Annotated in this window: 107 protein-coding genes, 1 tRNA gene and 1 pseudogene (1 of these 109 cut by a window edge); 53 read left to right on the top strand and 56 right to left on the bottom strand. The window is 61.7% G+C overall.

Translation table 11 applies throughout. The features are described from left to right. Nucleotides 1-152: 152 nt before the first annotated feature. Nucleotides 153-602, bottom strand: coding sequence for a DNA polymerase III subunit chi (locus IB238_RS03500; RefSeq protein ID WP_192243608.1), 450 nt, complete (start codon nucleotides 600-602; stop codon nucleotides 153-155). Nucleotides 603-607: 5 nt separating this feature from the next. Then, entirely contained in the window at nucleotides 608-2098 is a 1491-nt protein-coding gene (locus IB238_RS03495; RefSeq protein WP_192243606.1) for a leucyl aminopeptidase, read from the bottom strand. A gap of 291 nt (nucleotides 2099-2389) precedes the next feature. Between IB238_RS03495 and lptF the strand changes: the two genes are divergently transcribed. From lptF to IB238_RS03460, 7 genes are all read left to right on the top strand, one after another. Then, nucleotides 2390-3577, top strand: a complete 1188-nt coding sequence (gene lptF, locus IB238_RS03490) for an LPS export ABC transporter permease LptF (RefSeq protein WP_192243604.1) — start codon at nucleotides 2390-2392, stop codon at nucleotides 3575-3577. Next, nucleotides 3574-4653, top strand: coding sequence for an LPS export ABC transporter permease LptG (lptG, locus tag IB238_RS03485; RefSeq protein ID WP_192243602.1), 1080 nt, complete (start codon nucleotides 3574-3576; stop codon nucleotides 4651-4653). The genes lptF and lptG overlap by 4 nt, the downstream gene beginning before the upstream one ends. Then, a complete protein-coding gene (locus IB238_RS03480; RefSeq protein ID WP_192243600.1) occupies nucleotides 4653-6998 on the top strand; it encodes an LPS-assembly protein LptD in 2346 nt (781 codons plus the stop codon). Before lptG ends, IB238_RS03480 begins: the two co-directional genes overlap by 1 nt. Before the next feature lie 178 nt (nucleotides 6999-7176). Further along, nucleotides 7177-8115 carry a peptidylprolyl isomerase gene (locus IB238_RS03475; RefSeq protein WP_192243598.1) on the top strand — a complete coding sequence of 313 codons (939 nt, stop codon included), beginning with the start codon at nucleotides 7177-7179 and terminating at the stop codon, nucleotides 8113-8115. Between the two features lie 63 nt (nucleotides 8116-8178). Beyond that, nucleotides 8179-9204 carry a 4-hydroxythreonine-4-phosphate dehydrogenase PdxA gene (gene pdxA, locus IB238_RS03470; RefSeq protein WP_192243596.1) on the top strand — a complete coding sequence of 342 codons (1026 nt, stop codon included), beginning with the start codon at nucleotides 8179-8181 and terminating at the stop codon, nucleotides 9202-9204. Next, nucleotides 9204-10037: a 16S rRNA (adenine(1518)-N(6)/adenine(1519)-N(6))-dimethyltransferase RsmA gene (gene rsmA, locus IB238_RS03465; protein WP_192243594.1), complete on the top strand. Its 834-nt coding sequence runs from the start codon at nucleotides 9204-9206 to the stop codon at nucleotides 10035-10037. The genes pdxA and rsmA overlap by 1 nt, the downstream gene beginning before the upstream one ends. Nucleotides 10038-10111: 74 nt before the next feature. After that, complete coding sequence (locus IB238_RS03460; protein ID WP_192243593.1) at nucleotides 10112-10726, top strand: isoprenylcysteine carboxylmethyltransferase family protein; 615 nt, start codon at nucleotides 10112-10114, stop codon at nucleotides 10724-10726. A gap of 51 nt (nucleotides 10727-10777) precedes the next feature. On the opposite strand, the gene gmk is transcribed toward IB238_RS03460, so the two are convergent. The 7 genes from gmk to fabD form a co-directional block, all read right to left on the bottom strand. Then, nucleotides 10778-11443, bottom strand: a complete 666-nt coding sequence (gmk, locus tag IB238_RS03455; RefSeq protein ID WP_192243591.1) for a guanylate kinase — start codon at nucleotides 11441-11443, stop codon at nucleotides 10778-10780. 3 nt (nucleotides 11444-11446) lie between these two features. Beyond that, nucleotides 11447-12334, bottom strand: coding sequence for a YicC/YloC family endoribonuclease (locus IB238_RS03450; protein ID WP_192243589.1), 888 nt, complete (start codon nucleotides 12332-12334; stop codon nucleotides 11447-11449). 154 nt (nucleotides 12335-12488) lie between these two features. Continuing rightward, nucleotides 12489-13673 carry an endolytic transglycosylase MltG gene (mltG, locus tag IB238_RS03445; protein WP_192243587.1) on the bottom strand — a complete coding sequence of 395 codons (1185 nt, stop codon included), beginning with the start codon at nucleotides 13671-13673 and terminating at the stop codon, nucleotides 12489-12491. 303 nt (nucleotides 13674-13976) lie between these two features. Beyond that, complete coding sequence (gene fabF / locus IB238_RS03440) at nucleotides 13977-15236, bottom strand: beta-ketoacyl-ACP synthase II (protein ID WP_192243585.1); 1260 nt, start codon at nucleotides 15234-15236, stop codon at nucleotides 13977-13979. Nucleotides 15237-15342: 106 nt separating this feature from the next. Beyond that, nucleotides 15343-15579, bottom strand: a complete 237-nt coding sequence (locus IB238_RS03435; RefSeq protein WP_097139127.1) for an acyl carrier protein — start codon at nucleotides 15577-15579, stop codon at nucleotides 15343-15345. Nucleotides 15580-15855: 276 nt separating this feature from the next. Next, a complete protein-coding gene (gene fabG, locus IB238_RS03430; RefSeq protein WP_192243583.1) occupies nucleotides 15856-16593 on the bottom strand; it encodes a 3-oxoacyl-[acyl-carrier-protein] reductase in 738 nt (245 codons plus the stop codon). Between the two features lie 24 nt (nucleotides 16594-16617). Next, a complete protein-coding gene (gene fabD, locus IB238_RS03425) occupies nucleotides 16618-17562 on the bottom strand; it encodes an ACP S-malonyltransferase (RefSeq protein WP_192243581.1) in 945 nt (314 codons plus the stop codon). Nucleotides 17563-17779: 217 nt separating this feature from the next. Here fabD and IB238_RS03420 point away from each other — a divergent pair, with 217 nt between their 5' ends. Then, nucleotides 17780-19159: a tetratricopeptide repeat protein gene (locus IB238_RS03420; protein WP_192243579.1), complete on the top strand. Its 1380-nt coding sequence runs from the start codon at nucleotides 17780-17782 to the stop codon at nucleotides 19157-19159. 143 nt (nucleotides 19160-19302) lie between these two features. Then, entirely contained in the window at nucleotides 19303-20346 is a 1044-nt protein-coding gene (locus tag IB238_RS03415; protein WP_192243577.1) for an aldo/keto reductase, read from the top strand. 57 nt (nucleotides 20347-20403) lie between these two features. Here IB238_RS03415 and IB238_RS03410 read toward each other — a convergent pair whose 3' ends face one another. Then, nucleotides 20404-20730, bottom strand: a complete 327-nt coding sequence (locus IB238_RS03410) for a hypothetical protein (RefSeq protein ID WP_192243575.1) — start codon at nucleotides 20728-20730, stop codon at nucleotides 20404-20406. Nucleotides 20731-21117: 387 nt separating this feature from the next. On the opposite strand from IB238_RS03410, the gene rpsF reads away from it, so the two are divergent. The 6 genes from rpsF to IB238_RS03380 all read left to right on the top strand — a co-directional run bounded on the left by rpsF (nucleotide 21118) and on the right by IB238_RS03380 (nucleotide 26864). Beyond that, nucleotides 21118-21573, top strand: coding sequence for a 30S ribosomal protein S6 (gene rpsF, locus IB238_RS03405; RefSeq protein WP_192243574.1), 456 nt, complete (start codon nucleotides 21118-21120; stop codon nucleotides 21571-21573). A gap of 24 nt (nucleotides 21574-21597) precedes the next feature. Continuing rightward, nucleotides 21598-21846 (top strand): 30S ribosomal protein S18, encoded by a 249-nt coding sequence (rpsR, locus tag IB238_RS03400; RefSeq protein ID WP_108001130.1) that lies wholly within the window; start codon nucleotides 21598-21600, stop codon nucleotides 21844-21846. A gap of 224 nt (nucleotides 21847-22070) precedes the next feature. Then, entirely contained in the window at nucleotides 22071-23048 is a 978-nt protein-coding gene (locus tag IB238_RS03395; protein WP_192243572.1) for a DUF2232 domain-containing protein, read from the top strand. 21 nt (nucleotides 23049-23069) lie between these two features. Beyond that, on the top strand, nucleotides 23070-23645 hold the full coding sequence (gene rplI / locus IB238_RS03390; RefSeq protein WP_192243570.1) for a 50S ribosomal protein L9: 576 nt from the start codon (nucleotides 23070-23072) through the stop codon (nucleotides 23643-23645). A gap of 189 nt (nucleotides 23646-23834) precedes the next feature. Further along, complete coding sequence (locus IB238_RS03385) at nucleotides 23835-25121, top strand: cyclopropane-fatty-acyl-phospholipid synthase family protein (RefSeq protein WP_192243568.1); 1287 nt, start codon at nucleotides 23835-23837, stop codon at nucleotides 25119-25121. A gap of 240 nt (nucleotides 25122-25361) precedes the next feature. Next, nucleotides 25362-26864, top strand: a complete 1503-nt coding sequence (locus tag IB238_RS03380; protein ID WP_192243566.1) for a replicative DNA helicase — start codon at nucleotides 25362-25364, stop codon at nucleotides 26862-26864. 16 nt (nucleotides 26865-26880) lie between these two features. On the opposite strand, the gene IB238_RS03375 is transcribed toward IB238_RS03380, so the two are convergent. After that, nucleotides 26881-27483 (bottom strand): hypothetical protein, encoded by a 603-nt coding sequence (locus IB238_RS03375; RefSeq protein ID WP_192243564.1) that lies wholly within the window; start codon nucleotides 27481-27483, stop codon nucleotides 26881-26883. A gap of 149 nt (nucleotides 27484-27632) precedes the next feature. Here IB238_RS03375 and alr point away from each other — a divergent pair, with 149 nt between their 5' ends. The 5 genes from alr to IB238_RS03350 all read left to right on the top strand — a co-directional run bounded on the left by alr (nucleotide 27633) and on the right by IB238_RS03350 (nucleotide 33637). After that, a complete protein-coding gene (alr, locus tag IB238_RS03370; protein WP_192243562.1) occupies nucleotides 27633-28811 on the top strand; it encodes an alanine racemase in 1179 nt (392 codons plus the stop codon). A 71-nt stretch (nucleotides 28812-28882) separates the two neighbouring features. After that, nucleotides 28883-30286: a DNA repair protein RadA gene (gene radA / locus IB238_RS03365; protein WP_192243560.1), complete on the top strand. Its 1404-nt coding sequence runs from the start codon at nucleotides 28883-28885 to the stop codon at nucleotides 30284-30286. Between the two features lie 146 nt (nucleotides 30287-30432). Next, nucleotides 30433-31059: a CvpA family protein gene (locus IB238_RS03360; RefSeq protein ID WP_192243558.1), complete on the top strand. Its 627-nt coding sequence runs from the start codon at nucleotides 30433-30435 to the stop codon at nucleotides 31057-31059. A 244-nt stretch (nucleotides 31060-31303) separates the two neighbouring features. Next, the gene (purF, locus tag IB238_RS03355; protein WP_192243556.1) at nucleotides 31304-32800 is read left to right on the top strand and encodes an amidophosphoribosyltransferase; all 1497 of its coding nucleotides are present in this window, start codon (nucleotides 31304-31306) and stop codon (nucleotides 32798-32800) included. Between the two features lie 96 nt (nucleotides 32801-32896). Continuing rightward, nucleotides 32897-33637 carry an SDR family NAD(P)-dependent oxidoreductase gene (locus IB238_RS03350; RefSeq protein ID WP_192243554.1) on the top strand — a complete coding sequence of 247 codons (741 nt, stop codon included), beginning with the start codon at nucleotides 32897-32899 and terminating at the stop codon, nucleotides 33635-33637. Nucleotides 33638-33904: 267 nt separating this feature from the next. Here the strand turns inward: IB238_RS03350 and pssA are convergent, their stop codons facing one another. Both pssA and IB238_RS03340 read right to left on the bottom strand, forming a co-directional pair. Continuing rightward, entirely contained in the window at nucleotides 33905-34756 is an 852-nt protein-coding gene (gene pssA, locus IB238_RS03345) for a CDP-diacylglycerol--serine O-phosphatidyltransferase (RefSeq protein ID WP_192243552.1), read from the bottom strand. An 87-nt stretch (nucleotides 34757-34843) separates the two neighbouring features. Then, nucleotides 34844-35542: a phosphatidylserine decarboxylase gene (locus IB238_RS03340; RefSeq protein ID WP_192243550.1), complete on the bottom strand. Its 699-nt coding sequence runs from the start codon at nucleotides 35540-35542 to the stop codon at nucleotides 34844-34846. A gap of 215 nt (nucleotides 35543-35757) precedes the next feature. Between IB238_RS03340 and IB238_RS03335 the strand changes: the two genes are divergently transcribed. Beyond that, nucleotides 35758-36444, top strand: a complete 687-nt coding sequence (locus IB238_RS03335; RefSeq protein ID WP_192243548.1) for an extensin family protein — start codon at nucleotides 35758-35760, stop codon at nucleotides 36442-36444. Between the two features lie 71 nt (nucleotides 36445-36515). On the opposite strand, the gene IB238_RS03330 is transcribed toward IB238_RS03335, so the two are convergent. Both IB238_RS03330 and IB238_RS03325 read right to left on the bottom strand, forming a co-directional pair. Continuing rightward, a complete protein-coding gene (locus IB238_RS03330; protein ID WP_192243546.1) occupies nucleotides 36516-38405 on the bottom strand; it encodes an ABC transporter ATP-binding protein/permease in 1890 nt (629 codons plus the stop codon). A gap of 226 nt (nucleotides 38406-38631) precedes the next feature. Then, the gene (locus IB238_RS03325) at nucleotides 38632-40752 is read right to left on the bottom strand and encodes a LysM peptidoglycan-binding domain-containing protein (protein ID WP_192243544.1); all 2121 of its coding nucleotides are present in this window, start codon (nucleotides 40750-40752) and stop codon (nucleotides 38632-38634) included. 158 nt (nucleotides 40753-40910) lie between these two features. Here IB238_RS03325 and IB238_RS03320 point away from each other — a divergent pair, with 158 nt between their 5' ends. Next, nucleotides 40911-41531 (top strand): TIGR00730 family Rossman fold protein, encoded by a 621-nt coding sequence (locus tag IB238_RS03320; protein WP_192243542.1) that lies wholly within the window; start codon nucleotides 40911-40913, stop codon nucleotides 41529-41531. Between the two features lie 38 nt (nucleotides 41532-41569). Here IB238_RS03320 and rarD read toward each other — a convergent pair whose 3' ends face one another. From rarD to cysS, 6 genes are all read right to left on the bottom strand, one after another. Then, nucleotides 41570-42508 carry an EamA family transporter RarD gene (gene rarD, locus IB238_RS03315; RefSeq protein WP_192243540.1) on the bottom strand — a complete coding sequence of 313 codons (939 nt, stop codon included), beginning with the start codon at nucleotides 42506-42508 and terminating at the stop codon, nucleotides 41570-41572. Between the two features lie 204 nt (nucleotides 42509-42712). Beyond that, nucleotides 42713-44329, bottom strand: coding sequence for a citramalate synthase (cimA, locus tag IB238_RS03310; RefSeq protein WP_192243538.1), 1617 nt, complete (start codon nucleotides 44327-44329; stop codon nucleotides 42713-42715). A gap of 74 nt (nucleotides 44330-44403) precedes the next feature. Continuing rightward, complete coding sequence (locus IB238_RS03305) at nucleotides 44404-44880, bottom strand: GFA family protein (protein ID WP_192243536.1); 477 nt, start codon at nucleotides 44878-44880, stop codon at nucleotides 44404-44406. Nucleotide 44881: 1 nt separating this feature from the next. Further along, complete coding sequence (locus IB238_RS03300; RefSeq protein WP_192243534.1) at nucleotides 44882-45376, bottom strand: GFA family protein; 495 nt, start codon at nucleotides 45374-45376, stop codon at nucleotides 44882-44884. Then, the gene (locus IB238_RS03295) at nucleotides 45373-45855 is read right to left on the bottom strand and encodes a GFA family protein (protein WP_192243532.1); all 483 of its coding nucleotides are present in this window, start codon (nucleotides 45853-45855) and stop codon (nucleotides 45373-45375) included. The genes IB238_RS03300 and IB238_RS03295 overlap by 4 nt, the downstream gene beginning before the upstream one ends. Next, nucleotides 45852-47462, bottom strand: a complete 1611-nt coding sequence (cysS, locus tag IB238_RS03290) for a cysteine--tRNA ligase (RefSeq protein ID WP_192243530.1) — start codon at nucleotides 47460-47462, stop codon at nucleotides 45852-45854. The genes IB238_RS03295 and cysS overlap by 4 nt, the downstream gene beginning before the upstream one ends. Before the next feature lie 403 nt (nucleotides 47463-47865). On the opposite strand from cysS, the gene IB238_RS03285 reads away from it, so the two are divergent. Continuing rightward, on the top strand, nucleotides 47866-48003 hold the full coding sequence (locus IB238_RS03285; RefSeq protein ID WP_192243528.1) for a hypothetical protein: 138 nt from the start codon (nucleotides 47866-47868) through the stop codon (nucleotides 48001-48003). Between the two features lie 252 nt (nucleotides 48004-48255). After that, on the top strand, nucleotides 48256-48426 hold the full coding sequence (locus IB238_RS03280) for a hypothetical protein (RefSeq protein ID WP_192243526.1): 171 nt from the start codon (nucleotides 48256-48258) through the stop codon (nucleotides 48424-48426). Nucleotides 48427-48458: 32 nt separating this feature from the next. On the opposite strand, the gene IB238_RS03275 is transcribed toward IB238_RS03280, so the two are convergent. Next, entirely contained in the window at nucleotides 48459-49238 is a 780-nt protein-coding gene (locus IB238_RS03275) for an SOS response-associated peptidase (protein WP_192243524.1), read from the bottom strand. 152 nt (nucleotides 49239-49390) lie between these two features. Here IB238_RS03275 and IB238_RS03270 point away from each other — a divergent pair, with 152 nt between their 5' ends. The 8 genes from IB238_RS03270 to IB238_RS03235 all read left to right on the top strand — a co-directional run bounded on the left by IB238_RS03270 (nucleotide 49391) and on the right by IB238_RS03235 (nucleotide 54546). Beyond that, the gene (locus IB238_RS03270; RefSeq protein ID WP_192243522.1) at nucleotides 49391-49831 is read left to right on the top strand and encodes an NUDIX domain-containing protein; all 441 of its coding nucleotides are present in this window, start codon (nucleotides 49391-49393) and stop codon (nucleotides 49829-49831) included. A gap of 5 nt (nucleotides 49832-49836) precedes the next feature. Further along, on the top strand, nucleotides 49837-50271 hold the full coding sequence (locus tag IB238_RS03265; RefSeq protein ID WP_192243520.1) for a TIGR02301 family protein: 435 nt from the start codon (nucleotides 49837-49839) through the stop codon (nucleotides 50269-50271). Between the two features lie 93 nt (nucleotides 50272-50364). Then, a complete protein-coding gene (locus tag IB238_RS03260; RefSeq protein ID WP_192243518.1) occupies nucleotides 50365-50634 on the top strand; it encodes a hypothetical protein in 270 nt (89 codons plus the stop codon). Between the two features lie 81 nt (nucleotides 50635-50715). Continuing rightward, entirely contained in the window at nucleotides 50716-51435 is a 720-nt protein-coding gene (locus tag IB238_RS03255) for a hypothetical protein (RefSeq protein WP_246723574.1), read from the top strand. A gap of 120 nt (nucleotides 51436-51555) precedes the next feature. Next, on the top strand, nucleotides 51556-52398 hold the full coding sequence (locus IB238_RS03250) for a folate-binding protein YgfZ (protein ID WP_192243514.1): 843 nt from the start codon (nucleotides 51556-51558) through the stop codon (nucleotides 52396-52398). Continuing rightward, on the top strand, nucleotides 52395-53030 hold the full coding sequence (locus IB238_RS03245) for an HD family hydrolase (RefSeq protein ID WP_192243512.1): 636 nt from the start codon (nucleotides 52395-52397) through the stop codon (nucleotides 53028-53030). Before IB238_RS03250 ends, IB238_RS03245 begins: the two co-directional genes overlap by 4 nt. Then, entirely contained in the window at nucleotides 53027-53578 is a 552-nt protein-coding gene (locus tag IB238_RS03240) for a tyrosine phosphatase family protein (RefSeq protein WP_246723470.1), read from the top strand. The genes IB238_RS03245 and IB238_RS03240 overlap by 4 nt, the downstream gene beginning before the upstream one ends. Then, nucleotides 53575-54546, top strand: a complete 972-nt coding sequence (locus IB238_RS03235; protein WP_192243510.1) for an NAD regulator — start codon at nucleotides 53575-53577, stop codon at nucleotides 54544-54546. The genes IB238_RS03240 and IB238_RS03235 overlap by 4 nt, the downstream gene beginning before the upstream one ends. Nucleotides 54547-54594: 48 nt before the next feature. Here IB238_RS03235 and IB238_RS03230 read toward each other — a convergent pair whose 3' ends face one another. Both IB238_RS03230 and IB238_RS03225 read right to left on the bottom strand, forming a co-directional pair. Further along, on the bottom strand, nucleotides 54595-55107 hold the full coding sequence (locus tag IB238_RS03230) for a superoxide dismutase family protein (RefSeq protein ID WP_192243508.1): 513 nt from the start codon (nucleotides 55105-55107) through the stop codon (nucleotides 54595-54597). 106 nt (nucleotides 55108-55213) lie between these two features. Further along, on the bottom strand, nucleotides 55214-55648 hold the full coding sequence (locus tag IB238_RS03225; protein WP_192247319.1) for an acetyltransferase: 435 nt from the start codon (nucleotides 55646-55648) through the stop codon (nucleotides 55214-55216). 119 nt (nucleotides 55649-55767) lie between these two features. Here IB238_RS03225 and IB238_RS03220 point away from each other — a divergent pair. Continuing rightward, nucleotides 55768-56051 (top strand): annotated as a pseudogene (locus tag IB238_RS03220) (IS5/IS1182 family transposase); the annotation flags it as partial. 36 nt (nucleotides 56052-56087) lie between these two features. On the opposite strand, the gene nadC reads toward IB238_RS03220, so the two are convergent. From nadC to recO, 9 genes are all read right to left on the bottom strand, one after another. Beyond that, nucleotides 56088-56993: a carboxylating nicotinate-nucleotide diphosphorylase gene (nadC, locus tag IB238_RS03215; protein WP_192243506.1), complete on the bottom strand. Its 906-nt coding sequence runs from the start codon at nucleotides 56991-56993 to the stop codon at nucleotides 56088-56090. Between the two features lie 46 nt (nucleotides 56994-57039). Then, complete coding sequence (locus IB238_RS03210; protein ID WP_192243504.1) at nucleotides 57040-58638, bottom strand: L-aspartate oxidase; 1599 nt, start codon at nucleotides 58636-58638, stop codon at nucleotides 57040-57042. Between the two features lie 56 nt (nucleotides 58639-58694). Next, the gene (gene nadA, locus IB238_RS03205) at nucleotides 58695-59774 is read right to left on the bottom strand and encodes a quinolinate synthase NadA (protein WP_192243503.1); all 1080 of its coding nucleotides are present in this window, start codon (nucleotides 59772-59774) and stop codon (nucleotides 58695-58697) included. Nucleotides 59775-59931: 157 nt separating this feature from the next. Further along, entirely contained in the window at nucleotides 59932-61167 is a 1236-nt protein-coding gene (locus IB238_RS03200) for an MFS transporter (RefSeq protein WP_192243501.1), read from the bottom strand. 115 nt (nucleotides 61168-61282) lie between these two features. Next, nucleotides 61283-62128, bottom strand: a complete 846-nt coding sequence (locus tag IB238_RS03195) for an MOSC domain-containing protein (protein ID WP_192243499.1) — start codon at nucleotides 62126-62128, stop codon at nucleotides 61283-61285. Between the two features lie 115 nt (nucleotides 62129-62243). Then, complete coding sequence (locus tag IB238_RS03190) at nucleotides 62244-63335, bottom strand: acyltransferase (RefSeq protein ID WP_192243497.1); 1092 nt, start codon at nucleotides 63333-63335, stop codon at nucleotides 62244-62246. Nucleotides 63336-63425: 90 nt separating this feature from the next. Continuing rightward, nucleotides 63426-66353: a DUF2339 domain-containing protein gene (locus IB238_RS03185; protein ID WP_192243495.1), complete on the bottom strand. Its 2928-nt coding sequence runs from the start codon at nucleotides 66351-66353 to the stop codon at nucleotides 63426-63428. 177 nt (nucleotides 66354-66530) lie between these two features. Further along, on the bottom strand, nucleotides 66531-67040 hold the full coding sequence (locus tag IB238_RS03180) for a PaaI family thioesterase (RefSeq protein WP_192243493.1): 510 nt from the start codon (nucleotides 67038-67040) through the stop codon (nucleotides 66531-66533). Continuing rightward, nucleotides 67037-67792, bottom strand: a complete 756-nt coding sequence (recO, locus tag IB238_RS03175) for a DNA repair protein RecO (protein WP_192243492.1) — start codon at nucleotides 67790-67792, stop codon at nucleotides 67037-67039. The genes IB238_RS03180 and recO overlap by 4 nt, the downstream gene beginning before the upstream one ends. A 215-nt stretch (nucleotides 67793-68007) precedes the next feature. Here recO and IB238_RS03170 point away from each other — a divergent pair, with 215 nt between their 5' ends. Further along, nucleotides 68008-68745 carry a L,D-transpeptidase gene (locus IB238_RS03170; RefSeq protein ID WP_192243490.1) on the top strand — a complete coding sequence of 246 codons (738 nt, stop codon included), beginning with the start codon at nucleotides 68008-68010 and terminating at the stop codon, nucleotides 68743-68745. Between the two features lie 105 nt (nucleotides 68746-68850). Here IB238_RS03170 and IB238_RS03165 read toward each other — a convergent pair whose 3' ends face one another. Beyond that, nucleotides 68851-69360 (bottom strand): SRPBCC domain-containing protein, encoded by a 510-nt coding sequence (locus IB238_RS03165; protein WP_192243488.1) that lies wholly within the window; start codon nucleotides 69358-69360, stop codon nucleotides 68851-68853. Nucleotides 69361-69410: 50 nt separating this feature from the next. Between IB238_RS03165 and IB238_RS03160 the strand changes: the two genes are divergently transcribed. Then, the gene (locus IB238_RS03160) at nucleotides 69411-69734 is read left to right on the top strand and encodes a metalloregulator ArsR/SmtB family transcription factor (protein ID WP_192243486.1); all 324 of its coding nucleotides are present in this window, start codon (nucleotides 69411-69413) and stop codon (nucleotides 69732-69734) included. A 30-nt stretch (nucleotides 69735-69764) separates the two neighbouring features. On the opposite strand, the gene IB238_RS03155 is transcribed toward IB238_RS03160, so the two are convergent. Then, nucleotides 69765-71177 carry a PLP-dependent aminotransferase family protein gene (locus IB238_RS03155; RefSeq protein WP_192243484.1) on the bottom strand — a complete coding sequence of 471 codons (1413 nt, stop codon included), beginning with the start codon at nucleotides 71175-71177 and terminating at the stop codon, nucleotides 69765-69767. Nucleotides 71178-71283: 106 nt separating this feature from the next. On the opposite strand from IB238_RS03155, the gene IB238_RS03150 reads away from it, so the two are divergent. Continuing rightward, entirely contained in the window at nucleotides 71284-72147 is an 864-nt protein-coding gene (locus tag IB238_RS03150) for a DMT family transporter (protein ID WP_192243482.1), read from the top strand. A 114-nt stretch (nucleotides 72148-72261) separates the two neighbouring features. On the opposite strand, the gene IB238_RS03145 is transcribed toward IB238_RS03150, so the two are convergent. Then, nucleotides 72262-72501, bottom strand: a complete 240-nt coding sequence (locus tag IB238_RS03145; RefSeq protein WP_192243480.1) for a hypothetical protein — start codon at nucleotides 72499-72501, stop codon at nucleotides 72262-72264. A gap of 209 nt (nucleotides 72502-72710) precedes the next feature. Between IB238_RS03145 and IB238_RS03140 the strand changes: the two genes are divergently transcribed. After that, nucleotides 72711-73349, top strand: coding sequence for a glutathione S-transferase family protein (locus tag IB238_RS03140; protein ID WP_192243478.1), 639 nt, complete (start codon nucleotides 72711-72713; stop codon nucleotides 73347-73349). A gap of 108 nt (nucleotides 73350-73457) precedes the next feature. Here the strand turns inward: IB238_RS03140 and IB238_RS03135 are convergent, their stop codons facing one another. Together IB238_RS03135 and IB238_RS03130 are read right to left on the bottom strand one after the other, a co-directional pair. Beyond that, nucleotides 73458-75758: a Tex family protein gene (locus tag IB238_RS03135; protein ID WP_192243476.1), complete on the bottom strand. Its 2301-nt coding sequence runs from the start codon at nucleotides 75756-75758 to the stop codon at nucleotides 73458-73460. Nucleotides 75759-75907: 149 nt separating this feature from the next. Beyond that, nucleotides 75908-77155 carry a cyclopropane-fatty-acyl-phospholipid synthase family protein gene (locus tag IB238_RS03130; RefSeq protein WP_192243474.1) on the bottom strand — a complete coding sequence of 416 codons (1248 nt, stop codon included), beginning with the start codon at nucleotides 77153-77155 and terminating at the stop codon, nucleotides 75908-75910. 159 nt (nucleotides 77156-77314) lie between these two features. Here IB238_RS03130 and IB238_RS03125 point away from each other — a divergent pair, with 159 nt between their 5' ends. Both IB238_RS03125 and IB238_RS03120 read left to right on the top strand, forming a co-directional pair. Continuing rightward, the gene (locus IB238_RS03125; RefSeq protein WP_192243472.1) at nucleotides 77315-78367 is read left to right on the top strand and encodes a spermidine/putrescine ABC transporter substrate-binding protein; all 1053 of its coding nucleotides are present in this window, start codon (nucleotides 77315-77317) and stop codon (nucleotides 78365-78367) included. Further along, complete coding sequence (locus IB238_RS03120; RefSeq protein WP_192243470.1) at nucleotides 78354-80726, top strand: bifunctional diguanylate cyclase/phosphodiesterase; 2373 nt, start codon at nucleotides 78354-78356, stop codon at nucleotides 80724-80726. The genes IB238_RS03125 and IB238_RS03120 overlap by 14 nt, the downstream gene beginning before the upstream one ends. Nucleotides 80727-80736: 10 nt before the next feature. Here the strand turns inward: IB238_RS03120 and era are convergent, their stop codons facing one another. The 8 genes from era to rpoZ all read right to left on the bottom strand — a co-directional run bounded on the left by era (nucleotide 80737) and on the right by rpoZ (nucleotide 87715). Next, on the bottom strand, nucleotides 80737-81672 hold the full coding sequence (era, locus tag IB238_RS03115) for a GTPase Era (RefSeq protein ID WP_192243468.1): 936 nt from the start codon (nucleotides 81670-81672) through the stop codon (nucleotides 80737-80739). 131 nt (nucleotides 81673-81803) lie between these two features. Continuing rightward, nucleotides 81804-82517: a ribonuclease III gene (rnc, locus tag IB238_RS03110; protein WP_192243466.1), complete on the bottom strand. Its 714-nt coding sequence runs from the start codon at nucleotides 82515-82517 to the stop codon at nucleotides 81804-81806. Next, nucleotides 82514-83257, bottom strand: a complete 744-nt coding sequence (lepB, locus tag IB238_RS03105; protein WP_192243464.1) for a signal peptidase I — start codon at nucleotides 83255-83257, stop codon at nucleotides 82514-82516. The genes rnc and lepB overlap by 4 nt, the downstream gene beginning before the upstream one ends. A gap of 102 nt (nucleotides 83258-83359) precedes the next feature. After that, nucleotides 83360-83770, bottom strand: coding sequence for a holo-ACP synthase (gene acpS / locus IB238_RS03100; RefSeq protein WP_192243462.1), 411 nt, complete (start codon nucleotides 83768-83770; stop codon nucleotides 83360-83362). 48 nt (nucleotides 83771-83818) lie between these two features. Further along, a complete protein-coding gene (locus IB238_RS03095) occupies nucleotides 83819-84391 on the bottom strand; it encodes a DUF2062 domain-containing protein (RefSeq protein WP_192243460.1) in 573 nt (190 codons plus the stop codon). Nucleotides 84392-84551: 160 nt separating this feature from the next. After that, nucleotides 84552-84704 (bottom strand): DUF3563 family protein, encoded by a 153-nt coding sequence (locus IB238_RS03090; RefSeq protein ID WP_192243458.1) that lies wholly within the window; start codon nucleotides 84702-84704, stop codon nucleotides 84552-84554. A 184-nt stretch (nucleotides 84705-84888) separates the two neighbouring features. Further along, nucleotides 84889-87120 (bottom strand): bifunctional (p)ppGpp synthetase/guanosine-3',5'-bis(diphosphate) 3'-pyrophosphohydrolase, encoded by a 2232-nt coding sequence (locus tag IB238_RS03085; protein ID WP_192243456.1) that lies wholly within the window; start codon nucleotides 87118-87120, stop codon nucleotides 84889-84891. 190 nt (nucleotides 87121-87310) lie between these two features. Further along, a complete protein-coding gene (gene rpoZ / locus IB238_RS03080) occupies nucleotides 87311-87715 on the bottom strand; it encodes a DNA-directed RNA polymerase subunit omega (RefSeq protein ID WP_192243454.1) in 405 nt (134 codons plus the stop codon). A gap of 330 nt (nucleotides 87716-88045) precedes the next feature. Between rpoZ and IB238_RS03075 the strand changes: the two genes are divergently transcribed. Further along, the gene (locus IB238_RS03075; RefSeq protein ID WP_192243452.1) at nucleotides 88046-88624 is read left to right on the top strand and encodes an NYN domain-containing protein; all 579 of its coding nucleotides are present in this window, start codon (nucleotides 88046-88048) and stop codon (nucleotides 88622-88624) included. A 142-nt stretch (nucleotides 88625-88766) separates the two neighbouring features. Next, on the top strand, nucleotides 88767-89180 hold the full coding sequence (locus IB238_RS03070; RefSeq protein WP_192243450.1) for a hypothetical protein: 414 nt from the start codon (nucleotides 88767-88769) through the stop codon (nucleotides 89178-89180). 238 nt (nucleotides 89181-89418) lie between these two features. On the opposite strand, the gene smpB is transcribed toward IB238_RS03070, so the two are convergent. Both smpB and dapA read right to left on the bottom strand, forming a co-directional pair. Beyond that, nucleotides 89419-89898, bottom strand: coding sequence for an SsrA-binding protein SmpB (smpB, locus tag IB238_RS03065; protein ID WP_192243448.1), 480 nt, complete (start codon nucleotides 89896-89898; stop codon nucleotides 89419-89421). Nucleotides 89899-89906: 8 nt separating this feature from the next. Next, nucleotides 89907-90791 (bottom strand): 4-hydroxy-tetrahydrodipicolinate synthase, encoded by an 885-nt coding sequence (dapA, locus tag IB238_RS03060; RefSeq protein WP_192243446.1) that lies wholly within the window; start codon nucleotides 90789-90791, stop codon nucleotides 89907-89909. A 299-nt stretch (nucleotides 90792-91090) separates the two neighbouring features. Between dapA and IB238_RS03055 the strand changes: the two genes are divergently transcribed. Then, nucleotides 91091-93148, top strand: coding sequence for a lytic transglycosylase domain-containing protein (locus IB238_RS03055; protein ID WP_192243444.1), 2058 nt, complete (start codon nucleotides 91091-91093; stop codon nucleotides 93146-93148). A gap of 158 nt (nucleotides 93149-93306) precedes the next feature. Beyond that, nucleotides 93307-94140 carry an alpha/beta hydrolase gene (locus IB238_RS03050; protein ID WP_192247317.1) on the top strand — a complete coding sequence of 278 codons (834 nt, stop codon included), beginning with the start codon at nucleotides 93307-93309 and terminating at the stop codon, nucleotides 94138-94140. Between the two features lie 147 nt (nucleotides 94141-94287). On the opposite strand, the gene IB238_RS03045 is transcribed toward IB238_RS03050, so the two are convergent. Then, on the bottom strand, nucleotides 94288-95361 hold the full coding sequence (locus tag IB238_RS03045; RefSeq protein WP_192243442.1) for a porin: 1074 nt from the start codon (nucleotides 95359-95361) through the stop codon (nucleotides 94288-94290). A gap of 505 nt (nucleotides 95362-95866) precedes the next feature. Beyond that, on the bottom strand, nucleotides 95867-96925 hold the full coding sequence (locus IB238_RS03040) for a porin (RefSeq protein ID WP_192243440.1): 1059 nt from the start codon (nucleotides 96923-96925) through the stop codon (nucleotides 95867-95869). A 481-nt stretch (nucleotides 96926-97406) separates the two neighbouring features. Here IB238_RS03040 and IB238_RS03035 point away from each other — a divergent pair, with 481 nt between their 5' ends. Continuing rightward, entirely contained in the window at nucleotides 97407-97688 is a 282-nt protein-coding gene (locus IB238_RS03035) for a porin (RefSeq protein ID WP_192243438.1), read from the top strand. Nucleotides 97689-97824: 136 nt separating this feature from the next. Then, nucleotides 97825-98886, top strand: coding sequence for a porin (locus IB238_RS03030; protein WP_192243436.1), 1062 nt, complete (start codon nucleotides 97825-97827; stop codon nucleotides 98884-98886). Between the two features lie 86 nt (nucleotides 98887-98972). Here the strand turns inward: IB238_RS03030 and ftsZ are convergent, their stop codons facing one another. From ftsZ to IB238_RS03010, 4 genes are all read right to left on the bottom strand, one after another. Beyond that, the gene (gene ftsZ / locus IB238_RS03025; protein ID WP_192243435.1) at nucleotides 98973-99983 is read right to left on the bottom strand and encodes a cell division protein FtsZ; all 1011 of its coding nucleotides are present in this window, start codon (nucleotides 99981-99983) and stop codon (nucleotides 98973-98975) included. 300 nt (nucleotides 99984-100283) lie between these two features. Beyond that, nucleotides 100284-100451 carry a hypothetical protein gene (locus IB238_RS03020; protein ID WP_192243433.1) on the bottom strand — a complete coding sequence of 56 codons (168 nt, stop codon included), beginning with the start codon at nucleotides 100449-100451 and terminating at the stop codon, nucleotides 100284-100286. A gap of 165 nt (nucleotides 100452-100616) precedes the next feature. After that, nucleotides 100617-101759, bottom strand: coding sequence for a hypothetical protein (locus IB238_RS03015; protein WP_192243431.1), 1143 nt, complete (start codon nucleotides 101757-101759; stop codon nucleotides 100617-100619). A 651-nt stretch (nucleotides 101760-102410) separates the two neighbouring features. After that, the gene (locus tag IB238_RS03010; protein WP_192243429.1) at nucleotides 102411-102836 is read right to left on the bottom strand and encodes a hypothetical protein; all 426 of its coding nucleotides are present in this window, start codon (nucleotides 102834-102836) and stop codon (nucleotides 102411-102413) included. Nucleotides 102837-103667: 831 nt separating this feature from the next. Here IB238_RS03010 and IB238_RS03005 point away from each other — a divergent pair. Next, a complete protein-coding gene (locus IB238_RS03005; RefSeq protein ID WP_192243428.1) occupies nucleotides 103668-103847 on the top strand; it encodes a hypothetical protein in 180 nt (59 codons plus the stop codon). A 92-nt stretch (nucleotides 103848-103939) separates the two neighbouring features. Here the strand turns inward: IB238_RS03005 and IB238_RS03000 are convergent. Continuing rightward, nucleotides 103940-104029, bottom strand: a tRNA-Ser gene (locus IB238_RS03000). Nucleotides 104030-104583: 554 nt separating this feature from the next. Here IB238_RS03000 and IB238_RS02995 point away from each other — a divergent pair. After that, nucleotides 104584-105621, top strand: coding sequence for a M10 family metallopeptidase C-terminal domain-containing protein (locus tag IB238_RS02995; protein WP_192243426.1), 1038 nt, complete (start codon nucleotides 104584-104586; stop codon nucleotides 105619-105621). A gap of 315 nt (nucleotides 105622-105936) precedes the next feature. Here IB238_RS02995 and IB238_RS02990 read toward each other — a convergent pair whose 3' ends face one another. Further along, entirely contained in the window at nucleotides 105937-107058 is a 1122-nt protein-coding gene (locus IB238_RS02990) for a Gfo/Idh/MocA family oxidoreductase (RefSeq protein WP_192243425.1), read from the bottom strand. A 138-nt stretch (nucleotides 107059-107196) separates the two neighbouring features. Between IB238_RS02990 and IB238_RS02985 the strand changes: the two genes are divergently transcribed. The 6 genes from IB238_RS02985 to IB238_RS02960 form a co-directional block, all read left to right on the top strand. Beyond that, on the top strand, nucleotides 107197-108075 hold the full coding sequence (locus IB238_RS02985; protein ID WP_192243423.1) for a MurR/RpiR family transcriptional regulator: 879 nt from the start codon (nucleotides 107197-107199) through the stop codon (nucleotides 108073-108075). Nucleotides 108076-108183: 108 nt separating this feature from the next. Continuing rightward, nucleotides 108184-110106 (top strand): 5-dehydro-2-deoxygluconokinase, encoded by a 1923-nt coding sequence (gene iolC, locus IB238_RS02980; protein ID WP_192243421.1) that lies wholly within the window; start codon nucleotides 108184-108186, stop codon nucleotides 110104-110106. A 21-nt stretch (nucleotides 110107-110127) separates the two neighbouring features. Then, entirely contained in the window at nucleotides 110128-111978 is a 1851-nt protein-coding gene (gene iolD, locus IB238_RS02975) for a 3D-(3,5/4)-trihydroxycyclohexane-1,2-dione acylhydrolase (decyclizing) (RefSeq protein ID WP_192243419.1), read from the top strand. A 72-nt stretch (nucleotides 111979-112050) separates the two neighbouring features. After that, on the top strand, nucleotides 112051-112968 hold the full coding sequence (gene iolE / locus IB238_RS02970) for a myo-inosose-2 dehydratase (protein ID WP_192243417.1): 918 nt from the start codon (nucleotides 112051-112053) through the stop codon (nucleotides 112966-112968). Nucleotides 112969-113016: 48 nt separating this feature from the next. Further along, on the top strand, nucleotides 113017-113814 hold the full coding sequence (iolB, locus tag IB238_RS02965; RefSeq protein ID WP_192243415.1) for a 5-deoxy-glucuronate isomerase: 798 nt from the start codon (nucleotides 113017-113019) through the stop codon (nucleotides 113812-113814). A 238-nt stretch (nucleotides 113815-114052) separates the two neighbouring features. Further along, a protein-coding gene (locus IB238_RS02960; protein ID WP_192243413.1) for an acyl-CoA dehydrogenase crosses the window boundary here: on the top strand, nucleotides 114053-114711 show its 5' portion. The gene runs 565 nt beyond the window's last position; only the first 659 of its 1224 coding nucleotides appear in the window; the start codon lies at nucleotides 114053-114055; the stop codon falls past the right edge of the window.

Here is a 114711-nt window from a genome sequence, read left to right as displayed (position 1 = left end):
TATATTGGAGCAGCGAGCCGCGTATGTCCAGTTGAGGCATGCGGGGCCATATGCCGCCGCTGGCGACATCTCTGCGCTGCGTAGTAAGCAAGGAAGAGATGGCAGCCCCGCCCTGTGCTCGAAGGCAAGGTGCGAACGCAGATGAAGCCGGCTTATGCCTTCTTCACCCAGCGTCCGTCGTTGTTCTGCTGCCAATAGGTCAGCTGATGCCCCTCGGCTTTCAGCCGCTTCCAGTGACCGCGGGCGGCTTCGAGTTCGGTCTGTTCATAGCCGTCGAACATGAAGATCACTCGCTCGTAGGCGTCGAGCGGTGGCGGCTCGGCACCGTCGACGAGGAAGCGGACGGTCGCGGAGTTCTGATTGTCAGGACCGTTCGTCAGCAGCACCGGCTGGTCGGAAGCATTCGGCTGCTCATCGGTGCCGTGCGGCAGGAAACTCTCTTCGCGATAGGTCCACAGATGTGCGTCGAGTGCGTCACGCCGCTCCACCGTGCCCGTCTGGACGACGACCCGCCAGCCGCGTTCGAGGCTCTTGTCGAGCAGCGGCGGGAGGGCGTCCTCCAGTTTCGATTCGGTCAGGTGGTAGAACAGGATCTCGCTCAACGCGATCAGCTCTCGTAGTTCATCCGCACCAGTTCATCCAGGAGACGCACGCCGAAGCCGGACCCCCAGGACTGATTGATCTCGTCCGTCGGCGAGCCCATGGCGGTGCCGGCGATATCGATATGCGCCCAGGATGCGTCCTTGACGAAGCGCTGCAGGAACTGAGCGGCGGTGATGGAACCAGCATAGCGCCCGCCGGTGTTCTTCATGTCGGCGAACTTGCTGTCGATCATCTTGTCATACTCCTTGCCGAGCGGCAGACGCCAGACGCGCTCGTTCGACGCCAGCCCTGCCGCCGTCAGCCGTGAGGCCAGCATATCGTCGTTGGAGAAGAGACCGGCGTGATGGCTGCCGAGCGCCACCATGACGGCCCCGGTCAGCGTGGCAAGGTCGATGATGAACTGCGGCTTGAAGCGGTCGTTGCAGTACCAGAGCGCGTCGCACAACACGAGCCGGCCCTCGGCATCGGTATTGATGACCTCGATCGTCTGCCCGGACATCGAAGTGACGATGTCACCCGGACGCTGGGCGTTGCCATCAGGCATGTTTTCTACAAGGCCGAGGATGCCAACGGCGTTCACCTTGGCCTTGCGGGCGGCGAGCACGTGCATCAGGCCGATGACGGCGGCAGCGCCGCCCATGTCGCCCTTCATCTCCTCCATGCCGGCCGCAGGCTTGATCGAGATACCGCCGGTATCGAACACAACCCCCTTGCCGACGAAGGCGATCGGACGGTCCTTCGGCTTGCCGCCGTTCCACTGCATGATGGCGAGCCGCGGCGGACGCTCCGATCCCTGCGCCACGCCGAGCAGCGCCCCCATGCCGAGACGCTTCATTTCGCGCTCGGTCAAGATCTCGACCTCGACACCGAGCTTTTCCAACGCCTTGGCCTTTTCGGCGAATTCGACCGGTCCCAGGACGTTTGCCGGTTCATTCACGAGATCGCGGGCAAGCTGGACGCCGCCGGCGACCGCTTCGCTCTCCGCATAGGCCTTCTTGGCGGCGGCAGCAGCGGCCGTCACGATCGTGACCTTCGTCGGCTTCTTGCTGTTCGGCCGCGGCTCATCCTCGTCCTTCTTCGTCTTGTACGTGTCGAAGCGATAGGCTCCCAGCAGCATGCCCAGCGCGAAATCGGCGGCCGCCTGTCCTTCAATCTCGACGCCGGCCGCATCAAGATAGACACTCACCGATTCTGCATCGCGGAATTTCGCGGCGGCAGCACCGCCAGCCTTCAGCCAATCATGTGCGGCGATTTTGGCCGGGTCACCGAGGCCGAGGAGAAGAATGCGATCGAAGGGCGAACCATGCGGCGCAACGATGTCGAGGCTCTTGAGCGCCTTCGCCTTGAAGCGACCGACTTCGGCCGCCTTGGCGACGATGCCCGCAGGATCCACCTCGCCGGGCACGCCAATAGCCTCGGGCGCCTGCAGGGCAACAGCGACCCCGCCGGCAGGCTTGAGGGCCTTTACGAAATTGACGTCGAATTTCTGGGACATGATCTACTCCGGAATGTATGCAGGCCGGGCGCCCTCGCCGGTCGGCACGGAATCTGCGATTGCAGAGGGTGACTTTCGGCAATTCCTTGTCGCTTTTGCGACGCTTGGCAAGATGCCAAGGCACGTTTAGAAGACGCAAGCCGGTTTGTTCGCCGCAATTTTTCCGGGCAGCGGGTATCGATTGCGCTGGCGCCTGCCACTCGACGGCCTATATGCGCACAAAATGACCCTTGTCGACGATTGCGGTGGAACATTAGGTAACGAAGATGGGACCTCGGTTCGGGAACAGACATGAAGCTGATTGAACGCTACGTCCTGCGCCGGACAACGGTGATGTTTCTGGCAACGCTGCTGCCGCTTCTCGGCATCGTCTGGACCACCCAGGCCTTGTCGAGCATCAACCTCGTCACGGATAGCGGCCAGTCGATGATGGCGTTCATGAAGCTCGCCACGCTGATCCTGCCCTCGGTCATCCCCATCATCCTGCCTTTCGCCTATGTGATCGGCGTCGCGCAGACATTGACTGTCATGAACGCCGATTCGGAACTGACGGTGCTGAACGCCGCGGGCAGTTCGCGCATGATGATCATCCGGCCGGTCATGTATCTCGGAATTGCCCTGAGCGCCCTGTCCTTCACCGTCGACAATTTCATAGAACCCTATTCACGCATGGCCGTGCGCCAGATGATCGCAACAGCCCATGCCGACATGCTCTCTTCCGTGATCCAGGAAAACGCTTTCCGCAAGGTGACGGACGGGCTTTACGTGCAGGTCTCCCGCCGCAGGAGCGGCGGCGTTCTCGAAGGGCTGTTCGTCGCAGACACCCGCGACCCCAAGGTCGAATACGTCTATTACGCGCGCGAAGGCGCCGTTGACGAGAAGACCTCCGCACTCGTCATGAAGGATGGCGAAGTCCACCGAAAGCTGCCGAATGGCGATGTGTCGGTGATCAAGTTCGATTCCTACGCCTTTGACTTGGCGGACCTTACCGAGCGTGCCGGCGAAGCGACGCTGCGGGCAAAGGACCGCGACCTGCCGTTCCTGCTCAATCCCGATCCCAACGACTCGCAAGTGAAGAGAAATCCCGGCGCCTTTACCGCCGAACTGCATCGGCGCTTCACCGAATGGCTGCTGCCGATCCTCTTCGGCCTCGTCGCCCTCGTGGTCAGCGTTGATGCTCGCTCCCACCGCGAGGCACGGGTCCATCCCATGGTAACGGCTCTTCTTGCAGCACTTGCCATTCGATGGCTCGTTTTCTACGTCGGAAATGCAGCCGAGCATTCGGCCTACTTCATTCCGGCCATGTACTTCGTACCGATCGTGGTCGCGGCTCTCGCCTTGCGCCTGTTGATGCGCCACAAGAGCCTTGACCTCCCGGCTTCCTGGCGATCGCGATTGCTGGACCTGCGCGACACGCTTCTGTCGCGTCTGCCTGGCCGTTCCAACGCCGCCTCCTCGGGCAACGGACCACAGCCATGATCCCTACCCTCGGCCTCTATTTCTTCCGGCGCTACGTCATCACGACGATCTGGTTCCTGATCGGCATTTTCGCGCTCGTGTTCATCATCGACTTCAGCGAGACCTCCAATCGCATGGGCGGGCTGCCGAAATACACTGTCGCCAGCGGCCTCGTGATGACGGGATTGCGCATCCCTATGATCCTCATGCAGACGATCCCGTTTGTCGCCCTTTTTGCCGGCATGGCGGCGCTGATCTCCCTCAACCGGCGTTACGAGCTCGTCGTGACGCGCGCTGCCGGCGTGTCGGTCTGGCAGTTCCTGCGGCCCTTTGCCATCGGCGCCTTTCTCTTCGGCATACTCGCGGTCTCCGTGCTGAACCCGATCGCAGCCTGGGGAACACGCCAGGCGCAGGTTCTGGAGGCGGAATGGGGCTCCAACCGCAAGTCATCGGGATCGGGCATTCCGTGGATCAGGCAGCGCTATGGCGACGACGATGCGATTATTGGCGCCAAGGCGGTCGAGGGCAACGGCACGCGACTCTTGAACGTGAGCATTATCCACTTCGACAAGGACGGGCGCATCAGTTTTCGGCAGGATGCCGATTCGGCAATCCTCGAAGATGGTTACTGGCTGCTTAACAACGTATTGGAGACTCGCAACGGCGAGTTGCCCAAGCGTTCCGCTTCGGCACAGCTTCGCACCAATTTGAGAAAGGAATTCGTTCAGGAGAGCCTGGAAAAACCTGATTCCATTTCATTTTTCAGCCTTCCCAGGAAGATCGAGGCGGCCAAATCGTTCGGATTTGCCACCGAACCGCTCGAAACGCAGTTTCATTCGATGTTGTCGCTGCCGCTGCTTCTGGTTGCCATGACCCTGATCGCGGCAAGCGTCTCGTTAAAATTTAGCAGGTTTAATCAATCACGTGCAGTGATTCTGGGTGGCATCCTTGCAGGGTTCATGCTTTATGTCGTCACCGTGCTTGTGAAAGCATTCGGAAGTAGTGGAATTGTTCCTCCATTCGTTGCGGCATGGCTACCAGTTGTTGTAGCAATGTCGCTCGGTGCGACAATCCTGCTGCACCAGGAGGATGGCTAGTGGCGGCAGGCAACCGCGGACAATTGAATGTGATCGCGACCGTGCTGCTTGCCGGCGTCGCAGCGTGCGCGCTTGCGCCCATGGCGATTGCTCCTGCACAGGCACAGACGCGTGATGTCGATTCTCTGGCGCCGAACATTCCTCCAGAGGCCAAGCTCATTCTGGCGGCCAACGAACTGGTCTATAACAGGGACACCGAAAAGGTGACCGCGCGTGGCGCGGTGCAGATCAACTATGGCGGCTACCAGCTCGTCGCGAAGCAAGTTGTATACGACCAGAAAACCGGACAACTGCATGCAACCGGCGACATCGAGTTCATCGAACCGACCGGCAACCGCGTCTATGCGCAGGAACTGACGCTTTCTGACGATTTCGCCAACGGCTTCGCCAATGCGCTGCGAATCGAGACGACCGACCTGACGAAGATCGCCGCAACGAGCGGCGAGCGCGTCAATGGCGAGGAGATGATCCTCAACCATGGCGTCTACACGGCCTGCACACCCTGCGCGACCGATCCGACGCATAAGTCCCTATGGCAGATCAAGGCCGAGCGCGTCGTCCAGAACGGAAGAACGCACACCGTCCGGCTGGAACATGCCCGCTTCGAGATGTTCGGCAAGCCGATCGCCTATTTCCCGATGCTCGAAGTTCCCGATCACACCGTCAAGCGCAAGAGCGGTTTCCTTTTCCCGCGATTCGAGTACGCGCAGAAGCTGGGCCTTGGCGTCGGCATTCCCTACTACTTTGCAATCGCCCCGGACATGGATGCGACTGTCACGGGAACCGGATACACGCGCCAAGGCTTCCTCCTCGAAGGCGAGTTCCGCAAGGCGTTCCACAACGGCATGGTCACCTTGCGTGCCGCCGGTATCGATCAATTTCAACCGGAAGTCTTCACAAACGGAACCAGCGACCGCGAGGTCGATGGACGCGGCATGATCGCGTCCACGGGCGCATTCGAAATCAACCCGCGCTGGGCGTTCGGCTGGGAGGTGATGGCCCAGACCGACAACAACTTCGCCCGGACCTACGACCTGTCTGATTTCGACGATCGCGTCATCAAGAACCAGGTCTACCTCAATGGGCTCGGCCGGCGGAACTACTTCGATCTGCGCGCCTTCTATTTCGACGTGCAGGACGCCGATCCGGACGACGTGGCCGAGCGCCAGCAGGCCATCCCGCAGAGCCTCGACTACGAATACATCGCGCCGGAGGCGATTGTCGGTGGCCAGCTCAGCGCCACCGTCAACCTGACGAACGTCGAACGCGGTCTGCTGGACGAGGTTGACGTCGACAACTCGTTCCGCTTTCCCGGTCTCGAGGGCGGTACCACGCGGCTGACAGGCGAGCTTGAGTGGAAGCGACAGTTCGTCGTTCCCGGCGGTCTCGTCTTTACGCCGCTGCTCGCCGCGCGCGGTGACGCGCTACGCCTAAACATGACCGCCCCCGATCCCACCCAATATGCCGGTAATTTCGACACGGATGACAGCGCGACGCGCTACATGCTCACGGCCGGGCTGGAAGCGCGCTACCCGATACTGATGACCACCGACAACAGCTCGCATGTGCTGGAACCGGTTGCGCAGGTCTATGCCCGCCCGGACGAGCAGCTTGCCGGCGGCCTTCCGAACGAGGACGCGCAGAGCTTCGTCTTCGATGCGACGTCGCTGTTCGAGCGTGACAAGTTTTCCGGTTTCGATCGGATCGAAGGCGGCACGCGCGCCAATGTCGGGCTGCGCTATACCGGCACGTTCGATAGCGGCTATACGTTGCGCGGCATCGTTGGCCAGTCCTACCAACTGGCGGGGAAGAACTCGTTTGCCTCGCCGGATCTCGTCAACGCAGGGGCGAATTCCGGCCTTGAGCATGATAGTTCCGACTACGTCAGCATGGCAGGCATCGATATGCCGACCGGCTGGGCGCTGAGCTACAGCGCCCGCCTCGATCGCAGTGACCTGTCGCTGCGCCGCACGGATACAAGGGTCGGCTTCGAGAACTATCGTCTGCAGGCCGCCATGACCTATACGCGCATCGCTGCCCAGCCGCTCTACGGCGCGGACAGCGACCAGGACGAACTGCAAACCATCGCGGCGCTGAAGTTCCGCGACTACTGGTCCGTCTTCGGTTCGCTGACCTACGATATCAACAACAGCAACATGGCTCGCAGCGGCATCGGCCTCACCTACGACGATCGCGATACGATCTTCTCGATCGTCTATGAGAACACGCGCGATACGGCTGCAACGATTGCCAACGACTGGACGATCGGTGCGCGGTTGAGCTTCCGTACCCTCGGCGACATCAACATCGGCGACACAACCCTCGACGGTTTCGACGACTACTAAAGCGTGCGGAACCTACTTGTCATCGTTTGGCCGCATGGATTATGCAATGGGCCATGCGAGAGCGAGTTGCGGCGGGAATAGCCCCTGCAAATGTTCGCGCCGGAAGAGAATGTGGGCTCCTGACCGGAGGATAGGGCATCGCCACAGGATGCGCCCGGTCGACCGAGCGACGAAAGGGATGGGCATGAAATATACGATGTCGTTGATGCGGGCCATGGTTTTGGGCACGGCGCTCTTTGCAGCAGCAGGAACTGCCATTTTGCCATCGGTAACGGCCGCGGCGACAGGCGTGGCGGTCGTCGTGAACGGTGCACCCATCACCTCCGGAGACATTGCGCGGCGCGCAGCATTTCTGAAACTGCAGCGCTCGAAGAGCTCCACCGAGATCGCGCGCGAGCAGCTGATCGACGAGGCGCTGAAGCGCTCGGAGATCGCCCGGCTGCGGATGTCCGTCAGCAATCAGGACGTGGATGCTTCCTATGCCCGCTTTGCGGCCAGCAACAAGCTTTCGACCGATCAACTCAACCAGATCCTTGATAAGGCCGGCGTGAGTGCTGAGCATTTCAAGCAGTACATCGCTATCCAGATGAGCTGGCCGCGCGTGGTCAACGCCCGCTACGCTGGCGCGAAGAATGGCAAGAGCCTCGTCGACCGCATGCAGGAAAACGGCGGCCAGAAGCCGTCTACGACGGAGTATTTCCTGCAGCAGGTCATCTTCGTCGTGCCGGCGGCCCGCCGCAACGCCATCCTCGGCAAGCGAAAGGCTGAAGCCGAAGCCTCGCGCTCGAAATATCCGGGCTGCGATGACGCCAAGATCTTTGCCGCGACGATGCATGACGTATCGATCCGCAACCTCGGCCGCCTGCTTGCACCACAGCTTCCGGACGACTGGAAGCCGCTGATCGAGAAAGCCGAAGGCAACACCACCGGTGTTCGCGTGACCGATCGCGGCGTCGAGTATCTCGGCATCTGCAAGAAGCGCGAGGTCAACGACGACATAGCCGCCGAAATGGTTTTCCGCGCCGAGGATCTCGGCAAAGGCGGCCAGAAGGACGACAGCAACAGCCAGAAGTATGTCGACGAGCTGCGCAAAAAGGCGCGGATCGAGATGCGCTGATCACCAATCAATCACCGGCGCGGATTTCGCGCCGGCCGGGCCCGCATTCAGAAGCTACTTACGATGACCGTTAAGACCGTTCCCCCGCTGGCCCTTACGATGGGCGACCCATCCGGGATCGGCCTGGACATCACCCTCGACCTCTGGGCAGCGCGGGCAAAGCACGGCCTGCCGCCCTTTCTCTTCATCGGCGACCCCGACGCGCTCAAAAGCCGGGCGCAGTTGCGCGGGCTGGAAGTGTCTGTGGCCGCAGCGACGCCGGAAACCGCCGCGGCGCTCTTCGACGACGCAATACCGGTGCAGCCGATCGCGCTGGCCGAGCCGGTCGTTGCCGGTGAACCGTCTTCACAGAACGCGCAGGCAGTCATCGGTGCGATCGAAAGTGCGGTGGAGCTAACGCTGGCAGGACGAACCTCGGCGGTCGTTACCAACCCGATCGCCAAGTCGGTGCTCTACGGTGCCGGCTTCGCCTTCCCCGGCCATACGGAGTTTCTCGCAGACCTCGCCGCACGTGCTACCGGGAAGCCTGCCCTGCCGGTCATGCTGCTCGCAGGACCGAAGCTGCGCAGCGTGCCGGTGACGATCCACATTCCGCTGAAGGACGTACCGGACGCCCTGACCGAGGATCTGATCTACGAGACCGCCCTGATCACCGCGACCGACCTGAAACAGCGCTTCGGCATCGCAGCGCCGCGCCTGGCCGTCGCCGGCCTCAACCCGCATGCGGGCGAAAGCGGTGCGCTGGGATTGGAGGACAAGGCGATCGTCGCGCCGGCAATCGCGCGGTTGAAGGCAGCCGGCGTCGACGCGTTCGGGCCTCTGCCGGCAGACACCATGTTCCACGATGCCGCGCGCGCAACCTACGACGTGGCGATCTGCATGTACCACGATCAGGCGCTCATTCCTGCCAAGGCGCTTGGTTTCGACGATTCGGTCAACGTGACGCTGGGCCTGCCCTTCATCCGCACGTCGCCGGATCATGGCACGGCGTTCTCGCTCGCCGGGACGGGCCGCGCCAAGCCGGACAGCCTGTTGGCCGCGCTGCGGCTGGCACGGGGGCTTGCCATTCACGAGCGGAGCGCTGGCTGATGGCGGCGATCGACGGTCTTCCGCCACTGCGTGACGTGATCCAACGGCATGGGCTCGACGCGAAGAAGTCGCTCGGCCAGAACTTCCTGCTCGACCTCAACCTGACGCAGAAGATCGCAAGGGCCGCAGGCCCGCTCGAAGACTGCACCGTCATCGAAGTCGGACCGGGACCGGGCGGGCTGACCCGGGCGATCCTGGCACTCGGCGCAAAGCACGTTATCGCTATCGAGCGCGACGCGCGCGCCATCCCTGCCCTGCAGGACGTCTCCGACCACTATCCGGGCCGTCTGACCGTCATCGAGGGCGATGCGCTGAAGGTCGATTTCGAAACGCTGGCGCCCGCAGGCGAACCCGTCCGCATCATCGCCAACCTGCCCTACAACGTCGGCACGCAACTGCTCGTCAACTGGCTTCTGCCGAAGCGTTGGCCGCCCTTCTACCGCTCCTTGACGCTGATGTTCCAGCGCGAGGTGGGCTTGCGCATCGTGGCGTCCGAAGACGACGATCACTATGGCAGGCTGGGCGTGCTCTGTGGCTGGCGCACCAATGCACGCATGGCATTCGACGTGCCGCCGCAGGCCTTTACGCCGCCGCCCAAGGTCACGTCATCGGTCGTTCACCTGGAGCCGATCGAGGACCCCCTACCCTGCAAGGCCGAATCCCTCGAGCGCGTCACGCAGGCAGCCTTTGGCCAGCGCCGCAAGATGCTACGGCAAAGCCTGAAGTCGCTCGGCGGCGAGACGCTGCTGGCCAGAGCCGGGATCGATCCGCAGAGGCGCGCCGAAACGCTCTCGGTCGACGAGTTCGTGACGCTGGCAAACGCGCTCGGATGATCGCCGAACAGAAACATCAATAAGCCACAGTCCCGTCGCTCTAGTTGCATTGTCGACTGTGGGAGGGGCTGCCGATGCAGCCGAGCGTCACTGCGTTCAACCAGAAGAATCGGATAGCCCTGTTCTGGCTGCTGGCGTTTGTCTTCCTTCCGGCAATCGTCTTCATTCAGCCGTACTGGAGTGGCAGCAGCTTGCATGAAGCGCTCGAAGTGGGTGGCCTGATACTCGTGTTCTTCGCGATCCTCGGCCGGCTCTGGAGTATCCTCTACATCGGCACGCACAAAAACCGGGAACTCGTCGTCGTCGGGCCCTACTCGATGACACGCAATCCGCTCTATCTGTTTTCGCTTGTCGGTGTTTTCGGCGTCGGCCTCATGGTCGGATCGCTGCTCCTGGCTCTGGCGATGACCGCGGCATCCTACGCCATTTTCCGCTACACCGCCCGCCGTGAGGCCACCTATCTGAGCAACCGCTTCGGACCGGCCTATGACGACTATGCTCGTCGGACGCCGTTATTCCTGCCGGACCCATTTCTCTATAAGGGAGTTGCAGGGGCAACTTTCTCACAACAGGCGCTAACAGCGACATTCCGCGACAGCCTGTTCCTGCTGGCCCTGTTCCCGCTGATCGAAAGTCTCGAATATCTGCGTGCAATCGGCCAAGTTCCTGCGCTCGTCACGCTTTACTGAACGTGTCGCGCGAGAGCGTTGGCGATATCCAACGAGAAGCTGTGGTCGGTTTCAGAGGACGGGCTGTTCGGTGAGGAGTTTCGTGACGAACTCGTACATGCCGTGGCGCCGGTCTCGACGCAGGCGCTCGGCCTTGACGATGCTCTGCACCGCATCAAAAGCGGCATCGAGGTCATCGTTGAGGATCACATAGTCGTATTCGTGCCAGTGCTCGATCTCCGCCCGGGAATTCGCAAGCCGCGTGGCGATCACCTCCTCGGTGTCCTCGGCCCGGCGATGCAGGCGCGATTGCAGCTCCGTCATCGACGGCGGCAGGATGAAGATCGACACGACATCGGCCGTCATCTTCTCCTGCAATTGCTGGGCGCCCTGCCAATCGATGTCGAACAGCATGTCGCGACCAGCCGCCATCGCTTCTTCGACCGGCTTGCGCGGCGTGCCGTAGAAATTGCCGTGCACTTCGGCCCATTCGAGCAGCGCGTCGGAGTCGCGCAGCATTTCGAACTCCGCACGGTCGATAAAATGGTAGTGACGGCCGGCGATCTCGCTCGGACGGCGCTGGCGCGTGGTGACGCTGACGGACAGGCTGACGCCGGAATCGGCCTCCAGCAGGTTGCGCGCGATCGTCGACTTTCCGGCACCCGATGGCGAGGAGATGACCAGCATCAGCCCGCGCCGGGCAATCTCGATCGGTTTTGCTTTTTGCGGCGCGGACATGGTCTACTCCAAATTCTGAATCTGTTCGCGGAACTGATCAATGACGACCTTCAGCTCTATGCCGGCGGCCGTGACAGCGGCCGCGTTGGATTTCGAACAGATCGTATTCGCTTCGCGGTTAAATTCCTGTGCAAGGAAATCGAGCTTTCGGCCAACTGGCTGGTCTGCCGCGAGCAGTTCCTCGGCGGCACGCACATGCGCCCCGAGACGGTCAATCTCCTCGCGCAGATCCGCCTTGGTGGCGAGCAGCACAGCCTCCTGATAGAGCCGGTCGCGATCGAGACCGTTGTTGCCCTGAAGCAGCATCTGGATCTGACCGGCGACCCGCTCGGCTATCGCATCGACGCTTCGGCTCGGATCAGCCTCTATCATTGCCGCCAGATCGGCGATCCGGTCGACCTGCCTGCCCAGCACCTGCCGAAGGTGCTCGCCTTCGCCGAGCCGCATTGACAAAAGTCGTTCGATCGCCGCATCGAGCCCTCCCGCGATATCCTGGTCGCGGCGCTCGCGTTCCGTCTCGCTCTCCTCCGCCTCACGGAAATCGACCACGCCGCGGACACCGAGCAGCGTATCCAGCCTGAGCGGCGCGGGATCGACGATGCCAGAAAGCTGCTCGCGAAGGGCAAGGATTGCCGAAAGGGCTGCCTGATTGACCACCGGCTGCACCTGCGGTTCGGCGATGGAAACGGAGAGGCCGATCTGCATATTGCCGCGCGAAAACGCGGTTGCAGCCCTTTGCCGTACCTCCGGCTCGAAATGCTCGAACCCCTGGGGGAGACGGATGCGCAGATCCAGCCCCTTCCCATTGACCGAGCGAAGCTCCCAGGACCAGCGACAGCGGCCGCTCGTTCCCTCACTCCGGGCAAAACCGGTCATGGATTGCAGTGGCATATCAAACTCCGATTGGAAGCTGTTCCGGCCGCCGCGGAATCATCGCGGCGTCCCGTGGTCCCTATATAAACTGTTCGAGGAGGAAAAGCGCTGGCGGGATACAATTTCCACCAGCACAAACGAAAAGGGGCGATGCGTATCGCCCCTGTACCGATCACTGGCTTCCGCCCTGGCCCGCGTCCTGCGTTTCCTGCGTCACCTGCTTGGCCTTCTCGGCCTCCAGCTTGCGCCAACGCCGGACGTTGGCATTGTGATCGTCGAGCGTCTCGGCGAAGACGTGACCACCGGTGCCGTCGGCGACAAAATAGAGATCGGCGGTGCGCGATGGATTGACCACGGCTTCCAGCGCCGCGCGGCCCGGATTGGCGATTGGCGTTGGCGGCAGGCCCTTGATCGCATAGGTATTGTAAGGCGTCTGCTTGTCGATGTCGGACTGCAGGATCGCCCTGTCGGCTGGCTTTCCGTCGCCGCCGAAGATGCCGTAGATGATCGTCGGATCGGATTGCAGGCGCATGCCCTTTTCGAGACGGTTGATGAAGACCGAGGCAACGCGCGGCCGTTCATCCGCCTTGCCCGTTTCCTTCTCGACGATCGAGGCCAGCGTCACCATTTCCTCCGGGGTCGCAATCGGCAGATCGTCGTCCCGCTTCTCCCAGATCTGGCTGATGAGCGCTTTCTGCGCCGTCAGCATCTGCTGGAGGATTTCGGCGCGCTTCGTACCGCGGGAAAACTTGTAGGTGTCCGGCATCAGCGTGCCTTCGGTGGGGAGCTCGGCCGGCAGGTCGCCTTCCAACACCGGATCGTCGGCAAGGCGGCGGAAGACCTGCTTGACCGTCAGCCCCTCGGGCACCGAGACGCTGTAGAGGATGGACTTGCCGGACTTCAGCAGCTCCAATACGTCATGCATCGAGGCATTGGCGCGGATTTCATACTCACCGGCCTTTAGGACGCCATCCTCCAGATGGATGCGGCTCAGGGCGCGAAACACGCGACTATCGGTGATGATGTTGTTGCGCTCAAGGCTGGCCGCGATCTCATTCAAGCCGGCGCCGTTGCGCACGATGAAGTTGGTGTTGGCCGCCAACGGGCCGGGCTTTTCAAAGCTGTCGAGCGCATAGTAGAAGATACCCGCGGCCGCGAGCGTGACCAAGACGATCGAGGTCATGATGAAATTCAAGAAGACCACGACCTGGCTGCGCGCCTTGCGCGAGCGACGCGGCGGGCTTGGCACCGGCTCCGGACGCAACGCCTCATTGGCGGACTTCGGGATGATGGGGCCCTTGCTGGCGTTGTCGCCGCGGCCGAAAGACATTTCAGTGGAATCGTTGCTTTCGTTCACTGACAATCCTCAAAAGATCGAGCCATCACTGGTCATTCCCCTGCCGATGAAAAACGCCTCCGTCCCGATAAGCCGGGAAGATCATGCGCAAATTCAGAGTGTTACTGCGCCCAAAGAACCCCAGGCGAACGCGTGACGCAGTAGGGCAGACCAATGCGGCAAAAAACAGGATCGGAACCCGCCTTCAGGCGAGTTTCCCTTGTCGTTTTCAGCTACGCCGCGAACGGCGCAAAGGAACATGCAGCTCTCGTTTCGGCTACCCTATCCGCAACGGATCAGCACCGCCGCCTATTCGGTACCCGCTCAGGCGTAGCGACGCAGAACCAGCGAAGCGTTCGTACCACCGAAACCGAACGAGTTGGACAGAGCCACGTTGATCTCTCGCTTGCGCGCCTTGTGCGGCACGAGATCGATGGCCGTTTCCACATCCGGATTATCGAGGTTGAGCGTCGGCGGCGCGATATTGTCACGGATCGCCAGCGCCGAGAAGATCGCTTCGACCGCGCCGGCAGCACCGAGCAAATGCCCGATCGCCGACTTGGTCGACGACATCGAGATCTTGCCCGCATGGTTGCCGACCAGCCGCTCGACGGCGCCGAGCTCGATGGTGTCGGCCATGGTGGAGGTGCCATGCGCGTTCACGTAGTCGAGATCGGCCGGCGTCAGGCCGGCGCGCTTCAGCGCCATCTGCATGCAGCGATAGGCTCCATCACCGTCCTCGGACGGTGCGGTGATGTGATAGGCGTCGCCCGAAAGGCCGTAGCCGACGACCTCGGCATAAATCTTTGCTCCACGCGCCTTGGCATGCTCGAGCTCTTCCAGCACGACGATGCCGGCACCCTCGCCCATCACGAAACCGTCGCGGTCGCGATCATAGGGACGCGAAGCCTTGGTCGGCTCGTCATTGTACTGGGTGGAAAGCGCCTTGCAGGCGGCGAATCCGGCCAGCGCCATGCGCGAAATCGGCGATTCGGTACCACCGGCGACCATGACATCGGCATCGCCGAATGCGATCAGGCGGGCTGCATCGCCGATCGCATGTGCGCCGGTCGAGCAGGCGGTGACAACGGAGTGGTTCGGACCGCGCAGCTTGTGGCGGATCGAAACCTGGCCGGAGGCGAGATTGATCAGGCGACCGGGAATGAAGAAGGGAGAGACGCGACGAGGCCCTTTGTCGCGCAGGACATAGCCCGCCTCGACGATACCCTCGAGGCCACCGATGCCGGAACCGATGAGCACGCCGGTCGAGGTTTGCTCCTCGTCGGTCTTCGGGTGCCAGCCCGCATCGTCGAGTGCCATGTCGGCTGCAGCGATTGCGTAGATGATGAAAGGATCGACCTTACGCTGCTCCTTCGGCTCCATCCACTGGTCGTGGTTGTAGGTGCCGTCGGTGCCGTCTCCCGTCGGAATGTAGCATGCGATCCTTGCGGGAAGGTCGTCGACCTCAAATCCGGTCGCCTGACGGGCGCCGCTCTGGCCAGCAAGCAAGCGCGACCATGTCACCTCGGTACCACAACCCAAAGGAGATACCATGCCGGTACCCGTGATAACGACACGTCTCATCGTCGGTGATCCACCCTATGCATTCTTCTTGGACCGAGGCGGCGCGCACGAACGCAATCCGCAAGCGGGGTCGCGACGGGCCACGAGGGCCCGCCGGAAGGCTTAATCAGGCCTGGGCCTTCTCGATGAACTTGACGGCGTCGCCGACCGTCAGGATCGAGTCAGCGGCATCGTCCGGGATCTCGACGCCGAATTCTTCTTCGAAGGCCATGACCAGTTCGACCGTGTCGAGCGAGTCCGCGCCGAGATCATCGATGAAGCTTGCGCCTTCGCTGACCTTGTCGGCGTCAACGCCCAGATGATCGATCACAATTTTCTTTACGCGTTCTGCGATATCGCTCATGTCGGATTCCTCGACCTTTGTTTGTTCGATGCCTTTCACGGCACCGGGTACTCAACCTAGCCCGTCACGCCGAGGCATTCCGGGCAATTCGTTTCAACCGCAGATGCCCCCGGGCGCCGCCTACGAGCGCCTTACAAAGCATGCATCCCCCGGTCGACTGCGGACAGTCATGGCCCGATTAACACGGTTTAACTCTGTCGCAAAGTCCGAAAATCACCGGGCTTGCCGCGGTCAACATGCTATTTAGACGCGACAAGCCGGGCGTTTCCCTCATCCTCAGATCATCGCCATGCCACCGTTGACGTGCAACGTCTGCCCGGTCATGTAGCCGGCCTCCGACGAGGCCAGATAGGCGACGGCCGAGGCGACTTCCGAACCCGTGCCCATGCGCTTCATCGGGATTGCCCCCATGATCGCTTCCTTCTGCTTCTCGTTAAGCTTGCCAGTCATGGTGGTTTCGATGAATCCGGGCGCCACGCAATTGACGGTAACGTTGCGGGTCGCGATCTCCTGGGCGAGCGACTTTGTGAAGCCGATCATGCCGGCCTTCGAGGCGCAGTAGTTCGCCTGGCCCGGATTGCCGGTGACGCCGACGATGGAGGTGATATTGATGATGCGGCCGTAGCGACGGCGCATCATCGGATGCGTCAGCTCGCGGGTCAGCCGGAAGACAGAAGTGAGGTTCACCTCCAGAACAGCGTCCCAATCCTCATCGCTCATGCGAACGAAGAGACCGTCCTTGGTGATCCCGGCGTTGTTGACGAGGATATCGACGCCGCCGAGTTCGGCTTCCGCCTTTTCACCGAGCGCCTTCACTTCAGCTCGGTCGGAAAGGTTCGCCGGGAAGATATGCACCCGCTCGCCAAGCGAATTCGCCAGCGCTTCGAGTTTCTCAACGCGCGTACCGTGCAGACCGACGATTGCGCCCTGCGCATGCAGAATCTTGGCGATTTCCTCGCCGATACCACCGGAAGCGCCGGTTACGAGTGCCTTGCGGCCGGAAAGATCAAACATGGTCGTTTCCCCGTTTCCTGGGTTTCAGCCGCAGAGGGTCTGCAGCAGATTTTCAATGTCGGTTGCCGTGTTGACGGCGTAGCCGGTCACGGATTTGTCGATGCGGCGGGCCAAGCCGGTCAACACCTTGCCGGAGCCAATCTCGTAGAGCGAAGTCACGTCATTGCCGGCGAACCATTCGACGGTCTCACGCCAGCGTACCTGGCCGGTCACCTGCTCCACCAGCAAGCGGGCGATCTCCTTTGGGTCTGTGACGGGCTGGACCGCGACGTTGGCAATCACCGGAACGACAGGTTCGCGGATGTCGACTTCGGCCAGCGCTACGCGCATGGCTTCTGCTGCGGGCGCCATCAGCGTCGAATGGAAGGGTGCGGACACAGGCAGCATCAACGCGCGCTTTGCACCCTTTTCCGTCGCCATGCGGGCCGCGCGTTCGACGGCCGGTTTGGCGCCGGAAATGACGAGTTGACCGCCGCCGTTGTCGTTGGCGATCTGGCAGGAACCATGCACCAGCGCCTCGTCGCAGATCGCCTGTACGTCTTCGTGCTCAAGACCGATGATGGCCGCCATCGCCCCCTCGCCGACCGGCACTGCCGCCTGCATGGCATTGCCGCGGATGCGCAGCAGGCGCGCCGTGTCGGCAATCGTGAAGGCGCCGGCTGCACAAAGGGCGGAATATTCGCCCAGCGAATGGCCGGCGACATAGGAAATCTTGTCGCGCAGGATGAGGCCGCGCGCTTCCAGAACCCGCACGATGGCCATGGAAACGGCCATGAGCGCCGGCTGGGCGTTTGCGGTCAGCGTCAGCTCAGCCTCGGGCCCTTCGTACATGATCGCGGACAGATTCTCGCCAAGTGCATCATCGACTTCGGCAAAGACGGCAGCGGCTTCAGGAAAGGCATCCGCCAGTTCCTTGCCCATGCCGACGGCCTGACTGCCCTGGCCGGGAAAGGTAAAAGCAATGGTCATCGGGCTTCTCCCATCGTGTTTGCCCCTCAATTCACGGAATGCGACGGCGAGTCAAGATTGCAGGCTCATCACGATTCACACCCATTGCGAGTATTTATTAAATATGTAATCATAAATTGCGAAACGCGAGGGACGCTCGATGCTTACTCCCAGACGATACGAAGAGAATGCAAAGACCGATCCATCGGTGCCACGCGCCACCTCCATCGAAAACATAATGAACAATAACCTGCGTGGGGTAGAATCGCTCACGATCAAGTTCCTGTTCTTCTGCGCGGCCGTCATCATATGCTATTCGGCCGCAATCGCGATTTTGGCCTCACAAACTCTATCCGCCTCGCTGCATAACCTGCTGAGCGGGACAGGGAGTTATCTCGCGGTGCTGGCAGCATCGGTGGCAGTCGGTGGTTTCCTCGGCTTCCTGTTCGGAATTCCCCGTCTGCTTCAGGGATTGCAGCATACGGCACCGGTTGCCATTGCGCTCGCCGACGGCGGCATGACCAATCGCACAGCGGACAATGCGATGTCAGCTCCACTTTCCAGATTTGCCGGCAATACCAATCTCGAAGACATCTCCGACTGGCTGACGAAGATCATCGTGGGCCTGAGCCTCGTGCAAGCTGGCAATATCTATTCAGGGTTCCTGGGTGCGCAGTCCCGATTCGTCAACTTTGCCATGGACAATGCGATGGGATCGGGCGCGATGTTTGCCGCAATGGTCTTGAGCGGGCTCGTCGCAGGATTTCTGTTCTTTTATCTCGAGACGCGGACCCGGCTCACGATCCTGCTGGCATCGGCAGATCACTTCGAACGCAATCTGGTGACGGATCGTAGAACACTGGAGGTCGTCATCGAGGCGACCAACAAGGACGCGATCCTCGATGAGGTGCGAATCACACCGGCCTCCCCGGACGTGGGCAAGCCCACTGAAGCAGACCGCCAAATTGCGGCTATCCCCTTCGGCGAACTGCGTACGGTGGACGAACTTGCCATCTGGGGCGCAGCCCAGGAGCGCCTCGGAAACACTGCAAACGCGGAGAAGGCCTTCAGGGCTGCGGTGAAGCTGGACAGCAACAACCCCAAGCTGTCTCTGGCCCTCGCATCGATCAACAAGCGGCGTGGCGAGAATGACGAGGCTGCGAAAGTCCTCAACGATGTCGCACAGCGGTTCTCTGACGATCCAGCCGTGCTAAAAGAGACACTTCTGACTGCTCTCTATGTCCCGCCACCCACCGGATACACCACGGCCATCGCTGCCGCCGAGCGCCTCGTAAAGAACTTTCCCGAAGCAGCGGCCGACCCGCACGTCCAGCTTTGGATCGCTGCGGCGAATGGACAAAAGTTCCGCGCTTCGTCGGACGAAGCGGAGAAGGCGGCCGCGCGGAGGGAAGCCCTGGCGGCAGTGATCAAGGTCAACGAGCTTGCCCCCGATCCGGCCAGTCCGGTCCGTAAGCAGCTGCGGAAGATTTTCGACCCACAGGCAGAGCACTCTGCGATCTCCGAAAACGACTTAGAGATTTTCAAACAAGACCCGGAGTTTAGCGGACTAATCGAGACGGCGGTGCCCGCGCAGGACGCAAAGCCGGCCGATCAATAGGTCGCCTGGACATCGCGACACATCTTGAAATTGCCCGCGCAACATTTAAGCTGCGCGGGCGCAAGCGTGCTTGCCTGATGCATGCAAACGGTGGGCATTTGCGCCCCATCATCGATGCAAATACCTCAGCAGAAATTCCGCTCATGAAATGCAACACACTCGGCCGCACCGGTATTGCGGTCTCCGAAATCTGCCTCGGCACCATGACCTGGGGCTCGCAGAACACAGAAGCCGAGGCGCATGCGCAGCTCGACTATGCGTTCGAAAACGGCGTCAACTTCGTCGACACGGCCGAACTCTATCCGACCACGCCCGCCACTGCCGAGACCTACGGAGAAACTGAGCGGATGATCGGTACATGGCTGGCCGCCCGCGGCAATCGCGATAAGGTCGTGCTGGCGTCAAAGGTTGCCGGTCCGGGCCGCCCTTATATCCGGGGCGGCACGCCGATGTCGCGTGCAACGATCCGCCAGGCGCTCGACGACAGCCTGAGGCGGCTGCAGACCGACCATCTCGATCTCTACCAGGTTCATTGGCCGAACCGCGGGACCTATCACTTCCGCCACTCCTGGAGCTTCGCCCCCTGGCGGCAGGACCGTGAAACCGCGACGGCCGAACTTTTCGAGATCCTCGACACGCTCGGGGAGTTGAAAAAAGCCGGCAAGATCCGAGCCGTCGGCCTTTCGAACGAATCGGCCTGGGGTACCATGCAGTACCTAAAGCTCGCCGAGGAAAAGGGTCTGCCGCGACTCGCCTCGATCCAGAACGAGTACAATCTGCTCTACCGCGCGTTCGACCTCGACCTGGCAGAGTTGTCACATCACGAAGACGTGGGGCTGCTCGCCTATTCGCCGCTTGCCGCCGGGCTTCTCACCGGCAAATACCTCAACGGCGCGCGCCCCGACGGCTCGCGCCTAACGAAGAACAGCGACCTCGGCGGCCGCTACCAGCCGCATCAGGAACCCGCTGTCGCCGCCTATGTGGCGCTTGCCCGCGAGCATGGACTGGATCCGGCCCAGATGGCGCTGGCCTTCTGCCTGACGCGACCCTTCATGACCTCGGTCATCATCGGCGCGACCAGCGTCACGCAATTAAAGACGGATATCGCCGCCGCGGAACTCGAGCTCTCGCCGGACGTACTCGACGGCATCCGCAAGCTGCATCGGCTCTATCCGGCGCCGATCTGACACGGCGATAAAACGGGAAACCCGCCGGCTGGCGGGTTTCCCGTTTTAGACTCGCCGTTACTGGCCCGTCCCGCCTGTCGTCGGCTGCGAAGGCGCAGGCTGGACCGGCTGCGGAGCCGGCTCGGTGCCAGTGGCCTGGCCATCGGTAGATGGCGTCGCCGGGGTCGGTACCTGCGTCTGGATCGACGAAGTGTTGGCGTTCGGATCAACGCCGTCGCCCATTCCGCCCGACAGGTAGAACACGCCAGCGGCTACGAGTACTGCGGCGATGGCCGCGACTGCCCAGCCGCCGGCCCTGCTTCCACCGCTCGTGTTGACCACGGTGGCACGGCCCTCCAGCGGGCGGTTTTCAGAAATCGGATCCTGAACAGGACGCTCTTGCATCGTTACTCACTCCTTCTGGTTGGATCGAATGAGTAACGCAGCTTCCGGCTTCAAGTTCCCTTCGGATTTCTACTGCAGGAACCACGGTACCGAATGGCCATCAGGCGCAGAACCGCACAATTCCCGGCAGCAGGGTTGCTTTCGGGGCAAAAATCCGTATAAGCGCGCTGTTCAAAACACCCGGTCGCATCGGCTGGTGGCTGAACGGAGGGCCGTTTCCGGCAGCGGAAGCGACAGGAACGTAAGCGTTTCGGCCTCCCGTGTCTCCGCTCTCGACCGTATAGATGAAACGCTTTTCTTGCCCAGGCCATTCGGCCTCTAAGATCAGTCGTTGAGGCTTGGCGCCGGTTTCCGGGTGTGGATCAAACGCAAGAAAGGCAAAGCCACATGGCTCTCTACGAACATGTATTCCTGGCCCGCCAGGACGTGTCCGCCCAGCAGGTCGACGCACTCGTCGAACAGTACAAGGGCGTGATCGAAGCAAACGGCGGCAAGGTCGGCCGGATCGAGAACTGGGGCCTCAAGTCCCTCACCTACCGCATCAAGAAGAACCGCAAGGCTCACTACGCCCTGATGGACATCGATGCACCGGCTGCTGCGATCCACGAGATGGAACGCCAGATGCGCATCAACGAAGACATCCTGCGCTACATGACCATCGCCGTCGAATCCCACGAAGAAGGCCCGTCCGCGATGATGCAGAAGCGCGACCGTGACGACCGTCCGCGCCGCGACGGCGACGACCGTGGCCCGCGCCGTGATTTCGGCGACCGTGGCCCGCGCCGCGATTTCGGCGACCGTCCGCCGCGTGGCGACCGTCCCCCGCGTGAAGACCGCGCGTAATCGAAGCTGAAGGAGAAAAAGACAATGGCTGAAGTATCTTCCGCTCCGGTTCGCCGCCCGTTCCACCGCCGTCGCAAGACCTGCCCCTTCTCCGGCGCAAACGCTCCGAAGATCGACTACAAGGACGTCCGTCTGCTGTCGCGCTACATTTCCGAGCGCGGCAAGATCGTTCCGTCCCGCATCACAGCTGTTTCGCAGAAGAAGCAGCGCGAACTCGCCAAGGCGATCAAGCGCGCCCGCTTCCTCGGCCTGCTGCCCTACGTCGTAGCCTGATCTAACGGTTCTGCGTTCCGGCTAAAGCCGGCACGTGAGGAAAATATTGAAGGAAGGCGGCCACCGCCTTCCTTCTTCTCCCTTCCGCGTTGGGCGCGGATCGGAACAGTCACCGGCCGTCCGATTGTGTATCGGATGACAGCCAAAACCCCATGTTGGGGAGCGGTTCCTGAAACGACTTTTCAGGAAACTCCTCTAACTGTCTGGCAAGACAGGACAGCGCAGTGCAGAACTTGAATTGGACCTCGATTGCGACCGGGCTCGTTGCCGGTGTGACCGCCGCTCTGCTTTCGCTGAGCGCGAACGTCCAGTCGACCCTTGCGATCTTCTTCTTCGCCGGCTCCGCCCTGCCCATCCTGATTGCCGGCCTCGGCTGGGGCAATGCGAGCGCGATGGTTGCCGTGATTGCCGGCGGCGCCGTCGCCGCTGCGATGGCCTCCTCGCATTTCGCGCTGCTGATCACGATCATCACGCTAATTCCGGCCGGCTGGCTCAGCAATCTCGCGAACCTGGCGCGCCCGGCCTCCGAACTCGGCGGCCCGAAGGATGCGCTTGCCTGGTATCCGCTTTCCAACATTCTGACGCACCTTGCCGTCATGGTCACGCTCGGCATGATCGCCGTCGGCGCGATCATCGGCTATAGCGGCGCACTCGCCGACCAGATGGTCGACCTGATGCTGCAGGCGCTGAAGGAGCAGGAACCGCTCTACAATCCCGATCCCGCCGCCGTCGCGCAGATGAAGGCGATCTTCGGGCTTGCGCTACCGGTCGTGCAGGGCGCGCTTTGGGTTCTCCTGCTCTTTGCGGCCTACTACATCGCAACGGCAGTAGTGCGCCTGTCCGGCAAGGGACTGCGCCCACGCGAGGCCATGCCGACGGCGCTGCGCATGCACCGTAACGCGATCTACATTTTCCTCGGCGGGCTCCTGCTCTGCTTCTCCGGTGGTATTCCGGCGATCATCGGCGCGCTCGTCTGCGGCACGTTCGGTGCGGGCTTCGTGCTTTCCGGTTTCGCAATCCTGCACCAGCGCAGCCGCGGCAAGGCGTGGCGGCTGGCGGCGCTGTGGCTGGCCTACGGCTCGGTACTGCTGTTTGCCCTGCCCGTCCTCCTCATTCTCGTTCTCGGCCTGACGGATACCCGGCGCACCATCGCGCTGACCCCGGCAAGCCCGAAGCCTGAAACGAAATCGAACAACAACTGAACTGAAAGAAAGGAACTGAACATGGACGTCATTCTTCTCGAACGCATCGCCAAGCTCGGCCAGATGGGCGAAACCGTAAAGGTTCGCGACGGCTTTGCCCGTAACTACCTTCTGCCGCTCGGCAAGGCGCTGCGCGCCAACGAAGCCAACAAGAAGCGCTTCGAAACCGAGCGCGCGACGCTGGAAGCCCGCAACCTCGAGCGCAAGTCGGAAGCCCAGAAGGTCGCCGAGAAGCTCGACGGCAAGTCCTTCGTCATGGTTCGCTCCGCCGGCGAAACCGGCCAGCTCTACGGCTCGGTCGCTGCCCGTGACATCGTCGAGGCGCTTGCTGCCGAAGGCTTCAACATCGGCCGCAACCAGGTCGAACTGAACACCCCGATCAAGGCGATCGGCCTTCACCAGATCGTTCTGCACCTGCATTCGGAAGTCGAGATTTCGGTCGGCCTCAACGTCGCGCGTTCCGCCGACGAAGCCGAGCGTCAGGCCAAGGGCGAAAGCCTCACCTCGGCCGACGCAATCTACGGCGTCGACGAAGATGCTCTGAAGCCGGAAGACTTCTTCGATCCGGATGCCGACCACGAAGGCGAAGAAGCCTGAGATCTGATGCACGGAGCGGGCTCTCCGGCTGACACTCCGTCTCTCCCGCTATAGGCGCGAAAAAACCCGGGTTGAAATCCGGGTTTTTTTGTTATTTGCTAGGTAAATCAGACTGGAATGCGGTCGGGCCGCGCCAGGCCGGTTTCCGACCCAGACCCGCTCCGCCGCAGCCTGCGATGGAGCATTCAGATGAAAATCATTCTTACCTCGGTGATTTCCCGTCTGGTTCGACGTGGCAATCTGAAATTCACCTACCCGGACGGCGAGACGCGCAGTTTTGGCGACGCCACTGGGAAGCCAGTCCATGTCCGCCTGAACAGCAAGCGCGCCCAATGGGGCCTTGTTCTGGATCCCGCCTTCTATCTCGGCCACTACTATGGCACCGGCGACATCGATCTGGTCGAGGGCGACATGTTCGCCCTTCTTGCGACGATCTTCACCGGCAATCCCGACTTCAAATATTACGACAGCGACTGGAATCACTTCCTCGAACGAAGCCGTTATTTCCTGCGCTGGCTGCGGGAGAAGAATGGGATCCGGCGCTCGCGCGACAATGTCCAGCATCACTATGACCTGACCGGCGCCCTCTATGATCTCTTCCTCGATGAAGACAAGCAGTATTCCTGCGCCTATTTCGAGACGCCGGATCAGAGCCTCGACGAGGCGCAACTCGCCAAGAAGCGCCACATCGCAGCGAAACTCACCATGGACCGGCCGGGGCTGTCAGTGCTGGATATCGGCAGCGGATGGGGCGGCATGGCGCTCTATCTCGCCCGAAATCTCGGTGCACAGGTGACTGGGGTGACGCTTTCCGACGAGCAGTTCGCGATCTCGCGTCAGCGCGCCAAGGATGCAGGCTTGGATGACGAAGTGCGTTTCCTGCTGGAGGACTATCGCAATGCGTCGGACACCTATGACCGGATCGTCTCGGTCGGGATGTTCGAGCATGTCGGGCGGCCGAACTACCTCACCTTCTTCCGCAAGGCCGCGTCACTGCTGAAACGAGACGGCGTGATGCTGCTGCACACGATCGGGAGAACCGATGCACCGACGAGCAACAACCCGTTCATCGAAAAATACATCTTCCCCGGCGGCTACATCCCTGCCCTATCCGAAGTGATGCGGGCGGTGGAAAAGTCGGGGTTCGGCGTCACCGACATCGAAATCCTGCGGCTGCACTACGCCGAAACGCTTCGGCACTGGCGCCAGCGCTTCATGGCGCGGCGGGACGAAGCCAAGGCGCTCTACGACGAGCGCTTCTGCCGGATCTGGGAATTTTATCTGGCCAGTTCCGAGAGCGCGTTTCGCTGGCAAAATCTCGTCGTTTTCCAATTGCAGCTCGCACACGAGCAGCAGGCAGTACCACTGACCCGCGACTATGTGGATCACGGTGAGGGTTGCCTGAAGGCTCGCGAAGGTGACGGCAAGGGCCGCGCCGCCGGTGCGCGAAAATTTCCACAGGAAGCGTCGTTTTAGGACGTTGCCCCTATTCTTTCGAATCGCCTGAGGTGCCACGATTGCGTCAAGGCTGACGATCGTGCACCCGCCCATGTAGTGCCGGTTTTTGATCCACTGTGGGATTTGTGCACGGGTGCCGCTGTGGATAGGTCGAAGACCGTGCCTTGGCGCAGACGAGCGCAGACGGCGCTTGACCCGTGCGCCTTCCCGGTCGAAGCAGGGGCATTCACTGCAATGGGATTCGGGGATTCGGGCCACATGAACGACGCCGTGCGAAAACTTGCCAATCCGGGCCGCAACGACATTGGCGTGCATCACCGTGAGGCGCCGAACAACATCGAGGCCGAGCAGGCGCTGCTGGGCGCGATCCTGGTCAACAACGACGCCTACTATCGCGTCTCGGATTTCCTCAAGCCGATCCACTTCCAGGAGCCGCTGCACCGCAAGATCTTCGAACTCGCCGGCGACACGATCCGGATGGGCAAGATCGCAACGACGATCACCTTGAAGACGCATCTGCCGGCGGACGGCCGCGTCGGCGACCTGACCATCCCGCAATACCTCGCCCGCCTTGCCGCCGAGGCCGTGACGATCATCAACGCCGAGGACTACGGCCGGGCGATCTACGATCTGGCGCTGCGCCGCTCGCTGATCACGATCGGCGAGGACATGGTCAACATCGCCTATGACGCGCCGCTCGACATGCCGCCGCAAAACCAGATCGAAGACGCCGAACGGCGCCTCTTCGAGCTGGCTGAGACCGGCCGCTACGACGGTGGCTTCCAGTCGTTCAACGACGCGGTGGCACTGGCGATCGACATGGCGGGGCAGGCCTTCGAGCGCGACGGCTCGCTCTCTGGCATTTCAACCGGCATCCACTCGCTCGACGCCCGCATGGGCGGCCTGCAGCGCTCGGACTTGATCGTGCTTGCCGGACGTCCCGGTATGGGCAAGACCTCGCTTGCCACCAACATCGCCTACAACATTGCCGCCGCGTACGAACAGGAAGTTCAAGCCGACGGTTCGTACAAGGCGAAGAACGGCGGCGTCGTCGGCTTCTACTCGCTCGAAATGTCCTCCGAACAGCTCGCCACACGTATCATCTCCGAGCAGACGGAAGTCTCCTCGTCAAAAATCCGCCGCGGCGATATCTCGGAGCACGATTTCGAAAAACTCGTCGCCTGCTCGCAAATGATGCAGAAGGTGCCGCTCTTCATCGACCAGACCGGTGGTATCTCGATCGCCCAGCTCTCTGCCCGCGCGCGCCGCTTGAAGCGCCAGCGCGGTCTTGATTGCCTGGTGGTCGACTATATCCAGCTCATGACCGGTTCGGGCAAGTCGAGCGACAACCGCGTGCAGGAAATCACCCAGATCACCACCGGCCTGAAGGCGCTCGGCAAGGAACTGAACGTGCCGATCATCGCGCTCTCCCAGCTCTCCCGTCAGGTGGAAAGCCGAGAGGACAAGCGCCCGCAGCTCTCCGACCTTCGTGAATCGGGCTCGATCGAGCAGGACGCCGACGTGGTGCTGTTCGTGTTCCGCGAGGAATACTACGTCAAGAACCTCGAGCCGCGTGACGAGTTCGACCCGAAGTATGACGAGTGGAAGATGCTGTTCGAAAAGGTGAAGGGCACCGCCGACGTGATCATCGCCAAGCAGCGTCACGGCCCGACCGGCACGGTGAAGCTCGCGTTCCAGTCGGAGTTCACCCGCTTCACCGACCTCGCCGACCCGTCCTTCTCGCAGTACGAGGAACACTGAGAACCGGTGCAGTCGGTCAATTCGCAAGAACCGTGATGCCGCACTTCTCGGCCATGAGGGCGAGCGCCTTTCGGGCGTGCGTCGTCTGTGCCTCGCTCGTCATCGCGATATCAAGCCGGTCACTGCAGGTGCTGACCGGCTTGCCTGTATCAGAGCCCAGCGACAGGCGCCGCGTGCATCGCAGCCCGATTCCCTCGAGGACCAGTTGCCTTGCATCCGGATCGTTTGGCTGGAGCGGCTTCCGCTCGGCAATCATGTCGTCCAGTGATCCATAGGCGACGGCGCGCGTGACTTGACGCAAATCCGTCAAGGTCAGGGACAGCACGGCCCACTTCCCGGGAAACTGGAGAGCCGAAGCGGTGCGTGCGCGGCAGACATTGCCCCCCACTTCCAGATAGGTCAGAAGCCGTGGAGCATCGGGGTTGTCCAGTATCGAGCGATAAATGTCGCTGCTGCCATCGCCTGTAACGCCTTCTTCCAGTTCGAGGCCGAGTAGCGTTGCAAATGCGTCGCGCACCATGCTTGACGCCCCCTCAAGCTCCTGCGCGTGGGACGGCGACAAGCCTGGCACGGCCAGCGATCCCAACACCAACACCGCAACTGCCCAGTGTTTTCCCATCTCGGCCCGCCTGCCCCTCATTTTTTGTCGGACGTTAGAGGGAACCGGCCCATCCTGAAAGCCCCTTGTTGCTGCCCCGACCAACTCCCGCGTGAACTCTCGTTTTCAATCCTGTTGCCGCCCGCAGCGGGAACGAGTATTCCAGAAGCATGACGAAGAGCAGTTTTTTCTCAGAGAGCCCCTTCTCATCCACTGCCCCCATCGGCGAAGAGCATGCGCGGTTGACGGTCGATCTTCGAGCGCTCGCCGACAACTGGCGCTTCATGGCGAAGAAATCGGGAGCCGCGCGCACAGCGGCCGTTCTCAAGGCCGACGCCTATGGCACCGGGCTGGAGCCGGCGGCGCGAACATTCTACGACGCCGGCGCGCGCGACTTCTTCGTCGCAAGCCCAGCAGAGGGTGTAGCGCTGCGGCCACTCGTGCCGGACGGGCGCATCTTCGTCCTTTCGGGAATGTGGCCGGGCTCGGAGAGGCTGTTCTTCGAATACGATCTGGTACCGGTGCTCGCCTCGCAAAACCAACTCGCCGTCTTCATGGCGGCAATTTCGGAGCGCGGCGATCATCCGTGCGCGCTGCAGGTCGATACCGGCATGAACCGGCTCGGCCTGTCGGTGAACGATGCGATCGCGCTCGCCCATGACCCGGCCCGGCCGGCAAGCTTTTCGCCCGTGCTGATCCTGAGCCACCTCGCCTGCGGCGACGAGCCGATGCACCCGATGAACCGCATGCAGCTCGACCGTTTCCGGGCTGCGACCAAGGCGTTCGATGGCGTCGAGGCGAGCCTAGCCAATTCCGCGGGCATCTTCCTCGGCGAAGAATTCCACTTCGACCTGACGCGCCCCGGCATTTCGCTTTACGGCGGCGCTGCTGTCAACGACGAGCCGAACCCGATGAAGCCGGTCGTCAAGGCCGAGGCGCGCATCCTTCAGGTTCGTGATGCGAAGATCGGTGAAAGCGTCAGCTACGGTGCCGCGGCCACGCTGACCCGCGACAGCCGGATTGCTGTCGTCGCGATCGGTTATGCCGACGGTTACCTGCGCAGCCTTTCCGGTGCCGGCGTGCCGCTGCGTCAGACCGGCATTTCCGGCGCCAGCGGCTACCTGCATGGGCGCGCCGTGCCGCTGATCGGCCGCGTTACCATGGACCTGACCCATTTCGACGTGACCGACCTGCCGCCAGGTTCGGTCCGTGCCGGCGACTTCATCGAACTGTTCGGTCCCAACATGCCGATCGAGAAGGTGGCGAAGGCGGGCGGCACGATCGACTATGTGCTCCTGACGAGCCTCGGCCCAAGGTATCGCCGCGATTATATCGACGCGAACAGGTAGGCGGCGTTCCCGCTTTGTGCTAACTCGCTTTCCAGCGAATCCCTACACGTTTCTGTTGAAAGCGAGACCTGATGGCCAAGGCCCGCACCCAATTCGTCTGCCAGAGTTGCGGCACCGTCTTTTCACGCTGGCAAGGCAAATGCGATGCCTGCGGTGAATGGAACACGGTCGTCGAGGAAGATCCGATGGGCGGGATCGGCGGCGGACCGGGTAAGACGCCGAAGAAGGGCCGCGTCATCGCCTTGACCGCGCTGTCGGGCGAAATCGAAGAAGCGCCCCGCATCGAGACAGGGATCAGCGAGCTCGACCGTGTCACCGGCGGCGGCTTCGTACGGGGCTCGGCCGTTCTTGTCGGCGGCGATCCGGGCATCGGCAAATCCACCGTGCTGATGCAGGCGGCGGCCGCCCTCTCCCGTCGCGGCCAACGTGTCATCTACGTCTCCGGGGAAGAGGCCGTCGCGCAAATCCGGCTGCGTGCCCAGCGGCTGGATGCCGCCGAGACCGATGTGCTGCTTGCGGCGGAAACCAATGTCGAGGACATTCTCGCCACACTCGCCGACGGCAAGCGCCCCGACCTCGCGATCATCGACTCGATCCAGACGCTGTGGAGCGACATCGTCGAATCAGCGCCGGGAACCGTCACCCAGGTGCGTACCGGCGCACAGGCGATGATCCGTTTTGCCAAGCAGACGGGCGCTACCGTCGTCCTCGTCGGCCATGTGACGAAGGAAGGCCAGATTGCCGGCCCGCGCGTCGTCGAACACATGGTCGACGCCGTGCTCTATTTCGAGGGTGATCGCGGCCACCACTATCGCATCCTGCGCACGGTCAAGAACCGCTTCGGGCCGACCGACGAGATCGGCGTGTTCGAGATGTCGGACAAGGGGCTTCGCGAGGTCGCGAACCCATCCGAACTGTTCCTCGGCGAGCGCAACGAGAAATCGCCGGGTGCTGCCGTCTTTGCCGGCATGGAGGGTACGCGGCCGGTGCTGGTCGAAGTGCAGGCGTTGGTCGCGCCGACCTCACTCGGCACACCGCGGCGCGCCGTTGTCGGCTGGGACTCGGCCAGGCTTTCGATGATTCTTGCCGTGCTCGAGGCCCATTGTGGCGTTCGGCTCGGGCAGCATGACGTCTATCTCAACGTTGCCGGCGGCTTTCGCATTTCCGAGCCCGCAGCAGATCTCGCCGTCGCCGCCGCCCTCGTTTCGTCGCTGGCCGGTCTTGCCCTGCCGAAGGATTGCGTCTATTTCGGCGAAGTGAGCCTTTCGGGCGCCGTCCGGCCGGTATCGCACACGGCACAGCGCCTGAAGGAGGCTGAAAAGCTGGGTTTCTCGCAGGCCGTTCTGCCCACCGGATCAGCCGAACTGCCGCGGGGCAATGGCGGACGATGGGCGGAGATCGACAGCCTGCCGGATCTGGTGGCGCGTATTGCAGGCTCGAAGAGCGCGCTCATGCGCGGCGACGAAGACAACTGATACGGCTGCCGCGAAATTGGCAAACCTTTGTGGAAACAGTTCGTTGCAGATGAACCGAAATGAGACGCCGTTGATGCGATCGGCTAAGGTGCCGGGGCAAATCGCATCCGGGTCGAACGACATTCCAGGTCTGGAGTAGGACAAAAATGCCCATCACACTTCTCGACGGTATCGTCATCGGCGTCGCGCTCTTTTCGGCCGTGCTTGCGATGGTCCGCGGTTTCTCGCGCGAAGTTCTGTCGGTCGCAAGCTGGGTGGGCGCCGCTGCGGCGGCCTACTTCCTCTACCCGGTTTTGCTGCCCTACGCGAAGGACTACACGGCCAGTGATACGGTTGCGATCATCGGCTCGGCCGCCGCCGTCTTCCTCGTGGCGCTGATCGTGATCTCGTTCATCACCATGCGGATCGCCGACTTCATCATCGACAGCCGCATCGGCGCGCTCGACCGCACGCTCGGCTTCCTGTTCGGCGCCGCCCGCGGCATCCTGCTCGTCGTCGTCGCGATGCTGTTCTTCAACTGGCTGGTGGCGCCGCAGCAGCAACCTTCATGGGTCGGCAGCGCGAAGTCGAAGCCGCTGCTCGACAATCTCGGCACGAAGCTGATCGCACTCTTGCCGGAAGACGCCGACACGCAGATCCGCGACCGCCTTCTTGGCAAGCGCGCACCGGCCGAGGGCACCGAAACGCCTGCCGAAGGCACCGACGGCGCGGCGGGCCAGGCCCCCGCCTCGGGCGAGGAGCCGGCAGAGGAGGCCCCGGCAACGAGCGGATGATCTCGCAAGGCTGCTCCGCATTCTTCGCGAGAGCGGCGGCGGCGAAAATCTGATAGGATCAACCAAGCTACCACTGAAGCCTTCGGACTTCGGTGGTAAAGTCGTTAAGGCGTACACATATTGGCATCGCGGCCCAAAATTGGATATGAACCGCGTCGATCGATACGGTGAAACGGAACCAGCCCGTCGCCGCGATGCGAAACCCGTGCAACCCAAAAATGTCCCGAGCAAAGGCTTGCAGCAAATGACCGATCTTTCCGTTTCCGCCCACCGTTCCGACATCGATCTGGAGGGCGATACGCTTCACGAGGAATGCGGTGTTTTCGGCATCCTCGGCCATCCGGATGCGGCGACACTAACGGCGCTCGGGCTGCACGCACTCCAGCATCGCGGCCAGGAAGCGGCCGGTATCGTCACCGTTGACGGCAAGCAGTTCCATACTGAAAAACATATGGGCCTGGTCGGCGACCACTATACGAACCCGGCGACGCTGGCGAAGCTCCCCGGCAACATGGCGATCGGCCACACCCGCTACTCCACCACCGGTGAAGTCGCGCTGCGCAATGTACAGCCGCTGTTTGCCGAACTGGAAGTCGGCGGCATCGCAGTTGCGCATAATGGTAACTTCACCAACGGCCTGACGCTTCGCCGTCAGTTGATCGCAGGCGGCGCCATCTGTCAGTCGACCTCGGACACGGAAGTCGTGCTGCACCTGATCGCCCGCTCGCGCTACACCAACACGACCGACCGTTTCATCGACGCCATCCGCCAGATGGAAGGCGGCTATTCGATGCTCGGCATTACCCGCACGAAGCTGATCGCCGCGCGCGATCCCACCGGCATCCGCCCGCTCGTCATGGGCGAACTCGACGGCAAGCCGATCTTCTGCTCGGAAACCTGTGCGCTTGACATCATCGGCGCGAAATATGTCCGCGACGTCGAAAACGGTGAGATCATCATCTGCGAGATCCAGCCGGACGGTTCGATCAGCATCGAGGCCAGAAAATCGGGCAACCCGACGCCGGAGCGCCTCTGTCTGTTCGAATACGTCTATTTCGCACGGCCTGACTCGGTCGTCGGCGGCCGCAGCGTCTATGTTGCACGCAAGAACATGGGCATGAACCTTGCCAAGGAGCATCCGGTCGAGGGCGACGTCGTCGTGCCGGTGCCCGACGGCGGGACGCCGGCAGCACTCGGCTATGCACAGGAAAGCGGCATCCCGTTTGAGTACGGCATCATCCGCAACCACTATGTCGGCCGTACCTTCATCGAACCGACACAGCAGATCCGCGCCTTCGGCGTGAAGCTGAAGCACTCTGCCAACCGCGCGATGATCGCCGGCAAGCGGGTGATCCTGGTCGACGACTCTATCGTCCGCGGCACGACCTCGCTGAAGATAGTGCAGATGATCCGCGATGCGGGCGCCAAGGAGGTACATATCCGCGTCGCCAGCCCGATGATCTTCTTCCCGGACTTCTACGGCATCGACACGCCGGACAAGGACAAGTTGCTGGCAAACCAGTATGCCGACGTCAAGGCGATGGCGAAGTATATCGGCGCGGACTCGCTGGAGTTCCTGTCGATCGACGGGCTTTACCGCGCCGTCGGTGGCGAGGATCGCAACCCCGCTCGTCCGCAGTTCACCGACCACTATTTCACCGGCGACTACCCGACGCGCCTGCTGGACAAGGACGGTGAGACGATGGGTCGCAAAGTCTCGGTGCTCGCCAGCAACGGCTGACCCGAAGCAGCGGTTTTCAATTTGCAACGCTTACGCTAGAAGGCTGCGGAAACGTGGCCTTCTTCTTTTTGGCCAGCATCACACGGGAAGAGAATGATGGACATCGATCTGAAGGGCAGGATCGCATTGGTCACCGGCGCATCGCGCGGGATCGGCTATTTCACGGCACTCGAACTCGCCAAGCGCGGCGCGCATGTGATTGCCTGCGCGCGGACCGTCGGCGGTCTCGAAGAGCTTGATGACGCGATCGGGGCCGTGGGCGGCACGGCCACACTCGTGCCCTTTGACCTTGCCGACATGGCCGCGATCGACAAGCTCGGCGGCTCGATCTTCGAGCGCTGGGGCAAGCTGGACATCCTCGTCGCCAATGCCGGCGTGCTCGGGACGATCTCGCCGATTGGCCATGTCGAGGCGAAGGTGTTCGAAAAAGTGATGAACATCAACGTCAACGCCACCTGGCGGATGATCCGCTCCGTCGAGCCGCTACTTTTGAAATCCGACGCTGGCCGCGCGCTGATCCTCTCGTCAGCGGCTGCGCACAAGTGCAAGCCCTTCTGGGGCCCCTACTCCGCCTCCAAGGCCGCTGTCGAGGCGCTGGCCCGCACCTGGGCGGGCGAGACGCAGCGCACGGCGCTTCGCATTCTCTCAATCGATCCCGGCCCGACCCGCACTGCGATGCGCGCTCTGGCCGTCCCCGGCGAGGATCCTGCGACGGTGCCGCATCCTTCGGACGTCGCCGAAGCCCTGATGCCGCTCCTCGGACCCGACATGACGGAGACCGGCAAGCTCTTCATCGTTCGCGAAAAGAAGATCGTCGACTACAACATGCCGAGTTGAGGGCCGCACAGCCACATCGGCAGAGCAGACACGAAAAGGCCCGCGCTTCCACCAGGTTGCGACGGGCCTTTTCGTGCGCGTCGCCGGAGGTCCGCGCGTCAGCCCTTGGGCTGTTCCGGGGCGCCGTTGCCGGCGGCAGGGTTGCCGCGTCGACAGGTCAGATGCAGGCGCATTGTCGTCGGCCATCGGGGGCCGACCTGTTCGCCATAGGGTGTCAGAGCGCCGATCGTCCTCTACGGCGCGCCGTCGGAAAGGCCCCGCCAATTTTCAGAGTTCGTCGCTTTCGCCCGGAAACTGGTTCTCGACCGATGAATCGGTTGCCGGCCAGCCGCCATATTTGCGGTACCAGGCGCGCGCGCCGAACGGCAGGGACGCGAGATAGATGGCAACCGTCACCACCATGGTCTCCCAGGTGAAGCTCATCAGCGTCGCCACGTAGATGACGATGGCTAGCATGACCGGCAGGACCAGATCCTTGCGGATGCGACCACCCTCGGACTTGCCGGACCAGACGGGCACGCGGCTGACGAGGAGGAACGCAATTACCACGGTGTAAGCCGAAGAGATCAGCGCGAATGGCTGGCTCGGCGCGACGCCGAGAAAGCCAACATAAACGGGCAGCAGAACCAACATGGCTCCGGCCGGCGCCGGAACGCCCACGAAGTACTCGCTCTGCCAACTCGCCTTGGTCTCCCGCTCCGCCATTACATTGAAGCGGGCGAGGCGCAGGCCTGCGGCGATGGCGAAGATCAGGGCTGCGATCCAGCCGACCGAGCGCGCCTGGTCGAGCACGAAGACATAGAGCACAAGTGCGGGAGCCACACCGAAGTTGACGATGTCGGCGAGCGAATCCATCTGCACGCCGAATTTCGAGGATGCCTTCAGAAGGCGTGCGACGCGCCCATCGATGCCGTCGAGAAAGGCCGCCAGCAGGACCATGCCGACGGCGAGTTCGTAGCGATTTTCGAAGGCGAGGCGAATGCCGGTCAGCCCCGCGCAGATGGCAAGAATCGTGATCAGGTTCGGGATGATCACCCGCAACGGGATCTGGCGCAGGCGCGGGCCGCGGGCCTCATCGTTCGGCCCGTTCGGCTCATAGGGGTGAAACGGCGTTTTCATCTCGGCTCGCTTTGCTTGCGGGTTGGAACGCACTGACCTCGATCCGGCAGAACGCCAACTCCGAAATCACGCGATCCCGTCTCTCTGTCAACCCCGGCGTCCCAATGTCGGTCCCTTCGGGGAGCCGAATTCCGCAAGCACTGTTTCGCCGGCGATGGCCGTCTGGCCAACGGAAACCCGCGCTTCGGCACCGGCTGGCAGGAAGACGTCGAGGCGCGAGCCGAAACGAATCAGACCGAAACGCTCGCCAGCCTCGAGATGATCGAATGTCGACCTCCAGCAGACGATGCGGCGGGCGACAAGCCCTGCGATCTGCACGACGCCGATCTCGCCGTGGGCGGTATCGATGACGAGGCCGTTGCGCTCGTTCTCCTGGCTCGCCTTGTCCAGCTCGGCATTGAGAAACTGGCCGGCGCGATAGGCGACGCGACGCACGCTGCCACGCATCGGCGCGCGGTTCACATGGCAATTGAAGACATTCATGAAGACGGAAATCCGCAGCATCGGCTCCGACCCCAGCTCGAGTTCGAGCGGCGGAGTGACCATCGCGATCGACGAGACGCGGCCGTCGGCCGGGCTGATCACAAGGTCCGGATCCTGCGGCGTCACACGCTCCGGGTCGCGGAAGAAGTAGGCGCACCAGGCTGTGAGAATGAAGCCGATCCACATCAACGGATCCCACAGGAGCCCGAGCACCAGCGACACCACGAAGAAGATGGCAACGAACTTCCATCCGTCGCGATGGACGGGAACCAGGGTGTTGCGCACCGTATCGACCAAACTCATGCCATACCTCTCCGTTTTTCTTCCGCACTGCAACTAGCGCGAAACTGCCGCGGGGGCAATGTGGGGAGGCGGCAGGAGGCCGGTATTCGAAAATCTTGTGCTCCGCATTTCCAGCTCTTCCCCGAAGGCCTCCACCTCCACTTCACATATTTCTAAACAGTAAAAATCGACGTATAGTTGCATCGCTACATACGCAACAACCCAAGGAGGATGAGATGGCACTGACACGAGTTGAAAGCATTGCAGGGCTGCCTCTCTTTTACGACCGTTTCAACGGCACATCCTACGGACAGCATGCCGTGGCCATGCGGCCGTTCATCGACAACAACTTCCTGGACCAGTGCACCGCATGCTTCGCCGAGATGCAACAGGTGCTCGCCAAGCATGGGTTTGAGATCACGCAGATATGGAGCGGTGGCGTCGGCAGGGAAGGCGCCGGCGTCTCCTATCACCACAGAAACAGAGCCTTCGATCTGGATGCGTTGATCTTCAAGGACGGCAGCCGGTGGCTCGCCGACACGTTTCCCGCCCGCCCCTTCATCTATCTGGCAATCGAGGCGGTGCTGCGATTGCATTTCGGAACTGTTCTCAACCACGACTATAACCAGGCTCACAGGGACCATCTTCATTTTGACAATGGTACCGCCCCAAGGTTCAAGCGGGATGCGCGGAGCCACACACTGTTCGTTCAGCATGCGCTTGTTAAACTATTCAACCAGAGTGTGGGGGCCGACGGCGTCTTTGGACCGGAGACCGAGCAGGCCTTGAATCGAGTCCGGCGGACCTTAGGCATCGGCAGCTTCAGCGACAAATCGAACTGGTTTGCCTTCCTACAGGAGGTGGCAGGAACGGCGCTCGACTACGAGCGGAGCATTGTGGTTGCCCCAGACCTTGTCGCCTGATCGATCAGCAGACGGGTGCTGCCAATGAAACTGGCGGGCACGGTGGCTTCCAGCCGCCGCGCCCCGCACAATCAGTTCGCTGGAGCGCTTCGTACGACGACGCCCATTTCGTCCGCATCGCGGACCTGCTTGAGATGCTCTTCGGCTTCCGTCGCCTCGCGCTGGCGGTTCCACATCGAGGCATAAAGACCACCCTTGCGCAACAGTTCAGCATGATTGCCGCGCTCGGCGATCAGGCCGTCCTTGAGCACAATGATCTCATCGGCGGAAACCACGGTCGAAAGCCGGTGGGCGATGACCAGCGTCGTGCGGTTTTCCGAGACGAGTTCGAGGGCGGCCTGGATCTCCTGTTCCGTGCGGGTGTCGAGCGCCGACGTGGCCTCGTCGAGGATCAGGATCGGTGGGCTCTTCAGGATCGTGCGGGCAATCGCCACGCGCTGTTTCTCGCCGCCCGACAGCTTCAGCCCGCGCTCGCCGACCATCGACTTGAAGCCGCCCGGTAGGTGCGCGATGAAACCGCTGATCTGGGCGATCTCGGCCGCCGCCCTCACCTCTTCGTCGGTTGCCGAGGGACGGCCGTAGCGGATGTTGTAGGCGATCGTGTCGTTGAACAGCACCGTGTCCTGCGGAACCATACCGATTGCCGCGCGCAGCGACGCCTGCGTGACATCGCGCACGTCCTGTCCGTCGACGGTGATCGCCCCGTCCTGGACATCGTAGAAGCGGTAAAGCAGCCGTGACAGCGTCGACTTGCCGGCACCCGAAGGGCCGACAACGGCAACGGTCTTGCCGGCCGGAACCTCGAAGGAGATCCCCTTCAGGATGGGTCGCGCGGGATCGTAGGCGAAATGAACGTCGCGGAAGGCGATCGCCCCGGATCCGATTTCAAGCGGTCGGGCGTCAGGGCGATCCTCGACCTCCGCATGCACATCCAGCAGTTCGAACATCTGCTCGATGTCGGTAAGACCCTGACGGATTTCGCGGTAGACAAAGCCGATGAAATTCAGCGGGATCGCCAGCTGGATCAGCATGGCGTTAACGAAGACGAAGTCGCCGATCGTCTGCTCGCCGCGCTGGACGGCCAGCGCCGACATCACCATCATGATCGCCGTACCAACGCCGAAAATCAGCGCCTGGCCGAAATTTAGCCAGCCGAGCGAGGTCCAGACCTGGGTCGCCGCGCGCTCGTAGCGCGCCATCGACTGATCGAAGCGCCTTGCTTCCATCTCCTCGTTGCCGAAGTATTTGACCGTCTCGAAGTTGAGCAGCGAGTCGATTGCCTTGGTGTTTGCCTCCGTATCGCTCTCGTTCATCGAGCGACGGATCGAAATACGCCAGTCGCTCGCGCGGACGGTGAACCAGATATAGAGCGCGACAGTGACCGCTGTGACGAGGAGATAGCTGAAACCGTAGCCGACCCAGAACACGACCGCAGTCAACAGGAACTCGATAATGGTCGGCACGGAATTGAGGATGGTGAAGCGGACAATCGTCTCGATGCCCTTCGTGCCGCGCTCGATGACGCGCGAAAGCCCGCCTGTCCGCCGCTCCAGATGGAAACGCAGCGAAAGCTTGTGGAGATGAACGAAGGTCTTGTAGGCGAGTTGGCGCACCGCATACTGGCCAACGCTGGCAAATAGGGAATCGCGAAGCTGGTTGAGGCCTGCCTGGAGAATCCGGGCGAAATTGTAAGCGATCACCAACATCACCGCGCCGAGCAGGAAGGGCGGCAGGAAGCCTGCCGCATCCATCCTGCCATCCAGCGCATCGGTGGCCCACTTGAAGAAATAGGGGACCAGCAGCAGCACAAGCTTGGCGACAAGCAGGAAGACGGTCGCCCAGACGACCCGCATTTTCAGGTCTGGCCGATCCGAGGGCCACATGTAGGGCCAGAGATTGACGATCGTTGCAAACGGGTTGCTGGTATCGGCCGAGACCGTTTTCTTCGTTGTGGCCGTCACACCTGCCTCCGAGTGCCGGATCAGTTCCGGCTCATTCGTTCATGAAAAATGCGGCGCCCCCAACAGAACGCCGCATGGACTGAGATAGGGCGCGATCTCGCGCGTTACAATGCAAGCGCCGTTTCGGCGTTCACGCCCGAGCGCGTCGCGATCTTTTCGGATTCGCTGCCGCGCCTTGGGCCTTTTCGCATGTCGTTCCCCCGAAAACCGGTTCGGGGGACAGGTCTCAGTCGTGTTTCAGGCGCTTGCGGTGCATTTGCTCCGCTTCCGTCTCGGGCATCGCCTCATCGGGCACACCGAAGATCTGCCCCGGCAGGATGCGATCCGGATTGGTGATCTGGTCCTCGTTGGCGAGATAGATGGAGGTGTAACGCACGCCCTGGCCATAGACACGGCGCGCGATCTGCCACAACGTATCGCCGCGACGGATGATGACGGAGGTCTTGCTCTCCTTCAGCGGTGCCTGCTCGACGGTTTCGGGTTTTTCGGCCGAAGCCTGGGTTTCGGTACCCACGGCACCCGACTGGGTGCCGGCATTGGTCGCACCCGCATCCGCCGCCGGTTGCGTAGCACCTGCAGCCGGTATCTCGCTGACTGCTACGGTTGCCCCTGCTGAAGGCGTCGAAGGCATGGCTTTGGGTGCTGCCTTCAGGGTTGCGAGCACGTCCGAGTAGCTTTCCTTCGGCGCATCGGCGGGAAGCTTGGTGAGGCCTTCCTGCGCCGATTTTGCCCAAACCTTGAGCTTGTCGATAAGTGCAAGGCGAGCGGCGTCGGTTCCCGTCGGTGCCGAATAGCCCGAAACTTTACCGAGCGCACTTTCGAGCGCATCGCGCGCCATCTGGATATCAGTCGATTGGGTGGTGCGCCCCTCGGCGAACAGATCCCTGAACTTCGAGTTCAGCTCGGCCACCTCAGCCTCGAGTCGACCGATATCGACCGACGGAGCCTGAGCCACGTCCTTTGCCGCAGCGCTGCCTTTGGTCGCCGGCGTCAAGGCATCCTTGACGGAGGTTTCGATCGCCGCGATGGATTCGCCAAGCGTGGCGGCATCGGCCGGTAGCGCCTTCAGCTTTGCCAGGGCGTCGGCAGCCACGGCCGAGGTACGTGCGGCGATCGCCTCTCCGGGACCGCCAGGCGGCGCCTTGTAGGCGGCCAGCGACTGCAAGGCGATCTCGGTTGCAGAGCGCGCCGCCGCCAGTTCTTCTGTCGAAGGCAGGCGACCATTTGCATAGAGCCCGCTCAATAGCGCCACAGCCTTGTTCGCCTCCGCCCGGAGTTTGTCGAAGGCACCATCGTCGATCAAACCAAGCGTATTGCCGGCCTGGTCGGCTGCCCCATTGTCCTGGGCCACGACCGCAACCTGCTCGCCTTCGGGGCGATCAAACGGGACGGAGGCACGCAGTTCCACCTTGGCGCCGTCCACGCTCATCACGTCGGCGCGGATGGTATGGCGGCCGACTGGAAGCGACATCTGGCCATCGACCACATAGCGCCCTTGCGGATCGGACTTGATTTCGCCGAGGAGCTTGTCGTTGGCATAGATCCGCACGAGTGCGTCCGGCTTGGTCGTGCCGGCGACGAACATCTTGTCGCCCTCAAGCTCGACAGCCGAGATACGTACGTTCGGCAAGTCTGTCTGCGTCGCGCCGGAGACGGTTCCACCAGCAGCCTGGTCGGCAGCGCCTGCGTCCGGCTGGGTGAGCGTTGCTGTGTCGGTCGTGCCTTGCGATAGCGCAACACCGGAATTCGCTGTTCCTTCCGGTCCCTGAAGCACGGTGATCAGGCGGCTGGCCGAACCGGGCTTCGTCACCATGGCGAGCAGTTCGCCGCTGCCGTCCTTCGGGATCGAAATGGTTGCGACCTCTTCGGAGGTCTTGGCGACGCTGCCGTCGTCCTGGATACGCAGCGTCAGCTCGTGATTGCCGGCGGCAAGCGGCTTGTCGAAGACCGCCGCGAAATCGCCGGAAGGACCGACGTCGGTCGTGGCAACAACCGTCTCGCCACTCAGGATCTGCAGTTTCTTGTTCGGCTCGGCGTGGCCGGCGATGACAGTGGAGCCGTCCGGCTCGACACGCAGGAGATCGAAGGAGGGTGCCTGCCAGGCGGCAGCCGCGTCAGCGTTTGCCGTCTCCGACGCGGCCTTCCCGTCCGCCGCAGTCTCCGTTCGCGGCTGCTTTGCGTCGGCAGCGGGTGTCTGCGCAGGAGTCGTCCCGTTCGCAGGTTGCCCTGCCTGTTGCGTTGCTTCGGGCGCCTCGCCCTCATCGATGTTCGGAAGGACGAAAAACACCATCAGCGCCGTGGCTGCTGCCAAAACGCCCACCGCAACGAGACCGGTCTTGTACTTCATCTTTTAGAATCTCCAGGCGGCACGCCGCAATTCCCCTTGGAATTGCTAGCGATTTCCAAGGCCTTCCACAAGCTTGAGGCTCGTTTGCGCAGGAATTCGCTGTGCCTTTTTCGTCATTTTTCTTGACCTGCCCCGGTATGGGATGGCTCAATCTGGTCATGAACGACGAAACCATGCCAATTCGAGCCATTTGCGTCTATTGCGGGTCCCAGCCGGGCCGCGATTCCGCCTATATCAACGCCGGTCGGGTGCTCGGCCAAACCATCGCGGCGAATCACCTGCGCCTCGTCTATGGCGGCGGCACCAAGGGCATTATGGGCGCCGTTGCCAGCGGCGTTCTATCCGGCGGCGGCCGGGTCACCGGAATTATACCGCAGTTCCTGATCGACATGGAGGCCACGCGCCATTCGCTCGGTCAGTTGTCCGAATTGATCGTCACTGCCGACATGCACGAGCGCAAGCACAAGATGTTCGAACGCGCCGACGCCTTTGTGGCGCTGCCCGGCGGTATCGGCACACTGGAAGAGATTGTCGAGATCATGACCTGGGCGCAGCTCGGCCGCCACCGCAAGCCGATCGTCTTTGCCAATATCGGCGGCTTCTGGGATCCGATGTTGAAGCTGATGCGGCACATGGCAGACGCCGGCTTCGTTCACGCCGCGCACCTGGTGCAACCCATCGTCATCGATGAGCCGGACCAGATCGTCCCCGCCCTGATCGATCATTGGGCCGGTGCTGTCGATCGCGGCGGTGAGGCGGGCATTATCGCCCGCCTGTAAGCCTCAATCCTGTCTCTTGAAACCTTGAAGGGCCGGCGTCATTCCGCCGGCTTCAGCGTTGCCGCACGCCGCGCGCGCGCACCATTCAGCATCGCCGCCGAATAGACGATCAGGGCCGCCCAGATCAACGCAAAGGCCGCCATCTGCGCGCGGCCGAACGGCTCGTGGAAGAAGAACACGGCCGTCAGAAAGACCATCGTGGGGGTGATGTACTGCATGATGCCGATGGTGGAGAGCTTCAGGAGCTTCGCGCCATTGGCAAAAACCATCAGCGGCACGGCTGTGACAATGCCGCAGGAGAGGAGCAAGACGAGATCGGTCGTGCTGGTATCGCCGAAATGGCCGCGACCGGTCGCCTCCGCCCAGACGATGTAGCCGATCGCTGGGACGCTCAGTAGCAGAACCTCCAGGAAGAAGCCCTGGTTCGGACCGATCGGCAGGGTCTTGCGGAAGAAAGCGTAGAACCCCCAGGAGAAGCAAAGCCCGATGGAAACCCACGGCAGACCGCCCGAATCGAAGGCGAGAATGGCAACAGCCGCGGCGGCAAGCACGATGGCCACGACCTGCGCCCCCGACAGCTTTTCCTTCAGGATCACGGCGCCGAGGAAGATCGAAAACAGCGGGTTGATGTAATAGCCGAGTGCCGCCTCGATGGCGCGCCCTGCCCCGATCGCCCAGACATAGATGCCCCAGTTGATGGTGATCAGCACGGCCGTCAGCATCGCCATGGCGAGCATGCGCGGCGTTCGCAATGCCTTCCAGATATCGGCCGTGCGGCCGAGCCAAAGAAGGACCAGGCCGGCAATCGGAACGGACCAGACGATACGGTGCGCCACGACCTCAGGCGCAGGGATATGTGCCACAGCCTTCATGAAAAAGGGCAAGATACCCCAGAGAAGATAGGCAGTGAGCGCAAAGAGAAATCCGCGCAGGGAATCGCCATTCGTCGCCTCGGGCGCGTTGGTCTGTTCGGCCATGGAGTTGAATCCTGATTTCATGTGGCGCGGCGCGAGGGTGCATCCGCGCGACAATTCGGCATAAGTTTTAATGTAACCGGGGTGAATACACCAATTCATTTCGGTGAAGGGTAGATGAAGCGCGCTTCATTCATGCCGCCGGGTTCCGTCAGGGACCATGGAGGACACGACAGACTGCCCCGTTTCACCATCATGCATGGTCGCCTACTCCGCCGCCACCCTGCCCGCTTCGCCGCGGTTCTTCAGGAGCTTGTAGACAATACTGTCCATCAAGGCCTGGAACGAGGCGTCAATGATGTTGTCGGAGACGCCGACCGTCCACCAGCGCGCACCCGTGCCGTCCGTCGATTCGATAAGGACTCGGGTGATGGCTTCCGTGCCACCATTGAGGATCCGGACCTTGTAATCCGCCAGTTCCAGGTCCTCGATCTCGCTCTGGAACTTGCCGAGGTCCTTCCGGAGCGCCAGGTCCAGCGCATTGACGGGGCCATGGCCTTCGGCCACCGACATCATCGTCTCGCCGTCCACGACAACCTTTACCACGGCCTCCGACACCGTCTTCAGGTTGCCGTTGGCGTCGTAGCGGCGCTCGACCATGACGCGGAAACTCTCGACATGGAAGAATTGCGGGATCGTGCCGAGCGTGCGGTAGGCGAGCAGCGCGAAGCTCGCATCCGCCCCCTCATAGGCATAGCCGGTCGCCTCGCGCTCCTTGACGATCTCGATCAGCCGGTCGAGCTTCGGGTCGTCCTTGGAAACGACAATGCCACGCAGCTTCAGCGCGTTGATGAAGTTCGCCTTGCCGCCCTGGTCAGAGACCATCACCTTGCGCAGATTGCCGACGCTCTCCGGCGGCACGTGCTCATAGGTGCGCGGGTCCTTCAGCAGGGCAGACGCATGGATGCCGGCCTTGGTGGCGAAAGCCGAGGCGCCGACATAGGGCATCTGATGATCGGGCGAACGGTTCAACAGCTCGTCGAACTGGTGTGAGAGCCGCGTCAGCCCCTGCAGGCGCTCCCGGTCGATCGAGACCTCGAAGCGATCCGCGTAGCTCTCCTTCAGCACCAGCGTCGGGATGATGGTCACAAGATTGGCGTTGCCGCAGCGTTCGCCGATACCGTTCAAGGTGCCCTGGATCTGGCGTACGCCGGCTTCCACGGCGGCCAGCGAATTGGCGACCGCCTGCCCGGTATCGTTGTGAGCATGGATGCCGAGATTGGCGCCGGGGACACCGGCTGCGATGACGGCAGCTACGATGTCCCGGATTTCCGGCGGCTGCGTGCCGCCGTTCGTGTCGCACAGCACGACCCAGCGGGCCCCGGCGTCATAGGCTGCCTTCGCGCAGGCGAGCGCATAGGCGGGGTTTTCGTTGTAACCGTCGAAGAAATGCTCGCAGTCGACCATGGCCTCCTTGCCGGCCGCAGTGACCGCCTCCACCGAGGCGCTGATGGATTCCAGGTTTTCCGCGTTGGTACAGCCGAGTGCAACCCGCACATGATAGTCCCAGCTCTTGGCCACGAGACAGACGGCGTCGCTCTTGGCTTCCAGCAGCGCGGCAAGACCCGGATCGTTCGACGCGGAGACTCCGGCGCGCTTGGTCATGCCAAAGGCGACAAAACGGGCATTCTGCGTGCGTCTCTTGCCGAAGAAGGCTGTATCGGTCGGGTTCGCACCGGGGTAGCCGCCCTCCACATAGTCGAGACCGAACTCATCGAGCATTGCGGCAATCGCAATCTTGTCCTCGACCGAAAAGTCTACGCCCGGCGTCTGCTGGCCGTCGCGAAGCGTCGTGTCGAAGAGGTAGATGCGTTCTTTCGTCATGCTCATGTTCCTTGCCGGTGATATTCACCCGGCTTTTCTGCTTTACATATTGTCGGGACCCGCCAGCGGCCGCCCTAGATCTTCAGCCCTTGCGACGGCCAGTGATCAGTCTCGTGGTCTGGGTGCTGGAAGGAGATGATGGCCTCCTGCCGCGAATAGTAGTCCGGGTCCTCGTGGATCGGCTGGTCGAAGATCGTCTCGACCCAGGGCAGACGCGCGGCGTGGTTGACCTGGATCTGCGGCGCGAGATCGGAGCGGTCGTCGAAGGTGCCGATAGCGAGCTCCAGCCCGCCCGGATGGCGATAGGTCATGGGCGTACCGCAGTTCTTGCAGAAGCCGCGATCGATGTTCACCGACGACTGGAAGTAGCTCGGCTGTTCCCGCGTCCATTCCACGCCGTCCTTCGGCGCGGTGACGAGCGCGGAGAAAAAGCCGCCGAACTGCTTCTGGCACATGCGGCAGTGGCAGATCGACGGACGTCCGAGCGTGCCGCGGATGCGGAAACGGACGGCGCCGCATTGGCAGCCTCCGGTGCGATATGTGTCGGTCATCTCAGTCCTCCGGTGGCCAATGCTCGGTATCGTAGTCCGGGTGCTGGCGGTTTGATTCCAAGATGGCGATGTGGTGCTCGCGGCCAGCCCGCCCTTCCGGCTCGGTCTCCCGTCCCGGAAGGTGCGAAAGCTGCGAGAACCAGGGCACGCGCGACTCGACACCGGACTGGGAGTGCGGGCGCACATCGTCGGGATCATCGAGCGAGCCGAGCACGATGTTGATGAAGCGCTCTCCCGAAATTTCGTAGAAAAGCGGCGTGCCGCACTCCCGGCAAAAACCGCGGCGCACGTGCTCGGATGACTGGAACCAGGCGGGGTCACCGCGAGTCACCCGGAATGTCGCGCGTGCGGCGTTCGCCAGCGGCAGGAAATAGTTGCCTGCCGCCTTCTGGCACATCCGGCAGTGGCACAGGTGCGGATCATCGAGCGTGCCCTCGGCGCGATAGCGCACCGCCCCGCATTGGCATCCGCCCGTATAGATCCGCGCGATACTCATCCGCGTCCCTCCGGCGGCCAGGTCTCGGTGTCGTGGTCGGGATGCTGGTAGGAGACGATCTCGAGGACGAAGGGCGCCGCCTCCGCATCCTCCTCCGTCGTGTGTCCCGGCAGCGTGTGGAGACCGTCGACGAAATCGATCTTGGCTTCCGTGCCGAACTGGACCGTCGGCGGCAGGCGCGAGGGATCATCGAAGGCACCCGCTGCGATCGCCACACCGTCCGACGCCACATAGGTCAGCGGCGTGCCGCACTCGGCGCAGAAACCGCGCGAGACGAAATTCGAGGAACGAAACCGCTTCGGCTCACCGCGCGTCCAGACGAGTTCAGCACCGCGCGTCGAGACCAACGGCGCGTAGTAGGCACCGAATGCTTTCTGGCACATGCGGCAATGGCAGATCGAACTGTGCTGCAACACGCCCCGAACGCGAAAGCGCACGGCACCGCACTGGCAGCCACCGGTGTAGAGGGTATCGGTCACCTTTTCACCTCCCACGTCGTTACCCGCTCGCCCGTTGCCGGGTCCTTGCCGTCCTTGAGCTGGATGCCCTTGGAAAGCAGGTCGTCGCGGATCTTGTCGGCCTCGGCGAAGTTTTTTGCGTTTATGGATGCAACGCGCTGTTCGATGAGTGAGTTGTTTGCCGCGAAATTCATTCCGCTTGCTACCATTACAAAGACCTCGCGTGCAGGAATTTCATAAGACGCGTACAGCCGGGCTTCATCAACCAGCTCTTGAGCAATTGCCTCGCCACTCTCGCCAGATTGAACTCGGACAGCTATTTCAGGGCGGGATATTGCAGTTGTCCTGGCGGAAGCTGCAATCTGACGATACTCCACCAGAGGTGGAACGAACCCCAAAAGCTCCATTGAAAAGAAGAATGCAGAAGCCTCTTCTTCGCCATTCACTGTGCTAGCGAGTTTTGAAATTCGCTGGATTGCCGAATGGGTATCCAATTCATCAGCCAGCATTCCGATAATCGGCTCATCAGCGCAACCGACAAGCTTCTCCTCGTCAATTCTCGCCAATCGATTGTGCCAATTCTCAAGCAGGCGCTCGGCCTCCTCAAGCCGCTTGACCGAGAAATCGATCGGCTCGCGGTAATGCGTCATCAGCATCGCCAGCCGCAGCACCTCGCCCGGCCACTTGCGGCCACCGAAGTTCTCGGTGTGCAGCAGGTCGTGGATCGTGACGAAGTTGCCTTCCGACTTCGACATCTTGCGGCCTTCGACCTGCACGAAGCCGTTGTGCATCCAGACGTTCGCCATGACCTTCGTGCCATGCGCGCACCGCGACTGGGCGATCTCGTTCTCGTGGTGCGGGAAGATCAGGTCGAGCCCGCCGCCATGGATGTCGAAGGTTTCGCCGAGATAGGCAGCCGACATGGCCGAGCACTCGATGTGCCAGCCGGGCCGCCCCCGGCCCCACGGGCTGTCCCAGCCGGGTTCCTCCGGCGAGGACAGTTTCCAGAGCACAAAATCGCCCGGGTTCTTCTTGTGACCCTCGACAGCAATGCGGGCGCCGGCCAGCTGCTCGTCGAGATTGCGCTTCGAAAGCGCGCCATATTCGGACCAGGAGGTGTCAAACAGGACTTCACCGCCGGCCTGATAGGCGTGGCCGCGCTCGATCAGCCGCTCGATCAGAGTGATCATGTCGGCGCGGCCATCCGCGCGCTTCTCAACAAATTCGGTGGCGCGCGGCTCCTGTGTCGGCGGCAGGGTTCCGAGCAATGCGACGTCGCTATGGAACTGGTTGGCGGTCTTCTCGGTCACCCGGCGGATCGCCTCGTTCAACGTAATCGTTCCGGCCTTGATGTCGGCGCCGAAATCGCGCAGCGCACGCGCATTGATCTTGTCGTCCAGGTCGGTGATGTTGCGCACATAGGTCACGTGCTGTTCGCCGTAGACGTGTCGCAGCAGCCGATAAAGCACGTCGAAGACGATGACCGGACGGGCGTTGCCGATATGGGCGAAGTCGTAGACCGTCGGCCCGCAGACATACATTCGCACATTCGTCGGATCGATCGGCGCAAACGTCCCCTTCGAGCGGGTGAGCGTGTTGTACAGTGTCAGGACCGGCTGTTCAGCCATCAAAAATCTCCCAAGGGCAAGCGTCCGGCTGGCCCGGCCCGTTTGTCATCTGGGGATTTCAGGAGACGAAAACGGCCAAGCCAGCGGTGAGGCTAGCGAATAATGCTCCGGCAAATAATGCAGAGTTCCGTCTTCATGGAACGCTTTATCGCGCCGGTTTTTCCGGCGGTCAAGGCCACCCTGCGCCTCACGAGACACACAGTGTAAATTTATTCTGTGCGCTCCCCCTTTCGCAGCCCTCGCCGCCGCCAAATCGTCACGATTGAGGCCCGTTTCCTCGGGCGCGGATTCGCGCCCTCGAACGGGGGAACGGCGACCTTGTTTCCCCGGTGACACAAGCGCGATGCGCAATGTGCGACAAGGACGGCACATGATCCGCAGACACGATCAAGGAAGATCAATGATGACGAAGACGAGCAAGAAACTGAAATCCGGATGTGACCTCATCCATCGCTATCGGCCGCTGGGCCTGAAGGCGGTTCTCGCCGCAGCCCTCCAGTTGAAGGCGCGCGTACGGGATTCAAACATACCGAACGCCTGAGGAAAATAACTTTTGCGGCATGATGGCCGGCGCTGCCGGCCCTCCTTGAAATTGAACGGCCCCACAACTGAAGAAATACACCCTGCACACGTTAATAAACATTAACAAGAGCCGCCTGCAAATCGCATGTAAATCAAACATAATTCGATCTTCTGACCGATTTTAACCAGATTCATGCATTAGTACTAACTTAATCACCGGGATCTGGAGTGAAGAGCTTGGTGTCGCCGTAATTGTTAATGGGAGTAAACAATGGTTACTGAACGAGCGAAAAATTCAACCATCGAGAACACCAAGGCGCTCGTAGAGCAATACAAGCCACTGGGCTTGAAGGCAGTGGTTGCCGCCGCGAGCCAGCGCAAGCCGGTAGCCCAAAGTGTCAAGCGGGAACTCCCCGCCGGCATCAAGCTGATCGAAGCGTAAGCGATTGCCGGCACCACTAGCGTGCCGTCGCCCTAGAGCAGGGAAAGTTGACCGGAACTGTCGCCACTAGTACGTTTCGACTTCGGGGCAGAAGGAGGCGCAACCAGCGCCTCAGCCACCGGCTCTTGAATGTCGGGATCGACATTGGCGACCTTGTTGACCCGATCGGAAACCGGAATAGCCTCGAAGAACTCGTCCTCTACCGGACTCAGCAGATCGGCGACCTCACGCGGCTCCTGTGTTTTGCAGTCCAGCCATCGGGCAAAGTCCTCTGGACGAATGACGACCGGCATCCGGTCGTGGATTCGGCCAATGGCGGTATTGGCGGCCGCGGTCAGGATCGCACCGGTATCGACCTCCGACCCGTCAGCCGAAGACCAGGTTTCCATAAGGCCGGCAAAAGCGACGATCCCGCCGTTGCGCGGGCGGATCCAGTAGGCCTGCGATTTTTCTCCGGTCCCCTTCGCCGGGCGATGCCATTCGTAGAAGCCGGTGGCGGGCACGAGAATGCGGCGGTGGCGCATGGCGGCCCGAAACGATGCTTTGCCGATTGCCGTCTCGGCGCGCGCGTTGATCAGAAGCGGAAATTCGCGTGGGTCTTTCACCCAGGATGGCGTCAGTCCCCAGCGGACCAACATAGCCTTGCGCTCCGGCAGATTGCTTCCCGGCTCCTGCCGATCGCCCGAGATAACGACAAGGATCGGCTGGGTGGGCGCAATATTGTAGCGCGGCGGAAACTCCTCGATATCGATGACATCGAGAAATTCTTTCAGCCGGGCGGCCGGTTCCGTCAAGGCAAATCGTCCGCACATGATGACCGTCCCTGCTTGCCGCCTGCACTCAGGGCTCGACGGCGTTTTGATTTCATTTTCCGCGTTCTGCTCGACCATTCGGCCGGCACGCCAGTCTGGAACAATCTACGGGGAGTACCTATAAAGGGTCAATGAAAAGTCCGGAGTCGTCGATGCCGCCCCAAGCAGCTTCCTCTGCCATCCTTGAGCGCGATAGCCGCTATCTGCTGGTGCTGCGGCGCAATCCGCCGGCGGCGGAGATGTACGCGTTTCCCGGCGGCCGCGCCGAATCGGGCGAAACCCCGGCCGAGACGGCATTGCGTGAATTCGCCGAAGAAACCGGAATCGTCGCGCGCGAACCTCGCCTCTACGCCACATATGATCTTGCGAGCAGTTCGACCGGAAACCACTATTTTCTGTCAGTGTTCCGCGTCGAAGCGGATCGCGACGCAGTCGCGGTGGCCGCCGACGATGCGGCTGACCTCGGGTGGTTCACGGCCGAAGAGATCGCCGGCCTGCCCGCCCCCGAAAGCGTGCGCGACTGTATCCGTCGACTGGAAGCCGACCGCGGCCAGCAACAGGCCCAACCGTTTCATCAAGCCGGGATGAGCTGAGCGCTATGCGGAAACTCGCTCGCCTCACTTTGCTGCTTCTGACGTGGGCCAGCCCGGCCGTGGCCCAGCAAAGCGCGAACACGCCTGCCGCCGCGGCGGCCGCCAACACGAATCAGCCCGCCCCCGAAAGCAAACCCGCACCCTATGACGGCCGGCTGGAGCGCCTTTCGGAGATTCTCGGCGCCGTGCATTACCTGCGCAATCTTTGCCTGAAGGATGGCGAGGACACCTGGCGAAAGGCGATGGAAGACCTCATCTCGATGGAAGCCGGTAACGAGCAGGTGCGCAAGGAACGCCTCACTGCCGCCTTTAACCGCGGCTATCGCTCTTTCGCTTCGGTTTATGCCACCTGCACCGCGCAGGCCGTCGTCGCAGAAGAGAAATACCGTAACGAAGGTGCAACACTGGCCACCGAAATTACCGCCCGGTTCGGAAATTAGAGGATAATTAACCTCTTTTCGCCCTGCCCCGTGTCGTTTTGGGAAAAGGCTGATAAGGTTGTTAACAGTCTGGTAAAGAAGTAGATGCCGCGCATGGATCATATGATGGAACCAAGCCTCAACGATATCGACGAGATGATCGTACATGAGAAGATGCAGGCCGCGCTGGAATACCAGAACGAGGCCTGGGCGGACGGCATGGCAGATGGCATCGAGCCGGAGATCATTGCTGACGCCGCCATCGCGCTGGCAATGCGCGAAACGATTCGCCTTCTCGGCGAACAAGGCGCCGAGGCCATGCTGCAGTCCCTGCGCGAGCGCATGCTCGCCGGTGAGTTCTCTCCTGAGCGCACGCTTCAATAGGGCGGGAAGATCGGGACGATGCACAGGTTCTCCGACCGCATCAGGCTGCTTCGCGGCAGCGTGTTTGCCGTCTCGTTGCTAATGACGGCCGCGGGAACATTCGGCCCCGCCACTTCTGCCTTTGCACTCAGCGAGTTGCAGCAGATTCCCGGACAGAAGACCGAGGAAAAGGCGAACGAACCGCCGCCGGCAGACGTCGAGTCCGAGACCGTTCCGGACGAAGGCGCGCGGCGCCTGCAACTGCCGTTGCCCGACCCGCTGATTCGCAAGGACTCGGCCGAGCAGGAAGTTACAGAACCCCAGCCCGACAAGGCAGTAACCGAGCCCGAGATTCCGGTCGAGGTGATTTACGACATCGACAAGGCGCCCCAGCCCGTCCGGCGGATGCGCGAACTGATCGTCGAGGCCGCGGCATCCGGCGACATCGAGCGTCTGCGCCCGCTGCTCGGCAAGGGACCGACGCAAACGCAGGTTTCCGTCGTTGATGGCACTGACGACCCGGTGACGACGCTGAAGGGCCTTTCGGGCGATTCGGAGGGCATCGAGATCCTCGCGATCCTGCTCGACGTGCTTGCGACTGGTTTCGTCAAGGTCGACGCCGGCACGCCGAACGAGATGTATGTCTGGCCGTACTTCACGGAAAAATCACTCGACAATCTGTCCCCACCGGAAAAGGTCGAGCTTCTCCGGATCGTTACGGCGGGCGACTTTGCCGACATGCAGGAATTTGGCGGCTACAATTTCTATCGCGTCGGCATTGCGCCGGACGGACAGTGGAAGTTCTTTGTAGCGGGCGATTGAGCCTGATCTCTTTGTCCTGGATGCACGGGACTTGCGAAGCCCGCGCCGGCATTCTACCTCTCATTCGAAACGCCGATGTTGTGCGTGCCCGCCGCGCACCACCTGAGACTGGACCGTACGATGCCTGCAGTCACCCTTACCGGACATGCTTACATTTCTGTCGCTGGCGGCGACGCCGAGGATTTCCTGCAGGGCCTGATCACTTCCGACGTGGTCTCGTTGCCAGAAGGCGAAGCCCGCGCCGCAGCACTTCTGACGCCGCAAGGCAAGATCCTGTTCGATTTTCTCGTTAGCCGCGCGCCTTCGGACAGCTTTCTCATAGAGACGTCGGAAGAGCAGCGCGACGCCCTGGTCAAGCGTCTGGCCCTGTACAAGCTGCGCGCGGCCGTAGAGATTTTACCTCTGGCAGAAACGCAAACGACGGTCACCTGGGATTGCGACGGAGAAGGTGTCGTCGATGGGCGGTTCCTCAAGGCGGGACGGAAAATCCTGCGCCGGCCAGGTGCCGTGGGTAACGATACGCCGGCCGCCTATGATGCGCTTCGCATCGCCTGCGGCATCGTCGAAGCGGGCAAAGACTACACTCTTTCGGACGTATTCCCGCACGACATCCTGCTCGATCTTTCAGATGGGGTTTCCTTCCGCAAGGGCTGCTTTGTCGGCCAGGAAGTGGTGTCGCGCATGCAGCATCGCGGCACGGCGCGAAAACGGCCGGTGATCCTGCACGCCGCATCCCCCCTTCCGGCATCGGGAACGGAACTGACGGCCGAGGGCAAACCGGTCGGGACGCTCGGCACGGTCGCGGGGACGGACGGGCTCGCAATCGTGCGGATCGACCGCGTGGCGGATGCAATGCGTGCGGAAGCGCCGATCCTTGCCGGTAACGTCAAAGTCGAAGCGCGGCTGCCGGAGTGGACAGGGCTCGACTTTCCCGGCGACAGCACCGTGGCGCCGGTACAATGAGCGGAGCAACCCGGCCGAAGACCGAGCCCCGGGCCTGGCAGCGCATGCTATCGGGCCGCAGGTTGGATCTCCTCAACCCCTCCCCACTCGACGTTGAGCTTTCCGACATCGCCCACGGTCTTGCCCGCGTCGCCCGCTGGAACGGCCAGACTGCCGGCGACCATGCCTTTTCCGTCGCCCAGCATTCGCTCATCGTGGAAACGATCTTCCGCCACCAGAACCGCAGCACACCGGAAGATTGCCTGATGGCGCTTCTGCACGACGCACCGGAATATGTGATCGGTGATATGATCTCGCCCTTCAAGGCTGTGGTCGGCGGCGGCTACAAGACGGTCGAGAAGCGTCTGGAGACAGCGGTGCACCTGCGCTTTGGCCTACCCGCAGAAACGCCCCGTACTCTGAGGGAAAAAATCAAGAAGGCCGACCGCATAGCGGCCTTCTTCGAAGCGACCGAGCTTGCCGGCTTCTCGCGCGTCGAGGCAGCGAAATTCTTCGGTGAACCGCGTGGCATCACGCTGGACATGCTGACGATTATTCCAATGCCCGCCGTAGAGGCACAGCGGCGCTTCGCCGAACGTTTCGAAGCAATCGAGGCAGAACGTGCGGCTTCCCCCAGGGAACGGCAGGCATGAGCACGATCGTCGTCGCACCGCTTTCGCGTATCGCCGAAATTGCCGTGCGGAACCGGTGCCGGGAGATGATCAGCCTCGTCGCGCCGAAGCAGGATTTCCATCGCCCGGCCGTGATCGATCCGTCCCGTCATCTCGTGCTCGGCGTCAACGACATCGCCTTTGCGGGCACCGGCGATCTGGTTGCCCCGCAGGAAGCGCACGTCGAGGCGATCATCACTTTTGCCCGCGATTGGGACCGGAAAACGCCGCTCCTGATCCATTGCATGATGGGCGTTTCGCGCTCGCCGGCCGCCGCCCTGATCGCGGCACTTGCGGTCTTTCCCGAGCAGGACGATGATACGCTCGCGCTTCGCCTGCGCACCGCCTCGCGCCAGGCAACGCCCAACAGCCGGATCGTCGGCATTGGCGACACCCTGCTGTCACGCGGCGGCCGGCTCGTTCAGGCGGTGAAGGAGATCGGGCGGGGCGTCGACTATGTCGGCGAGCAACCGTTTTCCTTCGACATCGCACCCGCATCGACCTACGCGGACGCTGGAGCCGCTCCATGATCGTGCCGCCACCATCGCCGCCCGTCGAGATCGGCCTAAACGCGGCAGTGGTGGCAATCTTCAACCGGGGGCCGGCTATTCTGGCCGTCGGTGGTGATGCGGGCGAACGCGAGGCCCTCCCCTTTGGGCCATTCGATCCGACCCGCCATCGCACATTCGAAACCAGCCTGCGTGCGAGCGTCGAGGAGCAGACGGCACTCAAGCTCGGCTATATCGAGCAGCTTTACACCTTTGGCGACCGCGGCCGGCAGAGATCGCCCGGCGAGGCCGACACGCACATGGTTTCGGTCGGCTATCTGGCGCTGACGCGTATCGATGCCGAGGCGACCGAGCGACTTGAGGCTGCTGGCGCCCACTGGCGGGACTGGTATGCTTTCCTGCCTTGGGAGGACTGGCGAAGCGGCCGGCCGGCAGCGCTTGACCAGACGATCCTTCCCGCCCTCTCGGAATGGGCGGCAGAGACTGGAGCGACCGACAGCAAGTCACTCCCCGGCCGCAAGGCGCGGCTACGGCTTGCCTTCGGCCTGGATGATTTCCCCTGGGACGAGGAGCGGGTGCTCGATCGCTACGAACTGCTATATGAGGCCGGGCTTGCGGCGGAATCCGTGACAGATGGCCAGGCCTTGCCGGGAAAGCCGGCCGTGGGCCTTGCAATGCGACACGATCACAGGCGCATCCTGGCAACGGCGATTGCGCGGCTGCGCGGCAAGATCAAATACCGCCCGGTCATCTTTGAGCTGATGCCTTCGGAATTCACACTGACGGAACTGCAAGCGGCCGTCGAGGCGATTTCGGGCCGCCACCTGCACAAGCAAAACTTCCGCCGCCTCGTGGAGGGCGCAGAACTGGTGGAGCCAACCGGACGAACCACAGCAGCGACCGGTGGTCGGCCGGCGGCGCTGTTCCGCTTCAGACGTCAGATTCTGGAGGAACGACCGGCGCCGGGGCTGAAGGTCGGCGGACGGTAAGCGCACTTATGCAAAGTGCGGTTGCCGCAAAATCTGCGCAAGTCGTCTTTAGGGGATGACAGAGCAAGCTACGCGATCGCCAGCCCCACCCGCCGGATCGGTGCGGTAGTCGTCTGACCCGTCGTGTACGACGAGCGCGCGGGCGCGGATGCCCCGCTCCTTGTCGTCAATCAGTACTGACGCGCCGAACACCTGGGCTCGCAATACGCCGTCGTCGCCGACATACTGGTTCGGCATGTCGCCGGCATGCGGACCTTCTGCGGCGAGGAGCCCGTGTCTCTTGCCAAAGGGATTGAAATGGGGACCCGCCGATTTGAAACCATCTTTCGGATCGCAGGTGCCAATCTCATGAATGTGCAGCGCCACCCACTTGCGCGGTGGCAGACCGGTCAGTTCGATCTCGAACAACACCCCGCCATCGCCCTCGGTCAACAAGACACGACCGATTTCTGATCCCGAGAGACCAATGAAATTGGCCTTCAAGGCGTTGCCGTTCTGGGCGAAAGCGGATGCGGCGAAGAATACAGTCGCAGCCAGTGGCACGCAGACATTTCGGGTCATCTGACATCCTTCCAAGCTGGAAGTGGTTTCAGATCGTTTTAGGCTGTGAAAGCATAAATTCAGCGCTATGAAGTTGTCGAGCGATTGTTGTTCGGCGACCGGCAAATCAGTTCAAATATTCCAGGTGGATGAGTGGATACGGCCTGCCCTGTCCGTCGATTGGCGAGCGGCCTGTCTGTCTGAAACCCATTCGCTCATAGAAGCGAACTGCTTCATCATTCTGTTCGTTGACATCGGTTGTCATTTTTGGATGAAGCGTGAGGCCGTGGCGCACAAGCGCAGCACCGATACCGGTTCCGCGATGAGCGGGATCGACGAACAGCGCCTCCATATGTCCACCGCCGATCAGCATGAAGGCCAGCGGGTAATCATTTGCAACCGCTAACCAGAGTGGAGCTTGGGGAAGGAAGCCGCACACCATCTCGTCAATGGCGAGGCGATCCTCAGGCGTTAGAAAATCATGCGTGGCGTCAACAGCGCCTCGCCAAATTTCGATGATGCGGTCGCCCTCACCGGGGCGGGAACGTCGGATCGTAATCATGATTTCCGCATACAATGATTTGACCACGTGAGTAAGAGGAGTATGGCAGAGACTTACAAACTGCCGCCGTTTCTGATTCAGGCTTGTCATGAGCCGGTATGCCGCTGACAATCTGCTCGAATGTTGACGCCGGAATTGTGCTGGCAGACGAAGCCGACGATACCAATCGTTTCGCGCGTTTCTTCACGAGACGGGAACGTTCGCCAATATCCCGCCAAGACTAACCGGAGATCGAAACCGTACTTCAGCACATGGCTATATCGAGAGCGAAACCTTATCGAACGGTTCTTCCCTGAGTTGAAGAATTTTTGCAGCAACACACTACGGCAAGCTGGCGGCAAACTTCCTGGCTATGGTCCAACTGGCCTCAATGCGCCTCTGGCTCCGCGTTTATGAGTGTACGCCAAGTCGCCCGAGCGCCCGGCAAGCAACCTCAAGACTATCGTACGACGACGTCCAATCCGATATCCAGCGTCGGGGCGGCCATGGTGATTTTCGAGGTCGAGATGTAATCGACGCCAGTCTCGGCGATGGCGCGAATGGTATTGAGGTTGACGTTGCCGGAAGCCTCCAATTTCACCCGCCGCGGGTCGCCGACATAGTCGTCATCCGTCAACCCGGCGCAGTCGCAATTGATTTCCACGGCACGGCGCAGCAGTTCCGGCCCCATGTTGTCGAGCATGATGACATCGGGAGCGGCTTCAAGCGCCTCCTCCAGTTCCTCCAGCGTGGTGACTTCGACCTCGATCTTGACCAGGTGGCCGGCAAAGTCGCGGGCGGCAGCGATGGCACCGGCAATGCCGCCGGAAACGGCAATGTGGTTGTCCTTGATCAGGATCGCGTCATCGAGGCCGTAGCGGTGCGAGGAGCCGCCGCCCATGCGCACGGCGTATTTCTCCAGCGCCCGAAGGCCGGGAATGGTCTTGCGGGTGCAGCAGACCTTCGCCGTCGTGTGGGCAATCTCGTCGGCGAAGGCCGCGGTGTAGGTCGCGACACCCGACAAATGCATGAGAAAGTTCAGCGCCACGCGTTCGGCCGAGAGTATGGCGCGGGCGGGTCCGGAGACACGTGCGAGTACGGTGTCGGGCTCGACGCGATCACCGTCGCGGACGAAGGCTTCAAAAACGATCGCCGGGTCCATCAGCCGGAATGCGGCGGCGGCGAGACCCAGGCCCGCGACGACGCCGCGCTCACGCGCGTTCAATTCCGCGCTCGCCATCATGTCGGCTGCGACCGTCGCCTGGCTGGTAATGTCGCCGGCGCGGCCGAGGTCCTCGACAAGCGCCGCGCGCACCTGATCCTCGATCAGGAGCGGCGAGAGGACGGGAAGGTTGGGTGTTGCCATGTGCGTTTTCCGTTCCGTGTGCGTTGAGCGCTTCGCCGACCCGCAACTATGCCGTTTCCGTTTCCATCAATTCGGCCACCACCTTGTCGGCGTCCGCGAGCGTCAGGTAGCTGCGGTGCTTCCATTCCTTCCGCTGCTCGGAGAAGTCGGAGCGGAAATGGCCACCGCGGCTTTCCTCGCGCAGGTACGCGCCTACTGCGATCAACTTGGCCGTCGTCACGATGTTGTGGAAGCGCATGCGGCTGTTGTCGCGCTCCAGAGCGGCGATGGCACGGATCGCCTGCTTCAGTCCGTCGCGATCGCGGATCACCCCAACATGCGCGCTCATCAGCTTGCGAAGGGTCGTTAGCGCCGGGCTGTCCTCGACGGTCACCAGATCGTCGCTCTCCCCGGCATTCTTGCCCCAGTCCTCGGTCTTCGGCTCGGGCAGCATGCCCTTGATGTTTTCGGCGATGCGGGCGGCGAAAACGACGGCTTCCAAGAGCGAGTTCGATGCCAGGCGGTTGGCACCGTGGACGCCGGTAGAAGTCACCTCACCTGCGGCCCAGAGCCCGTCGATAGAGGTGCGGCCCTCCGCATCCGTCAGCACGCCGCCCATGTGATAATGGACCGCCGGCACGACCGGTATCGGCTGGGTCACGGGATCGATCCCGGCGGCCATGCAGGAGGCGTAAACAGTCGGGAACATCTCGGGAAAATGTTTGCCGACCGCCTTGGTGCAGTCGAGGAAAGCACCGCGGCCGGCCTGGACTTCCGCGAAGACGCCGCGCGAGACGATGTCCCGGGGCGCCAGTTCACCGTCCGGGTGGATGTCGAGCATGAAGCGGCGTCCGGCCGAGTTGACAAGCTGGGCGCCATCGCCGCGAAGCGCTTCGGTCGCAAGCGGCGCTGGGTCGCGCCCGATGTTGATCGCAGTCGGATGGAACTGGACGAATTCAGGGTCGGCGATGATAGCGCCGGCGCGCGCGGCCATCCCCACGCCCTGCCCGCAGGCCTCCCAGGGATTGGTCGTCACGGCGTAGAGATGGCCGACGCCACCCGAGCAGAGCACGACGGCGCGCGCGGGAAAGTGTACCCGGTTCTTCGACTGGCCGGAGTCAGGCCGGGCGATCACGCCGGAGACGAAGCGCCCTTCCCGCACCAGCTCCTCGACCACGTAGCCTTCCAGCACACGGATCGAGGGTGTTTTGCGGACGGCGGCGATCAAGGCTTCCATGATCGCCTTGCCGGCCATGTCGCCGCGCACACGCACGATGCGGCGTTCCGAATGAGCAGCCTCGCGCGACAGGACCAACTTGCCTTCGAGATCGCGGTCGAACGGAACGCCGTATTCGAGCAGGTCATGAATGCGCGCTGGTCCTTCAGAGACCATGAAGCGCGCCATCTTTTCGTCGACGATTCCCGCGCCGGCCTCAATCGTGTCGGCGACGTGTTTTTCAAACGTGTCGCCGGAACTCATGGCCGCGGCGATGCCGCCCTGCGCCCAAGCCGACGAGGCGCCCTGTCCGATCGGTGCCGCCGCGAGAATGGTGACCGGCCTGGGGCTGAGCTTCAGCGCGCAAAAGAGCCCGGCCAACCCGCCGCCGACGATCACGATGTCGTCGATGGCGTTCCACGAAAGGGGACGAAAACTGTCGATCGGCATTCCATTCTCCTCCGCCCCGACTCCTCTCCTCCCTGCCGGAGAGAAGGATCAGCGCCCTACTGCTTCAAATTCACCATCCGCTCCACGGCAAGACGGGCGCGATCGGCAATCGCCGGGTCGATCACGACCTCCTCCGTCATGTTCACCAGGCTGTCGAGAATCTTCGGCAGCGTGATGCGCTTCATATGCGGACAGAGATTGCACGGCTTGATGAAATCAACGTCATTCACCTCGGCCTGAATGTTGGAAGCCATCGAGCATTCGGTAACGAGCAGCACGCGCGGCGGCCGCTTGTCCTTGACGTAGTTTATCATGCCTGACGTGGAGCCGGAGAAATCGCAGACAGCGATCACGTCGGGATGGCATTCCGGATGGCCAATGATCTCGATCGAGGGGTCGGCTTCCTTGTAGGCGAGCAGTTCGGCCGGCGTGAAGCGCTCGTGCACCTCGCAATGGCCCTTCCAGGTCAAGATCTTCTTGTTCGTCTGCTTGGCGACGTTCATCGCCAGATACTCGTCCGGTATGCAAAGAACCGTATCGCTCTCCAGGCTTTCCACCACGGCAAGGACGTTGGAAGAGGTGCAGCAGATATCCGTCTCCGCCTTCACCTCTGCCGAAGTGTTGACGTAGGTGACGACCGGCACGCCGGGATAGCGCTCCTTCAGCAGACGCACGTCGGCACCGGTGATCGATTCCGAAAGCGAGCAGCCGGCTCGGACATCGGGAATGAGGACGATCTTTCCTGGATTGAGCAGCTTCGACGTCTCGGCCATGAAGTGCACGCCGCACTGCACGATGATCTCTGCGTCCACCTTCGTCGCGTCACGGGCGATCTGCAGCGAGTCACCGACGATATCGGCCACGCAATGGAAGATGTCGGGCGTCTGGTAGTTGTGCGCGACGATGACCGCTCCACGCTCCTTCTTCAGCCGGTTGATGGCGTGGACATAGGGGGCGTAGACCGGCCACTCGATCGCCGGGATGAACTGCTTCACCCGCTCGTAAAGATGCTCGGTCTCGCGGGCGATCTCGGGCGTGTAGGAGAGGTCCGGCATTGCAGATACGCCGAAGCGCTCGGCAGCTGTTGCACGCTTGTTGGCGCTGCCTGCAGCGCTCGTGGCGGTGGCCTTAGTCATTCCCCCTCCCTTTCTGCCGCCTTTCGGCGGCGGCTATTTTGCTCATACTGAGCATAATTAGCCCCAAATAAAACCGGCAACGCCGGTCGGGCTGATTTAGAAACTTTTGTAACGCTCCGCAAGGGGATTGCCCGCCATTTCTGGCGGGCAAGTTGGATCAGGCCATCGCCGGGCGCTCCACCGCTTGCTCGCGGATTGGCCAGTGGACGATCGCCGCAAAGATGCCGAGCGCCACGCCAAACCACCACACCGGGTCATATGTACCGAAGTGGTCATAGAGATAGCCACCCATCCACACCCCGAGGAAGGAACCGATCTGATGCGACAGGAAGACGACACCGCCGAGGAGGCCGAGGTGACGCGTACCGAACATGATCGCCACCAGCGCGTTCGTCGGCGGCACGGTCGAGAGCCAAAGGAGGCCCATGACGATCGCAAACAGGATGACCGACAATGGCGTCTGCGGCAGCAGGATGAAGGCGGCGACAGCGACGGATCGGGCGAGGTAAATCAGCGCCAGGAAGTAGGGCTTGGAATAGTGCTGGCTGATCACGCCGGAAGCGAGCGAGCCGATGATGTTGAAAAAGCCGATCAAAGCCAGAGCGATCACCGCATAGCGCGCATCGATGCCGATATCGCCGATATAGGCCGGGAAATGGGCGGTGATGAAGGCGACCTGGTAACCGCAGACGAAGAAGCCTGAGACCAGCAGCAGATAGCTCTTGTGGCCGAGCGCTTCCTTCAGCGCTTCCCCGATCGATTGCTTGTACTGCGCCTCCTTCTGGGTGCCGGAAGACGCATTGCCGCGAAGCGGGAATGCGAACAGCGGGACGAGAAGCATGAGAACGCCGAGGATGACGAGGCTATCCGACCAGCCGTAGGCAGAGATGAGCCCCTGGCTCAGCGGTGCGAACAGGAACATGCCAGCGGAGCCGGCAGCGGTTGCGATACCGAAGGCCATCGGGCGCTGCGCCGGCGTGACGTTGCGCGCGAACGCGGAGAGGACCACGCCGAAGGAACCGGCCGCTACGCCGAGCCCGACGAGGACGCCGCCCCCGATGTGCAGCGTCAGAGGCGAGCCGCCAAGCGACATCAGAAACAGACCGGACGAATAGAGCAGGCCGGAGAGTGCGAGCACGCGCCAGGTGCCGAAACGATCGGCGATCGCGCCGAAGAAGGGCTGCCCCAGGCCCCAGAAGAGATTCTGGAAGGCCATCGCGAGGCCGAAGGTCGTCCGGTCCCAACCGGTTTCCTGCAGCATAGGAAGCTGGAAGAAACCCATGGCGGACCGCGGGCCGAAGGTGAGCATGGCAATGATGCAGCCCGCACCGATGATCAGCCATGGCATTTGCGAACGACTGGTTGCGGCAACTGTCGAGGAAGGAGCAGACATACGAATCTCCGGATGTTCGGGCGGCAAAAATAGCCGCGACGACCCATCCAAAAAAGTGAATTAATTTGAGCGGAAAATCAGCGAAATTGATGTTGGGCAAATGGCCACGTGGCCGTCAGTCACGAACCTTCATCGGCCAGCGTTCGGTGCGTTGCCCGACTACCTTCACCGAATCGCCAATCTTCAGCGTGCCCTCACCGCGCGGAACGGCGTTCCAGCCGAACAGCACGCCGACAACACGGCGGTCGGCGGACATGCGCTTTTCGGCAAGGCCCTGGATCGGATTGCCGCCGATGCGCTCGCCCGTCATCTGATCCTGCGTGGTCATGATGCAGCGCGAGCAGGGTTTCACGAGATCGAAGACGATCCCGCCGATCTCGACCGCCTCCCAAAGATCCTCATCCCAGGCCCCGTCGTGATCGATCAGGATGTTCGTGCGGAAGCGATCCATGCCGACCGGCTGCTGGCCCTTTTCGACGAGGGTGCGGTTCAGGTCGGCGAGCGAACCGGTTGTGGTGATGAGGACCGGAAAGCCATCGGCGAATCCGACCTGGGCCGGCTGGCCGGCCCAATTCTCTCCCTCATAACGGCTCGCCTGCGCATCCATATGCACAAGTCGCACCTCACGGCCGAGCCAATCCGACAGGGTGGAATTGGCGGCATCATCGGCAAGAGCCGCGTCGACCGGGCTGTCCCAGACCGTGACCGGCAGCCGGCGCTCGGGGTCGAAGCGGGGCATGATCTCCCGCCCGTGCATGACGAGACGCAACGTACCGTCCAGCGGATAGGCCTCGACCTGCGCAAGCACCTGCAGCTCTCGCTGGGTAATGAACCGCCCGTCGGGATCTGTCACCATGAAGCGCCGGTCGTCTGCGAAGCCGTCGAGGCGCACCGAAACTGCCGTCTTGGGTATCGCGCGGCCGCTCTTCAGCGGGTGGATGTTGAGGCCAGAGACGGTCATTTCCTGGGGCTCCATAGGCGTCCGATTCCGTTGAACGAAAGGCTTCGCATCCTTAACTGACCAGGAGCAAAACGGAAACGGCGGCAGGGTGTTGAATTCGTGACCGTCGTTAGCCTCAGACGGAAACACCGCCGACCCCGACAGTGCGTTTCGTGCCGCGCTTGCCGACAAGTGTGATCGGTCGGCGCAGCAGGTCGTGCCTCAACCGGCTGGCGCGCCAGAACTCGCCGAGCCGACACCGACTTGGGGCCTCAATCACATTGTAGCTGACCCACGCGGCAAGAAGCGCTGTCACGAGTGTCAAAACGGCCAGCACCGGCATCGGTAGGAATGCCGAGAATGTCTGGCGCGTCAGGAACATCACGGGGACATGGAAGAGGTAGAGCGAGAAGCTGGTCACGCCGAGGAAACGCAGCGGGCCCGAGGACAAAATACGCGCCGTCACGGGATGTTCGCGCGCGATGAGTGCGACGATCAGCGCCGAGGCAAAGGCAGTGGGAAGGCCCCAAAACGGCTCGCCTGTGGTTGGCGTGACGTGCTTGTAGCTGAAGAAAACGACGAGAAGAACGACCGCCATGACGCCGATCGCTGCCGACGGCGGGCGATCGGACAGGTTTTGGTGAAGTCGTCCCGCGACGACGCCGAACAGGAAGTAAGGCAGCTTGGCATGCAGCAATATTCCCGGTCCCGGAAAATCGAGCAGGCTGACAACGGCGACCACACCTAAGAGCCCGAAGCCGATGGCCTGGTAGCGGCGCGGATCGCTCAGGAAAAGCCAGATCACCGGAAAGGCCCCGTAGAACTGGATTTCCGGTGGTACCGACCAGAAGACGCCGCTCTTTCCGAGCAGCACCACGTGAAGGATGAAATCCATGACGCTTGCGATCGGTTGGGGATAGCCGAGTTGCACTGCAGCCGACAGGAGCCCGACGAGGCAGACCGCTGCGAGATAGACGGGGTAGATCCGTGCGAAGCGGCTGACCAGAAAATCGAGCACGCTTTCGCGCGTCACCGGGCGGCCGCCATAGAGATAAGCCATCAGGAAGCCGCTCAATGCGAAGAAGATGCCGACTGCCTCGGTGCCGATATCAAGATAGGGAAGCGGTCCGAACTCGGGAAAGATCAGGGGAATGTGCGACACGAGCACGATGGCCGCCGCGAGTCCGCGCAGCCCGTCCAGGCTTTTGATATGATTAGGCCCGTTCATCCTGTCCGCCGCCTGCCCGTTCCCACATTTCAGGGCCGGCGCATGATGGCGCATCACCGGTTTACGGCGCGTTAAGGATGCCCCCACCGATCACCCTCCTGGTGGGCCTGCGGTCACACGCTCCCCATCCTTTCCGGATAGAATCTTCTGGTAGAACAAGCCGATGCCGATCAGGACTGCACCGAGGCCGATGAAGGAAAGTGCGCGAAGAATGCCTTCGAGATTGGCCATGTCGAAGAGGAAGACCTTGATCACCGCGATCAGCACCAAAGCTGCCGAAGCAAGGCGAATGCTCTTCGCATCGAAACGCGAACCAAGCACAAGCAGGACCACGCCGAGCAACAGCCAGACGACGGAGTAGGTGTAGGTCTCGCCCTGCAGGAACCCCTTCCAGTCGGCGATGCCCTCGCCATGCCAGTAGCGGCGGACGGATAGCGAGAGCCAGGCGAAGGCGAGCGCGACACCTGTCAGCGCAAGTAGCATCACATAGGCTGCTGGCCGCCTTCCACGCGCATACCAGGTAAGCCCGGCAAAGGCGAGGCCCGGCAGCAGATAGCCGACGAGCAGCAGGTTGAAGAACGGCCAGCGGCCAGTGAGTTCGCCGGTGAAATACGGGTTGAGCGCGAAGAAATGGGCCGACAGGATCGACAGCATGGAAAGAGCGCCGACCACCATCGAGCCGTAGCGGAAGACCGGGCTCGGCGATTTCAGGTCGAGGGTCATGAAGATGGCCGAGGCGCCGGCGGCAAGCAGCGTGTAGATAGATTGCTCACCGAGCGTCGGTACGGCGCTATCGAGCACACCGCCATTCATCGCGTGGCGGACGAGGATGGCGACCGCCAGCAAGACGAACAGGCTTGCCAGCGCCTGCAGAAGATTGCGCACCCGTTCGTATGGCCAGTGGCGGAGCTCGTAGGCGGCGACTGCAAGTAGAAGCGCGGGCACGCCGTAGCCGGCGAGAAGCTGGTTGAACACCGGCGTCCGCGACAGGTTTGCGGCACCGATGATCGTCGGCTCCCAGGCGATGCGGATGGCCACCACGAGGGCGGATCCGACCATCATCCATGGCAGCACCGGCCAGGCGCGAAATCGTGTCGCAAACACCATGGCAAGGCCGAACACGGCGACGAGCAATGTCGTCGCAAGGCCGTCGGTCAGGGCGAACAGTGCGAGCACAAGGAAGCCGAATCCGCCTGATACGAGCAACCATTGCGGAACCGGCGCCGCGTCGGCAGCGGGAAGCCGACGGGAAAAGAACTCCGCCCCGGCGAAGTAAGCCAGGCCGAACACCAGCGCGACAAGCCCGTGCTTGAGGTCGAAAGACAGGTTGCCGAAGGCGAGGAAGCTGACGGCCATGATGGCAAGCGGGAAAATCGCCATCAGCATGCTCCAGAGTGCCGCGTATCCCGGCGCCCTTTCCTTCCACAGCCGCAGCGCTGCGGCGCCGATCGCCGCGAAACCGGCGGAAAGCAGCAGAATGAGGTTGACGGGCGCCGTATCCGCCAATGCCGGCAGTGACGTTGCGCTCTCGTACGCCGCCGAGCGATCCAGCATGCCGACGGCGAAACCAGGAAGACCAGCAATGACCATCGTGCCTGACAAGGCGCATAGGGCGCCCAGGATTGCCGGATAGAGCGCCCAGGCTCTGACAGCGCCTACCGCTGCCAGAGCCAGGACGAGCGCAACGAACCCCGCCATGGCCGAAGCGGGGAATGGATGAATAAACGCGAGGATGATCGCCGGAACGACGGTCGCAAGCGCCGCGCTAAGGGAGACCGGCACCCAAGCTGGGGAAAGCCACCGCTGCCATCGCGCGGCAACCGGTTCTGCAGCAAGGCCGGCAGTTGCAGCATTGGCCGGGAGAGCCTCGCTCTCGCGATCCTCCGCCAACGCGTCCTCTTGCCGGGTGGCGTTGTCTGTGGCCTCCCCTGCTCCGATATCGGAGCCCGGCCAGATCAGCGCGATCCCGATGAGCATGACCACGAGCGCCAGCGTCAGGGGCAGGATTGCCAACGGCTCGGCTGCAGCGAGATAGAGGAACGCCCACAGGCCGAGACCGGCATTGGCGAGCGTCGGGACGACCTGCCAGCGGCGCAAGCGCGAGGCGGCGATCGTCGCAAGCCAGGTTAGCGACAGATAGCCGAACAGCCTCCAGGGATCGGGTTCGGGTACCGCGATCAAAAGCGGCGTCACCATCGAGGCGAGCAGGCCCAGACCGGCAAGCGCCTGGCCATGCAGGAGCGAAAGCGCGATCGTGACAAAGGCGACGGCGGCGAGCAGCAGGAAGGCTGCGGGCGCGCCGAAATAGCCGTAGAAGCCATGGGCAGCGTAGGTGACACCGAAAAGGGTGAGTGCGCCGGCGGCGGTGAGGATGCCGGGGATCATGGCATTCTGGAAGGCGTTGGCGATGAGCGGCTGCGCGCGCCGGCGAATGAACTCGCCTGCGGCGATGAGCATCAGGCCAAACAAAGCAGCGAGGGACAAGCGCACGGCGGGACTAAGCATGCCGCTCTCGATTGCGTATTTCACCATGAAGACGCCGCCGAGCGCGAGCGCCAGTCCGCCGACCCAGACGGCCCAGCGCGCGCCTATGCGGCTCTCGAGGCTTTCACGAACCGGTGCCGTCTCGGAGCTCGAAGCCCCTTCAGCGGAGCCACCAACTGCTGCTGCATGGCCAGCACCAGAAGTGGCACCGTCACCGGTCGTCAGCGCCGCAGAAGCTTCGCCGGCTTGCGGCAAGGGCGCCGCGCTCACCGCACTCGCCTGCAACCATGGGCTCGGGAACTGCAGCGCTGCCTCCTGCGGCAAGCCTTCGTCAGAAACGCCGGCGCGCGCCGCCTCGACTGCCTCGACGGCCACGGCCTGGGATGCGGCCGGCGCGACACCGCCAGCTTTCAAGGCATCGACCTCCTGCCGAAGTTTCTGAATCTCTTCAGTCAGTTTCGCCGCGTTCTTGCGGGTCTTGTTCATCACGCTGATCGCAAGCACGATGGCGACCAGTGCCAGTAATTCCGCCATGTCTTCTCCGCGTGTCCGGGGCGCCTCTCACGACCGCTGATCGCCAGCGACGCTGCTCATGTGGATCATGCGGGAGCAGCGGCGCAACCTCAAGGGGCGCTTTTGCACCGCGTGCGTAAACGGCACAAGAAGCGGGAACGTTCCATGGCGCCGTTCAATTCATTCTGCTGCCGCCGGTCAGCGGGTCAGGTTGTCGATGGGAAATATTGCGCAGGTCTCCGTGCCATGCGCGAGCAGTTTGCCGTTCCTGTCGTGCAGCCAGGCTTCGGAGGTGGCGATCGTGCGGCCGCGGTGGACGATCCGTCCCTCGCAGAACACCTCGCCCATATCAGGCAGAACGGGACGGACCAGGTTCACCTTGAATTCGACGGTGGTGTAGGCTTCGCCCGGCAAGGTCGTGGCGAAGACGGCGCAGCCAAGCGCCGAATCCATCACCGTGGCTGTCCATCCGCCATGCACGGTTCCGAGCGGGTTGAGGTGTTCCTGCGTCGGAAACCCCTTGAAGACGACCCGCCCCTCCCCGACTTCCGCCAACGTGAAATTCAGCGTCTTTGACATCGGCGGCGCGGGCAGTTCGCCGGCCAGCATCGCCTGAAGGACTTTCAGTCCGCCGTCACGCGCCACCACGTCCAGGGGCAGAGTGCCGACACAGGCGACGCTCAGTCCCGGATGGAGTTCTATGTTCATGCGGTCATCTCCGATGGGGGGATGGCGGCAAGCGCCTTCAAGGTGGCCTGGACGAAGCCGTCGCGCGCGCTGGAAAGCTGAAGGCCGCGCGGCTCGCAGACATGCCGGTTGAGAAAATAGGCGGTCAGGCGGAAGCCGTCGAACAAGGCCTGCTGGTCGGCCGCCTTGCTCGCCTGCGTGCCGAGAAAGGCCGGCAGCGCCAGCATCTTGTCGGCCCAGGGCGCGCCTGCATCGCGGCTGACGGCACGGCCCGATTTCGGCGAAACGAAAACGAGATCCTCGGTAATGTCGGTCGCGGCGCAGCGGGACAGGTCGAGCCCGAAACCGAGATCCTCGAGCACGGCAAGCTCGAAGCGGATGAAGAGTTCGCCCGCATCCCTCGGATCTTCCAGATGCTCCAGGATCACGCCGAGCATCTCGTAAAGATGGACATGCGGGTCGCGCTCGGGCAGGAAGCGCAAAAGCGCGGCCATGGCCTGTACGCCGTAGACCGCCGTCGCCGTCTCCATCAGGCGGCCTGCGCGCAACTGCAGCGGCTCGATCCGGAACTCGCCGAGATGCTCATCAAGCCGGGCCCGCCAGATCACTTCCACCGAATTCCCGGGCTGGAGCACCGGCTGCATCGTCCTAGAGCGACCGGAGCGGACGACACCGAGATGCCGGCCGTGAGCACGCGTCATCATCTCGGCGATCACCGAGGTCTCGCCGTGGCGGCGCACGCCCAGCACGATTGCTTCGTCGCTCCATTGCATGCCACATGCCATACGCCCGGCAGCCCGCAGGGGCAAGCGCGGACGCCGCTTGTCAAGGCACCCGAGCAGGCAATCGAGATCGTGACCTTTAAGCCACAGTTGACCCTTGCCTCATTTTTGCTCCGCCTTCGCCCCGCCAGCGTCACGATTGCCCTTAGAACGGCTGGCAGGACGTTTCGTCCGGCAACGGAATACGAATAGCAGGTCAGTTGAATATGTATGTGTCCGTGATCCGCGCAGCCGTTTGCGCGCGTCCCCTCGCCCTCTTGATCCTACCGCTTGCCCTTGCCGGCTGCGTGTCCACCGCCAAGCCGGTGAAGAAGGGCCCGGACCCCATGCATCTGGCGATGTACGGACCGCATCCGGAAGAAAAATTCCCGTTGCCCGCGATGGATATTGCAAGGGTCGATCCAAAATATTTCCGCCAGCAGGTCGCCTACCCAACGAGCGAGGTGCCCGGTACGATCGTGGTCGATACGGCCGATCGCTTTCTCTACCTCGTGCAGGAAAATGGAATGGCGATGCGCTACGGCATCGGCGTCGGAAAGGCCGGCCTCGAATTCGAGGGCTCGGCACGCATCGGTCGCAAGGCGGAGTGGCCGCGCTGGACGCCGACGCCAAGCATGATCAAGCGCGAGCCGGAACGCAACGCAAAGTGGGCGAGCGGCATGGAGCCTGGCCTGACCAACCCCCTCGGTCCGCGCGCGCTCTACCTCTACCAGGGCAAGAATGACACCCTGTTCCGCATCCACGGCACCTCCGAGCCGTGGTCGATCGGAAAAGCGGTTTCAAGTGGTTGCATCCGTCTGTTCAACCAGGACATCATCGACCTCTATGGCCGCGTTCCGGTCAATTCCCGCGTGGTCGTGATACAGCAGGAAGCGCCGATGAACGTTCCGGCGGGCGGAATGCCGATCGCTTCGACGGCAATGACGCCTCCCGCCGCTATCTGATCTCCAACGTTTGCCCGTCGCTTTCCAGGCGTCGGGCCGCAGACCAAGTGTGGCTGTCGGTAGGGTTCATGCCAAGCGGTGCTTCGTGTCGATGCGAAAACCGTCTCAGTTTCCCGTTGACCCGGCAGCAACGAAATCCTGCTGCTCGGAGGCGACGACGCCCTTGAGTTCGCTCGGATAGTAGCCGTGGCGCAGGTTGATGCCGTATTCGAGATAGGCCTTCATGCAGGCGAGCATCTGCGACCAGCCCTCGCAATTCATGTAGGAGCTCTTCTGGCCGCGGGCGTTTTCGCGCCACCCCGTTTCGGCGATCGTCACCATCGTGCCGCCGTCGTCAAGCGGAACGAACCGGATCTCGACCCGCGTCTTGTACGGCTCCTCGCCCTCCTCGACCATCGCGTCCCAGAGGAACACGATGCGAGCGTTCTCCTCCACCTCGTCGACGATCACCGGGGCCATGCCCCACCACGTCACAGTCGTGCCGGCGACGAGCGGCGCGCTGGCGCCACCGATCGTGGTGAAATAGCCGCTCAGCTTCTTTGGATTGACGACGGCATCGAACACCTCGGCCACCGGCTTGTCGATCCGTCCGTTCACGCGAAATTCCAGCGTCATGCCTTCCTCCATCGCTTGTGACAGTCTAAATTATGTTATAAATTTATAACATGTCAAGCGAATCAAGCGAAGATGCGGTCTTCAAGGCCTTGGCGAATACCAGGCGTCGGCAGATGCTGGATGCGATCAGGGACACGCCTCAGACGACCGGCGCGCTGTGCGAGGCTTTTGCAGACATGGATCGTTGCACGGTGATGCAGCACCTGAAAGTGCTGGAAGACGCCGGCCTCGTGATCGCACGGCGCGAGGGTCGCGAGCGCTGGAACCATCTCAACGCCATGCCGATCAAGGCGATCCACGACCGTTGGATCAGCCAGTATGCCGGCCACGCGATGAGCGTTCTGGATGCGCTGAATGAAGAGATGGAGGACTAAGCCTGTCCCGTCATTTCCAAGCGCCGAGCCTCAGTGTCGGGGCAGTTGGTTGCCTTGTTGGAGTGCGTCGCGGAGCACGTCAAAGACGCGGGCGTCCAGTGCCTGGGAGACATTGAAGCGCATGAAGTTCCTTGCGGACTGCGACACACTGAACGCATTTCCGGGCGCGAGCACGATGTTTCTTTCCAGCGCTGCGCGCGCGACATCCGCCGCGTCCGCATCGTCCGGCAACCGGCACCATAGGAACATCCCCGCCTGCGGCTCCAGCCAAGGCATTACTCCCAGGTCCTTCAGCCGGGTCGAGACCTCGAACATTGCGCGTGCCAGTCGACTACGGAGAATCTCGACGTGCTTGCGATAGCCGCCGTCACTCAGCACGTTCAGGACCAGTTCCGCCGCAAGCCGACCGCCACCGAAGGAGGTCGCGATCTTGAGATCGGTCAGGCCGTCGATCCATTCCGGCTTCGCAGCGACAAACCCACATCGTACCGAGGCAGACAGGGTTTTTGAAAAGCTGCCGATATGAATGACCCGATCCAGCCCGTCGAAGGCTGCCAGACGAGGCGCCGCGCTGTGTTCGAAATCTGCGAAGATATCGTCTTCGATGATGGTGAGGTCGAACTGATCGGCGACCTTCAGGATCCGGTGAGCCACAACCGGGGAAAGCGTCGCTCCGGTCGGATTGTGGATGGCGGAATTCGTTATGTAGAGCCGCGGCCGATGTTCCGCGACAGTTCTTGCGAAGGCGTCGGTGTCCGGCCCCGCCGGCGTGTAGGGAACGCCGACGATCCTCGCGCGGTGGGCTCGCAGCAGGGCATTGAAGTTGAAATAGCAGGGATCATCGACCAGCACCGTGTCGCCGGGTTCAAGGAGGAAGCGGCATAGCAAGTCGATCGCCTGAGTTCCGGATTCGGTCAGCACGATCTGGTCCGGCGACGCTTCGATCCCCTTTTCCGCCATGCGCCGAGCGATGAGTTGGCGAAGCGACGGCAACCCCAGCGGTGAACCGTAATCGGCCAGGGCGTGACCGTCGGCGCGGGACAGCGTCCGCAGCGCGCGGCGAACGCTTCCTTCGGGAAACCAAGAGGGCGGCAGCCAACCGCAGCCCGGCTTGAGACTGTCGTCGCCGGTTTCCAGGGACTGCCGGGATATCCAGAAGGGATCGACCACGCGGTCCAGCCTGGGACCGGCCTCGGCGAGAGAAAACGGCGCCGCCTGGCTTGCCACATAGAAACCGGAACCGGGCCTGGAAACGATCGCACCTTCGGCGACCAGGCGCGCATAGGCATCGACCACCGTCGAAGTCGAAACCTTCAAGGTTGCGGCCAGTCCCCGGACAGATGGCAGCTTCGCGCCGGGCGTCAGACTGCGGCCCGCGATACGCTGCCTGATCGTGGCCATGACCATCGCTACCAGGCTGCGCTCCGCAGTCGCAACGCTCATCCGTACTGCCTCCTACTCCATAACAGTTTGAACAAACTGTACCAGACTGTGACTGGCTGGGCCACTGGTTCTGGTGGATAAGCCTGCTGCGAAGATGGAGTGCCTCATGGACCGTACAGCAGCCGGATGGATCAATGGTTTTATCGGTGTAGTGATCTTCAGCGGATCGCTGCCCGCCACCCGCGTGGCAGTGATGCAGTTCGATCCGGTGTTCCTGACGGTCGCACGGGCAGCGATCGCCGGGCTCCTGGCGGTTGCACTTCTGCTTGTCTTCAAGGAAAAGCGCCCGAGCCGGCGCGAACTCGTTTCACTGGTGGTCGTCGCACTGGGCGTGGTGGTCGGCTTTCCGTTGCTTACCGCCCTGGCGCTGCAACACGTGACGGCGGCGCACTCGATCGTCTTCATCGGCCTTCTGCCCCTGGCAACGGCGATCTTCGGCGTCATCAGGGGCGGCGAGCGCCCCAGGCCGGCTTTCTGGCTGTTCTCGATGCTGGGCAGCGCTCTCGTCGCGGGCTTTGCATTGTCGCAGGGACTTGCCGCCTCGCCGGTCGGCGACGCGCTGATGATCGCTGCGGTCATCGCTTGCGGCCTCGGCTATGCCGAAGGTGGGCGGCTGTCGCGGACACTTGGAGGATGGCAGGTCATTTCCTGGGCACTGGTCTTGTCGCTGCCCATCATGATTCTGGCCTCGATCGTCTACATGCCGCCGAGCCTTTCCGACATCAGGCCCCCCGCCCTGCTCGGTCTCGCCTATGTCTCGCTGTTCAGCATGCTGATCGGCTTCGTCTTCTGGTATCGCGGCCTTGCACAGGGCGGCATCGCCTCGGTCGGCCAATTGCAGTTGCTGCAGCCCTTCCTTGGGCTGGCGCTTGCGGCGACCCTGCTCGACGAAGCCGTTACCCCAGTGATGTACGCGGTGACGGTCGCGGTGATCCTCTGCGTGGCCGGTGCGCGCAAGTTTGCAAAGTAAGCAAGTCAGGCTTTCCACCCGTTTGAATCACCTGATCAAGGCGATCCACCGCTAGATCACGAGATTTTTGCCTCCGATGACAGTTCGGCGATCAAGTCTTCCGGGCCTAAAACGCTACAAAGCTGAAGGGCAGCGCGCGCCGTAAATTTCGCTGATTGACGGCAAGAGCGTCATCACCTCTCGCTGATGGCTCTCATCCAACGGCTCGATGTATTCTTTCCAGAACGCTTCCGCCTCAGGGGGTTCGCTCTCCCAGATGCGGGTGGTGACGTGGTTGTCATCGACCTTTGAGAGTCTTCGCCCGCCAAGACGAAGGTACCGTGTTGCCAACTCGGCTGCATGTGTCTGTTCCATGACGCGCAACCTTCCGTGATCGCTGGAACAGAAGCATCGCATCACCGCCCGCAGCTTGCCACTAACGGTAGATGGAAAAAGTGGGCAGTATGGGTGGTGCGCGCAGTTTTCCTTGCCGAATTACCGCCATGAAGCATTCTGCACGATTACTTGCGCAGTATGTTTAGGAGTGAGCCCCGAGGCCTGAGCCAGATGCAGGAAGGTAGAAAATGACAGAGCAACCGCATCTTTTTGGGGCAGATTACAGCGTCTACGTGCGGATTGCCCGGCTTTGCCTGATAGAGAAAGGTGTGGGGTATCACCTTACGCCGATTGACGTCTTTGCAGAGGGAGGCCCACCGGCGGACTATTTGGCGAGGCATCCATTCGGGCGCATCCCTGCCTTCGAACACGGTGGCTTTTCCCTTTACGAAACAGGCGCGATCACTCGATATATCGATGAAACGTTCGAAGGGCCGAAGCTTCAGCCCTTGGATGCCGAACATCGCGCACGATGCAACCAGTTCATCAGCATCGCTGACAACTATGCCTATCCTCAATTGGTCTGGGGCGTTTACGCGGAGAGGGTATCGAAACCAGACAGAGGCGTTACAACAGACAAGGAAAAGCTGGCCACGTCTCTAGCAAACGCCCGAACATGCCTGGCAGCAATGTCTGATCTGATGGGAGACGGCCCATGGCTCGTCGGCGAGAAACTGACGCTGGCTGACATCTATGCCGCGCCCATGTTTGACTATTTTCTCATGGCCCCCGAGGGCTCGGAATTAATCCAACACTATGCAAAACTCAATGCATGGTGGTTACGCATGGCCGCGCGACCTTCAATGGCTGCGACCAGACCGTTCTAGCTTAAGGCCGTCGGCCAGACTATTGAAAGGCGTTTCTGCCGCAGAAAGCAGCCGCATGCTTTGAGGTTGCGACCGGTTTTTGTGACAACAAGCAGAACAGGGAGCGCCCTATTTCCGCTTCAACGCCTCTGCGAGTGCCGCGCCGAAGGCGCCCTGGCTCGGGGCCTGGGGCTTTTGCTGCGGCATGCGGTTGTTGCCGGCGCGCGGCGCGTCACGGCGCTCTCCGCGCGAAGGCTGCTCGCCGCCGCCGTCCTTGCGCATGGTCAGCGCGATGCGCTTGCGGGGAACATCAACCTCGGTGACCCGCACCTTCACGACGTCACCCGCCTTGACCACCTCGTGCGGATCCTTGACGAAGCGGTCGGCAAGCTGGGAGACATGCACGAGCCCGTCCTGGTGCACGCCGATATCGACGAAAGCGCCGAAAGCGGCGACGTTCGTCACCGTGCCTTCCAGCAGCATGCCGACCTTGAGGTCCTTGATGTCGTCAACCCCATCGGCAAAGGTCGCCGTCTTGAACTCCGGGCGCGGGTCGCGGCCGGGCTTCTCCAGTTCGCTCAGAATGTCCTTCACCGTCGGCAGGCCGAAGCGCTCGTCGACGAACACCTTCGGGTCGAGCTGCTTCAAGGCGGCGCTGTCGCCCATCAGTGCCCGCACGTCGCGGCCGCAGGCGGCGACGATCTTCTTCGCCACCCCATAGGCTTCCGGATGCACTGAGGAAGCATCGAGCGGTTCCTTGCCATTCGGGATGCGCAAGAAACCGGCGCACTGCTCGAAGGTGCGCGCGCCGAGCCGCGAGACCTTCATGAGTTCCTTGCGGCTTTCGAATGGGCCATTGGCATCGCGATGGGCGACGATCGCTTCGGCCGATGACTTTCCGAGACCGGAAACGCGCGCCAGCAGCGGTGCGGAGGCGGTATTGAGATCGACGCCGACGGCGTTCACCGCGTCTTCGACCACCGCGTCCAGCGAGCGGGAGAGCTTGCCCTGGTCGACATCGTGCTGGTACTGGCCGACGCCGATCGACTTCGGCTCGATCTTGACGAGTTCGGCGAGCGGATCCTGCAATCGGCGGGCGATGGAGACGGCGCCGCGCAGAGACACGTCCAGGCCGGGGAACTCCAATGCTGCCGTCTCCGATGCCGAGTAGACGGAAGCGCCAGCCTCGGAGACGATCACCTTCGTCGGCTTTGGCGCCGGAAGCTGGGCCAGCATGTCCGCCACCAGCTTCTCCGTCTCGCGGCTGCCGGTACCGTTGCCGATCGCGATCAGTTCGACCTTGTGCTTGCGAATGAGAGAGGCCAGTTCGGCCTGCGTGCCGCGGATGTCGTTCTTCGGCGGGAAGGGATAGACCGTCGTCGTTTCCAGCAGCTTGCCGGTGTTGTCGACCACCGCCACCTTCACACCGGTGCGGATGCCCGGATCGAGGCCCATGGTGGCGCGGGTACCGGCGGGCGCTGCCAGCAGCAGGTCCTTGAGGTTGCGCGCGAAGACGCGGATCGCCTCCTCCTCGGAGCGCTCGCGCATCTCGCGCATCAGGTCGAGCGACAGCGACATGGAGAGTTTAACCCGCCAGGTCCAGCCGATAACGTCCGCAAGCCACTTGTCGCCGGGCTTCTGACCGAGCGCGTAGAACGAGGCGATGATGCGCTCGACTGGCTTGACCGTTTCGGTGTTGTCCTGGTCAACGATGATGTCAACAGAAAGGAACTCCTCGTTCCAGCCCCGCAGCATGGCGAGTGCCCGGTGGCTCGGCACGCCCGACCAGCGCTCGCTGTGGTCGAAATAGTCGGAAAACTTGGCGCCAGCCTCCTGCTTGCCCTCGACCACGCGCGAGCGCAGGAAGGCGTTGTCCTTCATGTAGTCGCGCAACCGCTTCAAGAGGTCGGCGTTCTCGGTGATCTGCTCGGCGACGATGTCTCGCGCACCTTCGAGGGCAGCCTTGGCATCCGGCACGTCAGCGGAGAGGAAGTTCGCCGCAAGCTCGGCCGGCACCTTGTCGCGCTCTGCGAGGATCTGCCCGGCGAGCGGACCCAAGCCACGCTCGCGGGCGATCTCGGCCTTGGTACGGCGCTTGGGCTTATAGGGCAGGTAAATGTCTTCCAGTTCGGCCTTGGTGGAGACGCCGGCGATCTTGGCAGAGAGCTCGTCGGTGAGCTTGCCCTGCCCGGCGATCGATTCGAGGATGGACGCGCGACGCGCCTCCAGTTCGCGAAGATAGGCGAGCCGCTCGGAGAGCACACGCAACTGGGTGTCGTCCAACCCGCCGGTGACTTCCTTGCGATAGCGAGCGATGAAGGGCACGGTGGCACCCTCGTCCAGCAATCCCACTGCCGCCTGCACCTGAGCTGTGCTTGCCTTGATCTCGCTGGCGATCATGTTGGCGATTTTCAGCGGTGTTGCGGCCATCTTGGTCTCCTATGCACGCGTGCCGATGGGCTTCGGTCCCTGAGGGTTCCAGGCAACGTATCGGCGGACGGCGACCATAGTGCGGCCCCTGCCCCCCGCCAACCGCCACACGGCGCGGAGTCCACAACATATCGAGCGGCATGCGGGGCTCAGTAGCGAACCGGCGCGAGCGGCGGACGTGCCGCCTCGAATTCTCTCAGCTTAGCCTCGGTCTCGCCGATGTAGTCGCGCGCAAACGGCACGGCATCCTGATGCCGGGCGAGCTGGAGCTGAATGATCGGCAGGCGGTCGTGCCGGAACGCCGCTTCCATGGCCGCGAGGTAGAACTCCCACATACGGCAGAAGCGCTCGTCATAGAGTGTGGCCGCGTCGTCCCAGCGTGCGACGAATCGTTCGCGCCAGGCTCTCAGCGTCCACGCGTAGTGCATCGGCAGCATCTCGATGTCCTTGACGAGGAAGCCGGCGCGCTCGATGGCCGGCAGCACCTCGGAGAGCGCCGGCAGGTAGCCGCCCGGAAAGATGTATTTCTCGATCCAGGGATTGATCGTGTAGGCGGGCTTCACGCGACCGATATAGTGGAGGACCATCACGCCCTCCTTCTTCAAAACCCGAGCCATCGTGTTGAAGAACTTGCCGTAATTGGCAACACCAACATGTTCGAACATCCCGACCGAAACGATGCGGTCGAACTCACCCTTGACGTCGACGTAGTCCGTCAACTCGAAACGGACGCGATCGGAGAGGCCGCGCGCGGCAACGCGGGCGCGGGAGACGGCAAGCTGTTCCTCGCTCAAGGTGATGCCGGTGACGTCGACACCGGAGCTTTCCGCCATGTACATGCCGAGCCCGCCCCAACCGGACCCGACTTCGAGCACCTTCTGCCCCGGCTTCAGGAGCAGCTTTGCGGTGATGTGCCTTTCCTTGGCCGTCTGGGCCTCATCCAGGGTAATGTCGCGCGGCTCGAAGTAGGCGCAGGAGTATTGCCAGTCGCGGTCGAGAAAGAGGTCGAACAAGCGCGCATCGAGATCGTAGTGGTGCGCCACGTTTCTGAGATTGCGATTGACCGGCACCCTGGCGTTGACCTGGTAGGCGAGAAGCCTCAGCAGCCCTTTGGCCTTGAGGCCGAGTGTCGCAGCGCGACGAACGCCGTTGCGCCTGAGAAGGGAGAGTAGATCGAAGATGTCCCCCTCCTCCACAATCAGCCGCCCATCCATGTAGGCCTCGCCGAGCTTCAGCGCCGGATCGGCTGCGATTTCGCGGCCAACGGCGGCATCGGCCAGGCGAAGACGCAATACCGGACCGGTTCCGTCTCCGTAGTGCGCGAGGCCGCCCGATGGATCGACGACCTGTAACTGACCGTTCCTGATTACCCGACCAAGCATCGTGGGAAATTCCATATCGATCCCCTTGCGGCCAACACAAGCAAACTAACGAACCACACTGCCAGCGCAACACCTGCGTTTTTGCAAACCTTGCCTCAACGCTGGGTTTTCCTGTAACAATTCATCAATTCCTACCGCCTATTCTTCTGCACCTATGACAAGGGGAACGGGGGCATGCGATCGAGATTGATATCAGCGACGATGTCGCTGACTGTGCTTCTGTTCCCGATGGCGGTTCGCGCCGAGACCCTCAACCTGCTGATCTGGGAATCCTACATCGACGAGGCAATCCTGAAGGATTGGACGGCGAAAACGGGAGTGGAGGTCCATCAAACCTACTACGATAGCGGCGACGCCCGTGACGAGGTGTTGTCCGATCCCAACAGCGACGTCGACCTTGTCGTCACCGGCGAAAACGGCGCCAAACTTTTCGGTGGACGCGGCATCCTGTCTACACTTTCAAGTGAAAACGTACCTTCGCTTAAGGAATATGACGACAGCTGGATCAGCCGCTGCGGCGGCTATGGCGTTCCCTATTTGTGGGGAACAATGGGCATTCTCTATCGCTCGGACGCATTCACCACGCCGCCGGCGTCGTGGGCAGACCTGATGCTACCGGCGGAAGCGCTCCGAAACCACATTGCGATGTACCAGGATCATAACGAAGCGTTCGTGCCGGCGCTGGTACTGCTTGGCAAATCGATCAACGCCAACGACAACGAAACGCTTAAGGACGCCTATCAGATGATGAAGGCGCAAGCACCATTCGTCCTGACCTACGACTATATCATCACCTCGATCCAGAATCCTGAGGTGCGACCCAAGGTCAAGATGGCGCTCGGCTATAGTGGCGATCAGCACGTATTGAATGACAAGGTCGACAAAAAGGGACTGTGGCGCTTCTCCGTACCCAAGGAAGGCACGCTCTCCTGGCTCGATTGCTTATCCGTCAGTGATCGGTCGCCGCACAAGGCGCTTGCTCTCGATCTGCTCAACTACATCGCAAGCGCGACAAGCGCCGCGCGTAACGCACAATTTTTAAATATGCCGACCGCAAACCGGGAGGCGCTCGCACGCCTGCCGGCCAGCATTCGCGACAATCCTGAAATTTATCCCGCGCCGGAGATACTCGCAAAAAGCCAGTATCAGGAGGAATTGACCGTTCCGTCGGTGCAAGCCCGCCGACGCATCATCAGCAGCCTGGTTCAGTTCCGTGACTCTCGGTAAGCGCGCTTTCATTCTGATTTTTCCCGTTGTCCTTGCCGGTTACGTGCTAGCCGCCACGCTCCTCTACGTGAGCCAGAGCGCCTCGATTTTGGGATTGGAGCGCGCACGCCTATGGCAGCAACTCGGCCTGCTCGGCGCCGTCTTCCAGAACGACGTGACCCAGAACAAGAGCCTGATCTATTCTCTGGTCGAGGGTAGCGCAGTACGCCACTTCATCAACGAGCCAGACGAGAACTATCGCAGCAACGCAATCGGTGTGCGGATACAGGAGAGCATTACGTCGCTGTCCGACGATCCTACCCGCTTCGTGTCGATGGCGATCATCCGCCCGCCGGGATCAGTCGATTTTTACTATGAAAACAGCGAAGATCCTTTCGCTGAGATTCCAACAGCGCAGATCGAGCATGCACAAAAGCTGATCAGCAGCCCCAAGCTCTCCAACTGGTCTTACGTCAAACTCAAAGATGGCGATCCGCTTATCATTCATTCCGAATTTCTCGACCCGCTGACACTCAACCGTCCCGTCTCGAGCGCCAAGGCTGGATCGATCCTTCTCCAGACGGCCGTGCGCCCCAACCCGTTCCTTGAGATGAAGAAAACGCTCGAGAAGGAATACGCAGCCGAGATCGAAGTATCGGCGCACCCGCTCAGCGCAAATGGAGCCCTTTCCGCAACGGTAAAGCTGGGGCCGTCGCTATATGCGCGGCTGACGCCGCAGCCCAACCATCTCAACCAGAAGCTTCTCAATCTCAAGCTTCTGCTCGCGCTCGGTGCGATTGGCCTCAGCCTGTTTACGATCGGTATCGTGCTCTTCCTCGTCCGTCGCTTCATCACCAACCCAATCGCCCGCCTCGACCGGCAACTGACCGAAGTCATGTCGGGCGAGCGCACCGAAATCGCCTTTAGCAACGAGGCCGGCGAAATCGGTCGGCTTTCGGCGAACATGAAGCAGTTGCACGACGATGCCGTCGAATCGCTCGGCTTGGTAAAGTCGGCCTCCTGGACTGACACGCTGACGACCATTTCCAATCGCGAACATTTCAATGTGCGCTCGACACAGATCCTCGATAAAGCGCGTGCCTCGAAAGCCAGTTGCACACTGCTTTTCATCGATGTCGACAATTTCAAGTTCGTCAACGACAAGCATGGCCACAAAGTGGGAGACGAACTCCTGAAGACGTTGGCTTCGCGGATACAGACGATCGTCCAAGCGGTGGTCGAGCGGCGCGGTTTGCCAGAGGCCCTCGTCGCCCGCCTGTCGGGCGATGAATTCGCGATCATGGTGCAGTCCCAGCCGGGCGACGGCACGGTCACCGAAATCTCAACGCTGATCCTCGGGCTGTTTTCCGATGGATTCGATATGCTGGATAAGTCCTTCCCAGTCACGGCCAGCATCGGCATTGCTGCTTTTCCCGAGGATGCAGCCAGCCTGCCCGAGCTGCTGGCGAGTGCGGATGCGGCGATGTACCAGGCCAAGGCCCAAGGCAAGAACGCCTCGGCGCGCTATTCTCGCTCCCTTCACGAGACGCGCACGCGAAGGCGCGGGATCGAGGATGAACTCCGGACAATTGATCCGGACGAGGAAATGCACCTCGTCTACATGCCGATCGTCGACGGCCACGGAAAGGTTACGGCCTGTGAGGCGCTTCTGCGTTGGACCTCGCCGCTGCTCGGGCGCGTCACACCGGACGAATTCATTCCGATCGCGGAAGCCACCGGCCTCTTCAGCAAGATCGACTCCTGGGTGATCGACCGGGCGATGTCGAACTGCCGGCAGATCAAGCAATTGTTCGGGCCGGAAACGATCATGTGCATCAACATATCGTCGGCAGAGCTTTACACCAAATCGATCGCCGACCGCTTCTGCGATGGCCTGGCGCATTACGGTGTGGATGCTCGCTCGATCGAGATCGAACTGACGGAGACGTTCGCTGTCAAGCTCGGCGACCAGTCGCAACGCAACATCGATGCCCTGCGGGCCAAGGGTTTCCGCATTTCCATCGACGATTTCGGCGCCGGTTATACATCTGTCCAGCAGATCATCGATTACCCGGCAGAGACGATCAAGCTCGACCGAGTGCTGGTCGAAAGCCTGACGGATGGCGCCGCTCTCCCGACACTGCGCGCGCTGATCGCGCTCTGCCACGCGCAGGACATGCAGGTCGTGGCAGAAGGTGTCGATACGACGGAGAAGATGGCGCTACTTGCAGCTGCCGGGTGCGATCTCTACCAGGGTTATCTCATCAGCCAGCCACTGACGGCCGAGGATCTCGGCATCTGGGCGATGCAGCGGCTGATGAAACAGGCGAAAGCGGCCGCTGGCCAATCACCGGCCGCCAGGACCGCGAGCGGCGCTTGAGGCGTCACGGCTATCGCGGGAATTCGAGGCCCATTTCCCGGAAACGCTCCGGGTCGTCGCCCCAGTTCTCGCGAACCTTGACGAACAGAAACAGGTGCACCGGCTGTTCGAGGATCTCGGACAGCTCCTTGCGCGAGGCCATGGAGATGGCCTTGATTGCCTCGCCGTTCTTGCCGAGTGCAATCTTCTTCTGGCTGTCGCGCTCGACATAGATCACCTGCTCGATGCGGACGGACCCGTCCTTGCGCTCCTCCCACTTCTCCGTCTCGACGTGCGAGGAATAGGGAAGCTCCTGGTGCAAACGCAGGAACAGCTTTTCGCGGGTAATCTCGGCAGCAAGCTGGCGCATCGGCAGGTCGGAAATCTGGTCCTCGGGATAGTACCAGGGACCTTCCGGCAACGCCTTCGCCAGATAATCCATCGCGTCTTTGCAGCCGGACCCGTTCAACGCCGAAATCATGAAAGTCCGCTCGAATGGCACGACATCGTTTGCAGCCTTCGCCAGCTTCAACAGATCCTCCGGGGAGACCCGGTCGATCTTGTTGAGCACGAGGATTTTCGGCTGGTGCACTTCCTTCAGCGCTTCGAGAATCTTCTCCGCGTCACCCTTCAGGCCCCGCTCGCTGTCGATCAGGAACATGATCTGGTCCGCGTCCTTCGCGCCACCCCAGGCGGTCGTGACCATGGCGCGGTCGAGCCTCCGGCGCGGCTTGAAAATACCGGGCGTATCCATGAAGACGATCTGGGCGTTATCGTGGATGGCAATACCGCGCACGATCGCCCGTGTCGTCTGCACCTTGTGGCTGACGATCGAGACTTTGGCGCCGACCAGCCGGTTGACCAGCGTCGACTTCCCCGCATTGGTCGCGCCGATCAGCGCCACGAAGCCGGAACGGGTCGAGCTGCCGGTGTCGGCGACGTCGTGTTCTTGTTCTTGTTCTGTCATGATCGTTCCATTGCTCTTGCAGCTCACTGTCTGTCGCATGATGCGCACAGGTCGCAGCCGCACTCAAATCATTTCGGGAGTTGTTTCGCGAACCCGCGCCGTCTACTTTCAGGGCGCGCGGCGCGGTTGGCTCAAATATCGGTCTTCCGCCAAATACCTTCTCGCTCCAGGACATTCTGCGCCGCCACCTGCTCGGCCGCCCGCTTGGAGCGCTCGGTACCGGTTGCCGGCATCACGCCTGCGATCTCCACCGTGACCGTGAAACGGGGATCGTGATCCGGGCCGGAGCGTCCGTCTATGCGGTAGACTGGCGTCGTGGCGAAGTTGGCATGCGCCCACTCCTGCAGTTCGGTCTTGGCGTCGCGCCGGCCACCATGCTCTGCTTTCGCCCGGTTCTGCCAGTTGCGCAGGATGAAGCCCCTCGCCGCTTCCAGGCCGCCGTCAAGATAGATTGCCCCGATCAGCGCCTCCACCACATCGGCCCTTACGTTCAACATCGGCTTGCCGGTCAATTTCTTGACATCCTGACCGGTTCGAATGAACTGGTGCAGGCCGAGTTCGTCGGCAACCTTGGCGCAGGTCTCGGCGCTGACCAGTTGGTTGAGACGCACCGAGAGTTCACCCTCGCTCGCTTCGCGAAAAGTCTGAAAGAGCAGCTCGGCGACGCAAAGGCCGAGCACCCGGTCACCCAGGAACTCAAGCCGCTCGTAGTTGCTGCCTTTGGCCGGCCGGGCACTGGCGTGGGTAATCGCCCGGTCAAGCCGCTCCTTGCTTGTGAAGGCATAGCCGATCGCCGCCTCCAAGCGGAGGCGGTTTTCCTCGTTCAGCGGCTTCGCCGATTTCATTCGACGACCTTGAAGAGCCGATCCCAGCGCAGGTTTGCCGGCCACTTCCAGACTTCACGGAAGGCGGTGTCGTTGCCGAGCGAAAAGAAGATCAGGCTGGCGCGGCCGATCAGATTCTCAGCGGGCACGAAACCGACGTCAAAACGGCTGTCCGCGGAATTGTCCCGGTTGTCGCCCATCATGAAGTAGTGGCCTTCGGGAACGATGAACTCGCGGGTATTGTCGCCGACCGTGCCGATACGGGTGTCGAGCGTGTCGAAGGAGACGTCGTTGTCCAGCGTCTCGCGGAAAACGGGAATGTTCTCGCCGGTGTCATATTGGTCGTCAGCGCGGAAGAAGCCGTTCGGCTGGCGCGGCACCGGCTTATCATTGATGTACAGCACGCTGTCGCGGACCTGAATGCGGTCGCCCGGAAGACCGATCACGCGCTTGATGTAGTCGATGTCCGGGTTCGGCGGAAAGCGGAAAACTGCAATGTCGCCACGCTCGGGCTCGCTTGCGAAGATGCGGCCGGAGAACAGGTCCGGCGAGAACGGCAGCGAGTACTTGGAATAGCCGTAGGAAAACTTGTTGACGAACAGATAGTCGCCGACAAGCAGCGTCGGCATCATCGATCCCGACGGAATCGTGAAGGGCTGGAACAGAACGGTTCGGATGACGACCGCGAGCAGGAGCGCCTGTATGATGACCTTGACGTTTTCCCACAGGCCGCTTTCAGCCTTCTTGATCTTCTCTGTCACGCCTGTTTTGTCCTTTTGTGCTACGACCGCGCCCTCTCTAGCGCATGTTCGGTCGAATTGAAATCGCGACCGCAAAAATGACGCACGGCAAGCTTTCGCACGTCAGGGGCGGCCGGCGAGGGGCAGCGCTTCGATGATCACGAATGCCTGGGCCAACGGGAAGTCGTCGGTAATGGTGATGTGTATGTGCGCTTCATGCCCGGCAGGCGTCATCGCCTTCAGCCGCTCCCCTGCTCCGCCGGAGAGATGCATGGTCGGCTTGCCGCCAGGCAGATTGACGACACCCATGTCCTTCCAGAACACGCCCTGCGCAAGCCCTGTACCGAGCGCCTTGGAACAGGCCTCCTTGGCCGCGAAGCGCTTCGCATAGGAGGCTGCGCGGTTTTTGCGGCCATCCGATTTTTTGCGTTCGATTTCAGTGAAGCAGCGGTGCGTGAAGCGTTCGCCGAAGCGCTCAAGCGACTTCTCCACTCTCCGGATGTCGATCAGGTCGCTGCCGATACCGATAATCATGCACGTCTCTCCAGTTCAGATCTGCCGCGGCGCAATCGTGAGCGTCCCTCAGGCTGCCGGCGGCAAGCTTTCCTGCCCATGGTGGCGAACGAAACGCTTTCGGCGCCGCCGCCGATAGACCTCCACACCGACGCGTGTCGTGGCGTAGGCTACAATCGCCGCCGGCAAGCCGAGCGCGAGGGAGCCAAAGAGCATGGGTTCCAGCACCGGCCCCCAAAGATCGCGAAAGGTTTGGGGGTCGAACAGATGCGCGAGCTCGACGGGAGCGCCGCCGTCTTTGGAATTGGTCCCCAGCATTAGTTCACCCATCTCATACGTTCCGGCCCAGATGAAGGGAAGCGTCAGCGGATTGGCGATGGCCGTCGAAAGCGCTGCCGCCACGAGGTTGCCGGCCAGCGCATAGGCCAGCGCGACCGCGACGACGACATGCAAGCCCAGGAAGGGAGTGAAGGCGGCCAATGTGCCCGCGGCGACGCCGATTGCAACCGCGTGCGGTGAGGCGGACAGCCTCAGGATCCGCTTTCCGAGGTAACGGAACGGTCGATTAAGGCCCTTTCGCGGCCAGAAGAACTCACGGACCCGGTCACGCCAGGTTGCCGGTTTTCGGCGTCGGAACAACATAGGCCTGACATAGCGCATATCCGCGAAAATCGAAATCGCGGAAAATGCGCAACTACAGCATGCTGGCGCGCGCTCGTTTCAGAGAAAACGAACTCGCTGTCGCGCAATGCATGCCGAGGAGTGGCGCACGCAAGCTGCTGCGCCACGAAAGTCGCGGACCTTAGTAGTACTTGCGGAACAGGCCGCGGTCGATCTGCCGCTGGCGATATTCGAGATCGATGCGGTCGACTGCGCCGTTGAGATATGCCACCTCGCGGTCGGCGGAAGTCGGCAGGCGCAGGGCGCGCGTGAAATTCTTGAGCTGCTTCAACATTGGCTAAACCCCTTTTGGTTTTGCCCTCCCGAACAAAGAGATAAGAAAAACGACCTGAAGCAACCAGCGCTAGTAACAAATCCCAGACATGCACAGAGCGCATATCGAAAGATCAAAACCTAGGCATCCCTGCATTTATTTTGGCAAGGATGCGCAATTTCTGCATAGAAAGCACACGTGCGGACTACGCGAACACGCGGTTCACCGTAGAAACGCAGTGCAGTTCCTTGATCTGACTGATGATCTGGTTCAGCTGGCGAAGGTCCCACACCTCAAGGTCCATCTGTACCTCGGTGAAGTCGGCGGCCACACGCGTCATCGACATCGAACGGATGTTGACGTCGCCGGTGGCGATCACCTGCGTCACCTCCGCAAGCGACCCGGGCTCGTTCAACTGATTGATCAGGATGCGCGCCATGAAGCGGGTGTTGTTGGCCTCGTCGAGGTCCCAGCGGACATCGATCCAGCGCTCCGGCTCGTCATCGAATTTCTGCAGCGCCGGCGACTGGATCGGATAGATCGTGATGCCCTTGTCCTTTTCCATAATGCCGACGATGCGATCGCCGGGGACTGCGCCGCCTTCTGAGAAATGCACCTCGGCGTTGCCGGAAAGCCCCCGGATGGGCAGCGCCTCCGGCCCTGCCCCCATCGCCGCATCGACTTGCGCTTTCGACTTGCCCGGCAGCTTGAACACCATGCCGGCGGCGCTGCGCATCGGAAACCAACCCTCCTCCTGGTTGGGTTTCACGGTCACCCGTTCGTCCTGATGATCGGGAAAGACCGCGCGCAGCACATCGAGGGAGGAGAGTTCTCCGCGGCCCACCGCGGCGATCGCATCCTCGACCTCCTTGTGGCCGAGACGATGCAGGACCGGCTTCAGGGCGTCGCGCGAGAAGGTCTTGCCCGCCCGATCGAAGGTGCGCTCGATAATGCGATAGCCGAGCCCGGAGTATTGCTTGCGCACAGCCGCGCGCGTTGCCCTGCGGATCGCTGCACGCGCCTTGCCGGTGACGACGATCTCTTCCCAGGCCGGTGGCGGCACCTGGATGCCGGAGCGGATGATTTCGACCTCATCGCCATTGTTCAGGCGGGTGACGAGCGGCATAATGCGCCCGTTGATCTTCGCGCCCACACAGGTATCGCCGATGTTCGTGTGGACGGCATAGGCGAAATCGATCGGCGTTGCGCCTCTCGGCAGCGTGATCAGCTGCCCCTTGGGGGTAAAGCAGAACACCTGGTCCTGAAACAGTTCGAGCTTCGTGTGTTCGAGGAATTCCTCGGGATTGTCGCCTTCAGCCAGCGATTCGATCGTACGGCGCAGCATCGAATAGGCGTTGGACGGCAGCGCGTTCTTGTCGCCGTTGCCGTTGCCGTTCACATGTCCGTCCTTGTAGAGCGCATGGGCGGCGATGCCGTATTCGGCGATATCATGCATGCGCTTCGTGCGGATCTGCAGCTCGATGCGCTGGCGCGACGGGCCGATGATCGTGGTGTGGATCGACTGGTAATCGTTCTGCTTTGGCGTCGAGATGTAGTCCTTGAAACGCCCCGGCACGACACGCCAGCGCGTGTGCACGATGCCGAGCGCGCGATAGCAGGAGGGAGCGTCGTCGACCAGGATGCGGAAGGCATAGACGTCCGACAACTGCTCGAAGGAGAGCGACTTCGACTGCATCTTGCGGAACACCGAATAGGGCTTCTTCTGCCGCCCCCTGACGACGGCCGTCGTCAGCCCGTTGGCAACCAGCAGTTCGCCAAGCTCCGCCTCGATTTTGCGAATGAGGCCCTCGTTGCGCTGCGACATCTCCGCGAGCCGGCGGGTGACCGTCTCGTAGGCTTCGGGATTGATGTGGCGGAAGGCGAGGTCTTCCAGTTCCTCGCGCATGTCCTGCATGCCCATGCGGCCGGCGAGCGGCGCATAGATGTCCATCGTCTCCTCGGAAATGCGCGCCTTCTTCTCGGCCGACATATGGTCGAGCGTGCGCATGTTGTGGAGGCGGTCGGCAAGCTTGACGAGCAGCACGCGCACGTCGTCGGAGATCGCCAGCAAGAGCTTGCGCAGGTTTTCCGCCTGCTTGGCCTTCTTGGTGACGAGGTCGAGCTTCTTGATCTTCGTGAGGCCCTCGACAAGTGCGCCGATGTCCTCACCGAAGAGCTCGTCGATCTCGGCGCGGGTTGCCGTCGTATCCTCGATCGTATCGTGCAGGAGAGCGACCGCGATGGTCGACTCGTCGAGCTTCATATCCGTCAGGATGGCCGCCACCTCGAGCGGATGGGAGATATAGGGGTCGCCGCTTGCCCGCTTCTGCTGGCCATGTTTCTGCATGGCGTAGACGTAGGCCTTGTTCAGCAGGGCCTCGTTCGCATCGGGCTTGTACTTCTGAACCCGCTCGACGAGTTCATATTGGCGCATCATCCGGCTGTCACTCCTACTGCGCCGCACGTCCGACCGGACAGGCTCAGGACGCAGTAACATTTTGAATCTGCGCACAATCCGATCCGAAAATCGACACTGAAATTCGCGATCATACGCCTACAACGAAAAAGTGCGCCGATCGTAAGGACGGCGCACTGCACTTCACTGACCAGACACGGCTAGTCCTTCATCAATAGTCGTCGCTCTTCTCCGGGGGAACAAGGCCCTCGATGCCGGCGAGCAGTTCTTCCTCGGACATGCGGTCGAAGGTGACGACCTCCGGCTGGTCATCTTCGTCTTCCGCGACCACGAAACCGGCAGCTTCGTCGGCAGCAATGGAAGCTGCATCGGGCTCCGGCTCGTCCACTTCGACATGCTTCTGCAGCGAGTGGATCAAGTCTTCCTTGAGGTCGCCCGGCGAGAGCGTCTCGTCGGCGATCTCGCGCAGCGCAACGACCGGGTTCTTGTCGTTGTCGCGATCGACGGTGATGGCAGCGCCCTGCGAGATGAGGCGCGCACGGTGGCTTGCGAGAAGAACCAGCTCGAAGCGGTTGTCTACCTTGTCGATGCAGTCTTCAACTGTGACACGGGCCATTGCCTGTCCTTTGCGGTCGAGAATTTCGGGGTTTGCATGCCCGATACAATCAATGGGCCGCAAATTCAAGTTTTTCCTTAGCCGCTCCTCTGCCTCTGCCCGGAATCGACGCGCCGTAGGGCGCCACGGGCGGCCCAAATCGTCTTCCACAACGCAAACGCCGATCCGATCACAAATTCGCCGCTTTCAACCTGCGTTTGCTTGGAAAATTCTAGGCCCTGACCTAAATCGCGTATATGATCGCTTCTTAATGTTTGTGATCCGGAAATGCTTAACCGCGTCCGACTCGTCCAGATTTTTCAAGCGCTTTCGGTAAAAGGATACGGCTGAATGTTTGATCCCCGCGAAAAGATCGCACTCTTCATCGACGGCGCCAATCTCTACGCTGCTTCGCGCACGCTCGGCTTCGACATTGACTACCGCAAGCTGTTAAAGGCCTTCCAGAAGCGCGGCTATTTGCTGCGCGCCTACTACTACACCGCGCTCATAGAGGATCAGGAATACTCCTCGATCCGTCCCCTGATCGATTGGCTCGACTACAACGGCTACAAGGTCGTGACCAAGCCGGCCAAGGAGTTCACCGACTCGCTCGGCCGCCGCAAGATCAAGGGCAACATGGACATCGAGCTTGCGATCGACGCCATGGAGCAGTCCGAGACCGTCGATCATCTGGTGATCTTCTCCGGCGACGGCGACTTCACCACGCTGGTGGAGGCCCTGCAACGCAAGGGTCGCAAGGTCTCTGTCGTGTCGACGCTGTCGACGCAGCCGCCGATGATCGCAGACGACCTGCGCCGTCAGGCCGACTACTTCATCGACCTTGTCACGTTGAAGGCGGAAATCGGCCGCGATCCTTCCGAGCGTCCGGCAAGGGCGACCGATCACCCGGCGGACGAGGTGACCACCTGAACACAGCGGTCAGCCGCACTTATCCCGGGACGGAAACGACCCGGGATCATTCGAATTGCAATAAAATCCGACTGAAACCGCTCAACTTTTCTCAACGGAATGCTGGTAACGAGAACCCTGGACGCAGGAGATACGTCAGGGAATGCTGAGCGCACTATCGAACATCAACGGGGCCGCCCACCAGGTTTCAGCCGGTCGGGCACAGGCCATCACCACGCGCACGGAAGCCGCCGTTGCCGCACTCGCCGCGCTGTCGCCTGCCCAGCCGCTTCCCTCGGTCTCCGATCCGTTCGAGGATGACGACAGCTTTTCCTTCCTCTACCGCCCTAACGGACGGCCATCTGGCAGCGATACTTCGACGTCGTCGACACAAAGCGTCGCCGATAGCAGCGTATCCCAGAGCCGACTGGGCATGGAGAGCACCCAGCTTTCGTCACTGCTGTCATCATTGATGGCGCCAGCAGCGACGCGCGATGCGGCTGCGCCGTCGACGGCGGGTGCCCCGCTACCGGCCGTGCAGGAATCCCTGATAGCAAAGCTCTATCAGCAGTTTTGATCCCATAGCAGAAAGCAGGGGCAGCCTGATCGGGTTACCCGGTCAAGGCTTGGGCTTATTTTGCCGTGTTAGCGGACGTATGGCCCCTCATCTCCGGCTGCTGGCACCTACACGTTGAGTAGCAGGCCGCACCGCTCTTCCCTCTCCCGCTTTCGCGGGCTGGGGGCAGGACCTGGCCTGTGTAGCTGAGTTCAATATCGGCGTTGCTACCGGCCAACTGGCGCCCAAGCCTTTGCGCTTAGCCGCGGTCCTTCAACAACCGGCTTTTCTGGCGATTCCAGTCGCGCTCCTTTGCGGTCTCGCGCTTGTCGTGCAGCTTCTTGCCCTTGGCGAGCGCCAGCTCCATCTTGGCGCGGCCGCGATCGTTGAAATAGATTTTCAGGGGCACCAGCGTCATGCCCTCGCGGTTGACCGCGTTCTGTAACCGATGCATCTCACGCTTGGAGAGCAGGAGTTTGCGGCGGCGGCGCGTCTCGTGGTTGAAGCGGTTCGCCTGCAGGTATTCCGGCAGATAGGAATTGATGAGCCAGATCTCGCCGTCCTCGTCGGACGCGTAAGATTCGGCGATGTTGGCCTTACCTTCCCGCAAGGACTTGACCTCCGTTCCGGTTAGCACCAGACCGGCCTCGCAGGTATCCACGATCTCGTAGTTGAAGCGGGCTTTTCGGTTTTCCGCCACGATCTTCTTGACCGTCGTGGGCTTGGCCTTGGTCGCCATTGTCAGCCTCAGTTCAAAAGGGCCGCGTGCCGGAGCGCTGCGTCCAGTGCCGCCTCAGTCGAAGGCTCGAGCGTCGAAAGCAGCGGGGAACGCACGGCGCGGTTCATGCCGCGTACGCGATTAAGCGCATACTTTGCACCGCAAACGCCCGGCTCCATGAAGATCGCCTTGTGCAACGGCATCAGACGATCCTGGTACTCAAGCGCCTTCGCGTAGTCGCCTGCGAGCATGGTTTTCTGGAACTCGGCACAAAGCCGGGGGGCCACATTTGCCGTCACCGAGATGCAACCGACCCCGCCGTGGGCGTTAAAGCCGAGCGCGGTGGCATCCTCGCCGGAAAGCTGGACAAAATCCTTGCCGCAGGCGATGCGCTGCTCGGACACCCGCTCGATCTTGCCGGTGGCATCCTTGACGCCGACGATCGTCGGAAAGGCCTTGGCCAGCGCGCCCATCGTCTCAGGCGTCATGTCGACAACCGAACGGCCGGGAATGTTGTAAATGACGATCGGCAGCTTCACCGCCTCGGCAATCGCCGCGAAATGCGCAAACAAGCCCTTCTGGGTCGGCTTGTTATAGTAGGGCGTAACCACCAGGATGGCGTCGGCGCCCGCCTTCTCGGCGTGCTCGGCGAGTTCGATCGCCTCTTTCGTGTTGTTGGAACCGGCACCGGCGATCACCGGCACCCGCTTCGCCGCCACCTCGATGCACAACTCGATCACGCGCTTGTGTTCGTCGTGCGACAGTGTCGGGGATTCGCCCGTGGTCCCAACGGGAACCAGCCCGTGGCTGCCTTCGGCGATCTGCCACTCGACATGATCGGCGAAGGCGGCTTCGTCGACCGCGCCGCTTTCGGTGAAGGGGGTGACGAGAGCGGGTATGGACCCGTTGAACATCCAGAACTCCTAGGGCCAGAACGGTTGGGCTGAACCCACGCTTTGGCCGTATTCCATGGTTAAAAGCTGCCGCACCATAATCATGTGACGATCGGGCGGCAAGCGGCGGATTCTGCGTTTTTCCCATTTCCGGGGCATGTTGAGGACGGCCATGCACACATGGCGGGGCAGCGCGAATGGCTGCTTTCGGGAGGCGGCAATTACCAGGGTAACACTTCGTTAAGACAACGAACCGTTAATCAATCGAGACAGTTTCAATTGCGCCGCCGGCGCAGGGGAATCAGTGAGCCGGATCCTTCATGACGACGACCAACAGCTTCGCAGTGCTCCTTCTGCTTGCGGCCGGGGGCTTCGCCACGACCGCTTCAAGCGCGCAGCTTCCGACCGACGATGCGCCGCTCCCGCGCATCAAGCCGCTCGGTTTCGCCGCAGGTCAACCCAGCCGTGAATCAGCCAACCCGCTTGCGAGCGGATCGGCGCAGGTATCGACAAGCCTCAAGAATGGGCTCGATGCGCTTTCCAACAAGGATGCCGAGACGGCCCTGCGTGTTCGTGACGGCATGCAGGACGGCCTCGACCGACATATCCTGACCTGGGCCATCGCCGTCTCCGGCCAGAAGGGGGTTCCGTCCTATGAAATCGCCGCCGCGCAGAAGGAACTCAAGGGGTGGCCCGGGTTGAAGGTGCTGCGCGCCAATTCGGAGCGCGCGATGGCGCGCGAAAACCCGACGACCCGAAACGTTCTTGCCGCCTTCGGCACGACCCGCGCTGAGACTGTGGACGGCGGCATCGTGTTGGCACGCGCCCGCCTTGCAGATGGCGACATCGCCGGGGCGGCGCAGACGCTGCGACCTTTCTGGCACAAGGACGCACTCGACAAGGATACCGAGACCAAAATTCTCGACGAATTCGGAACTGTCCTTACCACTGCAGACCATCGCAAGCGCATGGATATGCTACTCTATCGCGAGCGGACGCAGCAGGCGCAGCGATTCGGCGAATTGGCACAAGCACAATCGCTCTATCGCGCATGGGCCGCCGTCATCGGCAAGGCGAAAAACGCCGATGCCCTTGTGAAGGCGGTCGATCCGTCATGGCACAAGGACCCGGCATATGCCTTCCTGCGGGCGGAACTCGCAAACCGTGCCGAAAACTATGAGCTGGCAGCCCGACTTTTGTCGATTTCGCTCCCCGAGGATGTCATTCCCAACGCACCAGCGGCGTGGTGGGTAGAGCAGCGGATCGCCAGCCGTGGCCTGGTCGACCAGCGAAATTACCAGGCAGCCTATCGTTTGGTCACAAACCACGCTGCCAAAAGCGAGACCGACGTGGTCGAGGCGGAGTTCCACGCCGGCTGGTATGCCCTGCGTGGGCTGAAGGATACAAAGTCCGCCTCTGCCCATTTTCAGAAGATTTTGCGCGTCTCAAACCGGCCGCTTGCCGTGTCGCGCGCCTGGTACTGGATGGGCCGCGCCGCAGACGCCGACCAAGCACCGCAGGCGCAGGAATATTACGCCAAGGCGGCGACCTTCAGCGGCACTTACTATGGCCAGTTGGCCGCCGCCCGAATCGGGCGAACAGTCCTGAACGTCACCTACCCCACGCCAACGGCCGACGAACGCGCCCGCTTTCACTCGCGCGAAGCGGTGCAGGCGGTCGACCGACTCTCTGCCGCTGGTCATACCTGGCGCGCCGACAGTCTCTACCGTGCGCTGGCGGAAGAACTTCAAAGCCCTGGGGAACTAGCGCTGCTTTCGGCACAAGCAGAGCGTGTGGGCAATCACCAGCTTTCCCTGCAGGTCGGCAAGATCGCCTTCGGGCGCGGTATCGACGTCGCAGCCCTGGCATTCCCGGTCGGCGTCATCCCCTCGAATGCCAACATTGCCGGCTCCGGCAAGGCGCTCGCCTATGCGATTGCACGGCAGGAGAGCGCCTTCAACCCGGCGGCCGTATCACCGGCAAATGCCCGCGGGCTCCTGCAACTGATGCCCGGGACCGCGCAGGGTGTCGCCAAGCGCTATGGCCTTGCCTACTCCAAGGAGCGCCTGACGAGCGACGCCGGCTACAACGCCACGCTCGGTGCGCATTTCCTCGGCGAGCAGATCAGCGACTTCGAAGGCTCCTATATCCTGACCTTCATCGCCTACAACGCCGGTCCGCGCCGCGTGAACGAATGGATGAAGCGTTACGGCGACCCGCGCGGCAAGCCGATCGATGAGGTGGTGGACTGGGTGGAGCGAATCCCGTTCTCGGAAACGCGAAGCTACGTCCAGCGCGTGATGGAAAACTACCAGGTCTACAAGACCCGCCTTGGCCAGACGGCCGATATCGTGCACGATCTGCGAATTGGTCGGTAAGCGCGCCATCTTCTCTTGTCAGACCTGGGACGGCCACGCAGGTGTCATTGCAACAGGAGCAGCAACGCTTGAAGGACTTGGTCGGACACGAAGCCACAATCACGCACGATCAAGGCATCGGATTTGAAGAGCGGTACTTTCCGGCGCGCGACGGCTTGATGCTCTATGTCCGCGACTATCGCCCAGCAGATCCATCCGCCGTGCTACGTGCGCCTATCGTCTGTCTTGCCGGTCTCAGCCGCAATGCGCGCGATTTCGATCAGTTCGCATCCATGATCTCCTCGGATAGCGAGCGGCCGCGACGCGTGTTGGCACTCGACTATCGCGGCCGCGGCCGCTCTGGCTGGGACGAGAACAAGGCGAACTACAATCTGGCCGTGGAATGCGACGACGTACTGACGGCGATGGCTGCCTTCGGCATCGAACGCGCAATTTTTGTCGGCACCTCCCGTGGTGGGCTGATTCTGCACCTGCTTGCCGCGAGCAAGCCGGACATGCTTGAGGCGATGATCCTGAACGACATCGGGCCGGTGGTCGAAGTGGCAGGACTACAGGAGATCACAGCTTATCTAGGACGCGGAAGCGAGCCGAAGGACTGGAACGACGCCGCAAATATCCTGCATTCCACCCATGGCCCCACCTTCCCCGCTCTGACGGCGATGGACTGGCACGACATGGCGCGGGCGATTTATGCGGAGAAGGACGGCCGTATTGTTGCTGACTTCGATCCGGCGATCGCAGAGCAACTGCGGGCGCTCGACCTGGCCAAGCCCCTGCCAGAGCTCTGGCCGCAATTCGAAGCTTTCAAAGCCATACCTGTGATGGCGGTGCGCGGCGAACACTCCCGGCTCTTGTCCGATAAGACGCTCACGAAAATGGCACGGCGTCATCCGGGCCTGCGGTCCTGCATCGCCAAAGGCCAAGGACACGCTCCGCTCCTGCACAAATCGGACATTTTTACAGCGATCACGGAGTTTCTCCGCACGATCTGAAGCCCGTCCCGGGCATTTAGCGTTACCAGGCCGACCTGATGGTGAAGGCGCAAAAAGTCGTCCCCTTGCGCGCGGCCACTTGGCCGAAACGCAAAGAGCCCGGCTCGAAAGCCGGGCTCCGTCCAAAATGACCGAGGTCAGATCAGATTAGAACGAACGCTGGAAGCGGAGGAAGCCGCCCCAATCGTTGGCTTCGTCGCCGTTGGCATCCGAGTAATCAGATACGTAGACAACTTCCGGACGGACGGTGAAGCCCGGAACGACGTCGTAGGCAGCGCCGACGGTGACTTCGAACTCGCCGGTGTCGGTGCCATCAACACCCTCATCCTGGAAGTTCACGTCGGTGTAGATCGCGAGCTTTTCGGTGGCCTGGTACTGTGCACCGAGCCAGACAGCCCAGTCGCCGTACCACTGAGCGTAGGCGTTACGCTCGTCGCCGTCGGTGTTCCAGCCAGCCATTACGAACGCGCTGAAGGCGCCGAACGTAGCGTTGATACGGCCCTTGATGGCGCCCTGTTCGACGACGGCGTCATAACCGCCAACGAGGAAGCCCTGGAAGCCGCCAGCCGAGTAGCCGAGGCCAGCAACGACGTTCGGAACGTAGGTGTCCGTATCGGTTCCGAAATCCTGGACATTATCGGTCGGGTCTTCAACAGCGGCGGTGAAGGAGAAGCCGTTGTTTACGTCACCGTAGGTGTAACGGATCTGCGTGCGAGCCGTGTCACCGTAGTTGACTTCGATGTAGTCGTTCGCGGCATAGCCGCCGCCGATGTAGCCGCCCGCGAACAGCGAGTCGGTGAAACCGATCAGGAAGCCGGCGAATTCGATGTAGCCGTGTGCCAGGTTCGAGCTGGCGCCGTTGTTGTTGTCCTTCTGGAACTCAACTTCGGCGTAGGTCTTCAGCGCGCCGTACTCGGTGTCCGTCGCGGTCGAGAACCGCAGGTTTGCACGGGAACGGGTGTAGTAGGTGTCGCCGCCGCCACCGTCGACGGTGTCCTGACCGAGAACGTCGCCGCCACGGAAGTCGACGCGGATGTAGCCGCCGATCTTGAGGCAGGTTTCGGTGCCGGGGATGTAGAAGTAGCCGGTGCCGAAAGCGTCGCAGACGCGAACGTATTCCATCGGCTCGGGCTCAGCAGCGACGATTGCGTCAGCGGCCTGTGCGCCGGATACTGCTGCGAGAGCAGCAGCGGAGCCGAGAAGAAGGCTCTTGATGTTCATTTCTGACCTCCAGTCAAAAGTTTCATTCGGGTCTGGGTCTTTTTGCTGAAGGACAGCGTTTCCCTGCCCCATCCCCAATTCCAGGAAGCGGACGATCACCGCCCCTGCTTCCGGAGTTGAAAATACAAGACGAGGATGCGGAGGCAATCTCCAAACAGCCGGAAGGAAGCGTTTGCCTCACCCTTCCGGTTCCCCTGTTGCGCAAAGGACACAAAATTGTAACCGGGAGACAGGGAAATTTACCAGCCGTTAACAAAGTCCCATAGGATCCCAGCACTTAGCCGGCCGAATCCTGCTCCGCGCTTTGACCATGAGGAGGTTGATTCACGTGGGATTCGCGGCAAAAGCGCACCGAACTCGCCCGATCCCTGGCTGGAAAGCCACAGACTTCCCCTTCCGGAGGGCAACATCAGTACGACGAAACATGTGCCGATTCGAGAATCAGAAGACAAATCTAAAGTGGGAACCCGGCCGAAGCCGGGTTCCCCGATAGCGGTCAAACGGATCAGAAGTTCCGCTGGAAGCGGAGAACGCCGCCCCAGTCTTCTGCCTTCGAGCCGAGCTTTTCGTCGGCATCGCTGCGGTAGTTGACTTCCGGGATGATCGAGAAGCCCGGTACGATCTGGTAGGCAACGTTCAGGGCGGCTTCGACGTTGTCGCCGTCGTCGAAGTTGACAGAACCGTTCAGCGTGGCCTTTTCGGTCAGGCTGTACGAACCACCGAGCCAGACGGCCCAGTCGCCATCCCAACGGGCGTAGTTGTTCTGGAACTCGCCGTCCGTGTTCCAGCCGGCCATCGCGAAGAGCGAGACCTGACCAAAGGTCACGTCGCCGCGAACCTTGATCGCACCTTCTTCCATCGACTCGTCGTAACCACCGACTGCACGGAGCTGCCAAGCGCCGCCGTTGTAGCCGAGAGCGGCAACGATGTCGGGCATGTAGTTGTCGTCAGGTACGCCGGCATCCCAGACATCATCGCTGTCGGTGTCGCTGTCGTCTTCAACTGCAAGGGCAAACGAGAAGCCATTGCCAGCGTCGTAGGTGTAACGGATCTGCGTGCGGTTGAAGTCACCATAGTCGACATCATAGAAGTCGTTGATGGTGTTGCCCGCGTCGCCGGTGAAGGCGGTGAAGAGCGTATCGGTGTAACCGACGAGGATGCCACCGAGCTCGATGTAAGCCTGATCGAGTTCAGTCTCGCTCTGGTTGTCGTCAGCCTGGAAGAGGAGTTCCGCGTAGGTCTTCAGGGCACCGTATTCGGTGTCGGAAGCCGTCGAAACGCGCAGATTGAAACGCGAACGGGTCTTCCAGGAGTCGCCGCCGCCACCTGGGAAGGTGTCCTGACCATTGATGTCGCCGCCCTGGAAGTCAACGCGAACGTAGCCGCCGATCTTCAGGCAGGTCTCGGTGCCGGGGATATAGAAGTAGCCGGTGCCGAAAGCGTCGCAAACGCGAACGTATTCCATCGGCTCAGGCTCGGCGGCGACGATCGCGTCCGCAGCCTGTGCGCCGGAAACTGCTGCAAGCGCTGCAGCGGAGCCGAGAAGAAGGCTCTTGATGTTCATTTTTGACCTCCAGTCAATTCTGATCTGATTGCGCCGGCGAACGAACGCGTCGTTCATCCGTCCGACTGACGCATGTCCGGGGCGGGAACCCCCGACTTGCCGGCGCCAAATTGCAGCCAAACCGGCGCCACGCAATCGACAAGTTCAAATATTCTTCAAGCTTTTGAAATAGACTCAAGCTGTTGTTGCAATAATAACACGCACGATTTTGCCGTATTCCAACTATCCGCTGGATTTTATTGGAACATTAGCTCTGAAATTACAAACAACATTGTCACTTGGGCACAAATTTGTTCCTTGATGTAGCTTTCAATACTTATAAGCATTCTGCTATGCGCAAAACAAATACTACATTTCTGGCGCAGAATTTTCTTGCTTATACTTCATTGAGTGGTTCAAACCTGCAGTCTCCGCCGCACCGAATCCGCATCGCGGTGACCTACCGACGGCCGACTTGCCTGCTGCGGCCCGATGAGCGAACATGTCCAAACGAGAAAGGTACAAGCGTATGCCCGCGACCTTTGCCACGCGTATCGCGTTCACCATGGCCGCACTGGCCTCATGGTGTTCCGTCGCGGTTGCAGACGATGCGATCAAGCCCGGCGAACACCGGAACTCGGAGCCGGGCGAACCGTGCGCTGCTTTCGGCCCCGGCTATTTCAAGCTGGCCGGCACCGAAACCTGCATCAAGATCGGCGGCAGCGTCCGAATCGATGTGGGCGCCGGCGACGTTGAAGGCGGTCGCCGCGACAACGCCCGATGATTTTGGCGTGCACTCGGAAGGGCGAAGGCTGAAAGAAAAGTCGGCAGGGCGAAGATGCGATTGCGGCCCGGAAGCGCGGTCACAGGCCTGAAGCATCGGCGGCTCTTTGCCGCCCGAACGCTCGACGGAGCAGGCCATGCGGATAGAAAGTGTCCCTTTGGTCCTCATGATGACCCTGGCAGCCGCAAACGCCAGAGCAGCCGACGCAATCGTTTCCACTGAGTCGGCGCCCATCGAATATGTCCGCGTTTGCGACGCCTTCGGCGCAGGACATTTCTACATCCCCGGCACCGAAACCTGCCTGAAGATCGGCGGCTATCTCCGGATCGAAGCGGCTGCAGGTGATCCGAACGAGCAGGATACCTTTCCCGGCGGCGGTGGCGATTCCTGGTCCACGCGCTCGCGATTCGACCTCCGCTTCGACACCGCGACCGATACTGAATTTGGCGCGCTAGCCACTTTCGCCGAGGCAGAGATCCAGAATGACGACAACGGTCCCACCAGCATCGATATGGAGAACATGTATCTGGAACTGGGCGGCCTGCGGGTCGGCTACTCCGACACCCTCTATACCGAATTCACGGGTGACGCGGGCACCACCATCAAGGACTACTACGACGTCGACTACGGCGACTTCGGCCGCACCCAGATTCGCTATTCCTACGACATGGGGATGGGTTTCCGTTTTGCCCTATCCGCCGAGGATCACAGCAAAGACAACACGGCCTTCGCCCTGCCGAACGAGAATCAGGGCGACGACAACTACATGCCGGACCTGGTCGGAGCTGTCGGCTATGCAGCAGATGCTTTCAAAATCCGCGCCGTTGGCGGGTACGACGAATCGATGAAGGCTGGCGCGCTCAAAGTGCGACTGGATCGCAACTTCGGTCCCCTTGATCTTTTCGCCATGGGCGGATGGAACACCGACGGTGACGAGCCGAACAACTATGCGCGCTGGAGCGGCGACTGGGCGCTTTGGCTCGGCGGCTCTTTCAAGATGACGGAGAAGGCGACGATGAACGCCTCGGCAAACTTCGACGAAGGCGGCGACGCCGAAGCCTCGCTCAACCTCAGTTACACCGTCGTGCCCGGTTTCGACGTCACACCGGAAATCAACTACCGCAACAAGATGGATGAAAAATCAGGTCCCGATGCGGAGAATTGGGGTGGGGTCATCCGATTCCAGCGGAATTTCTGACATGGCCGACAAGCAAAAAAAGAGCCCGGCATCGCCAGGCTCTTTAGCGCACGTCGCGCGCATGATTGCGATAGGCCCAACCGGCGCTATCGCTGGAAGTTGACCACCATCCCCGGCTCTGCCTGCTCCGTCTCCGCAACGCCCAGTCCCGTTGCCACCACCGACACCCTGAACTTGCCGGCCAGTTCCTGATCGAAGATCGCGCCGACGACAATGTTGGCGTCATGATGCACCTCGTCGCGAATGCGGGAGGCCGCTTCGTCCACCTCGAACAGCGTCATGTCGGTGCCGCCGGAAATCGAGATCAGCACGCCCTGGGCGCCCTTCATCGAGGCTTCGTCGAGCAGCGGGTTGGCAATCGCGGCTTCTGCCGCCTTCATCGCCCTGCCCTCGCCCGTGGCTTCGCCGGTCCCCATCATGGCGCGGCCCATGTCCTTCATGACCGCCCTGACGTCGGCGAAGTCGAGATTGATCAGACCTTCCTTGACGATCAGGTCGGTGATGCAGCTGACCCCGGAAAAAAGGACGCGGTCGGCCATGACGAAGGCGTCGGCAAAAGTCGTGTTGGCCGTGGCGACGCGGAAGAGATTCTGGTTGGGAATGACGATGACCGTGTCGGCACTCTCGCGCAGGCGCGCGATTCCTTCTTCCGCCATCTGCATCCGCTTGCGCCCCTCGAAGCTGAAGGGCTTCGTGACCACGCCGACGGTCAGGATTCCAGCGTTGCGGGCGGCCTGGGCGATCACCGCGGCAGCACCGGTGCCCGTCCCGCCGCCCATTCCGGCGGTGACAAAGCACATGTGCGTGCCGGACAGATGATCCATGATCTCGTCGATCGATTCCTCGGCCGCGGCGCGGCCGATTTCGGGATGCGCACCCGCTCCAAGGCCGCCGGTGACATCGGCGCCAAGCTGGATGATGCGCGACGCCTTGGACATGGTGAGGGCCTGTGCATCGGTGTTGGCGACGACGAATTCCGCCCCTTGCAGGTTCTCGGCGATCATGTTGTTGACGGCGTTGCCGCCGCCGCCGCCGACACCGATCACGGTGATCTTCGGCCGCATCTCCGCAACCTCGTGGGGCCGGGCATTCGTCATGTTTCGTCTCCTCGTAGCGTCAGGGCGGCGCGTTCCGTCGGTCATCCGCGGTCGCGAATCACTGCATCCCCGTTTGTGAATAGTGGATAGCAGATATCTGCGGCAATTGGACGAAACCGGCGGTCTGTTAATGACAACGCCACGCAACCAGGAAAGAGGAGAATTGTGACATTCTCCCGGCAAGGCGGGCGTAGCTTTCGTCAATCAACAGCTTTGAGACCCCGCGGACAGGAGAGCCGGAGCGGGCATGAAATAATCAATGGCTGTTGCAAGCTGCTCGTAGGTACGGCGCGGTGGCCATCACTTGATATCGTGCTTCTTCATTTGAAACACCTCGAACCGCCTCGCCTCGTCCTCCGTCAGGAACGCCGTGTGCACGGTGTTGTCGTCGATGCGCACGGTCACGATCCATTTTCCGCTCTGCTGCACGACTGTAACGGCCTTTGCCGGTCTGTTCCCGCTGTTCAATTATTCGCCTCCGATGCTCCACCAAAAGCTCGACTATGGTCGTCGAAGGAAGCGCGTGGTTCAAGTTCTCGAGCGGCACCCGTGGTAAATGATTCGTGAATGAACCAACGGTCCACGACAGGCCGGCCGCGCGGGCGGCGCGAGAAGCAAACGATAGGGAGAATGCTACGTGAGCATGATGAAGTTGACGGCCAGATCGATCGAGGGAACATACACCGCTGACCGAGCCGATCGCGCGCAGAGCCTCAGCTGTTTCGCCAGCCAAGGATATGATGTTTGGATGTACCAGCGCATCGAATAGCGCACGAATTCATGCCGCGTATGCGCGGTAAAGCTTCCGAAGCGCCGATAAAGTTCCCTGCCTCCTTCGGTTGCCGCGTCGGTGTCAAGCTCCATGCCATAGCGCGCCGCCATCATTCCGCCCTCCAGGATGAGCAGTTTTGTTCCATGCTGATGCCCGCGCGGATCGTAGGTGATCCTAAAAAGCTTGACTAACCCGTCCCCACCCCACGTAAGGGCAACGGCCGCTTCGATGCTGTTTGGATGCGCCCCCTCCGCCGTCGCCTTGCGTCGCGCCGCAATAAGGCGGGCCTGCGGCGGATTACGGCTGACGGCGTCGGCAAGGAGCGCCTGATCGAGTGCCGGGCTGCAGTAATTGCGTTCCCCCGCCATTTCCAGATTGCTGACGAAAAATCGGACGAACTCCACCGGCGAAATCTCGATGACATCGAGGTCCCTCTTGGCGGCACGCAGCATGGTCCTGATGCGGCTGCCTTTCATCGAGGCGATCAAATCGCTGCCGTCGGTGGGGGGTGAATAAACAAATGTCGTCTGCGGCCATGTCCGGAAACCGGCGCCATCGAATGCCCTCTTCAGGATGTCGATATCTTTGGCATGGGGCCCGGCTATCAGGCCGAACATCACGTTACCCGGAAGCTGCGCGATCAATTGCCGGACGATGCGAAGCTTCTGTTTTTCGTCAGCGCTTTTGTCTGCGACAAGACAGTGCAAGTAGGACGAGGGCGGCTGCTCCCCGCGCCGCATCCCGGTCTCGTCGGCCGCCGCAAAATACTCCAGTGCACCAACAACTGTGCCGTGCCTCATGACGCGAACTTGGCGCAGCATCCCGTTTGCGCCAGTGTCTATGGTAACGGCCGTGGTGCCGTGAACAATATGACTGATACCAGAATAGACCAGCTTGTTTAGGGCAAACTGAACCTGCTCGCGGAGAACACGTCTCCACATTGTGGGATGCTTGCCGGGCCAACGCGGCCAGCGAACCTGGATCCTGTGGAGAACTTCCCCCATGACACTGTCTGTCCTGCAACATGACAAGATCAGCCGGCCCGACAAAAACGTCGGCCCGGATAAAGCGAGTCATCATCCCAGCCTTCCTCATCGAATGCAACCCATGGGGTGCGCCAACCTTCGCATGCCCGCTTTTCGGGCGCACGGCAATGGTTGATGCGCGTGTCTGGGGTCCTCCTGCTCACCACTAGATGAGGGTTCGGCGGCAGCCTCCGCCATTGCCAGCCACAGGCCATCTATGGGGGTTCCGCCGCCGCGGGTTCCGCGGCGACGAAAAATTGCCAAACTTGGCAAGCAAAAGACCGTGCGGGACACCACAATCAGATGTATTCGGGAATAAATATTCCCCGTAGCGGAGACTGCGTTGATGGCGAAAATGGCTAGTATTACGGGCGACCATGGAACGCCTTCCTCTCACGCAGGCGCGGATCGGATCGACCCTGTCAAAATGATCGGAACCCGCATCGCGTATACAATCGTCGGAGCAGCGACCGGAGCGGCGGCCGTAGCCTTAACCGCCGCTCTGATTTACTCCTAAGGCGCCAGATTGCCTCACGCCGCACTGGCGGCCGCATAGACCTCGCCGAAAGGCTGGAAAGAGGCGCTGATCAAAAACGGCGCGCTGTATCGCCCGAGTGAAGGGTAGGGTAGCTATGATGGCTCAGAATTGTCTACCACCAGTGTTGGCGGCCATGATGGACGAGGTAATGGTTCGTCAGGAAATCGCGGATCACGCAGCCGCTTTAGCATCTCAGTTGCGCGAAGCGCTGGGTGATCCTGCAGAAAGCCTTGCATCGCATCGAGTTTCTTTTCGATCCGTGCAGCGACGACTTCGCGAGATACAGCGCCGGATTCGATAACGGCTTCCAGAATGGCATCTACGACAGCGTACTCGACAGCATGGTTCTTGATGCGGTCGATGCTCTGACCGAGGTCAACTTCGATGTTTTTCGAGAACCCGTCAGCAAGGCTTTCCACGGCCATTTTCAAGTTGGCGTTACTTTCGGCCAACTCGCGGACAATGTTCAATAGATCCTCTACAGTCCGCGCCAGCGCGAGAGTCGTTTCATCGCTCAAGCGGTCCCCTCCGTCTTGCCTCCAGTTGCTACCAGAGGATGATATCCGCTTTTTTGTTCTAGGGAAGAGGGAAGGCTAAGCCTTCGGTTCCGCCTTTTCGAGCGCGTCCAGTCGTGAAGCAGCCGAAGATCGAGCGCCAGTGCCCGTGAGCCGAGCTGTCTAACAGCTATCCTCTGTCCGCCAACCAAAAAGGCCGGGTTTCCCCGACCTTCCACATCACCCGCTGCCAATACATCCGTGGTCAACGTAGCGAAGATGAAACCTGTGACAGCGGCCGATCGTGTCGATTGCATGACGGGCGGCCGGCCGGTTGAGGCACCTCAGACAAACAGCATGACGACGGCCCCACCCACGCTAATCAGGAAAAGCCCTGCAATGAGCATTGGGATGAGCGTGCTTTCACTTTCCGGACGATCCATATCGAGCCCTCCAAGGTAGGGCCACGGTGACAGGATGCACATGGGAGTCAAGTCTACCTGCGCTTGCACTCAAGGGAAGCCACGGAACCAGTAGCGTAAACATCCGGTAAAATTACGCCCATCAGCGGGGCGAATATCACAACAGCCGACATGACATCGCCAGCCAAGCATTGGCGGCGATCGGGAGGGCGTCGGCATGACGAGGATCACCGGTCGGCGCCTTCTGGGTGGCGCTGCCGGCCGCATCGCTTCCTGTGGCCCTTCCTGCGGGCGCCGAGGGCATGTCCGATCTACAGATGATCCAGGCGCTGATCGATGCCCACAAGGCGGCCGAGTACCGCTGGACCCATGACCTCCCCGACGAGATATAGCCGGGGCCTGTTGACGAACTGATGCAGGAGATCGGGAACGGATGGACCGGACGGCGGAAGCGCTTGGCCAATTTCGGCCGTCGACGCTTGGGGGCGTGCATCTCAAGGCCGCGATGATTCTTCAAACGCAGCTCTTCGCCGATTCGGAGAATCAGGACTATTTCAGCCGCGCCGAGCTAATCAGTGGCTTACTGCCGCGGGGCAAAGAGATCAAACCATGAACGGAAAAGGCTAAAGGCTTGGAGCTACGAGGGTATTTGGTGGGCTAATTCACCCAGAGATGATATTTTTATAGCAATATCAATGAGAAAAGTGGCGGAGAAGAAGGGATTCGAACCCTCGATACCGTTCCCGGTATACTCCCTTAGCAGGGGAGCGCCTTCGACCACTCGGCCACCTCTCCGTCGCGGACCTGATATGGGGAATCGCCTGAAGGATCAAGCCCTATTTGAAGGTCCACAGCCAAAACAAGACTAACATATATCTTGCCGGTCAATGCGGCACATACCGGAAGGTCACGGGAATGCGCTGGCGCGAACGACACTAATTTGGCACAGAGGGGCACGAACAATCGAGGCCCTGCATGAATCGCTACCTCCTGCTCTACGTATTGGTGATCGGCGGCGCATTCGCGGCACTTGCCGCTATGGTCGTCAAGACCGGATCGTTGATCGGCTGGTGGTAACCGGTCAATCCGAGCTTTGCAGCGTTATACGTCCCGGACCTGCCAACAGCCCCCCTCCCCACGTCAACACTTCGTCAACTAAATCGGCGATCTTGCGTCAGACAACTGGCCAAATGTCACCAAAGGATCATCGTTGCTGCCGGATTCGGACACAAATCCTCAGCAACTATGAGATGCGCCTCAGACCTGCCGTGCGTTCAAGTCGCGTTCAGGAACAGGCGCATAATGTTCAGGGCAAGCAAATTGGTTTGCAGTAACGAGGAAATGGCTCCATGGGTTGGGTTAGCGCTTACAAATATATCGGCAACAATTACGCAAACACCGTCTCACAAGGAACCGTACCTGAAGTAGACATTTTTACCTATGGCGGAAATGACAAGATCTACCTTAACCTTGTCAGCCGGGACGGCGGCTTCAATTACGTGGAAGCAGGCAGCGGCAACGATTATGTGAAGAACTGGTTCGAGGGCGGGAACAAGATCTACCTCGGCTCCGGCAACGACACCTACATCCACAACGGCTACGCGATCGATGACGACTACCGCGATTACGTCTACGGCGAATCGGGCAACGACTGGTTCGAGGTGCTGACGCTGCAGAGCCGGTACTACGGCGGCGACGACAACGACACCTTCCTCTCGGCCGGCTTCCGGAACTATTTCAGCGGCGGCTCCGGTGTCGATACGCTCAGCTACGAACTCCAGGACGACAGCAAGCTGAAGGGGCGCGGCGTTCTCGTAGACCTTGACCAGAAGTACGCCAAGGTCGGCTCCAATAAGGAGACTTTCAGCAGCATCGAGAACGCGATCGGAACCAGCTACAACGACACCTTGCGCGGCACCAATGGGGCAAACGACCTCGAAGGCGGCAGCGGCAACGACATCCTGTCCGGGTTCGGCGGCAACGATTATCTGCTCGGCGGCTACGGCAGCGACAAGTTACTGGGTGGCAGTGGCAATGACGACCTCGTCGGCGGCCGTGGCTACGACATCCTGAACGGTGGCACGGGGTCTGACTACTTCATCTTCGATTCGATCAAGGATTCGGCGGTCGGCAAATACCGCGACGTCATCCAGGACTTCTACAGTTCGGAGAAGGATAAGATCGACCTCAGCAACATCGATGCCAACATCAACCGCAGCGGCAACCAGGCGTTCACGTTCATCAGCAACAAGGCGTTCAGCGACAAGGCGGGCGAATTGCGCTACTCCGGCCACATCATCCAAGGTGACGTCGACGGCGACGGCTACGCGGATTTCGAAATCTACGCCAACTACACGAAGTACTATTCGAGCGATTTCATCCTCTGATCAGCGGATGCAAATCTGGCGGCCGGGGGCAATGCTCCGGCCGTTTGCCTGTTGGACTACCTGCACCTCCCGTCACAACCACCCATTCCCGCCGTCTTCCGGCCCTGAGCCGGGGTCCAGACGCACCACGTCTGCGGCGCGAAAGACTCATTTTCCCGCAAGGACTTGCGGCTGGATGCGGGATCAGGTCCGGCATTACGGAGGTATACTGGGCGACCTGTCGAACAGTCCGTCTCGCGCAGTACCTAGTAATGCGCTGCCGCCTCCGGCCGTGACAGCTTCAAGATCGGAGATTTGTGCGCACAGACCGGGCATTTACCCGACCGCCACATCCACCCAGCGCCGCTCCCGGAAGGACTGGGCCATGGCATGCACCGCGCGCTCGATGCGCAGGCCGTCGACAAAGTTGACGGCGCGGAACGGTTCGCCGGCGATGGCGGCCATCAATTCGCGGCACTCGATGACCTTGAGGTCGTTGAAACCGAGGCTGTGGCCCGGTGCCGGGATAAAGCGGTCATAGGGCCGGTGGTGCGGGGCCGTGAGGACGGTGGCGAAGCCCTGTTCGGTCGCCCGATCCGAGGCGCGGTAGATCTGGAACTCGTTCATGCGCTCCTGGTCGAACAGGATTGAGCCTTGCGAGCCATAGATCTGCAGCGCGATCCGTCCCTTGCGGCCCCAGGCGGAGCGGTTGGCCATCAGCACGGCCGGGATGCCGCTGGAAAGCCGCATCAAGACGCTTGCCTGGTCATGGTTTTCGACGGCACGCCGGCCGCCCTCCGGCAGCGGGCGATCCGGATAGGGCTTTCCGAGGTCGGCGATCACCGATTCGACATGGCCGAACAGGTTCCAGAGGAGTGAGAGCGGATGCACGGCGAAGTCGTCCAGCGCGCCGTAGCCCTCCTTTGCCTCACTTTTGGGCGAGAACAGCGCCTCCGGATCGGCCATGTAATCCTCGTCCATCTCGACGCGGACATGGTTCACAGTTCCGATGGCACCCTCCCCGATCAGGGTGCGGAGATGGCGCATGACCGGGTTTTGGATATAGTTGTAGCCAATGATCGCAACCTTCCCGGAGCGCCTCGCGGCCGCCTCCATGCGCTCGGCGTCGGCGAGCGAGGGCGCCATCGGCTTCTCGCACCAGACATGTTTGCCGGCTTCGAGCGCTGCGATTGCCATTTCGGCATGGAACTGATTCGGCGTGGTCACGGAAATGACGTCGACGTCGGGATCCGCAAGGAGGTCGCGCCAGTTGGACGTCGACTTTGCGAAGCCGAATTCGCGCGCCCTGCTCTCGGCAAGCTCCGAATTCCTTTCGGCCAATTGCACGAGCCGCGGGCGCGCCACATCGCCGAAGATGGTCGCAACATTGTTCCAGGCGAGCGCATGACACTTGCCCATATAGCCCGTTCCGATCAATCCGACGCCAAGTTCTGCCATAGTCACTCCTCCTCACGGCGATTTTCGCGTAAAGGATGGATCGAAACGATCTGGAACAAAAGCTATATTTCCGACTCGATATGGAATAAATGTTTCACAAGATCCATTCCATCGCTTTCCGAGGGACTTGAGCCGAACATGGATGAGGAACAAGACAAGCAGCAGGATGTGCGCGTGCCGCGCGATTTCGACAGCCTGCGCAGCGTCATCATCGATCGAAAGTCGACGATGCCGAAGCGGTTGATGCAGGTCGCTGCCTATGCGCTCGCCCATCCGGACGAGATCGCCTTCGGAACAGCCGCAAGCATTGCAGCTGCCGCCGAGGTGCAGCCCTCGACGCTGGTGCGCCTTGCCCATCATCTCGGCTTCGACGGATTTTCCGACCTGCAGACGGTCTTTCGCGAACGCCTGCGCGACCGCACTCTGTCCTATGAGGAGCGGCTGGCGACGCTGGAACAGGGAGCCGCGGCCAGCAGCGAGGACGAGTTGCTGACTGGGTTCATCGCTGCGGCAGGCCAGTCCGTGGCCCGCCTCGCCCAGACGATCGACCGGGATGCCTTTTCCCGCGCCGTTGGATTGCTGGCCAAGGCCGAGACGATCTACCTCGTCGCCAAGCGCCGTTCCTATCCGCTTACCGCCCATATGGCCTATGCCTTCGGCAAGCTCGGCATTCGCCATCAGACCATCGCCTCACCAAATGGGATCGATTCGGAAATCGCACAATTCGCGACCGCCCGGGATGCGGCAATCGCAGTGAGCTTTGCCCCCTACGCCGCAGAGAGCCTGTCGCAGGCCCAGGCGCTGCACGAACGCGGCGTGCCGCTCGTGGCCATCACCGATTCGGCTTTCTCTCCGCTGGCAACATGTGCTGCCCACTGGTTCGAGGTGGCGGAGGCCGACTACGGCGGGTTCCGCTCGCTGTCGGCCTCGATGGCGCTGGCCATGGCACTTCCCGTGGCGATCGCTGAGAAACGACGTAGTCTGGATCGGAGTGGAAAGATCTCCGCCAAGAAATGAAATGACCGGAAATGAAATGGAATGTACATTCCGAATTGACTAACCTTTGGAATTGATGTTTCGTTTTCCAGAGCGCCGGAGAGCATCTCGGTGCCGATGGGAGGAAGCATGCCGCGACACGATCCTGAAGCCCTGACGCTCGACGTCATCTCGATCGGCCGTTCGTCCGTCGATCTCTATGGCCAGCAGCTCGGCAGCCGGCTCGAGGACATCACCTCCTTCGCCAAGTCCGTCGGTGGGTGCCCTGCCAACATCGCGATCGGAACGGCGCGGCTCGGCCTGAAGTCAGGTTTGATAACTCGTGTCGGCGACGAGCAGATGGGCCGCTTCATCCGCGAACAGTGCGACCGTGAAGGCGTCGCGACCGCGGGAATCGTCACCGACAAGGAACGCCTTACGGCGCTTGTTCTGCTGGCAATCGAGGCCGAAGGCGTCTCGCCGATGATCTTTGTGCGCACCGATTGCGCCGACATGGCGCTCTGCGAGGACGATATCGACGAGGCATTCATCCGTTCGTCGCGCGCCGTGCTCGTCTCGGGCACGCATTTTTCCAAACCCAACACGGAAGCTGCGCAACGCAAGGCGATCCGGATCGCGCGCGAGAACGGTCGCAAAGTCATCTTCGACATCGACTACCGGCCCAATCTCTGGGGTCTCGCCGGGCATGCCGAAGGTTTCGAGCGCTACGTAAAGTCCGACCGCGTCTCGAAGCTGATGAAATCAGTCCTGCCGGATTGCGACCTGATCGTCGGCACCGAGGAAGAGATCATGATCGCCTCGGGCGCGGACGACGTGCTCTCCTCGCTGAAGGCGATCCGCGCTGTGTCCGATGCGACGATCGTGCTGAAGCGCGGCGCCATGGGCTGCATCGTCTATGACGGGCCGATCAGCGACGATCTCGAAGACGGAATCGTCGGCAAGGGGTTTCCGATCGAGGTCTACAACGTGCTCGGTGCCGGCGACGCCTTCATGTCCGGCTTCCTGTGCGGCTGGCTCGCCGGCGAAGACCACGCAACATCTGCCACCTGGGCCAATGCCTGCGGCGCATTCGCCGTCTCCCGTCTGCTCTGCTCGCCGGAGTACCCGACCTGGGCGGAACTGCAGTTCTTCCTTGAGCATGGAAGCCAGCACAGGGCGCTGCGGAAGGACGAAGCGATCAACCACATTCACTGGGCCACCACCCGCCGGGAAGAGATCCCGCTTCTGATGGCGCTCGCCTGCGACCACCGCATGCAATTGGTGGAGATCGCCGATCAGCTCGGCGTGCCGCACGAGCGCATTTCCCCCTTCAAACGGCTGACGGTCGAGGCGGCGGCGCGCGTGGCGAAGGGGCGGCCGGGCTACGGTATGCTGATCGACGAACGGTTCGGCCGCGACGCCTTCTTCGATGCGGCGACAAAGAACTTTTCCTGGATCGGCCGCCCGGTGGAGCTTCCCGGCTCAAAACCGCTGCGCTTCGAATTCAGCCAGGACATCGGCTCGCAGCTTGTCGAATGGCCGATCGGCCATTGCATCAAATGCCTGTGCTTCTATCATCCGGACGATCCGGCAACATTGAAGAAGGAACAGCAGGAGAAGCTGCGCGCGCTTTTCGAGGCGGCGCGGCGCGTCGGGCGGGAACTGCTGATCGAGATCATCGCCGGCAAGAACGGGCCGTTGAACGATGAGACGGTGTCCACGGCGCTGCAGGAGCTTTATAATCTCGGCATCAAACCCGACTGGTGGAAGCTGGAACCGCAGGCGTCGGCGGCGGCATGGCGCAACATCGACGCGGTCGTAGCGCGAAACGACCCCTATTGCCGCGGCATTGTCCTGCTTGGTCTGGAGGCGCCGAAGGAGGAGCTGGTGCAGGCTTTCGAGGCGACGAAGGCGGCGCCGTCAGTGAAGGGCTTTGCCGTCGGGCGCACGATCTTTGCTGATGCCGCGCGGGAATGGATGGCCGGCAGGCTCACCGACGAGGCGGCGATCATCGATATGACCAACCGCTTCGGCGAATTGACTGACGCCTGGCTGAAAACGCGCGGGCACTGAGAGCATTCTGGGAGGAACATGATGGGTAAGACGGTCCGGCTGACGATGGCGCAGGCCATCGTGCACTATCTGAAAAAGCAGATGACGATCGTCGACGGCAAAAAGGTGCCGATCTTTGCCGGCGTCTGGGGCATCTTCGGCCATGGCAACGTCGCCGGCATCGGCGAAGCGCTCTATCAGGTGCGCGAGGAGCTGCCCACCTACCGCGCCCACAACGAGCAGGGCATGGCGCATGCGGCGGTGGCCTTTGCCAAGGCGAGCTTCCGCCAGCGGTTCATGGCCTGCACGACCTCGATCGGCCCCGGCGCACTCAATATGGTGACGGCGGCCGGCGTTGCGCATGTCAACCGCCTGCCCGTCCTCTTCCTGCCAGGTGACATCTTCGCCAACCGCGTTCCTGATCCTGTTCTGCAGCAGATCGAGGATTTTGGCGATGGCACGGTTTCGGTGAACGACGCCTTCCGCTGCGTCTCGCGCTATTTCGACCGCATCACCCGACCCGAGCAGATCATCCCGGCATTGAAGCGCACCATGCAGGTCCTGACCGATCCGGTCGATTGCGGTCCGGTGACGCTGTCGCTCTGCCAGGACGTGCAGGCCGAGGCCTACGACTATCCCGAAAGCCTGTTCGAAGAGAGGGTCTGGAAGGAGCGCCGCCCGCGTCCGGATACGGACGAATTCACCGCAGCGATCGAGGCGATCCGTCACGCCGAGCGACCGCTGATCATCGCCGGCGGCGGCGTGCTCTATTCGCACGCTACAGCCGAGTTGAAGGCATTCGCGGGCATGCATGGCGTTCCCGTAGCCGTCACCCAGGCCGGCAAGTCGGCGCTGCCCGACGACCATCCGCTCTGCATGGGTTCCATCGGCGTCACCGGGACCTCCGCCGCCAACGCCTTTGCCGAAGAAGCCGACCTGATTCTGGCGGTCGGCACGCGCCTGCAGGACTTCACCACCGGCTCCTGGGCGCTGTTCAAGAACGAACGTATCAGGATCATCGGTCTGAATACTGCCTCCTTCGACGCAGCCAAACACGACGGCCTGCCGCTGGTCTGCGATGCCCGCGAAGGCCTGACGCTGCTTTCCGAAGCGCTGGGTGGCTGGAAGGCACCGGCCTCGGTCGAAGCAGCCGCGAAAGAGCGCAAGGCAGAATGGATGGCGGCGGCAAACAGCGCCACCGCAGCCACGAACGCCCCTCTCCCGTCTGACGGTCAGGTGATCGGTGCGGTCCAACGCGCCATCGGCGGCGAAAACTCCGTCCTCGTCTGCGCCGCCGGCGGGCTTCCGGGTGAACTGCACAAGCTCTGGCAGGCCGGAAGGCCGGGCAGCTATCACATGGAATACGGCTTTTCCTGCATGGGCTACGAGATCGCCGGCGGACTGGGAGTCAAGATGGCGCGGCCCGAAGCGGATGTCGTTGTCATGGTTGGCGACGGCTCCTACATGATGATGAACTCGGAGCTTTCCACATCGGTCATGCTCGGCCAAAAGCTGACGATCGTCGTGCTCGACAATCGCGGCTTCGGCTGCATCAACCGGCTGCAAATGGCGACCGGGGGTGCCAACTTCAACAACCTGCTCAAGGACGCGCGGATCGAGGCGATGCCGGACATCGATTTCCGGGCGCACGCCGAAAGCATGGGCGCAGTCGCGGTGAAGGTTTCCTCCATTGCCGATCTCGAGACGGCGATCGAGCAGAGCAAGGGCAACGATCGCACGTCGGTCATCGTCATCGACACCGATCCGCTGATTACCACCAAGGAAGGTGGCCACTGGTGGGACGTGGCGGTGCCCGAGGTCAGCCCGCGCGAAGAGGTCAAAAAGGCGCGTGAAGCCTATGTGAAAGCGCTCAGCGCCCAGCGCATCGGCTAGGTGCTTCAACCCATACGAGATCAATTTTCGGACGAGCCGATCCGTCGCTCTTCCGAGCCTAAGGAGAACATCATGAAAGCCAAACTCGGCATGTCGCCGATCGCCTGGTGGAACGACGACCTTCCGGAACTGAGCGACGACGTGTCCCTCGAGGAATGCCTTCGGCAGTCTCGCGGCGCGGGCTTTACCGGCATGGAGAAGGGTCGCCGCTTCCCCGAGGATCCGGCCGTCATGCTGCCGATCCTGCGCGCCGCCGACGTCACGCTCTGCGGCGGCTGGTTCTCCGGCACCCTTGTCGACGAGGAACTGGCCGCCAACAAGGACCGCATCGCCCCGATGATCGAACTGTTCAAGGCGGTCAACGCGCCCTGCATCGTCTATGGCGAAGTCGGCCGCTCCATCCAGGGCGACCGTTCCAAGCCGCTCGCGACCAAGCCGCGCCTTTCGGACGACGAGATGAAGGCCTATGCGCGCCGCGTCACCCAGTTCGGCGAATGGTGCGCCGAACAGGGCATGCCGCTCTCCTATCACCACCATATGGCCGCCGTGGTGGAAACCGAACCGGAGCTCGACGCCTTCATGCGCGCGTCGGGCGAAGGCATTCCGCTGCTGCTCGATGCCGGGCATCTGGCGTTTGCCGGCGGCGACGTGCTGCGCGCCATCGACAATCACCACGCCCGCATCAATCACGTCCACGTCAAGGACATCCGTCGGGCCGTGGTGGACGGATTGGATCGCAGCCGGCAATCCTTCCTCGATGCGGTGGCGCTCGGCGTGTTTACCGTGCCGGGCGACGGGTCGCTCGATTTCGGCGCAATCGTACAGCGGCTGGCGGATCACGGCTATGAAGGCTGGTTCGTCGTCGAAGCCGAACAGGATCCGCGCAAGGCCCCGCCGCAGAAGATGGCGGAGATCGGCCATGCGGAACTGATGCGCGTCATGACCGCTGCGGGCTATACCGTCGAGACAGAGGGTTTTCCGAAAGGATAGCGCTCCGCCGCACGCTGGACACGGATGCCGAATGAAAGGAACAAGCCCATGCCGAATCTGCTCGTAAAACCCAAGGGCGATCATGGCCGGGTGACGCATGTCACCCCGGAAAGCGCCGGCTGGACCTATGTGGGCTTCGATCTGCACAAGATGAAGCCGGGCGAGATCATCGCTGCGGAGACGGGAAGCCGGGAGGTTTGCCTCGTCTTCGTCACCGGCAAGGGGTCGGTGACGGCCGACGGCGAGAGCTTCGGCGTGCTCGGCGAGCGTATGAGCGTGTTCGAGGGCCAGCCGCATGCACTGTATGTGCCGGCCCATTCGAACTGGTCGGTGACGGCGGAAACGGGCCTTGAGCTTGCAGTCTGCTCCGCGCCGGGCGGAGGCAACTTCAAGGCCAAGGCGATTCCGCCCGGCACGCATCAGCAGATCGTTCGCGGCAAGGGCAGCAACGTCCGCCATGTCACTAACATCATGCCTGAGGATGACGGTTCGGCTCATTCGCTGCTGGTGGTGGAAGTGATCACCCCGGAGGGGCACACCTCCTCCTATCCTCCGCACAAGCACGACCGGGACGATCTGCCGAACGAAAGTTTCCTTGAGGAGACTTACTACCACCGCCTCAACCCGCCGCAGGGCTTCGCCTTCCAGCGCGTCTACACCGACGACCGTTCGCTCGACGAGGCGATGGCGGTGGAGGATGGCGACGTGACGCTGGTGCCCAAGGGCTACCACCCTTGCGCCACCTGCCACGGCTATGACCTTTACTACCTGAATGTCATGGCGGGTCCGAAGCGGATCTGGAAGTTCCACAACGCCAAGGAACACGAATGGCTGCTGACACGGTGAGGCGCAAGCCGGATTCGCCATAGACAAGCGGCAACCGCCAGGATCGATGGCATTGCGTGGTTTGGGATAAAGAACAGCCGGTCCAGGTCGCTTTTGACTGCTCTCATTCTGCGGGCGCATGAAGCCATGCACAATTAGGCAGAGTGCCGGGGAAACGGACAGATTCCGCCTCTTTAAGGCGCGGGCATCCTGATATAGCACATCTGCATCGAGACAGACGGCGAGAGAGGAAGATCCCATGAGCGCACATCACAAGGCAACACCGGAACAGGCCCGCGCCAAGATGGCCGCCTTCGACTGGGAGGATCCCTTCCTTATCGAGGACCAGCTGACCGACGAAGAGCGGATGATCCGCGACGCCGCCCACGCCTACTGCCAGGACAAGCTGGCATCGCGCGTTCTCGAGGCCAACCGTCACGAGATCTTCCACCGTGAAATCATGACTGAGATGGGTGCGCTCGGCCTGCTCGGCCCGACGATCCCCGAAGAGTTCGGCGGTGTCGGCGCCAACTACGTTTCCTATGGCCTCGTCGCCCGCGAAGTCGAGCGCGTCGATTCCGGCTATCGCTCGGCCATGTCGGTCCAGTCCTCGCTCGTCATGCACCCGATCTTCGCCTACGGCACCGACGAGCAGCGCAAGCGCTACCTGCCGAAGCTCGCCTCCGGCGAGTGGGTCGGCTGCTTTGGCCTGACCGAACCGGATCATGGCTCGGACCCCTCCTCCATGATCACCCGCGCGAAGAAGGTCGACGGCGGCTATCTCGTCTCCGGCGCCAAGAACTGGATCACCAATTCGCCGATCTCCGACGTTGCCATCGTCTGGGCCAAGTCGGACGCGCATGACGGCAAGATCAAGGGCTTCATCCTCGAGCGCGGCATGAAGGGCTTCGAGACGCC

Source organism: Rhizobium sp. ARZ01 (assembly GCF_014851675.1).
Classification (GTDB): Bacteria; Pseudomonadota; Alphaproteobacteria; order Rhizobiales; family Rhizobiaceae; genus Mycoplana.
The sequence above is the reverse complement of the archived record's forward strand: the minus strand, read 5'-3'. Positions and strand labels throughout refer to the sequence as shown.

Bases quoted from the DNA above. Each gene is read 5' to 3' on its own strand.
- IB238_RS03495 (WP_192243606.1), bottom strand. From the start codon at position 2,098: ATGTCCCAGAAATTCGACGTCAATTTCGTAAAGGCCCTCAAGCCTGCC.
- lptF (WP_192243604.1), top strand. From the start codon at position 2,390: ATGAAGCTGATTGAACGCTACGTCCTGCGCCGGACAACGGTGATGTTT.
- lptG (WP_192243602.1), top strand. From the start codon at position 3,574: ATGATCCCTACCCTCGGCCTCTATTTCTTCCGGCGCTACGTCATCACG.
- IB238_RS03475 (WP_192243598.1), top strand. From the start codon at position 7,177: ATGGGCATGAAATATACGATGTCGTTGATGCGGGCCATGGTTTTGGGC.
- pdxA (WP_192243596.1), top strand. From the start codon at position 8,179: ATGACCGTTAAGACCGTTCCCCCGCTGGCCCTTACGATGGGCGACCCA.
- rsmA (WP_192243594.1), top strand. From the start codon at position 9,204: ATGGCGGCGATCGACGGTCTTCCGCCACTGCGTGACGTGATCCAACGG.
- IB238_RS03460 (WP_192243593.1), top strand. From the start codon at position 10,112: ATGCAGCCGAGCGTCACTGCGTTCAACCAGAAGAATCGGATAGCCCTG.
- gmk (WP_192243591.1), bottom strand. From the start codon at position 11,443: ATGTCCGCGCCGCAAAAAGCAAAACCGATCGAGATTGCCCGGCGCGGG.
- IB238_RS03450 (WP_192243589.1), bottom strand. From the start codon at position 12,334: ATGCCACTGCAATCCATGACCGGTTTTGCCCGGAGTGAGGGAACGAGC.
- fabF (WP_192243585.1), bottom strand. From the start codon at position 15,236: ATGAGACGTGTCGTTATCACGGGTACCGGCATGGTATCTCCTTTGGGT.
- IB238_RS03435 (WP_097139127.1), bottom strand. From the start codon at position 15,579: ATGAGCGATATCGCAGAACGCGTAAAGAAAATTGTGATCGATCATCTG.
- fabG (WP_192243583.1), bottom strand. From the start codon at position 16,593: ATGTTTGATCTTTCCGGCCGCAAGGCACTCGTAACCGGCGCTTCCGGT.
- fabD (WP_192243581.1), bottom strand. From the start codon at position 17,562: ATGACCATTGCTTTTACCTTTCCCGGCCAGGGCAGTCAGGCCGTCGGC.
- IB238_RS03420 (WP_192243579.1), top strand. From the start codon at position 17,780: ATGAACAATAACCTGCGTGGGGTAGAATCGCTCACGATCAAGTTCCTG.
- IB238_RS03415 (WP_192243577.1), top strand. From the start codon at position 19,303: ATGAAATGCAACACACTCGGCCGCACCGGTATTGCGGTCTCCGAAATC.
- IB238_RS03410 (WP_192243575.1), bottom strand. From the start codon at position 20,730: ATGCAAGAGCGTCCTGTTCAGGATCCGATTTCTGAAAACCGCCCGCTG.
- rpsF (WP_192243574.1), top strand. From the start codon at position 21,118: ATGGCTCTCTACGAACATGTATTCCTGGCCCGCCAGGACGTGTCCGCC.
- rpsR (WP_108001130.1), top strand. From the start codon at position 21,598: ATGGCTGAAGTATCTTCCGCTCCGGTTCGCCGCCCGTTCCACCGCCGT.
- rplI (WP_192243570.1), top strand. From the start codon at position 23,070: ATGGACGTCATTCTTCTCGAACGCATCGCCAAGCTCGGCCAGATGGGC.
- IB238_RS03385 (WP_192243568.1), top strand. From the start codon at position 23,835: ATGAAAATCATTCTTACCTCGGTGATTTCCCGTCTGGTTCGACGTGGC.
- IB238_RS03380 (WP_192243566.1), top strand. From the start codon at position 25,362: ATGAACGACGCCGTGCGAAAACTTGCCAATCCGGGCCGCAACGACATT.
- IB238_RS03375 (WP_192243564.1), bottom strand. From the start codon at position 27,483: ATGGGAAAACACTGGGCAGTTGCGGTGTTGGTGTTGGGATCGCTGGCC.
- alr (WP_192243562.1), top strand. From the start codon at position 27,633: ATGACGAAGAGCAGTTTTTTCTCAGAGAGCCCCTTCTCATCCACTGCC.
- radA (WP_192243560.1), top strand. From the start codon at position 28,883: ATGGCCAAGGCCCGCACCCAATTCGTCTGCCAGAGTTGCGGCACCGTC.
- IB238_RS03360 (WP_192243558.1), top strand. From the start codon at position 30,433: ATGCCCATCACACTTCTCGACGGTATCGTCATCGGCGTCGCGCTCTTT.
- purF (WP_192243556.1), top strand. From the start codon at position 31,304: ATGACCGATCTTTCCGTTTCCGCCCACCGTTCCGACATCGATCTGGAG.
- IB238_RS03350 (WP_192243554.1), top strand. From the start codon at position 32,897: ATGGACATCGATCTGAAGGGCAGGATCGCATTGGTCACCGGCGCATCG.
- pssA (WP_192243552.1), bottom strand. From the start codon at position 34,756: ATGAAAACGCCGTTTCACCCCTATGAGCCGAACGGGCCGAACGATGAG.
- IB238_RS03340 (WP_192243550.1), bottom strand. From the start codon at position 35,542: ATGAGTTTGGTCGATACGGTGCGCAACACCCTGGTTCCCGTCCATCGC.
- IB238_RS03335 (WP_192243548.1), top strand. From the start codon at position 35,758: ATGGCACTGACACGAGTTGAAAGCATTGCAGGGCTGCCTCTCTTTTAC.
- IB238_RS03325 (WP_192243544.1), bottom strand. From the start codon at position 40,752: ATGAAGTACAAGACCGGTCTCGTTGCGGTGGGCGTTTTGGCAGCAGCC.
- IB238_RS03320 (WP_192243542.1), top strand. From the start codon at position 40,911: ATGAACGACGAAACCATGCCAATTCGAGCCATTTGCGTCTATTGCGGG.
- rarD (WP_192243540.1), bottom strand. From the start codon at position 42,508: ATGGCCGAACAGACCAACGCGCCCGAGGCGACGAATGGCGATTCCCTG.
- cimA (WP_192243538.1), bottom strand. From the start codon at position 44,329: ATGACGAAAGAACGCATCTACCTCTTCGACACGACGCTTCGCGACGGC.
- IB238_RS03305 (WP_192243536.1), bottom strand. From the start codon at position 44,880: ATGACCGACACATATCGCACCGGAGGCTGCCAATGCGGCGCCGTCCGT.
- IB238_RS03300 (WP_192243534.1), bottom strand. From the start codon at position 45,376: ATGAGTATCGCGCGGATCTATACGGGCGGATGCCAATGCGGGGCGGTG.
- cysS (WP_192243530.1), bottom strand. From the start codon at position 47,462: ATGGCTGAACAGCCGGTCCTGACACTGTACAACACGCTCACCCGCTCG.
- IB238_RS03285 (WP_192243528.1), top strand. From the start codon at position 47,866: ATGACGAAGACGAGCAAGAAACTGAAATCCGGATGTGACCTCATCCAT.
- IB238_RS03280 (WP_192243526.1), top strand. From the start codon at position 48,256: ATGGTTACTGAACGAGCGAAAAATTCAACCATCGAGAACACCAAGGCG.
- IB238_RS03275 (WP_192243524.1), bottom strand. From the start codon at position 49,238: ATGTGCGGACGATTTGCCTTGACGGAACCGGCCGCCCGGCTGAAAGAA.
- IB238_RS03270 (WP_192243522.1), top strand. From the start codon at position 49,391: ATGCCGCCCCAAGCAGCTTCCTCTGCCATCCTTGAGCGCGATAGCCGC.
- IB238_RS03265 (WP_192243520.1), top strand. From the start codon at position 49,837: ATGCGGAAACTCGCTCGCCTCACTTTGCTGCTTCTGACGTGGGCCAGC.
- IB238_RS03260 (WP_192243518.1), top strand. From the start codon at position 50,365: ATGGATCATATGATGGAACCAAGCCTCAACGATATCGACGAGATGATC.
- IB238_RS03255 (WP_246723574.1), top strand. From the start codon at position 50,716: ATGACGGCCGCGGGAACATTCGGCCCCGCCACTTCTGCCTTTGCACTC.
- IB238_RS03250 (WP_192243514.1), top strand. From the start codon at position 51,556: ATGCCTGCAGTCACCCTTACCGGACATGCTTACATTTCTGTCGCTGGC.
- IB238_RS03245 (WP_192243512.1), top strand. From the start codon at position 52,395: ATGAGCGGAGCAACCCGGCCGAAGACCGAGCCCCGGGCCTGGCAGCGC.
- IB238_RS03240 (WP_246723470.1), top strand. From the start codon at position 53,027: ATGAGCACGATCGTCGTCGCACCGCTTTCGCGTATCGCCGAAATTGCC.
- IB238_RS03235 (WP_192243510.1), top strand. From the start codon at position 53,575: ATGATCGTGCCGCCACCATCGCCGCCCGTCGAGATCGGCCTAAACGCG.
- IB238_RS03230 (WP_192243508.1), bottom strand. From the start codon at position 55,107: ATGACCCGAAATGTCTGCGTGCCACTGGCTGCGACTGTATTCTTCGCC.
- IB238_RS03225 (WP_192247319.1), bottom strand. From the start codon at position 55,648: ATGATTACGATCCGACGTTCCCGCCCCGGTGAGGGCGACCGCATCATC.
- nadC (WP_192243506.1), bottom strand. From the start codon at position 56,993: ATGGCAACACCCAACCTTCCCGTCCTCTCGCCGCTCCTGATCGAGGAT.
- IB238_RS03210 (WP_192243504.1), bottom strand. From the start codon at position 58,638: ATGCCGATCGACAGTTTTCGTCCCCTTTCGTGGAACGCCATCGACGAC.
- nadA (WP_192243503.1), bottom strand. From the start codon at position 59,774: ATGACTAAGGCCACCGCCACGAGCGCTGCAGGCAGCGCCAACAAGCGT.
- IB238_RS03200 (WP_192243501.1), bottom strand. From the start codon at position 61,167: ATGTCTGCTCCTTCCTCGACAGTTGCCGCAACCAGTCGTTCGCAAATG.
- IB238_RS03195 (WP_192243499.1), bottom strand. From the start codon at position 62,128: ATGACCGTCTCTGGCCTCAACATCCACCCGCTGAAGAGCGGCCGCGCG.
- IB238_RS03190 (WP_192243497.1), bottom strand. From the start codon at position 63,335: ATGAACGGGCCTAATCATATCAAAAGCCTGGACGGGCTGCGCGGACTC.
- IB238_RS03185 (WP_192243495.1), bottom strand. From the start codon at position 66,353: ATGGCGGAATTACTGGCACTGGTCGCCATCGTGCTTGCGATCAGCGTG.
- IB238_RS03180 (WP_192243493.1), bottom strand. From the start codon at position 67,040: ATGAACATAGAACTCCATCCGGGACTGAGCGTCGCCTGTGTCGGCACT.
- recO (WP_192243492.1), bottom strand. From the start codon at position 67,792: ATGCAATGGAGCGACGAAGCAATCGTGCTGGGCGTGCGCCGCCACGGC.
- IB238_RS03170 (WP_192243490.1), top strand. From the start codon at position 68,008: ATGTATGTGTCCGTGATCCGCGCAGCCGTTTGCGCGCGTCCCCTCGCC.
- IB238_RS03165 (WP_192243488.1), bottom strand. From the start codon at position 69,360: ATGACGCTGGAATTTCGCGTGAACGGACGGATCGACAAGCCGGTGGCC.
- IB238_RS03160 (WP_192243486.1), top strand. From the start codon at position 69,411: ATGTCAAGCGAATCAAGCGAAGATGCGGTCTTCAAGGCCTTGGCGAAT.
- IB238_RS03155 (WP_192243484.1), bottom strand. From the start codon at position 71,177: ATGAGCGTTGCGACTGCGGAGCGCAGCCTGGTAGCGATGGTCATGGCC.
- IB238_RS03150 (WP_192243482.1), top strand. From the start codon at position 71,284: ATGGACCGTACAGCAGCCGGATGGATCAATGGTTTTATCGGTGTAGTG.
- IB238_RS03145 (WP_192243480.1), bottom strand. From the start codon at position 72,501: ATGGAACAGACACATGCAGCCGAGTTGGCAACACGGTACCTTCGTCTT.
- IB238_RS03140 (WP_192243478.1), top strand. From the start codon at position 72,711: ATGACAGAGCAACCGCATCTTTTTGGGGCAGATTACAGCGTCTACGTG.
- IB238_RS03135 (WP_192243476.1), bottom strand. From the start codon at position 75,758: ATGGCCGCAACACCGCTGAAAATCGCCAACATGATCGCCAGCGAGATC.
- IB238_RS03130 (WP_192243474.1), bottom strand. From the start codon at position 77,155: ATGGAATTTCCCACGATGCTTGGTCGGGTAATCAGGAACGGTCAGTTA.
- IB238_RS03125 (WP_192243472.1), top strand. From the start codon at position 77,315: ATGCGATCGAGATTGATATCAGCGACGATGTCGCTGACTGTGCTTCTG.
- era (WP_192243468.1), bottom strand. From the start codon at position 81,672: ATGACAGAACAAGAACAAGAACACGACGTCGCCGACACCGGCAGCTCG.
- rnc (WP_192243466.1), bottom strand. From the start codon at position 82,517: ATGAAATCGGCGAAGCCGCTGAACGAGGAAAACCGCCTCCGCTTGGAG.
- acpS (WP_192243462.1), bottom strand. From the start codon at position 83,770: ATGATTATCGGTATCGGCAGCGACCTGATCGACATCCGGAGAGTGGAG.
- IB238_RS03095 (WP_192243460.1), bottom strand. From the start codon at position 84,391: ATGTTGTTCCGACGCCGAAAACCGGCAACCTGGCGTGACCGGGTCCGT.
- IB238_RS03090 (WP_192243458.1), bottom strand. From the start codon at position 84,704: ATGTTGAAGCAGCTCAAGAATTTCACGCGCGCCCTGCGCCTGCCGACT.
- IB238_RS03085 (WP_192243456.1), bottom strand. From the start codon at position 87,120: ATGATGCGCCAATATGAACTCGTCGAGCGGGTTCAGAAGTACAAGCCC.
- rpoZ (WP_192243454.1), bottom strand. From the start codon at position 87,715: ATGGCCCGTGTCACAGTTGAAGACTGCATCGACAAGGTAGACAACCGC.
- IB238_RS03075 (WP_192243452.1), top strand. From the start codon at position 88,046: ATGTTTGATCCCCGCGAAAAGATCGCACTCTTCATCGACGGCGCCAAT.
- IB238_RS03070 (WP_192243450.1), top strand. From the start codon at position 88,767: ATGCTGAGCGCACTATCGAACATCAACGGGGCCGCCCACCAGGTTTCA.
- smpB (WP_192243448.1), bottom strand. From the start codon at position 89,898: ATGGCGACCAAGGCCAAGCCCACGACGGTCAAGAAGATCGTGGCGGAA.
- dapA (WP_192243446.1), bottom strand. From the start codon at position 90,791: ATGTTCAACGGGTCCATACCCGCTCTCGTCACCCCCTTCACCGAAAGC.
- IB238_RS03055 (WP_192243444.1), top strand. From the start codon at position 91,091: ATGACGACGACCAACAGCTTCGCAGTGCTCCTTCTGCTTGCGGCCGGG.
- IB238_RS03050 (WP_192247317.1), top strand. From the start codon at position 93,307: ATGCTCTATGTCCGCGACTATCGCCCAGCAGATCCATCCGCCGTGCTA.
- IB238_RS03045 (WP_192243442.1), bottom strand. From the start codon at position 95,361: ATGAACATCAAGAGCCTTCTTCTCGGCTCCGCTGCTGCTCTCGCAGCA.
- IB238_RS03040 (WP_192243440.1), bottom strand. From the start codon at position 96,925: ATGAACATCAAGAGCCTTCTTCTCGGCTCCGCTGCAGCGCTTGCAGCA.
- IB238_RS03035 (WP_192243438.1), top strand. From the start codon at position 97,407: ATGTCCAAACGAGAAAGGTACAAGCGTATGCCCGCGACCTTTGCCACG.
- IB238_RS03030 (WP_192243436.1), top strand. From the start codon at position 97,825: ATGCGGATAGAAAGTGTCCCTTTGGTCCTCATGATGACCCTGGCAGCC.
- ftsZ (WP_192243435.1), bottom strand. From the start codon at position 99,983: ATGACGAATGCCCGGCCCCACGAGGTTGCGGAGATGCGGCCGAAGATC.
- IB238_RS03015 (WP_192243431.1), bottom strand. From the start codon at position 101,759: ATGGGGGAAGTTCTCCACAGGATCCAGGTTCGCTGGCCGCGTTGGCCC.
- IB238_RS03005 (WP_192243428.1), top strand. From the start codon at position 103,668: ATGGACCGGACGGCGGAAGCGCTTGGCCAATTTCGGCCGTCGACGCTT.
- IB238_RS02995 (WP_192243426.1), top strand. From the start codon at position 104,584: ATGGGTTGGGTTAGCGCTTACAAATATATCGGCAACAATTACGCAAAC.
- IB238_RS02990 (WP_192243425.1), bottom strand. From the start codon at position 107,058: ATGGCAGAACTTGGCGTCGGATTGATCGGAACGGGCTATATGGGCAAG.
- IB238_RS02985 (WP_192243423.1), top strand. From the start codon at position 107,197: ATGGATGAGGAACAAGACAAGCAGCAGGATGTGCGCGTGCCGCGCGAT.
- iolC (WP_192243421.1), top strand. From the start codon at position 108,184: ATGCCGCGACACGATCCTGAAGCCCTGACGCTCGACGTCATCTCGATC.
- iolD (WP_192243419.1), top strand. From the start codon at position 110,128: ATGGGTAAGACGGTCCGGCTGACGATGGCGCAGGCCATCGTGCACTAT.
- iolE (WP_192243417.1), top strand. From the start codon at position 112,051: ATGAAAGCCAAACTCGGCATGTCGCCGATCGCCTGGTGGAACGACGAC.
- iolB (WP_192243415.1), top strand. From the start codon at position 113,017: ATGCCGAATCTGCTCGTAAAACCCAAGGGCGATCATGGCCGGGTGACG.